The sequence below is a fragment of the Photobacterium toruni genome (assembly GCF_024529955.1).
Taxonomy (GTDB): Bacteria; Pseudomonadota; Gammaproteobacteria; order Enterobacterales; family Vibrionaceae; genus Photobacterium; species Photobacterium toruni.
The window spans coordinates 2,537,548-2,652,890 of the sequence record NZ_AP024854.1 but is presented as its reverse complement, the minus strand read 5'-3'; the positions used below and the strand labels follow the sequence as shown (position 1 = coordinate 2,652,890).

At 41.1% G+C, this 115,343-nt stretch carries 85 protein-coding genes, 5 tRNA genes, 4 rRNA genes and 1 riboswitch (2 of these 95 only partly in view); of the genes, 37 read left to right on the top strand and 57 right to left on the bottom strand.

Annotation, left to right across the window (positions count from 1 at the left end):
- The 5 genes from apaG to lptD all read right to left on the bottom strand — a co-directional run.
- Positions 1-70, bottom strand: partial view of a Co2+/Mg2+ efflux protein ApaG gene (gene apaG, locus OC457_RS12365; RefSeq protein ID WP_370737967.1) — the 5' portion only. The gene continues 347 nt to the left of window position 1, outside the view; only the first 70 of its 417 coding nucleotides appear in the window; it begins with the start codon at positions 68-70; the stop codon falls past the left edge of the window.
- Between the two features lie 101 nt (positions 71-171).
- The gene (gene rsmA / locus OC457_RS12360) at positions 172-993 is read right to left on the bottom strand and encodes a 16S rRNA (adenine(1518)-N(6)/adenine(1519)-N(6))-dimethyltransferase RsmA (protein WP_080158603.1); all 822 of its coding nucleotides are present in this window, start codon (positions 991-993) and stop codon (positions 172-174) included.
- On the bottom strand, positions 990-1,982 hold the full coding sequence (gene pdxA / locus OC457_RS12355) for a 4-hydroxythreonine-4-phosphate dehydrogenase PdxA (RefSeq protein ID WP_080174967.1): 993 nt from the start codon (positions 1,980-1,982) through the stop codon (positions 990-992). Before pdxA ends, rsmA begins: the two co-directional genes overlap by 4 nt.
- Before the next feature lie 10 nt (positions 1,983-1,992).
- The gene (surA, locus tag OC457_RS12350; protein WP_080174945.1) at positions 1,993-3,300 is read right to left on the bottom strand and encodes a peptidylprolyl isomerase SurA; all 1,308 of its coding nucleotides are present in this window, start codon (positions 3,298-3,300) and stop codon (positions 1,993-1,995) included.
- Positions 3,301-3,347: 47 nt separating this feature from the next.
- Entirely contained in the window at positions 3,348-5,747 is a 2,400-nt protein-coding gene (lptD, locus tag OC457_RS12345) for an LPS assembly protein LptD (RefSeq protein WP_080174944.1), read from the bottom strand.
- A 170-nt stretch (positions 5,748-5,917) separates the two neighbouring features.
- Between lptD and djlA the strand changes: the two genes are divergently transcribed.
- Positions 5,918-6,772, top strand: coding sequence for a co-chaperone DjlA (gene djlA, locus OC457_RS12340; protein WP_080174943.1), 855 nt, complete (start codon positions 5,918-5,920; stop codon positions 6,770-6,772).
- An 87-nt stretch (positions 6,773-6,859) separates the two neighbouring features.
- On the opposite strand, the gene OC457_RS12335 is transcribed toward djlA, so the two are convergent.
- From OC457_RS12335 to rapA, 3 genes are all read right to left on the bottom strand, one after another.
- Positions 6,860-7,813: a D-2-hydroxyacid dehydrogenase gene (locus OC457_RS12335; protein ID WP_080174942.1), complete on the bottom strand. Its 954-nt coding sequence runs from the start codon at positions 7,811-7,813 to the stop codon at positions 6,860-6,862.
- 66 nt (positions 7,814-7,879) lie between these two features.
- Complete coding sequence (gene rluA, locus OC457_RS12330; RefSeq protein ID WP_080174941.1) at positions 7,880-8,578, bottom strand: bifunctional tRNA pseudouridine(32) synthase/23S rRNA pseudouridine(746) synthase RluA; 699 nt, start codon at positions 8,576-8,578, stop codon at positions 7,880-7,882.
- Between the two features lie 158 nt (positions 8,579-8,736).
- Entirely contained in the window at positions 8,737-11,658 is a 2,922-nt protein-coding gene (rapA, locus tag OC457_RS12325) for an RNA polymerase-associated protein RapA (RefSeq protein ID WP_080174940.1), read from the bottom strand.
- Positions 11,659-11,984: 326 nt separating this feature from the next.
- Here rapA and OC457_RS12320 point away from each other — a divergent pair, with 326 nt between their 5' ends.
- The gene (locus tag OC457_RS12320; protein ID WP_080174939.1) at positions 11,985-13,361 is read left to right on the top strand and encodes a PhoH family protein; all 1,377 of its coding nucleotides are present in this window, start codon (positions 11,985-11,987) and stop codon (positions 13,359-13,361) included.
- Between the two features lie 99 nt (positions 13,362-13,460).
- On the opposite strand, the gene thiQ is transcribed toward OC457_RS12320, so the two are convergent.
- The 8 genes from thiQ to leuA form a co-directional block, all read right to left on the bottom strand.
- Positions 13,461-14,192 carry a thiamine ABC transporter ATP-binding protein gene (gene thiQ / locus OC457_RS12315; RefSeq protein WP_080174938.1) on the bottom strand — a complete coding sequence of 244 codons (732 nt, stop codon included), beginning with the start codon at positions 14,190-14,192 and terminating at the stop codon, positions 13,461-13,463.
- The gene (gene thiP / locus OC457_RS12310; RefSeq protein ID WP_080174937.1) at positions 14,185-15,792 is read right to left on the bottom strand and encodes a thiamine/thiamine pyrophosphate ABC transporter permease ThiP; all 1,608 of its coding nucleotides are present in this window, start codon (positions 15,790-15,792) and stop codon (positions 14,185-14,187) included. Before thiP ends, thiQ begins: the two co-directional genes overlap by 8 nt.
- Before the next feature lie 12 nt (positions 15,793-15,804).
- Positions 15,805-16,797, bottom strand: coding sequence for a thiamine ABC transporter substrate binding subunit (thiB, locus tag OC457_RS12305; RefSeq protein ID WP_370737966.1), 993 nt, complete (start codon positions 16,795-16,797; stop codon positions 15,805-15,807).
- Positions 16,798-16,908: 111 nt separating this feature from the next.
- A riboswitch (TPP riboswitch) is annotated at positions 16,909-17,025 on the bottom strand.
- 28 nt (positions 17,026-17,053) lie between these two features.
- A complete protein-coding gene (locus OC457_RS12300; RefSeq protein ID WP_080174935.1) occupies positions 17,054-17,836 on the bottom strand; it encodes a DUF547 domain-containing protein in 783 nt (260 codons plus the stop codon).
- 121 nt (positions 17,837-17,957) lie between these two features.
- Positions 17,958-18,560: a 3-isopropylmalate dehydratase small subunit gene (leuD, locus tag OC457_RS12295; protein ID WP_080174934.1), complete on the bottom strand. Its 603-nt coding sequence runs from the start codon at positions 18,558-18,560 to the stop codon at positions 17,958-17,960.
- A 15-nt stretch (positions 18,561-18,575) separates the two neighbouring features.
- A complete protein-coding gene (leuC, locus tag OC457_RS12290; protein ID WP_080174933.1) occupies positions 18,576-20,018 on the bottom strand; it encodes a 3-isopropylmalate dehydratase large subunit in 1,443 nt (480 codons plus the stop codon).
- Between the two features lie 11 nt (positions 20,019-20,029).
- Positions 20,030-21,118 (bottom strand): 3-isopropylmalate dehydrogenase, encoded by a 1,089-nt coding sequence (gene leuB / locus OC457_RS12285; protein ID WP_080174932.1) that lies wholly within the window; start codon positions 21,116-21,118, stop codon positions 20,030-20,032.
- Positions 21,119-21,174: 56 nt separating this feature from the next.
- Positions 21,175-22,716, bottom strand: a complete 1,542-nt coding sequence (gene leuA, locus OC457_RS12280; RefSeq protein ID WP_080174931.1) for a 2-isopropylmalate synthase — start codon at positions 22,714-22,716, stop codon at positions 21,175-21,177.
- A 631-nt stretch (positions 22,717-23,347) separates the two neighbouring features.
- Between leuA and OC457_RS12275 the strand changes: the two genes are divergently transcribed.
- The 3 genes from OC457_RS12275 (at position 23,348) to ilvN (ending at position 27,718) form a co-directional block, all read left to right on the top strand.
- Positions 23,348-25,171 carry an AMP-dependent synthetase/ligase gene (locus tag OC457_RS12275; RefSeq protein ID WP_080174930.1) on the top strand — a complete coding sequence of 608 codons (1,824 nt, stop codon included), beginning with the start codon at positions 23,348-23,350 and terminating at the stop codon, positions 25,169-25,171.
- A gap of 331 nt (positions 25,172-25,502) precedes the next feature.
- The gene (locus tag OC457_RS12270; RefSeq protein WP_080174929.1) at positions 25,503-27,221 is read left to right on the top strand and encodes an acetolactate synthase 3 large subunit; all 1,719 of its coding nucleotides are present in this window, start codon (positions 25,503-25,505) and stop codon (positions 27,219-27,221) included.
- A complete protein-coding gene (ilvN, locus tag OC457_RS12265; RefSeq protein WP_080174928.1) occupies positions 27,221-27,718 on the top strand; it encodes an acetolactate synthase small subunit in 498 nt (165 codons plus the stop codon). The genes OC457_RS12270 and ilvN overlap by 1 nt, the downstream gene beginning before the upstream one ends.
- Positions 27,719-27,791: 73 nt before the next feature.
- Here the strand turns inward: ilvN and OC457_RS12260 are convergent, their stop codons facing one another.
- From OC457_RS12260 to rpsU, 7 genes are all read right to left on the bottom strand, one after another.
- Entirely contained in the window at positions 27,792-28,415 is a 624-nt protein-coding gene (locus OC457_RS12260) for an FCD domain-containing protein (protein ID WP_080174966.1), read from the bottom strand.
- A gap of 374 nt (positions 28,416-28,789) precedes the next feature.
- Entirely contained in the window at positions 28,790-30,202 is a 1,413-nt protein-coding gene (gene pykF, locus OC457_RS12255; protein WP_080174927.1) for a pyruvate kinase PykF, read from the bottom strand.
- A gap of 507 nt (positions 30,203-30,709) precedes the next feature.
- Positions 30,710-30,785: transfer RNA gene (locus tag OC457_RS12250), tRNA-Ile, on the bottom strand.
- Positions 30,786-30,950: 165 nt separating this feature from the next.
- Entirely contained in the window at positions 30,951-32,807 is a 1,857-nt protein-coding gene (gene rpoD, locus OC457_RS12245; RefSeq protein WP_080174926.1) for an RNA polymerase sigma factor RpoD, read from the bottom strand.
- Positions 32,808-32,899: 92 nt separating this feature from the next.
- Positions 32,900-34,657, bottom strand: coding sequence for a DNA primase (gene dnaG, locus OC457_RS12240; RefSeq protein ID WP_080174925.1), 1,758 nt, complete (start codon positions 34,655-34,657; stop codon positions 32,900-32,902).
- Positions 34,658-34,788: 131 nt separating this feature from the next.
- Positions 34,789-35,232: a GatB/YqeY domain-containing protein gene (locus OC457_RS12235; protein WP_080174924.1), complete on the bottom strand. Its 444-nt coding sequence runs from the start codon at positions 35,230-35,232 to the stop codon at positions 34,789-34,791.
- Between the two features lie 31 nt (positions 35,233-35,263).
- A complete protein-coding gene (gene rpsU, locus OC457_RS12230) occupies positions 35,264-35,479 on the bottom strand; it encodes a 30S ribosomal protein S21 (RefSeq protein WP_005301411.1) in 216 nt (71 codons plus the stop codon).
- Between the two features lie 249 nt (positions 35,480-35,728).
- Between rpsU and tsaD the strand changes: the two genes are divergently transcribed.
- The gene (gene tsaD, locus OC457_RS12225; RefSeq protein WP_080174923.1) at positions 35,729-36,748 is read left to right on the top strand and encodes a tRNA (adenosine(37)-N6)-threonylcarbamoyltransferase complex transferase subunit TsaD; all 1,020 of its coding nucleotides are present in this window, start codon (positions 35,729-35,731) and stop codon (positions 36,746-36,748) included.
- A 70-nt stretch (positions 36,749-36,818) separates the two neighbouring features.
- Here the strand turns inward: tsaD and plsY are convergent, their stop codons facing one another.
- Positions 36,819-37,433, bottom strand: a complete 615-nt coding sequence (gene plsY, locus OC457_RS12220; RefSeq protein ID WP_080174922.1) for a glycerol-3-phosphate 1-O-acyltransferase PlsY — start codon at positions 37,431-37,433, stop codon at positions 36,819-36,821.
- A gap of 251 nt (positions 37,434-37,684) precedes the next feature.
- Here plsY and folB point away from each other — a divergent pair, with 251 nt between their 5' ends.
- From folB to OC457_RS12205, 3 genes are read left to right on the top strand one after another with little or no spacing between them, the layout of a single operon-like run.
- Entirely contained in the window at positions 37,685-38,038 is a 354-nt protein-coding gene (gene folB, locus OC457_RS12215; protein WP_080174921.1) for a dihydroneopterin aldolase, read from the top strand.
- On the top strand, positions 38,038-38,511 hold the full coding sequence (gene folK, locus OC457_RS12210; RefSeq protein WP_080174920.1) for a 2-amino-4-hydroxy-6-hydroxymethyldihydropteridine diphosphokinase: 474 nt from the start codon (positions 38,038-38,040) through the stop codon (positions 38,509-38,511). The genes folB and folK overlap by 1 nt, the downstream gene beginning before the upstream one ends.
- A 55-nt stretch (positions 38,512-38,566) precedes the next feature.
- Positions 38,567-39,370 carry an undecaprenyl-diphosphate phosphatase gene (locus tag OC457_RS12205; RefSeq protein ID WP_080174919.1) on the top strand — a complete coding sequence of 268 codons (804 nt, stop codon included), beginning with the start codon at positions 38,567-38,569 and terminating at the stop codon, positions 39,368-39,370.
- Between the two features lie 61 nt (positions 39,371-39,431).
- On the opposite strand, the gene OC457_RS12200 is transcribed toward OC457_RS12205, so the two are convergent.
- On the bottom strand, positions 39,432-40,661 hold the full coding sequence (locus OC457_RS12200) for a multifunctional CCA addition/repair protein (RefSeq protein WP_080174918.1): 1,230 nt from the start codon (positions 40,659-40,661) through the stop codon (positions 39,432-39,434).
- Between the two features lie 242 nt (positions 40,662-40,903).
- Between OC457_RS12200 and OC457_RS12195 the strand changes: the two genes are divergently transcribed.
- Entirely contained in the window at positions 40,904-42,520 is a 1,617-nt protein-coding gene (locus tag OC457_RS12195; RefSeq protein WP_162841687.1) for an AAA family ATPase, read from the top strand.
- Complete coding sequence (locus OC457_RS12190; RefSeq protein ID WP_080174917.1) at positions 42,520-43,473, top strand: general secretion pathway protein GspB; 954 nt, start codon at positions 42,520-42,522, stop codon at positions 43,471-43,473. Before OC457_RS12195 ends, OC457_RS12190 begins: the two co-directional genes overlap by 1 nt.
- A 92-nt stretch (positions 43,474-43,565) precedes the next feature.
- Here the strand turns inward: OC457_RS12190 and OC457_RS12185 are convergent, their stop codons facing one another.
- The 3 genes from OC457_RS12185 to OC457_RS12175 form a co-directional block, all read right to left on the bottom strand.
- Positions 43,566-44,177 (bottom strand): TIGR04211 family SH3 domain-containing protein, encoded by a 612-nt coding sequence (locus OC457_RS12185; RefSeq protein WP_080174916.1) that lies wholly within the window; start codon positions 44,175-44,177, stop codon positions 43,566-43,568.
- A 116-nt stretch (positions 44,178-44,293) separates the two neighbouring features.
- A complete protein-coding gene (locus tag OC457_RS12180) occupies positions 44,294-45,559 on the bottom strand; it encodes an inorganic phosphate transporter (protein WP_080174915.1) in 1,266 nt (421 codons plus the stop codon).
- A gap of 31 nt (positions 45,560-45,590) precedes the next feature.
- Positions 45,591-46,271 carry a TIGR00153 family protein gene (locus tag OC457_RS12175; protein ID WP_080174914.1) on the bottom strand — a complete coding sequence of 227 codons (681 nt, stop codon included), beginning with the start codon at positions 46,269-46,271 and terminating at the stop codon, positions 45,591-45,593.
- Between the two features lie 185 nt (positions 46,272-46,456).
- Here OC457_RS12175 and OC457_RS12170 point away from each other — a divergent pair, with 185 nt between their 5' ends.
- The 4 genes from OC457_RS12170 (at position 46,457) to hldE (ending at position 54,318) form a co-directional block, all read left to right on the top strand.
- Positions 46,457-47,971 (top strand): CYTH and CHAD domain-containing protein, encoded by a 1,515-nt coding sequence (locus OC457_RS12170; RefSeq protein ID WP_080174913.1) that lies wholly within the window; start codon positions 46,457-46,459, stop codon positions 47,969-47,971.
- Between the two features lie 252 nt (positions 47,972-48,223).
- Positions 48,224-49,816 carry a methyl-accepting chemotaxis protein gene (locus OC457_RS12165; protein WP_080174912.1) on the top strand — a complete coding sequence of 531 codons (1,593 nt, stop codon included), beginning with the start codon at positions 48,224-48,226 and terminating at the stop codon, positions 49,814-49,816.
- A gap of 111 nt (positions 49,817-49,927) precedes the next feature.
- Positions 49,928-52,816, top strand: a complete 2,889-nt coding sequence (glnE, locus tag OC457_RS12160) for a bifunctional [glutamate--ammonia ligase]-adenylyl-L-tyrosine phosphorylase/[glutamate--ammonia-ligase] adenylyltransferase (RefSeq protein WP_080174911.1) — start codon at positions 49,928-49,930, stop codon at positions 52,814-52,816.
- A gap of 71 nt (positions 52,817-52,887) precedes the next feature.
- Positions 52,888-54,318, top strand: coding sequence for a bifunctional D-glycero-beta-D-manno-heptose-7-phosphate kinase/D-glycero-beta-D-manno-heptose 1-phosphate adenylyltransferase HldE (gene hldE / locus OC457_RS12155; protein WP_080174910.1), 1,431 nt, complete (start codon positions 52,888-52,890; stop codon positions 54,316-54,318).
- A gap of 62 nt (positions 54,319-54,380) precedes the next feature.
- Here hldE and tolC read toward each other — a convergent pair whose 3' ends face one another.
- Positions 54,381-55,679: an outer membrane channel protein TolC gene (tolC, locus tag OC457_RS12150; protein ID WP_080174909.1), complete on the bottom strand. Its 1,299-nt coding sequence runs from the start codon at positions 55,677-55,679 to the stop codon at positions 54,381-54,383.
- A gap of 321 nt (positions 55,680-56,000) precedes the next feature.
- On the opposite strand from tolC, the gene nudF reads away from it, so the two are divergent.
- From nudF to idi, 8 genes are all read left to right on the top strand, one after another.
- The gene (gene nudF / locus OC457_RS12145; protein ID WP_080174907.1) at positions 56,001-56,636 is read left to right on the top strand and encodes an ADP-ribose diphosphatase; all 636 of its coding nucleotides are present in this window, start codon (positions 56,001-56,003) and stop codon (positions 56,634-56,636) included.
- A 68-nt stretch (positions 56,637-56,704) separates the two neighbouring features.
- Positions 56,705-57,097: a DUF1249 domain-containing protein gene (locus tag OC457_RS12140; protein WP_235866945.1), complete on the top strand. Its 393-nt coding sequence runs from the start codon at positions 56,705-56,707 to the stop codon at positions 57,095-57,097.
- Positions 57,098-57,137: 40 nt separating this feature from the next.
- Positions 57,138-57,962 carry a 3',5'-cyclic-AMP phosphodiesterase gene (gene cpdA, locus OC457_RS12135; RefSeq protein ID WP_080174905.1) on the top strand — a complete coding sequence of 275 codons (825 nt, stop codon included), beginning with the start codon at positions 57,138-57,140 and terminating at the stop codon, positions 57,960-57,962.
- A complete protein-coding gene (yqiA, locus tag OC457_RS12130) occupies positions 57,962-58,540 on the top strand; it encodes an esterase YqiA (protein ID WP_080174904.1) in 579 nt (192 codons plus the stop codon). Before cpdA ends, yqiA begins: the two co-directional genes overlap by 1 nt.
- A gap of 215 nt (positions 58,541-58,755) precedes the next feature.
- Positions 58,756-60,639, top strand: coding sequence for a DNA topoisomerase IV subunit B (gene parE, locus OC457_RS12125; protein WP_080174903.1), 1,884 nt, complete (start codon positions 58,756-58,758; stop codon positions 60,637-60,639).
- 80 nt (positions 60,640-60,719) lie between these two features.
- Entirely contained in the window at positions 60,720-62,999 is a 2,280-nt protein-coding gene (gene parC, locus OC457_RS12120) for a DNA topoisomerase IV subunit A (protein ID WP_080174902.1), read from the top strand.
- Between the two features lie 114 nt (positions 63,000-63,113).
- A complete protein-coding gene (locus OC457_RS12115) occupies positions 63,114-63,839 on the top strand; it encodes a 1-acylglycerol-3-phosphate O-acyltransferase (protein ID WP_080174901.1) in 726 nt (241 codons plus the stop codon).
- A gap of 153 nt (positions 63,840-63,992) precedes the next feature.
- Positions 63,993-64,520, top strand: coding sequence for an isopentenyl-diphosphate Delta-isomerase (gene idi / locus OC457_RS12110; RefSeq protein ID WP_080174900.1), 528 nt, complete (start codon positions 63,993-63,995; stop codon positions 64,518-64,520).
- Positions 64,521-64,584: 64 nt separating this feature from the next.
- Here the strand turns inward: idi and OC457_RS12105 are convergent, their stop codons facing one another.
- From OC457_RS12105 to OC457_RS12070, 8 genes are all read right to left on the bottom strand, one after another.
- Complete coding sequence (locus tag OC457_RS12105; RefSeq protein ID WP_080174899.1) at positions 64,585-64,971, bottom strand: Rid family detoxifying hydrolase; 387 nt, start codon at positions 64,969-64,971, stop codon at positions 64,585-64,587.
- A gap of 110 nt (positions 64,972-65,081) precedes the next feature.
- Complete coding sequence (locus tag OC457_RS12100) at positions 65,082-65,567, bottom strand: arginine repressor (protein WP_080174898.1); 486 nt, start codon at positions 65,565-65,567, stop codon at positions 65,082-65,084.
- Positions 65,568-65,888: 321 nt separating this feature from the next.
- A complete protein-coding gene (gene pyrI, locus OC457_RS12095) occupies positions 65,889-66,356 on the bottom strand; it encodes an aspartate carbamoyltransferase regulatory subunit (protein WP_080174897.1) in 468 nt (155 codons plus the stop codon).
- A gap of 16 nt (positions 66,357-66,372) precedes the next feature.
- Positions 66,373-67,302, bottom strand: coding sequence for an aspartate carbamoyltransferase (gene pyrB, locus OC457_RS12090; RefSeq protein ID WP_080174896.1), 930 nt, complete (start codon positions 67,300-67,302; stop codon positions 66,373-66,375).
- Positions 67,303-67,735: 433 nt separating this feature from the next.
- On the bottom strand, positions 67,736-68,746 hold the full coding sequence (locus OC457_RS12085; RefSeq protein ID WP_080174895.1) for an ornithine carbamoyltransferase: 1,011 nt from the start codon (positions 68,744-68,746) through the stop codon (positions 67,736-67,738).
- A gap of 125 nt (positions 68,747-68,871) precedes the next feature.
- Positions 68,872-69,786, bottom strand: a complete 915-nt coding sequence (gene arcC / locus OC457_RS12080) for a carbamate kinase (protein WP_080174894.1) — start codon at positions 69,784-69,786, stop codon at positions 68,872-68,874.
- A 64-nt stretch (positions 69,787-69,850) separates the two neighbouring features.
- A complete protein-coding gene (arcA, locus tag OC457_RS12075) occupies positions 69,851-71,071 on the bottom strand; it encodes an arginine deiminase (RefSeq protein ID WP_080174893.1) in 1,221 nt (406 codons plus the stop codon).
- Between the two features lie 676 nt (positions 71,072-71,747).
- Positions 71,748-73,196, bottom strand: coding sequence for a YfcC family protein (locus OC457_RS12070; RefSeq protein ID WP_080174892.1), 1,449 nt, complete (start codon positions 73,194-73,196; stop codon positions 71,748-71,750).
- Between the two features lie 554 nt (positions 73,197-73,750).
- Between OC457_RS12070 and rraB the strand changes: the two genes are divergently transcribed.
- Positions 73,751-74,158 (top strand): ribonuclease E inhibitor RraB, encoded by a 408-nt coding sequence (gene rraB, locus OC457_RS12065; RefSeq protein WP_080174891.1) that lies wholly within the window; start codon positions 73,751-73,753, stop codon positions 74,156-74,158.
- A 202-nt stretch (positions 74,159-74,360) separates the two neighbouring features.
- Entirely contained in the window at positions 74,361-76,796 is a 2,436-nt protein-coding gene (locus OC457_RS12060; protein ID WP_080174890.1) for a beta-mannosidase, read from the top strand.
- 80 nt (positions 76,797-76,876) lie between these two features.
- On the opposite strand, the gene OC457_RS12055 is transcribed toward OC457_RS12060, so the two are convergent.
- From OC457_RS12055 to pepA, 4 genes are all read right to left on the bottom strand, one after another.
- Positions 76,877-77,278, bottom strand: a complete 402-nt coding sequence (locus tag OC457_RS12055; RefSeq protein WP_080174889.1) for a DUF2061 domain-containing protein — start codon at positions 77,276-77,278, stop codon at positions 76,877-76,879.
- Between the two features lie 204 nt (positions 77,279-77,482).
- Positions 77,483-80,344, bottom strand: a complete 2,862-nt coding sequence (locus OC457_RS12050; protein WP_080174888.1) for a valine--tRNA ligase — start codon at positions 80,342-80,344, stop codon at positions 77,483-77,485.
- A 33-nt stretch (positions 80,345-80,377) separates the two neighbouring features.
- Complete coding sequence (locus OC457_RS12045; RefSeq protein ID WP_080174887.1) at positions 80,378-80,833, bottom strand: DNA polymerase III subunit chi; 456 nt, start codon at positions 80,831-80,833, stop codon at positions 80,378-80,380.
- A 45-nt stretch (positions 80,834-80,878) separates the two neighbouring features.
- Positions 80,879-82,387 (bottom strand): leucyl aminopeptidase, encoded by a 1,509-nt coding sequence (pepA, locus tag OC457_RS12040; RefSeq protein ID WP_080174886.1) that lies wholly within the window; start codon positions 82,385-82,387, stop codon positions 80,879-80,881.
- A 195-nt stretch (positions 82,388-82,582) separates the two neighbouring features.
- Here pepA and lptF point away from each other — a divergent pair, with 195 nt between their 5' ends.
- Entirely contained in the window at positions 82,583-83,683 is a 1,101-nt protein-coding gene (lptF, locus tag OC457_RS12035; protein ID WP_080174885.1) for an LPS export ABC transporter permease LptF, read from the top strand.
- Positions 83,683-84,756, top strand: a complete 1,074-nt coding sequence (lptG, locus tag OC457_RS12030; RefSeq protein WP_080174884.1) for an LPS export ABC transporter permease LptG — start codon at positions 83,683-83,685, stop codon at positions 84,754-84,756. The genes lptF and lptG overlap by 1 nt, the downstream gene beginning before the upstream one ends.
- Before the next feature lie 64 nt (positions 84,757-84,820).
- On the opposite strand, the gene OC457_RS12025 is transcribed toward lptG, so the two are convergent.
- Positions 84,821-85,312, bottom strand: a complete 492-nt coding sequence (locus OC457_RS12025) for an RDD family protein (protein ID WP_210436082.1) — start codon at positions 85,310-85,312, stop codon at positions 84,821-84,823.
- A gap of 247 nt (positions 85,313-85,559) precedes the next feature.
- On the opposite strand from OC457_RS12025, the gene OC457_RS12020 reads away from it, so the two are divergent.
- Positions 85,560-85,644: transfer RNA gene (locus OC457_RS12020), tRNA-Leu, on the top strand.
- A 277-nt stretch (positions 85,645-85,921) separates the two neighbouring features.
- Here OC457_RS12020 and OC457_RS12015 read toward each other — a convergent pair.
- Positions 85,922-86,824: a LysR family transcriptional regulator gene (locus OC457_RS12015; protein WP_080174882.1), complete on the bottom strand. Its 903-nt coding sequence runs from the start codon at positions 86,822-86,824 to the stop codon at positions 85,922-85,924.
- A gap of 128 nt (positions 86,825-86,952) precedes the next feature.
- Between OC457_RS12015 and OC457_RS12010 the strand changes: the two genes are divergently transcribed.
- Together OC457_RS12010 and OC457_RS12005 are read left to right on the top strand one after the other, a co-directional pair.
- Positions 86,953-88,665, top strand: coding sequence for an amidohydrolase (locus tag OC457_RS12010; RefSeq protein ID WP_080174881.1), 1,713 nt, complete (start codon positions 86,953-86,955; stop codon positions 88,663-88,665).
- A 275-nt stretch (positions 88,666-88,940) separates the two neighbouring features.
- The gene (locus OC457_RS12005) at positions 88,941-89,798 is read left to right on the top strand and encodes a PA4780 family RIO1-like protein kinase (RefSeq protein WP_080174880.1); all 858 of its coding nucleotides are present in this window, start codon (positions 88,941-88,943) and stop codon (positions 89,796-89,798) included.
- Between the two features lie 74 nt (positions 89,799-89,872).
- Here the strand turns inward: OC457_RS12005 and OC457_RS12000 are convergent, their stop codons facing one another.
- Together OC457_RS12000 and tsgA are read right to left on the bottom strand one after the other, a co-directional pair.
- Positions 89,873-90,565 (bottom strand): 2'-5' RNA ligase family protein, encoded by a 693-nt coding sequence (locus tag OC457_RS12000; protein ID WP_080174879.1) that lies wholly within the window; start codon positions 90,563-90,565, stop codon positions 89,873-89,875.
- A 146-nt stretch (positions 90,566-90,711) separates the two neighbouring features.
- Positions 90,712-91,899 (bottom strand): MFS transporter TsgA, encoded by a 1,188-nt coding sequence (gene tsgA / locus OC457_RS11995; protein WP_080174878.1) that lies wholly within the window; start codon positions 91,897-91,899, stop codon positions 90,712-90,714.
- A gap of 789 nt (positions 91,900-92,688) precedes the next feature.
- Between tsgA and OC457_RS11990 the strand changes: the two genes are divergently transcribed.
- The 7 genes from OC457_RS11990 (at position 92,689) to OC457_RS11960 (ending at position 98,273) form a co-directional block, all read left to right on the top strand.
- Positions 92,689-94,247, top strand: a 16S ribosomal RNA gene (locus tag OC457_RS11990).
- Between the two features lie 73 nt (positions 94,248-94,320).
- Positions 94,321-94,397 (top strand) — tRNA-Ile (locus OC457_RS11985).
- Between the two features lie 44 nt (positions 94,398-94,441).
- Positions 94,442-94,517 (top strand) — tRNA-Ala (locus OC457_RS11980).
- 335 nt (positions 94,518-94,852) lie between these two features.
- Positions 94,853-97,746, top strand: a 23S ribosomal RNA gene (locus OC457_RS11975).
- A 136-nt stretch (positions 97,747-97,882) separates the two neighbouring features.
- Positions 97,883-97,998 (top strand): 5S ribosomal RNA (rrf, locus tag OC457_RS11970).
- 50 nt (positions 97,999-98,048) lie between these two features.
- A 5S ribosomal RNA gene (gene rrf, locus OC457_RS11965) occupies positions 98,049-98,164 on the top strand.
- Together the 16S, 23S and 5S rRNA genes with 3 tRNA genes alongside form the textbook arrangement of a ribosomal RNA operon.
- 32 nt (positions 98,165-98,196) lie before the next feature.
- Positions 98,197-98,273, top strand: a tRNA-Asp gene (locus OC457_RS11960).
- A 234-nt stretch (positions 98,274-98,507) separates the two neighbouring features.
- Here the strand turns inward: OC457_RS11960 and OC457_RS11955 are convergent.
- The 12 genes from OC457_RS11955 to OC457_RS11900 form a co-directional block, all read right to left on the bottom strand.
- A complete protein-coding gene (locus tag OC457_RS11955) occupies positions 98,508-98,894 on the bottom strand; it encodes a hypothetical protein (RefSeq protein WP_080176283.1) in 387 nt (128 codons plus the stop codon).
- Positions 98,895-99,176: 282 nt separating this feature from the next.
- Positions 99,177-100,589 (bottom strand): phosphoglucomutase/phosphomannomutase family protein, encoded by a 1,413-nt coding sequence (locus OC457_RS11950; protein ID WP_080176282.1) that lies wholly within the window; start codon positions 100,587-100,589, stop codon positions 99,177-99,179.
- 62 nt (positions 100,590-100,651) lie between these two features.
- Positions 100,652-103,057, bottom strand: coding sequence for a GH36-type glycosyl hydrolase domain-containing protein (locus OC457_RS11945; protein WP_080176281.1), 2,406 nt, complete (start codon positions 103,055-103,057; stop codon positions 100,652-100,654).
- A gap of 41 nt (positions 103,058-103,098) precedes the next feature.
- Entirely contained in the window at positions 103,099-105,027 is a 1,929-nt protein-coding gene (locus OC457_RS11940; RefSeq protein WP_080176280.1) for a beta-N-acetylhexosaminidase, read from the bottom strand.
- A 10-nt stretch (positions 105,028-105,037) separates the two neighbouring features.
- Complete coding sequence (locus tag OC457_RS11935) at positions 105,038-105,928, bottom strand: BadF/BadG/BcrA/BcrD ATPase family protein (RefSeq protein ID WP_080176279.1); 891 nt, start codon at positions 105,926-105,928, stop codon at positions 105,038-105,040.
- Positions 105,921-107,657, bottom strand: a complete 1,737-nt coding sequence (locus OC457_RS11930) for a glycoside hydrolase family 9 protein (RefSeq protein ID WP_080176278.1) — start codon at positions 107,655-107,657, stop codon at positions 105,921-105,923. The genes OC457_RS11935 and OC457_RS11930 overlap by 8 nt, the downstream gene beginning before the upstream one ends.
- A gap of 119 nt (positions 107,658-107,776) precedes the next feature.
- On the bottom strand, positions 107,777-108,772 hold the full coding sequence (locus OC457_RS11925; protein WP_080176277.1) for an ABC transporter ATP-binding protein: 996 nt from the start codon (positions 108,770-108,772) through the stop codon (positions 107,777-107,779).
- Between the two features lie 42 nt (positions 108,773-108,814).
- On the bottom strand, positions 108,815-109,789 hold the full coding sequence (locus tag OC457_RS11920) for an ABC transporter ATP-binding protein (RefSeq protein ID WP_080176276.1): 975 nt from the start codon (positions 109,787-109,789) through the stop codon (positions 108,815-108,817).
- On the bottom strand, positions 109,789-110,817 hold the full coding sequence (locus tag OC457_RS11915; protein WP_080176275.1) for an ABC transporter permease: 1,029 nt from the start codon (positions 110,815-110,817) through the stop codon (positions 109,789-109,791). The genes OC457_RS11920 and OC457_RS11915 overlap by 1 nt, the downstream gene beginning before the upstream one ends.
- A 2-nt stretch (positions 110,818-110,819) precedes the next feature.
- Positions 110,820-111,806 (bottom strand): ABC transporter permease, encoded by a 987-nt coding sequence (locus OC457_RS11910; RefSeq protein WP_080176274.1) that lies wholly within the window; start codon positions 111,804-111,806, stop codon positions 110,820-110,822.
- A gap of 146 nt (positions 111,807-111,952) precedes the next feature.
- Positions 111,953-113,629: an ABC transporter substrate-binding protein gene (locus OC457_RS11905; protein WP_080176273.1), complete on the bottom strand. Its 1,677-nt coding sequence runs from the start codon at positions 113,627-113,629 to the stop codon at positions 111,953-111,955.
- Between the two features lie 744 nt (positions 113,630-114,373).
- Positions 114,374-115,343: the 3' portion of a response regulator gene (locus tag OC457_RS11900; RefSeq protein ID WP_210436112.1), read on the bottom strand. 2,408 nt of this gene lie beyond the right edge of the window; 970 of the gene's 3,378 nt are visible here — the last part of the coding sequence; the start codon falls outside the window, past its right edge; the stop codon is at positions 114,374-114,376.

The following is a 115,343-nucleotide window of genomic DNA, read 5'->3' as shown; positions in this document are numbered from 1 at the left end:
CATGGCATTTGATCGTTGGAGGAGATGAGATACTCACAGGCAATATCCTTTGCTGATGATTTATTCTCATTTTAGTATTGTTGGCTGATAAATAAAGAAAACCCTGCGTAACACGTGACATGTTACACAGGGTTATTAGTGTTATAGCGCTGTTGTTAATGCGCGATAACGTTATTGCTCTTCTTTTTGGAAATTAACATCAAGCCAATTAGCCATAGCAACAAATTGTTCTACCGTAATATTTTCTGGACGGTGACCTGGGTTAATACCTAGCGCTTCTAGCTGTTCTGGTGTTAACAAGCCTTTGTAACAGTTACGGATTGTTTTACGGCGTTGGTTGAAGCCTTCACGACACACACGATCTAGCCATTTTAGGTTAGTACATGGGAACGGCAGTACTTCATACGGCGTCAAACGCACAACTGCTGAATCTACTTTTGGTGCTGGTACGAAAGATTCTGGCGGCACTTCCAATACTGGCATCACTTTACAGTAGTACTGCGCCATAACCGTTAAACGGCCGTAAGCTTTACTACCAGGACCTGCAGCTAGACGATTAACCACTTCTTTTTGAAGCATAAAGTGCATATCTAGTACATCTTTATGGAATTCAAAAATGTGGAACATCAACGGGGTTGAGATGTTGTAAGGCAAGTTACCGAAAATACGCAACTTATTATTTTCTTTAATAAGTTGTGTAAAGTCGAAGCGCATTGCATCGCCTTCATGAATCGTTAGTTTTGACGCTAGATCGGGGTGATTACGTAAACGCTCCGCCAAATCTCGGTCAAGTTCGATAACAGTAAATTTATCAACTAACTTACCAACATATTCAGTGATTGCACCAAGGCCGGGGCCAATCTCTACCAAGTTTTGGCCTGGTAAAGGGTTAATCGCTGACACAATGCCATCAATAATATATGGGTCTTTTAAAAAGTTTTGGCCAAAGCGCTTACGCGCGCGGTGACCTAAGTGGACTTGATCGCTGCTCATGCTTGTTTTTCTACCAATTCGAGGGCGTGGGATAGCGCTGTCCGAAGGCTACCTATGTCTGCTTGCCCAGTACCTGCGAGTTCCAGTGCGGTACCATGATCTACTGAAGTTCTGATAAAGGGAAGTCCCAACGTAATGTTGACAGATTTACCGAAGCCTTTGTATTTCAGCACCGGTAACCCTTGATCGTGATACATGGCTAACACCGTATCGGCATTAGCTAAATATTTTTCTTGAAAGATGGTATCAGCCGGTAACGGCCCGATAAGATCCATGCCTTCTTGTTGACGTAATTGCTCTAATGTTGGGGCTATGGTATTAATTTCTTCCATCCCCAAACAGCCATCTTCACCAGCATGAGGATTGAGCCCACAAACATAAATTTTGGGAGATTCAATACCAAATTTAGTGACTAGATCAGCATGCAAGATACGAATAACTTGTTTTAGCCGAGGTTCTGTAATGGCTTTAGCGACACAGTTTAAAGGAATATGGGTTGTTACTAAAGCAACCCGTAAACCTTCAGTTGCTAACATCATAACAACTTGCGCTGTATCAGACTGCTGTGCAAAAAACTCAGTGTGACCACTAAAAGAGACTCCAGCACGGTTAATGATCCCTTTATGAACAGGGCCGGTAACAATCGCGGCGAATTCGCCACTCATGCAACCTGCTGCGGCACGCTCTAATGTCGCTAATACATAGAGACCATTTTGCTCGTTAAGTTGCCCACAGGTCACTTTAACGGCGCTATCAACCTGAATGATTGTCATCGTTCCCGCTTGATGCGGTTGCGCTGCTAACTCGGACTGATAAGGCAAAATGGTTAAAGGTAAACCTAATTGAGCCGCACGTTCTACCATAACCTGCGCATCAGCACAAATAACAAGTTGGTGCGGCCAATGTTGCTGACACAAGGCAATGACTAAATCAGGGCCAATCCCGGCCGGTTCACCTGGGGTGATTACAATCCGTTGTGTGTTAGTCATATGCTTGTTATTAGCCATTATTTACCTTATTCATTTGTTCAATATATGCGCCAGCACGTAGGTCTTGTAACCATGTTTGCGCTTCTTCATTAAACTTACGATTAAAGAGGATTTGAGCGGCACGATTTTTTAATGCAGCTTCAGTGCGATCGACATTACGACGACCTTCCACTTCAACAATGTGCCAGCCAAATTGAGATTTAAAGGGTTGGCTAATTTTATCTATCGGTAATGTTTCTACTTCTTTTTCAAAAGCAGGCGCATAGATTGATGGTACTTGCCAGCCTAATTGGCCACCATTAGCCGCAGAACCTGGATCGGCACTGTATTGTTTAGCGGCAGCTGCAAAGCTTTCTTTGCCACTAATGATTTTTTGACGAATATTTTCTAATTCACGTTTCGCTGCAGCGTCGCTAAGAATAACCGAGGTCTTGATTAAAATATGACGGGCTTTTACTTCAACCACAGAAACTGTTGGCATGCCTTTAACGTCATTAATTTTTAAAATATGGTAACCAACGCCACTACGGAAAGGACCAATTACACTGTCTTTGCTGCTGGTTTTAATTTGGTCGGCAAAAATTGTTGGCATTTCTTCTTTGCTCATCCAACCCCACTCACCCCCTTTTAGGGCCTTTGGTCCTTTGGAGTAGCGGTAAGCCAATTCAGCAAAATTAGCACCTTGTTTGATCTCAGTATAAATTTTGTCAGCTTCTTGCTTGGCTTTTTCTCGGGTCGCTTTATCAGCGTCGTCATTAACAGCAATCTGAATTTGACTGATATTGTATTGGACGTTTTGTTGAGTTTGCTTTGCTAATTGTGCTGCAAGGTTATCAACTTCTTGAGGCAGAATATTGACCCGCTTACGCACAATAATAGTGCGAGCTTCAGAAGCTAGCATGTCATTACGTAATTGCTCACGGAACATTGGGTAGCTAATACCTGCGCTTGCTAAATCTTGACGTAGTTGATCAACGGTCATATTGCGTTGTTTAGCAACATCGGCAACGGCTTGATCTAATTGGCTATCATCAATGCGTAAACCCAGCTGTTTTGCCTGCTGGATCTGCAAATTTTCCATGATCAATTTATCCATCACCTGCTGGCGTAGAATATTGTTAGGAGGCAGTTGTTGCCCCTCTGCCGCCGCATTAAGATGAACTGTTTTCATCATTGCATTAACGTCACTTTGTAAAATCACGCCATCATTAACCGTGGTAACAATTTGATTTAGTTCTTGCAGTTGAGGAGCGGCAATCGCTGTTGCTGTCATGCCCATTAGCATTACGCTTAGCGCCGAATACTTCCACTTTTTCATTTATAGTCCGTCATGTTGAGTAGCGACATCTATTGCCGCCACGATCATTAATTTTTAAGTGTGAATGGGTCTGCATAACCCAGAATATTGCCGCCATCATCTGATGTTTGACCAAATGGTCGCGCACCTTGAAGCCCAAGGAGACTAAACGAGAAACTGACATTGCTGTCGTATTCGGTAAAATCTTGGTTCAATGGATCTTTTGCATAGCGATTGTAGCTTAACCCTATCATCCAACAGGCAGAGCGGTAAACCAAGCCTACGCGACTCTCTAGCATTTTATTGACATTCATATCTTGGAAATAATCCGCGGTAATATCAATATTATCGTTAATTGGGAAACCGGCAGACAGACCTAATTGTGAAATACCATCACGTTTACCATTGACTTCAACGTTAGGGTTATCAACATATTTTGTTAAGTAACTACTTGAAACATAGCGATAACTCGGTTGAACAAAGACTCGACCATCACGGTATTCAACGGCGGTACTGCCTTGCTGTATTTCATTTTCACTTGAGTCATATTGCATTGAACTTTTGAAGAACAAGTTATCATCAAGATTAAATTCGGTTTCTAGTGCCGTTGCAGAATAACTTTTTGCTTCAGTACCATCAGCGACGGGTTTATCAATATAGAATATTTGACCTAGCGACAGGGTAAAACGTTCCTTAAAATCTTCATCATAGTAACGTGTTGTGGCACCAACGGTAAATTGGTTAGCTGGCGCGATATAATCGTGACCGCTATATGTTCTATCGCTAAATAGACCATAATAATCTTGTTGTAAGCGGGTTGAATCATAGCCCCCACCGTTATAATTAACGGGGTTATAGATGCCACTTTGATCAACATTTTTAACATATAAATATTGCAGTTGTGGCTCTAAACTTTGAGTGTAATGCTCGCCCATGATTGAGGTATCACGTTCAAAGTAGAGGCTACTGTTAACTCTAAATTCAGGCACGGTACGATTAGCTGTTTTATCGAGAGTGCTTAATTTTGAGTTTTCATTAACATTAAATTGTTGATTGTAATGCGCATACATTAACTTAGCTTGTGTGGTGACTGACCACCAAGGTGTTGCGTAAGGTAAGGTTAATGTTGGATCAAAGGTAACTCGATCTGCGGTTGGTTTTGATCTGTCATCAGTATCAAATTTACTGATACTCATTGGTAAACTGAAATCTAAGCCATAAGGCAGATTAGATTTATAGTAGGTGCTTGATAGTTGGGGCATTAAACGGTATTGAGTGCCTTGGCCACTTTCAGTCAGTGGTTGAAAGTCACGTACCATTAAATTGGTATCCCAATTATCATTACGGTATGCCAACGATGCAGTTTGTAATAGGTTATTATCTTCACGTTGACCGATAATTGAGTCGACGTCATCAAAATATTTAGCATCACTGACTTTGCTATAATCAATGTTTAGTAACCAGTTTTTATCGATAATACCGCTATGTGTCCATTGGAAACCCCAACGCTTATCGTAGTCGCGGTATTTTTTATCGTGACCTAAATATTCACCGATGACTTTACCTTGACCAAAATCTGTCAGATAACGGAATTCAGAGGTTAACTGTAATCCTCTGTGGTTCATATACTTAGGGGTAACGGTTAAATCGTAATTGGGAGCTATGTTCCAGTAAAAGGGTGTTTCTAGCTCCATACCGTTTTTGGAGCCGTAGCTAATTGACGGGTATAAGAAGCCAGTAAGACGTTGATCGGTAACTGGAACACGCAACCACGGTAGATAAAATACCGGAACATCGAGTACTTCAAAGCGAGCATTGTATAGATCAGCAAAGGGTGACTTACCATCACGATCTAAACTACCGGCCGCAAAACGCCAGCTTTTATCGTTCTCAGGACAGGTGGTATAAGTCCCATCGGTCATTTTGTAAAATTGAGTACCATCAACATTGCGGCGTTCAATTAATTTAGCATCACCACGGCCCGCCTGACAGGTCATTCTATAGACTGCATCATCCATTTGTGCGTCTTTAGTATCAAGATCACTGGTTAAGCTTTTGGCATCAATGTCCATGCCACCATCTTGATAGAAAACATTACCGTTAGCGGTCACAATATTAGCGGGTTGTTGCAAGGTCGCTTTATCAGCCACTATTGTTCGTGTGCCTTGTTTAACGACTACATCACCTGAATATACTGCGGCTGTATTTTGTTGTGCTTCAACACGGTCAGCACTGATATGGATCGGTTCGTTGTTGGTATCTTGTTGGCGATCTTTTTCCGGAATACAGACGCCACGTACCATCGCAATTGGATTTTTGTTACCATTAATTGCATTATTAGCAGGATCGGCAATGGTTTTGTGGTTGTGATTACCACCACTTGTAGGGGTGATGTCAGCAGCCATTGCTGGGCCATATAGAGCTAAGCTAATCATTGTGGCTAGTAAACTGTGAGAGGTAAGTGACATCTAATTCAACATTCCTGTATCAATTTGGTGCAAGGCGAATTGTTGCGCTTTTTACAAGCATTCCCGATAAATGACAGCTATCATAATGCAAATTTAACGCGACGGCATCTTTTCAGCGCATGCTGTTGGGTAAACAGTGAAAAAATTAACGAACTACCAGAGAGTATAGAATGCAGAGAACGGGTATATGGGGAAAAATTTTCGGTGCTCTACTGGGAATATTGCTTGGCCCTAAATATATAGGCTTTTTAATTGGTTTATTTATTGGCCATCAATTTGATAAAGCGTATGCCCGTCAAATGAATGGCGGTTTTGGTGGCTTTGGTGGTAAAAATGCGACCAATGCAGAGCGCCAAGCAGAGTTTTTTAATGCCTGTTTTGCAACCATGGGACATATGGCTAAGGCTAAAGGTCGCGTAACGGAAAACGAAATTCGAGTGGCAAGTACGATTATGGATCGTATGGGGCTGCAAGGTGAGTCTCGTCGCCAAGCGCAAAATGCGTTTCGTGAAGGTAAAGAAGATGACTTTCCTCTAGAAGAAACCCTTAACCGGGTTCGTAGTCGCGCTGGTCGAGCTGATTTATTACAGTTTTTTTTAGAACTTCAAATTCAAGCGGCGTTTGCCGATGGGCAATTACACCCGAAAGAACGTGAACTATTACATGTTATTGCACGTTATCTTGGTTTCTCTGAAGCTCAATTAGAACAACGTTTACAGATGCAAGAAGCGGCATTTCGTTTCCAACAAGGTGGTTTTAATCAGCAGTATCAACAACAAGGTGGCGGTTTTCAGGCACCACCTACTCGTGATCAATTAGCGGATGCATTTAAGGTTTTAGGTGTTAACGAAGACGCGTCAGCACAAGAAGTAAAACGTGCTTACCGTAAACAAATGAATGAACACCATCCTGATAAATTAGCAGCTAAAGGTTTACCACCAGAAATGATGGAAATAGCTAAGCAAAAGACCCAAGAACTGCAAGCGGCTTATGATCTGATTCGTAAAGAAAAAGGCTTTAAATAATCAGCTAACAGAACTGACAGTTGAACTGTTATTAGCAATGAAAAGAAGCGAGCGCAATGCTCGCTTTTTTGTGGCTTAAAATCGAGATTACAGCTGATTTTTATGGGTACCTTGATGAAAACTATTAATATTATCTATTAATTGATTAACCAATGTTTGAATGGCAGAGTCAGACCCCCATGCCACATGCGGGGTTAAAATTAAATTTGAGAGACTGCTATGAGCAATTAACGGATTTGTTGTGGGGGCGGGCTCTTCGGTAAATACATCGATACCCGCAGCCGCTATTTGGCCAGAGAGTAATGCATCCACTAAGGCTTGTTCGTTAATTAGACCACCACGACTGGTATTAATGAGTATTGCATTTGGTTTCATCAGGGCTAACTGTGGTGCTGCAATCATATTATGGGTAGTTGACGTCAGTGGGCAGTGCAAACTAACTATATCAGCTTCCCGTAGAACTTGTTCAAACGGATGATAGCCATCACGGCATTGGGTTGCACCTGCATGTTCAGCAAAGAGAATATTCATGCCGATAGCTTGCGCTAGTGTTGCAACGGCTTGACCTAAACTACCATTACCAATAATCCCTAAGGTTGATCCTGCGACATCTGTAATGGGGTGGGTGAAAAAACAAAATTGTTGCTGACGTTGCCATTCACCGTTGCGAATGTCTTGTTGGTAACCTGCAAGATTACGTTTAAGAGCAAAAATCATTGCAATAACATGTTCAGGTACAGATCGTGTGGCATAGCCTTGAATATTTGCTACTTTAATATTGTGGCTACGACAGTAATCGAGATCAATATTGTTAGTGCCAGTAGCGGCAATGGCAATAAATTTAAGCTGGGGTAATTGTGCCAGTACTTGACTATCAAGGATGACTTTATTGGTGATTACAATTGTGGCGTGTTGGAGACGCTCAACCACTTGTGATGGTGTTGTTGCTTCGTATTGATGCCATTGGTGACAGAAGGCTGGACGAGGAAGACTAATGTGTGCTGGAATGGTTCCATGATCAAGAAAAACGATGGTTTCCATGGCTAACCTCAATAAACAATGAATGCGGGTCTTACGCTAGCATTCATTGTTAAAGATGCCTACCGCTTACGGGTAAATAGTTTGAGTCGGTGCTTGTGGATAAAACTCACACGGTGCAAAAAGGTGCATTGGCTCATCAGTACCTGGATGGGTAAATGTTAGCTCTGCTGCGTGCAATAACAGTCGTGGTGATGCTGCAATTGCTTCATCATTGGCATAGAATTTATCACCTAAAATAGGGTGTCCTAGTGCTTGCATATGGACGCGTAACTGATGTGAACGCCCTGTGATCGGTAATAAGCGTACTAAGGTGCTATTTTCATCGCGACTGAGTACTTCATAGTGGGTTACTGATGGTTTACCGTCATCGAAACATACTTTTTGGCGAGGACGGTTGGGCCAATCACAAATCAATGGCAAATCAACGGTACCGCTATCGTGTTCCATGTGTCCCCATACGCGTGCGTAATACACTTTTTTGGTTTCACGCTCACGAAATTGCGCTTTAAAATGGCGTTCAGCAGCTTTATTTAACGCTAATACAATCAGCCCTGATGTACCCATATCTAAGCGATGTACAATTTGTGATTGGGGATATTGAGCTAATACGCGCGCAAATACACTGTCATGGTGCTCAGGTTGACGACCGGGATTAGATAATAGACCTGCTGGTTTGTTGACCGCGATAATATCGTTATCAACAAAAAGGGTATCTAACCAAGGATCGGTCGGTGGATTGTAGTTCAACACAGGCAATGGTTTCATGGTGCGCTCGTTGGTGAGAGTGAAAAAATTGGTCAGCATACTAATATGAATACCTTACAATTGGTATGTATATAGCACTACAGCCATAAAAAAACCGCCGATAAAATGCAGTAAACATATCATCGACGGCTGAATTTTTGTCGTTATAACATCAGTAATTAGTTATGGCTAACAACAATTAAACGTAATGAATCAAGTTGAATTTGTGCTTTAGCAATGTAATCAGTTAAATCTGAAATTTGGGTTTCGATTAACTCTAACTCATCATCACGAATGTTAGGATTAACTGCTTTTAAAGCCAATAAACGTTGATACTCTGCTTGTAATGTTGTTTCCATCTCTGCTTGTGCTTGACTACGAACGGTGACTAATTCTTTGTCAATTTCGCGTTCAGCGTGGGCGATTAGAGTATGGATCTCTTTTTGAACTGAGTTAACCAACTTACTACTTAAATGGCGATTAATTGGACTTAACTGACGGTTAAAGCTTTCAAACTCGACATTTGCAGAAAGGTTATTGCCTTTGCTATCAAGTAAAATACGAATCGGTGTTTTAGGTAAGAAACGACCAATACCTGATTGTTTTGGTGCTTGTGCATCAACCACATAAATCAGTTCTAATAATAACGTACCGACAGGCAGTGCTTTGTTTTTCAGTAATGAAACCGCAGTTGTGCCGACACCTTCACTCAATAGCAATTCGATGCCACCTTGAATCATTGGGTGTTCCCAACTGATAAAGTGTAGATCTTCGCGTGATAGTGCAGTGTTACGATCAAAAGTGATCGTGCAACCGTCATAAGGTAAGCCTGGATAGCTGGCAACCATCATGTGTTCTGATGGTGTTACAACAATCGCATTTTCACCTTTATCATCTTGGTTAAGACCAATGGTGTCAAACAAACCCAGAGCGAAAGAGACTAAGTTAGTATCGCCATCTTTACTGCTGATTTGCTCAACCAATTGTTGTGCTGCTTCGCCACCATTAGAGTGAATTTCAAGTAATCGGTCACGACCTTGTTCTAACTTACTTTTCAGTTCGTTATGTAGCGCTGCACTTTGAGTGATCACCGCTTCTAGGGCGTCGCTGTCTTGCTTATCACTGGCAAGTAGTGTGATTAAATCTTCACATACTGCTTCATAAACAGGACGACCCGTAGGGCAGGTTTCTTCAAACGCGTTTAAGCCTTCGTTAAACCAACGTGCCAATAACGCTTGTGAAGTGCCTTCAAGGTGTGGGACATGAATTTCAATTTCACGCTGCTGGCCTATACGATCTAAACGACCAATACGCTGCTCTAGTAAATCTGGATTGCTCGGTAAATCGAACATCACTAACTGATTAGCAAACTGGAAGTTACGGCCTTCTGAGCCGATTTCTGAACAGATTAATACCTGTGCGCCACTCTCTTCTTGAGCAAAATATGCCGCGGCTTTATCACGTTCAATAATAGACATCCCTTCGTGGAACACTGTCGCACGAATACCTTCACGTTCACGCAAAGCTTGCTCTAACGTTAATGCGGTTTGAGCACGAGAACAGATCACCAATACTTTTTCATTACGGTTGGCTTTTAGCATATCTAGCAGCCAGTTAATGCGAGGATCAAAGTTCCACCATGTTGCTGATTCACCTTCAAATTCTTGATAGATATCTTCAGGGTAAAGCAGTTTAATCGCTTTTTCATTAATGCTGAGTTTACCAGCCATCATGCCAGCAACACGCATAGCAGTGCTGTATTGATTAGGCATCGGCAATGGGTACATATTAAGGTGACGCTTAGGGAAACCTTTGATTGCTGAACGGGTGTTACGGAATAATACGCGGCCTGTACCGTGGCGATCCATGAGGTTACGGATCAACTCGTGACGTGCTTCAAGTGCTTTTGCATCGTCTGCTGTGGTCGCATTTTCAATCGCAGTGATCATTGGCTCAACATTCTGACCAGCAAGTAAATCAATTAAAGTTTGCTTGGCTTTGCTATCGAGTTTTTCTCCCGCCAGTAATTGAGATACAGCTTCTGCAACAGGTTCGTATAGACGCTCTTCTTCAACAAAGGCCTCGTAATCGTAAAAACGATCAGGGTCTAATAAGCGTAGACGAGCAAAGTGACTTTCACGGCCTAATTGCTCTGGGGTTGCGGTTAGTAGCAATACACCTGGCGTTTTTTCTGCAATCGCTTCAACCACTTGGTATTGACGGCTTGGACGCTCTTCACTCCATTCAAGGTGGTGCGCTTCATCAACAATCAATAGATCCCAATCGGCATCTAAAGCTTGTTCAAATCGACGGCGGCTTTTACGTAGAAAATCGAGTGAACACAACACGTATTGCGCTGTATCAAATGGGTTAGCCGCATCTGCTAAAGATTCAACACAACGCTCTTCATCAAAAATAGAAAAATGAAGATTAAAGCGACGCATCATTTCTACAAGCCATTGGTGCTGTAGGGTTTCAGGTACCAAAATAAGAATACGTTCAGCACGGCCTGATAGCACCTGTTGGTGAATGATCATACCCGCTTCAATGGTTTTACCTAAACCTACTTCATCGGCTAAAAGTACGCGTGGCGCATAACGACGACCCACTTCATGAGCGATGTAAAGTTGATGTGGGATTAGACCTGCACGCATGCCACATAAACCACGCAATGGGCTTTTTAGTTGCTCATACTGATTTTTTAGCGCGCGGTAACGTAATGCAAATCGATCCATACGATCAATTTGACCTGCAAATAATTTATCTTGCGGTTTATTAAAACGAATTTGATGGCTTAAAAATATTTCACGTAACGCGACATCGCTTTCTTCGGTATCTATACGAGTGCCGATATAAGTGATAATTCCTTTATCTTCTTCGATCGCTTCAACTTTTAGCGACCAGCCTTCATGGCTTTCAATCACATCGCCAACATTAAACATTACACGGGTAACGGGTGCATCATGTCGAGCGTATAAACGGTTTTCATCTGATGCTGGAAACATCAAGCTAACAGTACGAGGCTCAATCGCAACGACTGTTCCCAAACCTAAATCACTTTCTGTATCACTGATCCAACGTTGACCCAAAGCAAATGGCATAGTGCTAGAAACCTTCTAATTATTTGATATAAAGGAAAAATTATAATTCGCGTTGTCTATTTATTGTCTATAATAAAACTACATGCATAAATGAATAATATGGCATACACATAACTCAAAAATGGGGGAGTTATGTTACTGCATGATGTGATTAAGGTCACGGTGAAAGTGCGCAAAAGAGGCGTGAATCTTAATGTCATTTTAGTTTCATTAACATAGGTTTTAATTGTGGTAGATATTACAAATTAACAAAATGGCTAATTTTGACGTAAGCTAAAAGAGTGATAGCCAAGTTTATTGTTGTTCGCCCTACCAAGGAGGTGCTTATGGACAATGCCGAACGGAAACTGTTTGTACTTGATACAAATATTCTGCTTCATGAACCTCTCGCTATCTTTTCTTTCCAGGAACATGATGTCGTGATTCCAATGACCGTACTGGAAGAATTAGATCGTATTAAAGACAGTAAGCGCGATATTTCTCGTGATGCACGGGTTGCTATTCGAGCGCTTGAAAATATCTTTCACGATGCCACTCCAGAGCAAATCTCTGCGGGTATTCCTTTTAATGATCAGATTCCACATAATGGCACGATCGCTATTTTTGCTGATTATGAGATCAAACAAACGGTTCATGCCTTTAGTGATAAAGCCGGTGATAACCGTATTCTTAATAGTGTTCTTTTCCTGCAACAAAAACACGCTCCCAGAAGCGTAGTCTTAGTCACTAAAGATATCAATATGCGCTTGCGGGCTAAAGGTGCAGGTGTATTAAATGTTGATGACTATCGCTCCGATCAATTGATTGATGATGTTGCTTTACTCAGTAAAGGTTTTCACCGTTATAACGGTAATTTTTGGGGCAATGTCGCTGAGTGTTATTCAGAAAATCGAGGCAGTTCAACGTTACATACATTACCGCGTGAATTATTTGAGGCACCGTATATAAACCAATATTTATTAGATGATAGTCAAGATTTTGCTGCACGAATTAAAGCTATTGGAGACAAAGACGTCACGATCAAAGATATTAGTTATGATCGGTTGATGAATCGCCAAGCATGGGGAGTACATCCTAAAAATATTTATCAAGGCATGGCGTTAGATGCAATGCTCGATCCTAGTATTGATTTAGTGATACTTACTGGTCCTGCTGGTTGTGGTAAGACTATTTTAGCCATGGCTGCTGCGTTAGAACAGGTAATTGAAAAAGGCATGTATGACAAGATTATTGTTACACGTAATACGCCTGAAATCGCCGAGTCTATTGGTTTTCTACCCGGTACGGAAGAAGAGAAAATGTTGCCGTGGTTAGCAGCAGTAACCGATACTATGGAAGCGCTACATAAACATGATGTTTGTACTGATGGCTCAATGAAGTACATTTTTGATAAAGCCAACATTCAATTTAAATCAATTAACTTTATGCGCGGACGCTCAATTCAAAATGCCTTTGTGTTACTTGATGAGTGTCAAAACTTAACCGCATCACAGATCAAAACGATTATTACCCGTTGTGGTGAGGGAACTAAACTAGTGTGCTCGGGTAACTTGGCACAGATTGATTCTAATTATTTATCCCCTGTGACATCTGGTTTAACCTACATTGTCGAACGCTTTAAACACTTTGAGGGCAGTGCCAATATTTATATTAATGGTGTGGTACGAAGTCGCTTAGCTGAATTTGCAGAAGAAAATCTTTAAGATTGAGATCGTATTCTGCTAACAATATGAATGATTAAGACGGTGACTTATTTGCAGATAAAGCAGATAAGTCGCCTTTTTTTAATGTTATTGTTAGCATTATGGTATAGCAGTTAAGCCGAGATAATGACGTAGATCTGCATGCTGCGGCTGATTGAGTAATGCTTCTGTGCTACCAAATGCTTTTACATCGCCGTTATCAATAAAAATGCATTTATTCGCAATTTTTTTCGCATCATCAGGACTGTGAGTGATCATTAATACCGTGATGGCTTGTTGTTGCGCAAGTTGTTGTACCAGCTGTAGCATGTCATTTCGTAATGCAGGATCTAATGCAGAAAATGGCTCATCAAGCAGTAATAAAGGCCGTTGTCGAATCAAACAGCGCGCTAATGCTACTCGTTGTCGCTGTCCACCTGACAGTTGTTCTGGTAAACGTGATAAATATGCCGTTAACCCCACTTTTTCAGCTGCATCATGTACTTGTTGTTGTTGCTGAGGACTCAATTTAAGACGAGGATCAATGCCAAGCGCAATATTTTCATACACGCTGAGGTGAGGAAATAAGTTGTGTTCTTGAAACAACATCGATAATGGTCGTTGAGCAGGATCAAGTGTAATAATCGATTGCTGGTGGATAGTAATATCGCCACTATTTGGCTGTAAAAATCCCGCAATAAGCGCTAATAAAGTACTTTTTCCTGCACCACTTGGACCAATTAATGCCGCAATATCTCCTTGTTGAAGGCTAAAGTTAAAGCTTAACGTCATTGGGCGTTCATGTTGGCGTTGCGGCTGATAGGTATAACTGAGCTGGTTGACATTAAGCATGGTGTTTACCTTTGGTGCGGCGAGGTTGGAAACAATATTCAATGGCGCTGAATAAACCTAAACTGAGTAATAACAATAATAATGCAGCCACAGCAGCACCATCCATGCGATAGCTACCCATTAATTGAAATAAATACAGCGGTAGAGTTTGAAAATCTTGGCTGCCAAATAAAGCAATCGCGCCCAGATCACCCAATGAGAGTACCAAGCTTATTGCCAATGATTGCGCAATAGGTTTACGCAGTGCTCGCCATTCTACAAGCCGTAAACGTGACCAACCCCTCATACCTAAACTTCGACATAATATATTGTATTGTTGAGCAATATGTAGCATCGGCTGACTTAACGTCTTGATGACATAAGGCAATGCCATTAGTGCATTAACCCCCACAACAACCCAAAAAGCAGCGCCATAGGCATCGGTATATTGACGCAGCAATAAGAATATTCCGGTACTTAAGACCAGCCCTGGCGTGACTAAAATGATGGTGCCGATCATTTCGATACTATCGGCACTAAAACGTTGTTGAGTTAAGCGTAATTGTCGACTCGCCAGTAATATCATCACCCCAAACACAAAGGCTAAACAACAAGCCATAACCGCAATCTGAAGCGAATTAGCGACGGCATGCCACAGTGCCGACTGCTGTAATAACTGTGGCAGTTGCCGGTTTAAGCCAGCAACAAAGACTGCAATAATTGGCGGGATCACTAGCAATATCGCTGCGATGATCCAGCTCCAATCCCAGCATTTTGCGCGCCAGTTATCTTGATAGTTGACTACATTATTACTAATAGAGGCGCTAAAAGTCGCTAACGGTTTCGCAAAACGGTGGCTCAGTAATACCAGTCCACCACAAAGGATCATTTGCCATAACGCCAAAATAGCCCCTGTGGCGAGATCAAAGTCATAGCGAATAGCTTGATAAATCGCCAGTTCAATAGTGGTTGATTTAGGTCCGCCCCCTAGCGACATGATCACCGCAAAACTGGTAAAGCACAGCATGAAAATAAGCCCTGCGACATGAGGCAGTTGTTGGCGTAACCGCGGCCAAGCCACTAACTTAAATTTATACCAGCCACGAATACCTAAATGGGCAGCTAATTGATGTTGTTCATGGGGAATTGATTCTAGACTTTGAAGTAAAAACCGCACCGCTAATGGTAAGTTGAGAAACACATGCGCCAGTAAAATGCCGCTTAAACCATAAATGTTTAGCCGTGGTAATCCTAACAGGCTTAATCCATGACTAATAATGCCGCTTTTGCCGTAGATCGCTAATAGACCAAATACCGCCACTAACACTGGCATCACTAATGTCATCGCAAACAAACGTAATAACAGCTGTTTGCCAATAAAATCACGTCGTGATAGCGCGTAAGCTATCGCAATTGCAGGTACGATGCTCAGCAATGTGGATAGTAAGGCTTGGTAAAAACTAAATCGAGTCACATGACGAAGGTAAGGATCATGCCATAGACTACTCAGTTGCCATTGACCAGCATGAAGTATTAGGCTGGTGATTGCTGCGATCACCAGTAATAAAATAAGCCCGACACTCAATAGTCCGGGCATAAGTTGAGTTACACGTTTATTCACCGCGGTATGCCATTATTGGGTCAGCGCTTGCTGCCATTCTCGAATCCATGCTTTACGCTTTTGAGCTACTTCATCAGCACTAAATTCTAATGCTTTATCTGGAATAACTAATTGCTTAAAAGCGGCTGGCAGTGGTTGTTTAGTGACAGGGTACATCCAATTATGGGTCGCGATTTGAGATTGAAAAGCGTCACTAACAATAAACTGCATAAACTGATCAGCCAGTTTAGGATGCGGGCTGTTTTTCATTTTAGCGGCCACTTCCACTTGCATATAATGGCCTTCTTTGAAGTTAGCCGCTTTATACTGATTTTTGTGCTCTTCTATAATGTGATAGGCCGGTGAGGTGGTGTATGACAAGACCATGTCGGCTTCACCATCAAGGAACATGCTGTAAGCTTCAGACCAGCCTTTAGTAACCGTCACCGTATGTTTAGCAAGTTGTTGCCATGCAGCGGCAGCCTTATCGCCATATACCGATTTCATCCATAGCATCAGCCCTTGTCCTGGGGTTGAAGTGCGAGGATCTTGGTAGATGACACTGATATTTTGATCGTTAACCAGCGCTTTTAAACTGGTAGGTGGGTGGGGTAATTTAGTGCTGTCATAAACAAATGCAAAATAGCCGTAATCATAGGGAATAAAGGTATCGTCATGCCAACCTTTAGGTAAGGTTAATTTACTTAGATCAACATGTTGTTTAGCCAGTAATCCCGTTTGTTTGGCTTCAGTCATCAGGTTGTTATCAAGCCCCAATAGAATATCTGCTTGGCTACGGCTGCCTTCTAAACGCACTCGATTAAGAATTGATACACCATCTTCTAAAGAGACGAAGTTAACTTTGCAACCATCGCATTGGGCTTCAAAGGCTTTTTTGATAATAGGCCCCGGTCCCCACTCGGATGAAAACGAGCTGTAGGTATAAACATTAAGGGTGTTATCGGCGGCCAAGACGTTATTTGAGAGTAACGCTATCGATATTAGCGGTAAAAGTGTGTAACTGATTTTCACTATGCGCTCCTGATGTCAGCATCCTGCAAACAAAATAAAAAGAGAGAGCGGCACAGGGTTGAGAGGATAAATATCAGCTGTAATAGCAGATTTGCAATGGCAAAAACCAGTGCGTTTCTCAATTCCTACGCCAGCATTACCTGGTTCAGGTTCAATGGGTTCTGCTATATCAATCACGATAATAACAACAATCTCAGCCAAAAGGCTCCCCAATGAGAACGCGACTATTGTACCTGTAACTAGCGTTAAGTTATAGCTTCTGATTTAACAACCAGTTGTAATCAAACTGAATGTTATTGGCATTGATTTTATTATGCAGTAGATACTGATTTATATGCTGCAGTAATGCTTGTTGGTTGCCAAAGTCGCTATCATACCAGTCATAAATAGATGATAGGGTGGTTTGTTTTGAGCTGATTTTTACCCCTTTATCACTATTAATAAAACGACTAGCTGCCGCATCTAGTTGGTGATTAAGTTGCTGGCTGTCAAATACTTGCGGCAGTAAATCTGGGCAGCCTAAACTGGCACAATTAACCGCATAATGGATACGAGGATCACGCCAAATAGGGCGCAATATGCGATGTTCAATATCGTTAAGGCTAAGAGTTTTATTATTGATGGTGACGATAGGTTGATCCCAAGGACCAAAGCTGAAAAAACCACCCAGTTTGGTGATTGAAGTGAGTGGGTAATTATTAATGATCAATTGAACGGTGAGCGCATTATAAAGGTTAACCCAATAAGAAAATTGAACATCACGATTATATTGGCGTGGATCAAGTTTAGCTAGGTGATTGATATAAAACTGTAATTTCTGTTTGTCGGCAGGGGTAACAGCGTTATAACGAAATAGGGTTTGTTGCGGATTAACCACTAAATATTTAGTTAATAATTGTTGCCATTGCTGATGATCAATATCGTGTTGATTGTTGACAACATGATCTTGCCAATAGGGTAATAGATTCGCTTTGGGAGCGGCAAATAGAGACCAAGAAAAGAAAATTAATAATAAGCTAAATGCAATACGCATACAGAACCTGTTATAAAAAGAGATATTAATAGGAGACCGTAATGACAGCTGATTTATTACAGCTGAGAAGGGCGATACTAACGCCTGAGATTAACAGGCGTTAGAATTGAGGTTAGCTAATTTAAGCGAGGTAAGTCGGAATATTGGCTTCATATTCAGCAATTTTGGCTTGGTATTGTAGTGTTAAGCCAATGTTATCTAATCCATTTAGCAGGCAGTGACGACGAAATTCATCAATTTCAAATGGATATTGGTTACCGTTAGCCGTTACTGTCATTGCTGCAAGATCAACACAGATTTCAGCGCCTTCAATTGTCTCTACAAATTCAAATAACTCATCAACTTGTTGATCGCTAAGACGAACAGGGATCATTTGGTTATTGATAGCGTTACCATAAAAAATATCGGCAAAGCTAGGAGCTATCATTACTTTAATACCGTAATCTGCTAACGCCCATGGTGCATGTTCACGCGATGATCCACAGCCGAAATTTTCGCGAGCCAATAAAATGGTCGCGCCTTGGTAACGGGGATCGTTCATTATGAAGTCGGGATTGAGCTGTTGACCGTCTTCGTCTAAAAAGCGCCAATCATGAAATAAATGTTGCCCAAAACCTGTCCGCGTCACTTTTTGTAAAAACTGCTTTGGAATAATGGCATCGGTATCAATATTGGCAGTATTTAATGGCACCACCAATCCGGTATGTTGAGTAAAACCTGTCATGTTTACATCCTTTTGTTACGCAGATACGGGATCAAGTTGGCGAATATCAATAAAGTGACCAGCACACGCTGCCGCTGCCGCCATCGCGGGGCTCACTAAATGGGTACGACCATCACGCCCTTGACGACCTTCAAAGTTACGGTTGCTGGTAGAAGCGCAGCGTTCACCGGGACCTAAGCGGTCGTTATTCATTGCCAGACACATTGAACAGCCGGGTAGTCGCCATTCAAAGCCTGCTTCAATAAAGATCTTATCAAGCCCTTCTTTTTCTGCTTGTGCTTTCACTTGCTCTGAGCCGGGAACGACTAAAGCTTGAACGTTAGCAGCCACTTGTCGACCTTTCGCAATCGCAGCTGCTGCGCGCATATCCTCAATACGTGAGTTAGTGCACGAGCCGATAAATACTTTATCAATCGAATAATCAGCCAGTGATTTTTTAGCTTCTAATCCCATATAGGCTAATGCTTTTTTTGCTGATGTTTGTTCTACTGGATCTGTAAAACTTTCAGGTGCTGGAATAGGTTCATCGACAGCAATCACTTGGCCAGGATTGGTGCCCCATGTGACTTGCGGCTTTATCTCTTTAGCATCAAGTGTCACTACAGCATCAAAGTCAGCCTCAGGATCAGATTTCAAGGATGTCCAGTATTTTACTGCGGCCTCAAAGTCAGCATCTTTCGGTGCAAATTCTCGATTTTTAATATAATCAAAAGTGGTTTGATCCGGTGCAATTAGACCGGCTTTCGCACCGAGTTCAATTGCCATATTACACACTGTCATTCGACCTTCCATGCTAAGGTCTGTGATCGCTTCACCACAGAATTCAACGACATAGCCCGTTCCGCCGGCAGCTGTGGTTTTACCAATAATTGCTAATACAATATCTTTAGCGGTAATACCTGCCGCCACTTTGCCCTTAACCTCAATTTTCATGGTCTTAGCAAGAGACTGTTTAAGGGTTTGAGTCGCTAACACATGTTCTACTTCCGAGGTTCCAATACCGAAAGCCAGTGCACCAAAAGCGCCATGGGTTGCAGTGTGTGAGTCGCCACAAACAATGGTCATACCCGGTAAGGTAATACCGAGTTCAGGTCCCATAACATGGACAATACCCTGATATTTATGGTTCAGATCGTAGAGGGTAACCCCAAAGTCAGCACAGTTTTTAGCCAGTGTTTCCATCTGAATGCGTGCCATTTCACCACAGGCGTTAATATCTTTGGTTTGAGTAGAAACGTTATGATCCATAGTGGCAAAGGTTTTATTCACTTGGCGAACTTGGCGACCTTGTTCACGTAGTCCATCAAATGCTTGTGGTGAAGTCACTTCATGAACTAAGTGGCGGTCAATATATAAGATCGGGTTTTCACCCGCTGCGGCAACTACCACATGGGCATCATAGACTTTTTGATAAAGTGTTTTGGCTTGGTTTGAGGGTGACGTTATTGTATTCGACATCATGCTGATCCTTATGATTGTTGAATATAGGCGGCGATTTTGTCACCCATTTCACTGGTTGTCAGCGTAGTGCCTGCTCCTGCTAGGTCGGCAGTAAGTTCTCCCGCTTCGAGTGCTTGAGCAACTGCTTTTTCAATAGCACGTGCTGCATCTTCTTCACCAAGGCTGTAACGTAACATTAAGGCTGCTGATAGAATTTGAGCAATTGGGTTAGCAATATTTTTACCTGCGATATCCGGTGCTGAACCGCCAGCTGGCTCATAAAGACCAAATTTTTGTTGGTTTAAACTGGCTGATGGCAACATGCCCATTGAGCCGGTGATCATGGCACATTCGTCGGAAATAATGTCACCGAAAATATTGGAACATAGCATCACATCAAATTGTGATGGATCTTTGATAAGTTGCATGGTGGCGTTATCAATGTACATGTGGCTTAAGCTAACATCAGGATAATTAACAGCCACCTCTTCGACCACTTGACGCCATAAAATTGAGCTTTGCAGGACATTGGCTTTATCGATGGAGCAGACTTTTTTACGGCGTAAGCGAGCAGATTCAAAAGCAATTTTAGCAATCCGCTCAATTTCATAGCGGTGATAAATTTCAGTATCAAATGCTTTTTCTTGTGCGCCTTCACCACTACGTCCTTTGGGCTCACCAAAATAAATACCGCCAGTGAGTTCACGCACTACTGCAATATCAAATCCACGCTCAGAGATATCTGCCCGCAGTGGAGAAAAATGTTCTAAGCCTCGGTGAATTTGTGCCGGGCGTAGATTACAGAATAATTCAAAGTGTTTGCGTAGTGGTAAAAGTGCGCCGCGCTCAGGTTGGTCATTGGGGGCGAGGTGTTCCCATTTAGGACCGCCAACAGAGCCAAACAATACCGCATCAGCGGCTTCACAACCTTTTAGCGTGATAGAAGGTAAAGGGCTGCCGTGATTATCAATTGCAATACCACCAACATCGAACTGATGACAATGAAGGGTAATATCAAATTTTTGTTGAACTGCGGCTAAGACTTTGTGTGCTTGTTGCATCACTTCGGGGCCAATACCGTCACCGGGTAGTACTGCTATATTATATGAACCTGCCATGGTGGGTGCTCTCCATAATGTACTAAAAATAAAATAAAATTTGTTAATAAATAACGTTAGTGGCTATGTTGTTGTTTGATTGTCGCGATTTGATCGGCGCGATAAATACTATTGATAACGTGGATCAGAGCTTGACCTGACGCTTCAACAATATCCGTCGCTAAACCTGTGCCGTGGTACTTACGGCCTTTGTAATTGGCAATGATATCGGCCTGTCCTAAACCATCTTCACCTTCGCCTTTAGCGGTAAGATCAAACTTATCAAGTACAATTTCATACCCAGTTAGGCGGTAGATGCATTGATACAAGGCATCGACAGGACCATTGCCGACGGCGGCCTCACATTTTTCTTGATCGCCACATTGAAGTTTAATGCTGGTGGTTGCCATCACGCTGCCTGACTGGACACTTAAATAGTTTATTTTGAAATAGTCATCTTCATCACGCAGATTAGAAAAATGCATTAAGGCTTCAAGATCGTAATCAAACACTTGGCCTTTACGATCAGCAAGGCTAAGAAAATCCACATACAGTTTATCAAGATCGTATTCATTCTCGGTGTAGCCAAGGGTGTCCATATGACTCTTAACGGCAGCACGACCAGAGCGACTTGTAAGGTTCAAGGCTTGATTTTTAAGGCCAATTGAATTTGGGGTCATGATTTCGTAGGTGTTTTTGTTTTTTAGCATTCCGTCTTGGTGAATGCCTGAAGAGTGGCTAAAAGCGTTGCTGCCTACGATGGCTTTGTTGGCTTGAATTGGCATATTACATAACTGGCTAACCATTTTACTGGTGCGGTGGATTTCGTCATGCTTAAGATTGGTATGTACTCCTAATAGTGATTGACGAGTTTTTATGATCATCGCTATTTCTTCAAGAGCACAGTTACCTGCACGTTCACCGAGACCATTTATTGTGCCTTCTACTTGACGAGCACCGGCTTGAATGGCGGCCATCGAGTTTGCGACAGACATGCCCAGATCATCATGGCAGTGAACAGAGATGACGGCTTTATCAATATTAGGTACCCGTTCAAACAGTTGGCTAATAATGCCACCAAACTCACTTGGCAGAGTGTAGCCAACAGTGTCGGGAATATTTATGGTATTGGCTCCGGCATTAATAGCAGCCTCTACCATGCGACACAGGTTATCAATTGGTGTACGTCCAGCATCTTCGCAGGAGAACTCGACATCATCGGTATATTTACGTGCCCGTTTTACTGCAGCTATGCCCATTTCAATCACATCATCATAGCTGCGACGTAATTTATCTTGTACGTGAACCGTTGAGGTTGAAATAAAGGTATGGATACGAAATGCTTCTGCGGCTTTTAATGATTCAGCCGCTACATCAATGTCTTTTTCGACTGCTCGCGATAAGGCACAAATACGGCTATTTTTAATATGCTTAGCGATGGTTTGTACTGATTCAAAGTCACCTGGGGATGACACGGGGAAGCCTGCTTCGATAACATCGATACCTAGGCGTTCAAGCGCATAAGCAATTTGCAATTTTTCTTTGACCGTTAGACTGGCGGATAAAGCCTGTTCGCCATCACGCAATGTTGTATCAAAAATAATGACCTGATCTTTCATTGTGACATCCTTTTAAATGTAAGCCGGTATAAGGCTGAGTTCCGCATTCACTTGCGCTGGTCAAAATATGAAAAAACCCGCGCTTGTTTGCGCGGGTTTTGAAATCTTTGGTGGTGTTTCCCATTCGATAGCAACCCGCGTGATTATGTCACGATAAGGAGGAATGCTAAGAGGATAGAGAAACGTGTTTTCATTTTATTAAAGACTTTAATTAACTTAGTTAACAAATGAATATCAAATAGAGAGGCTATAGGTCAACCAAAAATTGTATTTTTTTTATACTTTAAGGCTGAGTGATACTATTTTTAAAGATGAATTTAATACTATATAGCGCATTATTTTAAAGTGAGTGTGAGTGATCAAGGTCGTTAGTGGCGATCTTTAAGGTGAAGATTATTACACTGATTATTTATGTTCTTTTTCTGTTATGAGACCATGTTATTTATAGATCCTTACACTTTTAGTGTTTATTCAAAAAGTCATTGAAGACAATAAGTAAGCAGGTATAGAGTGATCTAGATCGTCAGAAATTATAATTTAATACGCATTATGGTTGGCTTTTTAAGGGCTGAATTGTAGACTGCATATCTCAAATCAGCTTACAAGTGTAAGCTAAAAAAATAGAGTACTTATGGCACAACATGATTTCCATATTGTTCACCGCATTCGTCAGCAAATTGCACGCTTAGGCGACAGTCCAGCTTTACGTCATCAAGTTGATGGTGAATGGCAAGATATTAGCTGGAATAATTTTGGTGAAAAAATTCAACAGTTGGCGTTAGCGTTACTAAATCAAGGTTTAGCAGTACAAGATAAAGTGGGCATTTTTGCGAACAACATGCCTCGCTGGACTGTTGCTGACTTTGCTTCGCTATATAATCGCTGTGTTACGGTGCCTATTTATCCAACCAATACGCCTCAGCAGACGGCATACATCATTAATGATGCCAATGTGAAAGTGCTGTTTGTGGGTGAACAAGCACAATTAAACATTGCTGTTTCTATTGCTGATCAATGTCCTAATTTAGAGCGTATTGTTGCGTTAACTGATGATGTTGAATTGCCTCAACATCCTTTAGTTTGTCATTACGCTGATTTTTTAAAAATGGCGAGTTCAGAGTATCAATCAGAGCTTGATTCTCGTTTAAATGACTTAGCGATGGATGATTTATTAACACTGATTTATACCTCAGGCACGACAGGTACACCAAAAGGGGTAATGCTTGATTATGCAAATGTTGCCTCACAAATTATTGCCCATGATGAACGTCTAGCATTAGATGAAGGTGATACCTCACTGTGTTTTCTACCGTTATCACATGTATTTGAACGAGCGTGGACATTCTATGTATTACATCGCGGTGTTATTAATTGCTATTTAGCGGATACTAATAAGTTAAAAGAAGCCTTAGTGACCGTAAAACCCAATTACATGTCGGCTGTTCCTCGTGTTTATGAAAAGATTTTTTCTGGTGTTCATGAGAAAGTTTCGCGTGCTCCATTCCATCGTAAAATAATTTTTACATGGGCCGTTAATATGGGGGCGAGAATGTCACTTGCTCGTCAGCAGTGTCGTGAACCATCATGGTTGTTAAAAAAGAGCTATAACCTTGCTGATAAAATAGTGCTATCTAAATTACGTGCAGTACTGGGTGGTAACATTAAGTGTATGCCGTGTGGCGGGGCTAAATTAGATGCAGGTATTGGTCGTTTTTTCCATGCGATAGGTATTAACGTTAAGTTAGGCTACGGTATGACTGAAACGACTGCGACAGTGTCTTGTTGGGATGATCGCTGTTTTAATCCTGATTCGATTGGGATGCCAATGCCTGGCGCTGAAGTGAAAATTGGTAAAGATAATGAAATCCTAGTCCGTGGTCCAATGGTGATGCGTGGCTATTATAATATGCCAGAAGAAACCGCCAATAACTTTACTGAAGATGGTTTTCTAAAGACGGGTGACGCGGGTTATATTGATGAGCAAGGTAACTTGTTTATTACTGATCGTATTAAAGAGCTGATGAAAACCTCGGGGGGCAAATATATTGCACCACAGGTTATTGAAGGTGCGATCGGTAAAGATCATCTGATTGAACAAATTGCAGTTATCGCTGATACCCGTAAATTTGTTTCAGCATTGATTGTGCCATGTTTTGAAACATTAGAAGAGCATGCGCGCGAGCTTAATATTAAATATCAAGACCGTATGGAATTGGTTAAGCATAGTCAAATTGTTGAATTGATTGAAAAGCGTGTTATTGAGTTACAGAAAGACTTGGCTCGTTTTGAACAAGTGAAAAAATTCACATTGTTACCTAAATCATTTTCAATGGATAAAGGTGAGCTTACACCAACTCAAAAATTGCGTCGTAAAGTGATTCAAGATCGTTATCACAAAGAAATTGAACATATGTACGAAGAAAGCCACAAAAAAGCGCAACAAAAAGACGACTAAGATATTTTTTGCTTAGATTTAAGAAAGAAGCCAATTGGCTTCTTTTTTTATGTCTGTAACACAGTGATATGTACTAATTTATTTCGATGTAATAGTCGTTGCTAATGTAATGCTAAGAGATGGTTATATAAAGTATCTGTAATTTTCATCACGATAGATAAAAACAGTAAACTCCTATTTTGCTCTAGCAATGAATGCTGCAAAAGCGTTAAGGTTGTTGCAGTTATTCACATTTGTTATTGAAATTGTGATCAGCATAGCATGCGTCGTCATGTTTTTTATTAGGCTAAAAATAAGCCCTAACTATGTTTCATCGATCTGGAGACAAAATATGGAAATGTTGTCTGGCGCAGATATGATCGTTCGTTCAATGATCGATCAAGGCGTTAAGCATATCTTCGGTTATCCTGGAGGTTCTGTTCTTGATATTTATGATGCACTACACGAAAAAAGTGATATAGAACACGTGTTAGTTCGTCATGAGCAAGCCGCCGTACATATGGCTGATGGCTATGCGCGAGCAACTGGTGATGTTGGTGTCGTGCTCGTTACTTCAGGCCCTGGTGCAACGAACGCGATCACCGGTATTGCTACTGCTTATATGGACTCGATCCCGTTGGTTGTATTATCAGGCCAAGTAATGAGTAATCTAATAGGTAACGATGCTTTTCAAGAGTGCGATATGGTTGGTATCTCGCGTCCTGTCGTTAAGCATAGCTTTCTGGTTACTAAACCTGAAGATATCCCTACTATTGTTAAAAAAGCCTTTTATATCGCTGCCAGTGGTCGTCCTGGACCTGTTGTGGTTGATATACCTAAAGATATGCTTAATCCTGCTGAAACTTATCCTTATCAATATCCAGATTCAATTGCATTACGTTCATATAATCCCACGACTCAAGGTCATAAAGGGCAGATAAAACGCGGCATCAAAGCCTTATTAGCGGCAAAACAACCGGTATTATACGTAGGTGGTGGTGCGATTATGTCCCGTTGTAGCGATCAACTGGTGGCATTAGCTGAAAGCTTACATATTCCCGTTGTTAATACTCTAATGGGATTAGGCGCATTTCCAGGAACACATCAACAGTGTTTAGGCATGCTCGGTATGCATGGCACCTATGAAGCTAATATGGCGATGCATAATGCAGATCTTATTTTTGGAATTGGGGTTCGATTTGATGATCGAACGACTAATAACCTTGAAAAATATTGTCCGAATGCAACCATCATGCATATTGATATTGATCCTTCATCAATATCGAAAACAGTCGCAGTTGATATTCCTATTGTCGGTTCGGCAGATACCGTACTTACCAGTATGCTTAAACTGATTAATGAGCAAGATGGTTTTGATAATAAAGATATTTTACAGCCGTGGTGGCAACAAATATCAGTGTGGCGTCAACGTCAATGTTTACGTTATGACACCAGCAGTGATCGTATCAAGCCACAACAAGTGATTGAATCGTTATACCGTCTTACTGCTGGTGATGCTTATGTAGCGTCTGATGTTGGTCAGCATCAAATGTTTGCGGCTTTATATTATCCGTTTGATAAACCTCGTCGTTGGATTAACTCTGGTGGACTTGGGACGATGGGATTTGGCTTACCTGCTGCAATGGGGGTCAAATTTGCACTACCTGATGCTGAGGTGGTGTGTGTGACTGGTGATGGTAGCATTCAAATGAATATTCAAGAGCTTTCAACAGCGCTGCAATACGATATTCCCGTGAAAATTATTAACCTTAATAATCGTTTTCTCGGAATGGTTAAACAATGGCAAGATATGATTTATCAAGGTCGCCATTCTCAATCGTATATGGACTCTGTGCCTGATTTTGCTGCGATCGCTGAAGCTTATGGTCATGTTGGGGTACGTATTTCAGATCCTAAATTGCTGGATCAGCAATTAGAGCAAGCATTAGCATTGAAGGATAAATTAGTCTTTATTGATATTAGTATTGATGAAACTGAGCATGTCTACCCGATGTTGATCCGCGGTGGCGCGATGAGCGATATGTGGTTAAGTAAAACGGAGCGTACATAATGCGTAGAATTATATCAGTATTACTAGAGAACCAGCCAGGGGCTTTATCGCGGGTGGTTGGATTATTCTCTCAACGTGGTTATAACATTGAATCATTAACCGTCGCTCCAACGGATGATCCAACTTTATCACGGCTAAATATTACTACTCATGTTAAAGATGAAGCGGCCTATGAACAAATTGAAAAGCAACTGCATAAGTTAATTGATATTTTAAAAGTCAGTAACGTGACAGCATCAGATCATATAGAAAGAGATCTTATGTTAGTAAAGGTAAAAGCCAGTGGCTTTGCCCGTGCAGAGGTTAAACGAACGGCTGATATATTTCGAGGCTTAATTGTGGATGTAACGAGCCAAATTTATACTATCCAATTAGTTGGTACTGGTGAAAAACTGGATGCATTTTTAGCTGCTGTCGGTGAAGCAACGGAGATTATTGAAGTTGCGCGTAGTGGGGTGGTTGGTCTTGCTCGTGGTGAGCGGGCGCTAAAAATATAGTTGAAACCGTACAAAGAAAAACCCATGGCATAACAATATGGCATGGGTTTGTTATTGAATTATTTTGGTAAAACTAGAGATACGGGCTCACAGAACTGACTGCATTTTTTGAGTGCTCATTCATTATTGTTTGTGCAAGTTCAACATCACGATCCAAGACCGCTTTCATTAACGCCTCATGTTCACCACCATCATGATAACGTTCTTCACTATTACGAGATTGACTTAGCCAAATATGACGATAGCGTTTAAGTTGTTCGTAGATATCGAGGTAAAGATCCAATAATACTGGCGAACTACTGCCTGATAATATTGCGATATGAAAATCACCGTGGCGTAGCTCCCACTCAGAGAGATCAGCATTATCAGACGCCGGATTAAGGCGGCTTAATTTATGATAGCTAGTAAGAATATTTAGTTCCCAAGCTTCATCGCCTTGTAAAATGGCTTTTTTTAATAATTCGTGTGAAATTAAGTGGTGAGCATTAAAAAGATCGGTTAGTTCTTCCACTGAAACTGGCGCAACCCAGCAACCTTTTTGTGGTGCAAATTTAACATATTTTTTCCATGATAATTGGACTAAAGCTTCGCGAATAGGGGATGCACCAACTTGATAATGCTCTTTCAAATCGGCCACAACAAGTTTTTGTCCTGGCGTCAATTTGCCAAGCAAAATATCTTGTCGTATGACCTCCATGATTTTATTGGTTTGTGTAGGACTAGACACAGTTTCCCTCTTTATTGTTCTATTTATTCGATGTTATACAGACCTAACCTTTATGATGAGGTTATTGGTTTATTAGTATTTATTGATAGGAAGTATAACTGGCTTTGTTTATTGCTTAAACATTAAAGAGAAGGATAAACAATGATTAAAATAGATTGTTCAAGGGAATGTAACAGCTGTAGGTTGGAAGTTTATAAAATAGTGATATTATTCACATTTATTAGGTTTATATTTATAAATATGGCGCGTAATTAAGGATTGGCGGCGTATAGGTGTGTGGTTCAAATAGACAAATAAAAAAGAGAGCCGAAGCTCCCTTTTTTTTAATCACTGTTTACGAACAATTATAGTACGTGAACAGATGCAGTATTTGTTGTACCTGAAGCAACTAGTGCGCCAGAAACCATTACTACGATATCGCCTTTAGCACCTAGACCAGTTTCAAGAGCTAACTCTTTACCACGTAGGTAGAATGCATCAGTGCTTTCAATTGCATCAACAACAACAGGTGTAACACCTTTAGAAAGACATAGTTGAGCTGCTGTCTTAGTATTTGTTGTTACAGCAAGGATACGTGCTGTTGGGAAGTACTTACGGATTGAACGAGCAGATTTACCCGCTTCAGTAGCAACGATGATTAGCGGAGCGTTTAGTTTCTCTGCTGTGTCAACTGCACCTTTACATACCGCTTCAGTGATACGTAAACGTGGGCTATCTAGACGTGAGCCTAGCTCTGCTTTAAGTACTTTATCTGTACGTGCACAGATTTGCGCCATGATAGTTACAGCTTCGATTGGGTATTTACCCTTAGCTGACTCACCAGAAAGCATTACTGCGTCAGTACCATCCATGATTGCGTTAGCAACGTCACCCGCTTCTGCGCGTGTTGGACGTGGATTCTTGATCATTGAATCAAGCATTTGTGTTGCAGTGATAACGACTTTACGAGCGCGGTTACACTTCTCGATCATCATCTTCTGAGCAAAGATAACTTCTTCAACTGGAATCTCAACACCAAGGTCACCACGAGCAACCATGATACCGTCAGATGCTTCAAGAATAGCGTCAAAGTTATCAACACCTTCTTGGTTTTCGATCTTAGAGATGATTTGAATATCAGCGCCGCCGTTTGCTGCAAGTAGAGCACGGATTTCTAGTACGTCTTCAGCCTTACGGATGAAAGATGCAGCAACGAAATCAACGCCTTGCTCACAACCAAATTTAAGGTCAGCTTTATCTTTTTCAGCAAGAGCTGGAAGTTTTACAGAAACGCCAGGAAGGTTAACACCTTTGTTTTCGCCTAGGTCACCGCTGTTAAGTACTTTACACTTAACTTCAGTTTCTGTTGTTTCCAACACTTCCATTTCAATTAGACCGTCGTCTACTAGGATAATGTTGCCTTTTGCTAGATCTTTAGCAAAACCAGGGTAAGTCACTGCCACGCGGTCTTGATTACCGACTACAGATGTATCTGTTGTGAAAGTGAAATCTTGACCAGCTACTAGAGTGAAGTCATTGCCACCTTCTAGTTTGATAGTACGAATTTCAGGACCTTTAGTATCTAGCAAGATTGCTAGTTCTTTGCCTGTGTTAGCCATAACTTCACGTAGGTTAGTGATACGCTGACCGTGCTCTTCGAAGTCACCGTGTGAGAAGTTAAGACGCATTACGTTCATACCAGCGTTAGCTAGTTTAGTAAGCATTTCTACAGATTCAGTTTTTGGTCCAATCGTACATACGATCTTGGTCTTTTTCATTGAGGATACTCTCCGGACGAACTTTTTACCCAAGGGAAAATTAACATTAATCATTATCAGGTAATCAACGTGCTGTTGTTATCAAATAGTGAATAATGAATAAATAAAAAACGCTTTAAAGATTACTTTAAAAAAGCGTTAGTGCGCTTTTGTAAAGTTCATATTCTGGTGATCTCAAGTGGTAATGAATATATTGTTGTTATTATTAACAAGTAGATAAATGCCTCTGTAGCATTGATTGTAGCCTTAATATTCAAGCGCAGGATTATAGCAGATATTCCATCATTTAGCACCCTGAGATATAGCTGTTCATTATTGATTTTATGCATAACATGAAAATGATGATTATGTGGAAAAATAAAAATAAAGCTTTGCTATTTATCAAGTGTTGGCGTGTTAATGATGTTTTTTATTGTGATAATAATATCGAGAGTGGAGCGGTATTTTACATTTACCGTGCTGAAACGAAAAAAAGCTGAAGTAAAAATACTTCAGCTTTTTAAAATTTGGTGGCCCCTCCCAGACTTGAACTGGGGACCAAGCGATTATGAGTCGCCTGCTCTAACCACTGAGCTAAGGGGCCATATGCGACGAATTATAGGGGATAGTGTGGTGCTTGTCTAGCGATTAACATTAAAAAATTGTTTGTTTTTTCAACGGTTAGGTAATTATTAAATGTTAAAGATAGAACTACCGATAATAAAAAAGCGAGCTCAAGGCTCGCTTTTTTTATACGGTTTGAGTTTACTTATTCATCAAGGAAACTACGCAGTACATCAGAACGGCTTGGGTGACGTAATTTACGTAACGCTTTTGCTTCGATCTGACGGATACGCTCACGAGTAACATCAAACTGCTTGCCCACTTCTTCTAGCGTGTGGTCGGTATTCATATCGATACCAAAACGCATACGAAGTACTTTAGCTTCACGTGGCGTTAAGCCCGCTAGTACATCGTTAGTTGCTGCACGCAAGTTAGTTGCGGTTGCAGCATCCATTGGAAGTTGAAGTGTTGTATCTTCAATGAAATCACCTAGGTGTGAATCTTCATCATCACCGATAGGAGTTTCCATTGAGATTGGCTCTTTTGCAATCTTCAGTACTTTGCGAATCTTGTCTTCCGGCATTTGCATGCGTTCAGCCAATTCTTCAGGTAACGGCTCACGACCCATCTCTTGAAGCATCTGACGTGAGATACGATTCAATTTGTTGATGGTTTCAATCATGTGTACTGGAATACGAATAGTACGCGCTTGGTCAGCGATTGAACGTGTGATTGCCTGACGGATCCACCATGTTGCGTAAGTTGAGAATTTGTAACCACGACGGTATTCAAATTTATCAACCGCTTTCATTAGACCGATGTTACCTTCTTGAATGAGATCCAAGAACTGTAAACCTCGGTTGGTGTATTTTTTCGCAATAGAGATTACAAGACGTAAGTTTGCTTCAACCATCTCTTTTTTCGCACGGCGAGCTTTTGCTTCACCGATTGACATACGACGGCTGATGTCTTTGATTCGCTCAATCGACAGACCTGTTTCCTGTTCAAGGATACGTAGCTTTAATGTTGAACGACGCAGATCTTCTTCATAGACCTTTAAACGATCAGCATAAGGCTTGCCTGAGTTTAGTGCGGTATCAATCCAATCGCTGTTTGATTCATTACCTGCAAATAAGCTAATGAATGTTTTCTTTGGCATTTTGCTGTTATCAACACACATACGCATGATAAGACGCTCGTTAGTGCGTACTTTATCCATTGAGTCACGTAGTGAGCTAACTAGACGATCAAATTGCTTTGGAATCAGACGGAATTGCTTGAAAATTTCTGACAATTCTTCAACAGCAACTTCTGTTGTTGCATGTTGACGACCATTGGTGTTAATGGCTAATGCCATTTTTTCATAGGATTGACGAAGTTCTAAGAACTTTTCACGCGCCAATTCTGGGTCGATGCTGCCATCATCTTCTTCTTCTTCCGCATCATCATCATCGTCGTCGTCACCGTCTTCAAGATCTTTATCTTCATCTTCAAGATCGGTTTCGCTGAGCTCTGAGCCAATGTGTGTTGCTGTTGGTGCTGCAGTAGCTTCTTCGTTTGGATCAACGAAGCCTGAAATGATATCAGTTAGACGAAGTTCATCTGCTTCAACTTTGTCAAACTGCTCAAGTAAATGAGCGATTGCTGATGGGTATTCAGCAACAGAGCATTGAACTTGGTTAATACCATCTTCAATGCGTTTTGCGATATCAATTTCGCCTTCGCGAGTAAGTAGTTCAACGGTACCCATTTCACGCATGTACATACGCACAGGGTCTGTTGTGCGACCGATCTCGCTTTCTACGCTTGATAATGCTTGCGCCGCTGCTTCAATGGCGTCTTCGTCGGCATTATCTTCAGTCATCATGAGTTCATCAGCATCAGGGGCAGTTTCAACTACCTTGATACCCATGTCATTAATCATTTGAATAATGTCTTCAACCTGATCAGAATCAACAATGTCTTCTGGTAGGTGGTCATTTACTTCGGCGTAGGTCAGATAGCCTTGTTCCTTGCCTTTAGCAACAAGTAACTTTAGCTGTGACTGCGGATTTTGCTCCATAGACGGTATCCAACTTCGGGTCTGAGTGATAATTTAGTATGCAGAGTTGCAAACCAGTCATTATAACAAATTTCTTAATTGTTGACTACTTATTAGGCAGGACGATTCAGCGTTAATAACTGTAATTCCTGCTTTTCTTCGACTGATAAGCCGACGGTTCTTGATTTAGTCTGCAACTGTTCAATTTGTTGATTAACACACTGAATAATAATTTTATCCATTGCGTCTAAAAATACATCGAGGCTGTTGTCTTCATCATTTGACAACGGTAGCTCCCACGCGGCAAGTCGTGCCATCATGGCTTCATTCTTAGTGCCCCGCCAATATTCTAAAAGCTGTCCTGTGCTAATATTGGGATTGTTTCGGCATTTATCAACTATCGATAGCAATAAATTTAATCCTGCAAGCTCAATACCAGCAAATGCGTCCATATCGAATTTAAGCTGTTGTACAAAGTGTGGGTGCTGAATCAGTAATGCGATAACTTCTCGCATAGGGGTGCGTTTAATTTGCACCTGACCTACTGGTTTAGTGATTTGACCATGCTTTGACAATAGTTGCTGTAATTGTGCTTCATCGGGTAAGCCGAGTTTTTTTCCCAGTAACTCTCGTAAGTATAGCCGTAGAGTACCACCTGGTACTTTATCAATTAAGGGAACGGCGAGCGTAGTTAACTTCGCTTTACCTTCACGGCTACTGGTATCAATTTGTAACATTAAGCTATTAAACAAAAACGCTGATAGCGATGTAGCGGCATCAATGCGTTGTTCAAATTGTGCTTTTCCTTCGGCGCGAATACACGAATCTGGATCTTCGCCATCAGGTAAAAACATAAATTTCAATTGGCGGCCATCGGTTAAAAAGGGCAATGCTTGTTCCATCGCACGCCATGCCGCTTCTCGTCCCGCACGATCGCCATCGTAACAACACACAACGGTGCTAGTTTGACGGAACAGGCTTTGAATATGATCGCCTGTGGTTGCGGTTCCTAAAGACGCGACCGCATAATCAACCCCAAATTGGGCTAAAGCTACCACATCCATATAACCTTCAACCACCATGATTTTTTCAGGTTCACGGTGGGTTTGTAATACTTCATATAATCCATAAAGTTCTCGACCTTTATGGAAAATATCGGTTTCCGGTGAGTTAAGGTATTTAGGTGTACCATCACCTAAAACGCGCCCACCAAAACCAATCACACGTCCTCGGCGATCATGGATCGGAAACATCACTCGTCCACGAAAGCGGTCATAACGACGACCTTGATCATTTTCGATCAGCATTCCGGTGTTAACAAGTGCTTTTTGCGATTCATTATCACGCCCAAAGCGAGTGCGCACCATGTCCCATTGATCGGGAATAAAACCGATATTGAATTTTTTTACAATATCGCCCGATAAGCCACGTCCTTTGAGATAATCAACGGCAATTTGAGCATCTTGTGCGCGTAATTGTGATTGATAAAACTGTGACACTTGGCCCATGAGTTCATAGTAATTACGTTTGTCTGCCGCTTTAGGGCCTCGAGGAGTATTGGTACCATCATCTTCACGTGGCACTTCTAAACCTAACTGTGAAGCAAGCTCTTCAATGGCATCAACAAACTCTAACCGATCATACTCCATCACGAAATCAAGTACGTTGCCATGAACACCGCACCCAAAACAATGATAGAACTGTTTTTCTTGGCTTACCGAAAAAGATGGCGTTTTTTCATTATGGAAGGGACAGCAGGCTCCAAAGTTCTTACCTTGCTTTTTGAGTTTTACTCGCGCGTCAATAACATCAACAATATCATGTCGAGAGATTAAATCATCAATAAACGAACGCGGTATTTTTCCTGCCATAACAAAGCAAACAACCTTGAGTGAGTCAAAAGAGTGTAACGGTTAGACCGTTAAAAGTGGGGATTGCCAGATACAAACAAGCCGCGCATTCCAAAAGAATAGCACGGCTTGTTGCAGAATAAGAGGAGTGATTAGCCTAGCTTGATTTTCACCAGCTTGCTAACAATCCCCATATCGGCACGACCCTGAATTTGCGGTTTCAGTACGCCCATGACCTTGCCCATATCTTGCATGCTAGCAGCACCTGTTGCAGCAATAGCTTCATCCATCAAAGCAGAGATTTCATCTTCACTTAATGGTTGAGGCATAAATTCTGCTAAGACACTGATTTCAGCATGTTCAATATCAGCAAGATCTTGACGGCCTGCAGCTTCATACTGGGCTACAGAGTCACGACGTTGCTTCACCATTTTTGTTAATACTACTAACACGTCGTCGTTGGAAAGAGTGATCTTTTCGTCAACTTCGCGTTGTTTAATTGCAGCAAGAACTAAACGGATGGCACCAAGACGAGGTTTATTTTTCGCCTTCATCGCCGCTATTTGTTCGCTTTTTAGGCGTTCAATAAGAGTCATTACGCGATCCTTCTGTTTAATAATCTAACGATTAGTACAGACGAACGCGACGCGCGTTTTCGCGAGCCAATTTCTTCAGGTGACGCTTAACTGCCGCTGCTTTAGCACGCTTACGTACAGTTGTTGGCTTTTCGAAGTGCTCACGACGACGAACTTCAGAAAGGATACCTGCTTTTTCGCAAGAGCGCTTGAAACGACGTAGTGCTACGTCAAACGGTTCGTTTTCACGTACTTTGATTACTGGCATGTAATACTCACCTCAGAGTGATTCGGTTTAATACTGACGTTCAAAGTGTCAGATGATTAAAATGGTGCGAAATTCTAATCTGATTTGGGGGTATTTGTAAAGCATTCTACGCCTATGAACTGGTTAATTTGTGTTAACAGCGGTAACATGGCACTCAATTACCCCCTTATAAACCTGTATGAATTATCGGTTGTTATTGAAACTAGACTGATTTTTTTGATTAGGTCCCCGAATAGTATAGAGGCTGTTATGCGTATATTGGGCATTGAGACCTCCTGTGATGAAACAGGTATCGCAATTTTTGATGATGAAAAAGGTTTATTGGCACATGAACTTTACAGTCAAGTAAAGTTACATGCCGATTACGGTGGTGTGGTGCCTGAGTTAGCGTCACGTGATCATGTAAAAAAAACCATTCCCTTAATCACTGCGACATTAGCGGCAGCAGGTTTAACCCCTGATGATCTTGATGGCGTTGCGTATACCGCAGGTCCTGGTCTTGTTGGTGCACTTTTAGTCGGCGCGACTATCGGTCGTAGTTTAGCCTATGCATGGGATTTACCTGCGGTTGCTGTACACCACATGGAAGGTCATTTGTTAGCGCCAATGTTGGAAGATAATCCACCAGAATTTCCTTTTGTGGCGTTACTGGTTTCCGGCGGACACACCATGATGGTGGATGTGCGTGGAATTGGTGATTATCAGATCCTTGGTGAGTCAGTTGATGATGCGGCGGGTGAAGCATTTGATAAAACGGCTAAAATGATGGGCTTAGATTACCCAGGCGGCCCACGACTGTCGAAAATGGCCGAACAAGGTACTCCGGGACGATTTAAGTTCCCGCGTCCAATGACGGACCGTCCAGGGCTTGATTTCAGTTTTTCGGGTTTAAAAACATTTGCAGCAAATACGATTCGTGGCAATGATGATGATCCACAAACTCGTGCAGATATTGCTTATGCATTTCAAGATGCAGTAGTGGATACTTTAGCGATTAAATGTAAGCGCGCACTTAAGCAAACAGGCTATAAAAGTTTAGTGATTGCTGGTGGTGTAAGTGCCAATAAATCGTTACGTCAACAACTTGAAACCATGATGAAAGGTATGCGCGGTCAAGTATTTTATCCGCGTACTGAATTTTGTACCGATAATGGTGCGATGATTGCCTATGCGGGTATGCAACGTTTGAAAAATAATGAAATGATGGATCTTGGGGTTAAGGTTTATCCGCGTTGGCCTATTGATCAATTGAAGCCAGTTAAGTCGTAAAAAAGAGATATTAACCTAAATGATAAGCGAGAATTTATTTCTCGCTTTTTTTGTGTTTTATCGCGTGTTTTTATTGTTTTTCGTGACTTTTACGGCAAAACTTTTGCCATATTTTAGTTTCGTTACCATCAAGTAAACGGCGAATGTTGTCTTGATGGCGAAAGATAATTAAGCAAGAAAGCATGGCGACGGGCATGGTATATTCAGGTTTTACCATCCAGGTCATTAATGGCGCAACAAGGGCGGTAACTAATGATGCTAATGATGAGTATCCTGTTAGTGTTAATGCTAATATCCAAATAATAATTAAACTACTACTAAGATCCCAGCCTATCGGGGCTAATGCACCCAGTGCTGTTGCGACCCCTTTCCCTCCTTGAAAATGGAAGAAAATTGGGTAGATATGACCTAAACAGGCAGCGATACCGATGATGCCTAATAAGAACGGGTTTAAGCCTAAAAAATAGCTTAACCAAACTGGAAGCATACCTTTTAATATATCGGCAACTAAAACTAATATTGCGGCAGTTTTTCCCCCAAGACGAAGTACATTGGTTGCACCGGGATTAAATGACCCGTGAGTGCGAGGATCGGGAAAATGGTACAGTTTTGAAATTAATACTGCACTGGAAATAGATCCTAATAGATAGGCCGCAATGATCATCAATAACGCTAATGGTGTCATGCAATATTCCGATTATTTGAAAGATAAGCCCTGCTATTTATTATTACTAAATGTTAGCTAGATCTTATCTTTATCAATATTGGTACTGATAAATATCAGCGTGTTTATGGCTGTGATATAGTCACGATCATGGTCAATATTAAGTGTGTTATTGACCGATTAGCATTTATCAATGCTAACTAATATAGCCTGATAATACGCGTTTTTGTGTGTATTAGGTATCCGACCTCTAACAAAATTAGCGATTAAATATGGACACAGTATTTATAGAACAACTCGAAGTTATCGCCACTATTGGAGTGTATGACTGGGAGCAACAAATTAAACAGAAATTGGTATTAGATTTAGAGATGGCTCACGATAATTGTCCTGCTGCTATGGCTGATGATGTTAATTTAGCGTTAGATTACTCCATGGTCTGTACTGCAGTTACAGAGCATATTACTCAAGGACGTTTTTTGTTAGTTGAACGGGTTGCGGAAGATATTGCCAGTTTGATTATGACCCGTTTTTCAGTGCCGTGGGTAAAAGTACGCGTTACTAAGCCTAGTGCTATTGCTAATGCTCGTGGGGTTGGGGTTCAAATTGAGCGAGGTATTAAGTAGTGATCACCGCTTATATCAGCATTGGCAGCAATATTGATCGCGAACATTACTTACCTGCAGGTGTAAAAGCGGTTACTCAATTGGCGAGTTCGTGGCGAATGTCGCGTGTATTTGAAGCTGAACCTGTTGGTTTTAATGGCGATAATTTTTTTAATAGTGTCATTGAAATAAAAACGTCACTGTCTTTGATTATGCTGCAGCAGTCATTAAAAGATATTGAACGCCAACTTGGCCGCCCTGAAAATACCCAAAAAAATCAAAGTCGTACTATTGATCTTGATATTTTATTGTATGGTGACGTTATTTGTGAGTGCTCACCTACCATACCGCGGTCTGATTTGTATAAATTTGCTTTTGTACTATGGCCGATGAGCGAGTTATGTCCTGAATTAATTATTCCAGGACAACAGCAGACGATTGCTGAGTTATGGCAACATTTTTCACCTCAACAGCAGTTATGGCCTGTTGAGTAATGCTGAGTAAATTATTGCGTATCGTAATAAATAATATATAAATTAAGGATAATGAATGAGTCACTTTGAAGCGATTATGCTTGCCCTATTACAGGGATTAACAGAATTTTTACCTGTATCAAGTTCTGCCCATCTTATTTTACCGTCAGAAATTTTGGGGTGGCAAGATCAGGGATTGGCATTTGATGTTGCAGTGCATGTCGGCACATTATTAGCTGTAATGATTTATTTCCGTAAAGAAGTTGTTACGCTACTTAGCGCATGGTTAGCTTCAATTTTTAAGCGTCAACATAATGCCGAATCGAAATTGGCATGGATGATCGTAATATCAACGATTCCAGCCTGTATATTTGGCTTGTTGATGAAAGACTTTATTGAGATGTATTTGCGTTCTGCGTGGGTTATAGCTTGTACAACTATTATTTTTGGCTTACTGCTATGGTGGGTTGATAAACATGCTAAGCAGACTGACAATGAATATCAAACCACATGGAAAAGTGCGGTCTTAATTGGTTTAGCTCAAGCGGCAGCTATTATTCCTGGTACATCTCGCTCTGGTGCAACAATGACTGCTGCTCTATACCTTGGCTTTACACGTGAAGCGGCAGCACGATTCTCATTTTTAATGTCGATTCCTATTATTCTACTTGCTGGTGGATATTTAGGCCTTAAATTGGTAACAGGCACTGAGCCGATTGATATCAGTAATCTAAGTATCGGTATTGCAGTTTCGTTTGTCAGTGCGTATGCATGTATTCATGTATTCTTAAAATTAGTGACTCGCTTAGGTATGATGCCGTTTGTTATCTACCGTTTAATTTTAGGTGCTGGTTTATTCCTATTTTTATTGTCTAAATAATTTTTAGCATAAACGTGTTACAAAAAAGCCGACATAATGTCGGCTTTTTTATGGCAGTAAATTAGGTACGGGTACGTTGTAAGTATTCATTTACTGCGAGGGTACGGGCTTGCGCTAATTGTTGTTTTATTGCCGCACCGGTGAACCCAGCAGCAATAATTGGGGCAACAGGTACCGCTTGAGCAATGTCAAAAACAGTGGTTGTGATGTCAGCTTGTGGATATGCTGTTGTTTCTAAACCTTGACGGCCACGAGCATCAGCACGACAACAGATGGCGAGTTGTTCAACACGCTGAGGTTTTCTCCATGCATCTATTTGATCAAAAATGGAAATAAAGGTGCTGGCTCGCATTTCTTGAGCATGGTGAATTTTGGTATGTTGAGCACAAACGACCAAAGCTAAATCAAAATAATCATTAGGTACTTTGATACGTTGACACAACTGCTTAATTGGTTTTATACCATCACGACAATGGGTCTTATGGTGGGGTAAATCATCTTTAGGTGATAATGCTTTCCCAAGATCATGGACTTGGGCTGCAAAACGAATAATAGTACTGTCGCTTAGTCGTGCTGCTTGTTTGGCAACCAATAGAGTATGGATTCCACAATCTATTTCAGGGTGCCATTCTGGTGGTTGTGGTACGCCAAATAAAGCATCGATTTCAGGCATAACTACAGCTAAGGCACCACATTGACGTAATACCGTTAAGAACACTTGTGGATCATTACTTGATAGTGATTTGTGCCACTCAAGCCATACTCTTTCAGGGGTTAATTTAGCTAATTCGCCACTGATCACAATGTCTTGCATTAATGCCATCGTTTCTGCGGCAATAGTAAAACCTAAGTGAGCAAAACGGGCTGCAAAACGTGCTACTCGTAATACCCGTAATGGATCTTCACTAAATGCCGGTGAAACATGACGTAAGATCTTATGATCAAGATCATATTGGCCATTGTAAGGGTCGATAAGTTGTCCCTGTTTATCTTGGGCAATCGCATTGATGGTTAAATCACGTCGTAATAGATCTTGTTCAAGAGTAACATCCGCTGCGGCATAACATGTAAAACCAGTGTAACCATGGCCTGATTTACGTTCGGTACGGGCAAGGGCATATTCTTGTTTGGTTCGAGGATGAAGAAAAACTGGAAAATCACTGCCTATTTGTTCATAACCTAAATCAAGCATGGTGGTTGGCGTGGTGCCAACAACAACCCAGTCTTTATCTGTTATAGGCAAGCCTAATAAAGTGTCGCGAACAGCACCACCAACAAGATAGGTTTGCAATGAAGACTCCTTAATACCACGGGGGGCTAATAGTTGTAGAACACAATGAAAAGTCACCATTATCACAGCATGATAATGTTAATCGGTATTATTTTTTGAACCAATATACACTGATTTATTTAGTCATCATGATAGCAAATATCAAACAATAATGAGAGTTTGTCACTATTAAATGGTTTTTATATTGTTGGTGATGTTATCGATAATTTATCCCTAAACAATTTAAGTATTAGAGTATAGATATGTACCAAGATTTTTTTGGCATAAACGAAGCACCATTTTCAATTGTGCCAAGTGCCCGTTTTCTCTACCTCAGTGATCGTCATCGAGAAGCGTTAACACATATGTTGTCAGGATTAACTGATGGGGGGGGCTTTGGCTTATTAACCGGTGAAGTTGGAACCGGAAAAACAACAGTATTGCGGGCAATGATTTCACGATTACCGCAACAAGCACAAGTCGCTGTGATCCTCAATCCGGCATTATCATCGCATGATCTATTGGCCACTATTTGTGATGAACTAGGCTTAAGTTATCGTGATGAAGCCAGCTTTAAGCAATTAACTGATACTATTTATCAGCATCTTATTGCTAACCATGCTGCAGGTCGACAAACACTATTATTAGTCGATGAAGCACAACACCTAATGCCTGATGTATTGGAGCAATTACGATTATTGACCAATTTAGAAACCGATAGTCGTAAGTTATTAAAAGTTGTCTTAATTGGTCAACCTGAATTGCAGCAGTTATTACAACAAGAGCGTTTACGTCAATTGGCGCAACGGATCACTTCGCGTTACCATTTGCTGCCATTGACTGAAACCGAAGTTGGTGAATATATTCATTATCGGCTTAATGCGGTGGATTGTTTATATCCAGTATTTAATGCCAGTATTGTTAGTTATATTGCGAAACAAACTCAAGGTGTGCCACGATTAATTAATTTGGTATGTGATAAATCGATGCAGTTAGCCTGTCAGGCTGGGGGTCACAGTGTGACCAGAGCGATGGCCGTTCAAGCCTGTGAAGATATATTGAGTTGGCAAGTGCCGTCAGTGGCTTCGTCACGATCACGATTAGCATGGTTACCATGGACAATTGCAGCAGCACTGTGTGGTGTGATGGCAACGACTGCATGGCAATATTGGCCTCAAACTACTATTTCGACACCACCTTTGGCTGCCACGCCTTCTTCGCAAGTGATAACAACCGATACGGCACCGTTAAAAACGGTAGCAGTTAGTACTGAAACTCGATTGGTAGCAGCTATTAATGATAGCCGTAATCAACGTAATGCGATGCAAAGTCTGTATCAATTATGGGGTTTTGATACGGCATTAAACCAAGCTACGTGTGCGACTAGCTCGCGAATTGCATTAACATGTTTTTCTGGTTCAACAACATTAACGCGGTTAGGGTTAATTAATCGTCCAGTGATCGTGACCCTCAAAGATGGTCAACAGCAGCCCTTTTATGCGGTTGTGTATGCCATTACTGATGATCGTATTCAATTGCTATTAGATCATCAGCGTATTTCAGTGACGCCAACATGGTTTGAAGCTCGTTGGAATGGTCACTTTAGCCTGCTATGGCGTCCACCACTTGGAGATAAAACCACGATTCGGTTTGGCCAAAGTGGTGCGCGAGTCGCATGGTTAAATCAGCAATTAAATACATTCTTAGGTGATAATGGCCCTCAGGTGAGGTATTTTGATCAAACAGTATTAGATAAATTACGTCGTTTTCAGCGGGCGCAAGATATTACTGCTGATGGTATTGCTGGGCCAATGACACTGATGATCCTTGATTCTGCGCTTAATCTTCCTGGGCCTACGTTACAACCGGAGCAAGTCTAATGTCTCAATTATTAACTGCATTAAAACAATCAGATAAAAATAATACAGCCCAGTTAAATACAGCTAATATCCACCGTGAGGCGGTAAAAATTGTGCATCCGATGCAGGCAGTTAAAGCGCAGCAATCTCGAGTAAAATGGGTAATGCCAATTGTTATTGCCTTGTTACCGGCAGCTTTGATTGTTGCATATAAGGTTTATCACCAGCATGCCGACGTGGTAACGATAACAGCTAACTATCAACCATCAGCAGTAACAGCAACGTTGCCACCGTCAGTGTTACAAGCACCCAAGCTGCAAGCGTTAGAGAGAGAATCTACAGCGACAAATGCGGATGTGATTTTCATGGCATATCCTGATATTGTGACAGAGCCATTACCCATTAGTGATGGTCTATATGTGGCTTCTCCTGCATATCAATCATCTTCAGATATTGATACTCATAATATTGAATTACGTGAACAAGACCGAGATCTTGGCCCCAGTGATGATCAGCAGATTCAGCATGTGGCTAAAGTTACAGCAACATCCCATGATCCTTATAAGTTAGAGGATCTCGATTTATCTGATTTATCCCCCGATCTTGCTGCAAAACTTAAATCAGCCATTGTGGCAACTGATGGTGAACAATATCAAGACAGTGATGTTGATCGTAGTGGGGCTGATCGTAATACTAGCGATCATTATCCAACAGTAACTCAGAAACCTAAAAATAGCGTTATTCCTATAGGATTATTGCCTACAACGGTACAACGTAAGTTGCCTAAAATGAATTTTAACCAGCATATTTACTCTTCTTCACCGACTAAACGTTGGGTGAAAGTGAATGGTCACGAACGTCATCAAGGTGACATAATCGCACCTGGGGTTAAGCTCGTTAAGATTGAATCACGAGATGTGGTTTTGACCTTTGATGGTTATGAAATCAGTATGCCAGCATTATCTGAATGGTAATATTGCCAATAAAAATTAAAAAGGCAGCTAATATATTAGCTGCCTTTTTATTATATAGGGGAAATTTCAATAGATGTTATTAGAATGAGGGATTATGCCCAGCCATTAGTACGCTTGCGGCGACGTGGTGTGATGTGCGGTAGTATTAATCCTAATAACAAACCAATTCCTGCAACTACGCCACCGTAAGTAAACCATTTCATTAATAAATCATCTTTTTGAGTATCAATTTTGGCGCGTAAGCTATGTACTTCATCTTGAGCTGTGGTCAACGCATTTTGTAATTGAGCATTATGTGTTTCTAGTTTATTAATTTGGCTATTACGTTGAGCTAGGGCGTTATTTAATTCACTGTGTTTATTGTCATTAGTTGATAGTGCTTCTGCTAGTTTAGTCTTTAGAGTGGCTAATTCCGTTTCAAGTACGGGTAGACGTTCTTGCAGTGCGACATCTTTTGATATGAATTTAGATTCAACCCAGCCAGTACGACCACGAGCATCAGTTACACGGCTATAACCTTTATCTGTTTCTAATAATGTGACGGGAGAGCCTGCATTAACGCTACCTACAATGCGGTATTGGCTACCGGGACCTTTTAATAGATAAGTAAATAAGTTATCAGAAATATAATGGGTTTGTGCGGCATTAGCAAATGGACTAATTAGTGTAAAACAGAACAAAAAAAAGCTTATGAGGTACTTCACTATCGAATCCTTGATGAACTTGAAATAGTTAGAGAACGACGATAGTAAGGGGTTTGCTAGAAGGGAGCAAGAAAAAGAGAGAGGGAAAGGCCTCTCTCTTTAAATTCAGCCACTATTTAACTAAAAAGTGCTTGTATAATGTAGAAGAAAATGACAGCAAGTAATGCACCTGCTGGCAATGTTACAATCCACGAAGCAACAATGTTGCGAACAACACCTAAGTTAAGAGCTGCAATGCCACGAGCAAAACCAACACCCAATACCGCACCTACAAGTGTTTGTGTGGTTGAGATTGGTAAACCAGTACCTGATGCTAGTACAACAGTCGATGCTGTTGCTAACTGAGCAGCAAAGCCACGGCTCGGTGTTAACTCTGTGATGCCTGTACCTACGGTAGCCATTACTTTATGACCAAGAGTAGCTAGACCGATGACGATACCAATACCGCCTAATGGAAGGATCCACCATGCGATTTGGCTTTGTGCTGCAATTTGACCTGAACTTTCAATAGTTGAAACAACTGCTGATAGTGGACCAATTGCATTTGCTACGTCGTTTGAACCATGGGCAAATGCCATCGCACACGCAGTAACAACCATCAATACGCTAAATACACTTTCAACGCCAGCATAACCATTGCTATCTACTAGATCGTCATCAGCATATTTACGCTGAATGTAGAAGTAACCGACTACCATAACGATAAATGAAATAACAAGAGATGCAATCCAAGCTTCGCCCGTTGTCAGATGCAAACCTATATGTTTCAAACCTTTCTTAATTGTTACCAACGCAATGACCATCGCTGTGATAAACATGTAGACAGGGACGAAACGTTTTGCATTTGCCATCGGGTTATCAGTATCAAAGATTAATCTTTGAGCACTGATAAAAATCAGATATGCAAATATACCAGCAATAAACGGTGTAACTAACCAGCTACCCACAATACCTTGAATTGAATGCCAATCCACTGCATTGGTGCCAACTGACACACAAGCAAAACCGATGATAGCACCGATAATTGAGTGTGTTGTTGAAACAGGCCAGCCCATAAAAGAGGCGACAAGTAGCCATGTACCAGCAGCAAGAAGCGCTGACATCATGCCAAAAACTAGGGTTTCAGGGTGGGCTGCATATAGAGAGGTTTCGATAACACCCTTTCGAATAGTATCGGTAACTTCACCACCTGCAAGATAAGCACCTGCAAATTCAAAAATCATCGCAATGATGATCGCTTGTTTTACTGTAAGTGCTTTTGAACCAACTGAAGTGCCCATGGCATTGGCAACATCATTTGCACCAATACCAATCGCCATCAAAAGACCAAAAAAAGCTGCCACTCCAATTAATAGAGTGCCGTAGTTAGCCAGGATTTCCATTGTAAAACCTTGTTTTGTTAAATTCTCGTTATTAAGAACGCGAGAGCATAATTTCTAAACGTGAGCCGACCCGCTGTGCTTGATCAGCAATTGCGCCTACCCACTCGAGAATTTTGTACAGGAACATGACATCCACCGGGCTGTGTTGGTCTTCGATGGACATTAATTGTTGACGTAAAATAACCTGCATAGCATCGGTATCATCTTCGATAACATCTAGCTGATTAATCATTTCCGCGACAAGCGTCACTTCTCTGCCTTTGAAACCAGTTTCGAGTAATTCATCCAATTCATTGATTACACGACGAGCTTGATCAGCCGCGTCTAAGCAACGTTGAATATATGCCACGAAGTCTGGGTACATGATAGCAGGCATTTGTAGCTTACGACCTAAGACTCGACCAGCGATATCTTTAGAGAGGTTAGCAAGTTTGTCCTGCTGGGTTAACAGTCCTAACATATCAGTACGATCTACTGGCATGAAAAGACCACGAGGAAGCTTCAGACGGATCTCACGCTTAAGTACATCCGCATCTTTTTCAAGTTGCGATATCTGTTCGCGTAAAATAGCCGCCTTTTCCCAATCTCCAGCATTACATGCTTCAAAGAATGGAATAAGCAGGTCACAACACTCAGTTACGCGAATAACATGGCGTTGTAGTGGTTTGATTGGGGATTTTGCAAAGAGCCCCATAATTGTATTTACTGGCATAGCCGATCAACCTAAAGAGCGCCCGAATAAGGCTAAATCTTGAGCGATGGTCATTGAATCGCGCATTTTAACGTATTAAATAGTATAGTGGAACCAGTTTTGATCAAGGTTTTATTGATATTTCTCACTTGCCCTTGAGTGAATAAGCAAATATCCTTGGTTTGCCACCGTTTATAGGTATAACTATGGAAACCGAGATAGAACTGAAGTTTTTTGTCTTACCAGAATTTTCAACCCAGCTAGTAGAGAAAATTTCTGCGGCTAAAATTCTGCAACAAAGCTGTCGAGAGTTGGGTAATATTTACTTTGATACTCCCGATCAAGTATTGCGTCAGCATGATATTGGTCTGCGTATTCGTCGTTTTGATGATGTGTTTGTTCAGACATTAAAAACCGCAGGCCGTGTTGTTGCTGGATTACACCAGCGTCCTGAATACAATGTTGAAGTCAATAGTACGGAACCGTGTTTAGCGCTTCACCCTGCAGATGCTTGGCCTCATGATTTTGATGTTGTGGCTGTTCAGCAGCAAATTCAGCCATTATTTAGTACTGATTTTACACGCCAGCAATGGTTAATCGCAATGGCAGATGGTAGTCAAATTGAATTAGCATTTGATTATGGTGAAGTGAGTGTTGATGATAAACGCTCATCTATTTGTGAAGTAGAATTAGAACTAAAATCGGGTCAAACCGACGCTTTATTCACTTTAGCGCGTGAATTATGTGTTGATGGTGGAATGCGATTAGGTAATCTTAGTAAGGCAGCTCGTGGCTACCGACTTGCTGCGGATTATCAAGGTGATCCAATCAAGCCATTAGTTTTTGTTAATGCAACGGCTCAAGATTCAGTTGAATCAACATTTATTAAGACGCTTGAACATGCGTTAGATCACTGGTTGTACCATGAGCAAATTTATGTGGAACGTCAAGATCCACAAGCATTGGTACAAATATCACAAGCGTTGAGTCTATTACGTCAAACTTTTGCGACTTTTGGTGGCATTATTCCTCGTCGTGCCAGTGCGTTATTACGTCAAGAATTACAGTGGCTGGAAGGTGAGCTTAGTTGGTTAGAAGATGCTAATAGCATTCAAGAATTGATTGACGATAAGGCTTATGTTCTGCGTAAGCTGAATGTTCGTAAAGAGTTACAACAGCAGTTAGAACTGCGTTATCAAGATCTTCCTGACAGTGATGCTATGATTCAACTAATCCGTTCAGCGCGTTATTGTGGATTACTACTTGATTTGAGTCGTTGGATCTTAAGTCGAGGTTGGCAGCCATTTCTTGATGATAAGTCACGTACTAAGCTAGCAGCGCCAGTGAAAGCATTTGCAGATAATATGTTGACCCGTTCATGGTCTGAATTACTTGATGTTTTTCCTATTGAGCGTCAACTAAGTCGTATTGATTATCTTGATCAAAAACCACGTTTATTACGTAATTTAATGAGTGGAATTGCATTTGCTGGCTTGTATGATGAAGATCGTCGTGCATCTTTTAGAATGCCGTGGTTAGATTTATTACAAGGTCTAGAAGATTTACGCGGACTAGAGCCTATCCGCCAGTTATTAGCCTTGTTTGAAGGTGATGATTTAGCGCAAATTCAAAAGTGGTTACAACGTCAAGAAGAATCATTGTTACATGCAATGAGCCAGACTCGGCAGATCAGTATTGAACTAACCCCTTACTGGCCGTAATACGTAATGAGTTAGTCTTTAATATCAACGCCTCGCTTTATGCGGGGCGTTGTTGTATTTACGGCAATGATATGTGGTGTAGATCATGTTTTAAGGTATCTTTTTGAGCGGTGGCTAAATATTTATTCGTTAATGTCGATAAGCAATGAAGAGAATAGGGCAATGGTGCTTATTGATGACATTACTGGCTTACGAATAAGATCATCACTATCAATGTGAATGGTATAAACGTTAGCGATACGGAGATAATAAATGGCAACGCTAGAGTTTAAACCTTGGGAAAAGTGGTTAACAAATCTTAAATTAAGACCTAAACTTATTTTACTGATGGTGTTTAGTTCGTTGTTATTAATTGGCAAACAGTTATGGGATGCCGAGTTATTTTACCAATCTGTTATTGCGACTCAGCAAAACAACGTTCATCTATTAGCGCAGTCAAATGCTCAAATACTTACGAGCTTAATTGCAACTGATACTCAATCTTCAGCTTTAGTTACTTCCAAATTATCTGCGACAATGAGTGTTCATGGAGTGTATGTTATTGATTATAAAAATGACAATATGCTCAACGAATCTAAACTAAATCAAGAGATTAAATTAAATGTACCGCTAAATAACGGACAAACGTTGAGTCAACTTTTGCATGATCCGATGCTAAATAATCAAGCATTTATGCGACAAGATCATGATGGCTATGGCTATATAGTTAAACTTCCAGCATTACAGTTAGCTGTTATTAGTTACCAATCAAATGCATTAGCTGCAGGTTATTATCAACAGTACTTAGTGCAGATTGTGTGGCAAACATCATTAATGGTGGCGATTTTTGTGGTGGCGCTATTGCTCGCATCGAGGATTATGTTACGTCAAATTGGAAGTTTAAAACAAAGTATTCAGGCATTTGCTAATAATGATTTATCACAGCCAATAGCAATGGTGTGTCGTGATGAATTTGGTGAATTAAGCCGTGAGCTTGAGCAAAGTCGTTGTCAGTTTAAAGCGGTATTTATTGCTCAGCGACAGGCTGCCAATACGCTGTCACAATCAGCTGAAATGATGTCATTAATGATGGAGCAAACCAAAGAATCATCGCAAGAAGAATTTTCTGAAATTGACCAACTAGCTTCGGCTATGGCTGAGATGACATCAACAGTCCAAACCGTTGCTGGTCATGCGCGTGATGCGTCTAATGCGACTTCAAATACTGCAGAGCAAGCAGCAACAGGACAACAATTTGTGAGTCGTACGATGGTGACGATTAATCAACTATCTAATGATATTACTCAATCGGCAGCAGCCGTTAATCAAGTTGAAACACGTGTCGATAAAATAAGCTCGGTGATTGTAACGATTCAAAGTATTTCTGAACAAACCAATTTATTGGCACTCAATGCGGCGATAGAAGCTGCGCGAGCAGGAGATGCTGGACGAGGGTTTGCTGTCGTGGCTGATGAAGTACGTAACCTTGCACAGCGCACTCAGACGGCAACGGTTGAAATTCAAGATATGATTGCTCAATTACAGCAAAGTGCTCAGCAAGCGGTTAATTTAATGGAACGCAGTGTACTTGAAGCGGGTGAAGGGGTTGATCTCGTCACGAGTGCTGGTGGTGAGTTAAATAAAATTGTTGATCAAATTCAGGGTATCAATGATATGAATTTTCATATTGCAGCAGCTGCTGAACAGCAAAGTGCGGTGGCTGATGAAATGAATATTAACCTAACAAATGTACGAGAATTGGTTGATGGATCGGTTGGTGTTGTTACTGAGCTTGCGCAAACATCAATAGCAATGCAGCATCAAGCCAGTGATTTAGAAACGAAAATAGATACATTTAAAGTGTAAATTAAAGGCTGCATATTGAATGAAATAAAATTATAACGCCCATCCGTTGATGGGCGTTTTTATATGCTAAATTAGAGTTCTTTATCGAGTTACTTGTTCAAGGGACAGCACATGGCGACCGAAAAATCACAACCTTATCCACTCATTGATCATTATGGCGATGTCGTTGCTGCCGCAGACTTAGCGTGGGATAAATTAGCGAATAAGCACCCACAACTATTGGCATTATGGCAAGGTGAAGCCAAGCAAGAATTACATACCATGCTAGGGTTAAGTGATTTTATTAGTGCTTCTTTAGTACAAGATTCAGCACTATTAGCATGGCTACCAGACCAATATCAACATTGTGGTGATATTGATTATCGTCAGTTATTAAACCAACAACTTGCACAAGTAACCGATGAAATAGGTTTAATGCGCAACTTACGTCATTTTAGACGTCGTTATATGACGTTAATCGCATGGCGAGATTTTAGTCATCGCGCACCTTTACAGCACAGCCTCGCTAACTTGTCGCAGTTAGCAGAAGCCTTGATCATGGAAGCGTATCATTGGCTTTATCAACAGTGCTGCACTGAGTGGGGAACACCAATGAATGACCAAGGTGAGCCGCAACCAATGCTGATTTTAGGTATGGGGAAATTGGGTGGTGGCGAGCTTAATTTCTCGTCAGATATCGATCTGATTTTTACCTACCCCGAAAACGGAGAAACGGTCGGCGGTCGTCGTAGTCTAGCGAATGCGCAGTTTTTTACCCGCTTAGGTCAACGGTTGATTAAAGCGTTAGATCAAATCACGTTTGATGGCTTTTGTTATCGCGTAGATATGCGATTGCGTCCTTTTGGTGACAGTGGACCCTTAGTGATGAGTTATGCTGCATTGGAAGATTATTACCAAGAACAAGGTCGTGATTGGGAACGTTATGCGATGATCAAAGCACGGGTTATGGGTAAAGAAAGTTTTACGCAATATCAAGGCTTACGCCAAATGCTACGGCCATTTGTGTTTCGACGTTATATCGATTTTAGTGCTATTCAATCATTGCGGCGTATGAAAGCAATGATTGGTAGCGAAGTGCGACGTCGTGGTCTTACTAATAATATTAAATTGGGGGCGGGCGGTATTCGAGAGGTTGAATTTATCGCGCAATCTTTTCAATTAATTCGTGGTGGTCGTGAACCGAGTTTACGTGGGCGAGGATTATTACCGACGTTAGCTGCAATTAAAGCGTTGGCTTTATTACCGTCTGCTGATGTTGATACTTTAACGGTAGGGTATTGTCATTTGCGACGTTTAGAAAACCTTTTGCAAGCGATTGATGATAAGCAAACCCAAACTTTGCCAGATAAGCCCCTTGATCAAGCACGATTAGCTTGTGCCATGATGGCGCCAGATTGGACTGCACTGGTGGCAACAACAGAACAGCATATGGCAGCTATTCACGCTATTTTTGATGATATCATTGGCCATGATGAGCAGGATAATCAACAAGATGTTGCGACGCAATACCATGAAATGTGGGCAATGGTGACTAATGAAGATGTATTACTCACTATTTTGGCTGAGCTTGATGCACCACAACAAGCGTTGCAAGCACAGAACTTAGCGTCTTTTAAGCATGAATTATCGAAACGTACTTTAGGCCCGCGTGGACGTGAAGCATTGGCTACTTTAATGCCTGAAATTTTGGCGCAGGTAGTAATGCGAGAGGATGCAGTTCAACTGTTGCCGCGATTAACGAAATTGATCATTCGTATTGCGACACGTACTACCTATCTTGAACTATTAACAGAACACCCTGTTGCGCTTAAACAACTGATTCGGTTATGTGCTGCTAGTCCGATGGTGGCTGAACAATTGGCGTTATATCCATTGCTACTTGATGAATTACTTGATCCTCAGCATTTGTATCAACCAACAAAACTGACCAGCTATCAAGATGAGTTGCGTGAATATTTAGCGCGTATTCCTGAAGAAGATATGGAACAACAAATGGAGGCGATTCGCCAGTTTAAGCAAACTCAGTTATTACGGATTGCTGCGGCGGATATTGCTGGTGTACTACCTATAATGAAAGTAAGTGATCACTTAACTTATCTAGCAGAAGCAATTATTGCGGCGGTGGTTAATCAAGCATGGCTACAAATTGCGGCTAAATATGGTGAACCAAGCCATTTATTAGAGCGTGAAACTAAAGGCTTTGCCGTGATTGGTTATGGCAAAGTTGGTGGTTGGGAGTTGGGGTATGGCTCTGATCTTGATTTAGTGTTTGTGCATGATTGCCCTGATAATGTCTATACCACTGGTAGCAAAGAAATTGATGGACGGCAATTTTATTTACGTTTAGCACAGCGGATCATTCATTTATTTTCAACCAGAACCGCGTCGGGAGTATTGTATGAGGTTGATATGCGTTTGCGACCTTCTGGTGCCTCTGGGTTGTTAGTAACAACAATTAGTGCCTTTGGTGAATACCAGCAACAGCAAGCATGGACGTGGGAACATCAAGCTCTTGTTCGCGCACGAATGGTGTATGGCGATGCACAATTACAAGCCGCATTTACCGATGTTCGTCAGCAGGTGTTAACCGCAGTACGTGATTCGGCGCAATTAGCCAATGATGTGGTAGCAATGCGCCATAAAATGCGTGCGCATCTTGGTAAGAAAAGAGTAGGAATGTTCGGCCTTAAACAAGACCAAGGTGGCATTACCGATATTGAATTTTTAGCGCAATATTTGGTATTGGCTTATGCTCATCAGCAGCCAGCTTTAACGCGTTGGTCTGATAATGTACGTATTTTTGAGTCGATGGCTAATTATGGCATTATCGATGACACGACAGCTGCTAAATTACAGCAAGCTTATTGTGATATGCGTAATGCCATTCATCGATTGAGCTTATTAGGCTTACCCGCTTATGTTGATCAGCAACAATTTATTGAAATGAGACAGACAGTAGAACAGGTATGGCAGCAGTGGCTTGAACCTTCTCAGGTTTAGGTGTGATCTCGATGCCCCTTGATTTTAGTTTATGCTAGTATTCGAACGTTGCCATATTTCCGGAGAAAGAAATGAAACTGACGCTGCCTGATTATAACCAAGCAGAGGTATTGATTGTTGGCGATGTAATGTTAGATCGCTACTGGACGGGTCCCACTGAACGTATTTCACCAGAAGCACCAGTGCCAGTGGTTAAGGTTGATCAGATTGAAGAGCGCCCTGGTGGTGCGGCAAACGTAGCAATGAATATTGCTGCGTTAGGTGGCAATGCCAAATTGATCGGCCTAACTGGTGTAGATGAAGCAGCGCGTGCGTTAACGGAAAAGTTAACCTCATTAAATATTTGTAGTGATTTCGTTGCACTTGCACAATATCCAACGATCACTAAATTACGGGTGATGAGCCGTGGCCAACAGTTGATTCGATTAGATTTTGAAGAAGGTTTTCAAAATATCGATTCAGCCCCAATCCTTGAACGAATGCAACCTGCGCTAGCGAATGCGAAAGCGGTTATTTTGTCTGATTATGCTAAAGGTGCGTTAGTTCATGTGCAGGCGATGATTCAATTGGCTCGTACAGCAAACTTACCTGTGTTAGTCGATCCTAAAGGAACTGACTTTGAACGCTACCGTGGTGCGACATTACTGACACCTAATTTATCTGAATTTAAAGCTGTTGTTGGTTGCGTGAATTCAGAACAAGAATTAGTTGAAAAAGGCATGGCACTGATCGAACAATTTGATTTTGAAGCCTTGCTGGTTACTCGTTCAGAACATGGCATGACCTTACTTGAAAAAGGCTGTGAGCCGTTACACATGCCAACTCTTGCGCAAGAAGTTTATGATGTCACGGGGGCTGGCGATACGGTTATTTCAGTATTGGCAGCATCATTGGCAGCCGGTAAATCGTTATCTGACTCTTGTAAGCTCGCGAATGCGGCTGCGGGTGTGGTGGTGGCGAAGTTAGGTACATCAACGTTATCGACAATCGAATTAACCGAAGCTATTCATGGTAGTCAAGACAGTGGTTTTGGGGTTATTTCTGAGTCAATGTTAGTTGAAGCGGTTAAATCTGCGCGTGCGCGTGGTGAAACTGTCGTTATGACCAACGGTTGTTTTGATATTTTGCATGCGGGTCATGTAGCCTACTTAACAGAAGCGGCAAAATTGGGTGATCGCTTAATTGTGGCGGTAAACTCTGATGATTCCGTTAAAGGCTTAAAAGGTCCAGGGCGTCCAGTGAATCCAGAAGATCGTCGTATGGCGGTATTAGCTGGTTTAGGCGCTGTGGATTGGGTGGTACCGTTTACCGAAGAGACACCACAACGATTAATCAGTGAAGTATTACCAAGCATTTTAGTTAAAGGTGGTGATTACACTCCTGAACAAATTGCGGGTGGCCAAGAAGTGATTGCGGCGGGTGGTCAAGTATTAGTACTTAATTTTGAAGATGGTTGTTCAACCTCTAAAATTATTGAAGCTATTCGTGGTGGACGTGGTTAACGTTAGGGTTATCGAACAAAAAAAGCGCCGTTAGGCGCTTTTTTTATATTGATATTAATGGCTTATTTAGTTTGAATTAAACCAGAATTAATATCTAACACATCTTGTTCGCTAAGTGTACCTACCGCTTGCTTTAGCTGTAATCGCGCAAGGATATAATCATAACGTGCGTTAGCAAGTTCACTGTTAGCTGAATATAGGCTGCGGGTTGAGTTTAATACATCAACAATAGTACGTGTACCTACATCAAAACCAGCTTCAGTTGCTTCTAATGCTGATTTTGCAGAAACAACAGATTGTTTATATGCATTGATTGAACCAATCGTTGCATTAATATTGTTGTAGTAGTTACGTACATTTTTTACAACCGAACGGTATTGTGCTTCCAGATTCTCACTCGCTGATACGTATTTATATTGAGCTTGTTTTACTTGAGAGGTGGTATTACCGCCGCTGTATACTGGCAGGTCAATTTTAATACCCGCAGTTAGATTACCTTGATCCGGCTTCATTTGGCTGTTGGTATCATCATATTGATAACCAGATTCAAATGACAATGTTGGTAGGTGTCCTGAATTTGCTAATGAAATATTATCACGCGCAATATCTTGACCGATACGCGATGTTAATAAAGTTAAGTTTTCTGTTTCAGCATCTTTAACAAGATGATCAGCCGCTTGTTTTGGTTTACTCGCCGAGAAACTTACGGTATTTAATGGGTCTAGTGATGAATAAGCATGACCGGTAATTTCACGTAATTCTTCATAACTATTAGCGAGAGTATTTTTTTTAACAATAATTGACGCTAATACCGTGTCGTATTGTGCTTGTGCATCATAAACATCGGTAATAGCAGATAGGCCAACTTCAAAGCGTTGTTTCATTTGCTCTAATTGACGACCAACCGCTGCTTTTTCTGCCTCACCAAATTTTAAGTCATCTTGTGCTTTTAGAACGTCAAAATAAGCAGTAGAAACGCGTAAAATAAGCCCTTGTTGAGTAACAGCATAAGCGGCATCACTTTGACGCGCTGATTTTTCGGCAATATCAAGGCCGACCCAGCTAGCGCGATTATAGAGTGATTGGCTTAATGAAACACCGGCATTAAAACCGTTATCTTTGCTATTTTTGGCATCAAGGTAATAAGTATTGTAGCCCGCAGAAAGGTTAATTTGAGGTAAAAGCGTACTACGAGAAGAATTGATTGCTTCAAAAGCTGCATCTTTATCGGCCGCGGCTTTTAGAAGTTGTGGATCATTTTGCTTGGCTTGCTGATAAATCTGAGCGAGATCGTCAGCCGATGCTGATTGACTAATCGAGCCAATTGCAAGGCTAATAATGATTGGAAGCAATTTTTTCATGGATGCCTTTCCTGGTCTTGCTGACAAAAAATGGATGAGTGTAAATAGTGCAAGCGTTATTTTACCTGAAGCAGGCTTGCTTGAAACTGATCATTACGTAATTTTACTTAACGATTGTATTTTAACACTCAATTATAAACTTATTGTAATCGATTTAATAAACAGCGTGTCAAAAAAATACACGATATTTAATTGTTTAAATACTAAAAGTGGAATATTACACTTTTAGTATGAGTGAAAGGAATATAAGTTAATTTTGATACAATATTGATGAGGGTTGATTGATATTTAATAGATATTTATTCGCAAAGGAAAAGCAATATGAATAAAGTATTAGATTGTTCATCTGTGCAACAGACATTTAATCGCCAAGATGTTGACGTATTATCAACACAAACGGTGTATGACGGTTTTTTTAAAATGGTTAAATACCGCTTACGACATAAATTATTTGCTGGTGGTTGGAGTGGCGAATTTGAACGTGAATTGTTTGAACGTGGTCATGCAGCGGCGGTATTGCCGTATGACTCTGTGCGTGATCAAGTGGTATTGATTGAGCAGTTCCGTGTTGGTGCAATGGCCGCTGAGTGTCAGCCATGGCAGTTAGAAATTGTTGCGGGTATGCTTGATCATGATAATGAGTCAGCAGAGCAAGTAGTACGTCGAGAAGCAACAGAAGAATCAGGATTAGTACTCGGTAAAACAGAAAAAATATCTCGTTACTTATCCAGTTCAGGTGGTTGTTCTGAAATACTTGAAATCTTTATTAGTGAAGTAGATAGCAGTTTGGCGCAAGGGATTCACGGGGTTACCAGTGAATCTGAAGATATTCGTGTGCATGTTGTTTCCAGAAATCAGGCTTATCAATGGCTAGAATCTGGTAAAATTGAAAATGCAGCCACAATTATCGCATTACAATGGTTGCAATTACATCATCAACGTTTGCGACAGGCATAAAATAAATTATCTTATAATCCTAGGGGAATGATTTGAATAAAAGGTATACTGTTGATTTGACAAGTCTAATGCGCTTGTATGAAACTAATTACGCTAAACTCCTGCCATTATTGCCTCGCAGTGATGCTGTTGGAGATAGACACGTATACCTCGTGTGTGATGATGTATATCAGTTAGAAATTATTGAAACAACACGTTACACCACAGTGGTAACATTAGGTTTAGTTAAAAGTGAGGCGGTGGCTGATTATCTAGCGCCACTATTAACTGTGCGGTTATATCATGATGCTAAGGTAGCAGAAGTGTGTGCTGCACAGCAGATTTCTCGACTCAAGCCAATATATGATTATCCTAACTTGCGTATGCATCAAAAAAATGAGAAACATCAAGTCAACCTTTTCTTAGGTGACTGGTTGAAGCATTGTTTACGCCATGGGCTTAGTAAACAATCCGTTTGTTAATTGAACTTAATTGCTCAGAATAGACAAGGTTTTTGACGTTTTGCAGACCTATTCGCTGCCGCAGACCAACCCCGAAAGTGTGGTTCTTCTGCAAATTACCGACACCCATTTGTTTGCCAATGGCTCAGGCTCTTTGCTTGGCGTGGCAACCAAAGACAGTTTTCATGCCGTGCTTGCAGGGGTAGATATTGCTGCGCGTCATTTTGACGCCATCGTTGCTACAGGTGATATTTCTCAAGATCACACCCCTTACTCTTATCAACGTTTTGCTGATGGCATTTCACGCTGGTCACAGCCATGCTTTTGGTTACCAGGGAATCATGATTTTCAGCCAACGATGCAATCCATTTTACCTAGTGAGCAAATTAAGCCCCAACAACAGGTATTAGTCGGTGAGCATTGGCAAATGATTTTACTCGATAGCCAAGTGCAAGGAGTACCGCATGGTGAGTTAAATGCGGCGCAGTTGGTACTATTAGATGCAGCTCTTGCTCGTTATCCAGATCGACATGCATTAATTTTATTGCATCATCATCCACTTGAAGCAGGCAGTGCATGGTTGGATCAACATAAATTGCATAATAATAGTGGACTATGGAATGTGATTGATCGCTATCCGCAAGTGAAAGCGATATTATGTGGTCATATTCATCAAGATTTAGATCGTATTTATCATGGTGTACGTGTACTAGCGACACCATCAACCTGCATTCAATTTATGCCTGATTCTGATGATTTTGCTTTAGATCATAATAATCCAGGGTGGCGTTATTTAGAACTGACTAAAGATGGGCATATCATCACCAGTGTGCATCGTATTAGTGGTGATCAATTTAAACCTAAACTCGATGCAGAAGGTTACTGATGCCATCATTATTGATTTACTTACATGGCTTTAATAGCTCGCCATTATCACTGAAAGCACAGCAGATGATAGCATATTGTGATGAGCATCGGCCTGATATCAAGGTGGTTGCTCCTCAATTACCAAGCTATCCTGCTGAGGCCAGTCAATACCTTGCACAACTCATTGAGCAGTACCAAGACCACTATACTATTGGTGTTGTTGGAAGTTCATTGGGGGGCTATTTAAGTGCGTGGCTTAGTGAGCGTTATCAGCTTCCTGCGGTATTGGTCAATCCAGCAGTTAAGCCTTATCAATTATTAGTTGATTACCTTGGGCCGCAACAAAACCCATACAGTGGTGAGCAGTATATATTAGACACTCAGCACATTGATGAATTGAAAGCGCTTGAAGTGACTAAGATTACCCAATCGCAATTGTTGTGGGTATTATTACAGCAAGGTGATGAAGTACTTGATTATCGCCAAGCAGCATTAAAATATGCACACTGCAAGCTGACAATAGAAGCTAATGGTGATCATAGTTTTTGTGATTTTGAACGTTTTCCCACCACCATTCTTCAATTCTTGGGGTTATAACCTGACTTATCTGTTCATTGAGTAACGAGATAGGCTACCCTATAAATCAAGTTATGTGCATTAGCATAAAATTGATACCCAGTTTATGTCCCTTTTCATGACGACAGAAAAGAGACTCGACTCACTGAATGTGAGTTTTCCGCTGACTCTTGCTTGACAACATTGCGAGGGTTACTGACTATTATTTGCAAAATTTTCCCGTAAATTTCCGTAATATGACAGATCAAAGCTATAACGCTGGAGCCATTGAGGTTCTAAATGGCCTTGAGCCAGTACGCCGCCGTCCAGGTATGTATACCGATACGGTAAGACCTAACCACCTCGGTCAAGAAGTTATCGATAACAGTGTCGATGAAGCCTTGGCTGGACATGCTCGTAAAGTTGAAGTCATTCTTCATGCCGATCAATCATTAGAAGTGATTGATGACGGCCGTGGTATGCCAGTAGATATTCACCCAGAAGAAGGTGTTTCTGGAGTTGAACTTATTCTGTGTAAGTTACATGCCGGAGGTAAATTCTCGGGTAAAAACTACCAATTTTCAGGTGGTTTACACGGGGTAGGTATTTCGGTTGTAAATGCCCTTTCTAATCGAGTTGAAGTGACCGTCAAACGTGATGGACAAGTGTATCAAATCGCATTTGAAAATGGCGATAAAGTCTCTGAATTAGAGGTTATTGGTACCTGTGGCCGTCGCGCGAAAGGCACTAAAGTTCATTTTTGGCCGAACCCTAAATATTTTGATAGTGCTAAGTTTTCTGTTACTCGCCTTAAAAGTAACTTAAAAGCTAAGGCCGTATTGTGTCCAGGTTTGGAGATTATCTTCACTAATAAAATCACTGATGAAACAATACGGTGGTGTTATGAAGATGGTTTAAAAGATTATTTAGCTGAAGGTGTCAAAGGTTATACCTTGCTGCCAGAAGAGCCGTTTACTGGTGTTTTTAGTGGTGCAACTGAAGCGGCTGATTGGGCGTTATTGTGGTTACCTGAAGGTGGCGAGCTGATCACTGAAAGTTACGTTAACCTGATCCCAACGGCGCAAGGTGGTACCCATGTTAATGGTTTACGTCAAGGCTTACTTGATGCAATGCGTGAGTTCTGTGAATTCCGCAATTTGTTACCGCGTGGTGTAAAACTGACTGCGGATGATATTTGGGATCGCTGTGCATATGTGCTATCAGTGAAGATGCAAGATCCTCAGTTTGCGGGTCAAACTAAAGAGCGTTTATCGTCACGTCAATGTGCGGCATTTGTTTCTGGTGTGGTTAAAGATGCCTTTAGTTTATGGCTGAACGAACGCCCACAACTTGCTGAATTATTAGCTGAAGTTTGTATTGCTAACGCCCATCGCCGTATGCGTGCGAGTAAAAAAGTCGTTCGTAAGAAAATTGCTTCAGGTCCTGCTTTGCCAGGTAAATTAGCCGATTGTTCGCAACAAGACTTAAACCGAACAGAGTTGTTCTTGGTGGAAGGTGATTCGGCAGGTGGTTCAGCGAAACAAGCCCGTGATCGAATGTTCCAAGCCATCATGCCGTTACGCGGTAAGATATTGAATACTTGGGAAGTGTCATCTGATCAAGTGTTGGCATCAGAAGAAGTTCATAATATTTCAATCGCATTGGGTATTGATCCCGACAGTGGTGATTTGAGTGGACTTCGTTACGGTAAAATATGTGTCCTTGCCGATGCGGACTCCGATGGTCTGCATATCGCAACGTTACTATGTGCCTTGTTTATGAAGCATTTTGAAGCGTTAGTACGTGCAGGACATATCTTTATTGCAATGCCGCCACTTTACCGTATCGATTTAGGTAAAGAAGTCTTTTATGCGCTTGATGAAGCAGAAAAAAATGCCATTCTTGAGCGTTTAAAAGGTAAGCGTGGAAAAATCAACGTCCAGCGCTTTAAAGGTTTGGGTGAAATGAACCCACTGCAATTACGTGAAACCACCATGGATCCTAATACTCGTCGTTTGGTTCAACTTACTATTGATGATGATAGTGAAACCAATGAAATGATGGATATGCTGCTTGGTAAAAAGCGTGCAGAAGATCGTCGTCACTGGCTACAAAGCAAAGGCGATATGGCGGAAGTATAATTCATCCCCACGTATATCATTTTTAAATCGGCAAGCATTATGTTTGCCGAATCGCATTATTTAAGACGGATTATCTCACGATGACTGATGTCTCTATGGATGGCGTTGAACAGCTTCCACTTAGAAAGTTTACTGAAGACGCTTATTTAAATTATTCCATGTATGTAATCATGGATCGTGCCTTGCCTTTTATTGGTGATGGCTTGAAACCTGTACAACGTCGTATTATTTATGCGATGTCAGAACTAGGTTTAAGTGCTACTGCAAAATATAAAAAATCAGCACGTACTGTTGGTGACGTATTAGGTAAATTCCATCCACACGGTGATTCTGCGTGTTATGAAGCGATGGTACTTATGGCTCAGCCTTTCTCCTACCGTTATCCGTTAGTGGATGGTCAAGGTAACTGGGGTGCGCCAGATGATCCAAAATCTTTTGCTGCAATGCGTTATACCGAATCACGTTTATCGCGTTTTTCAGAAGTATTATTAGCAGAAATAAATCAAGGCACAGCAGATTGGGTACCTAATTTTGACGGTACGATGCTTGAGCCTAAAATGTTACCTGCTCGCTTACCGCATATTCTATTAAATGGTATTACTGGTATTGCGGTTGGTATGGCAACGGATATTCCGCCACATAATGTACGCGAAGTAGCGAATGCTGCTGTACATATGATCGATAATCCCAATGCTGATCTTGAGCAATTAATGGAATTTGTTCAAGGCCCTGATTATCCGACTGAAGCTGAAATCATCACCTCAAAATCTGATTTGAAGAAGATGTACGCCACTGGGCGTGGTAGCGTTAAAATGCGCGCTATTTGGCATAAAGAAAATGGTGATATTGTGATCACCGCCTTGCCTCATCAGGCATCGGGTGCCAAATTATTGGAGCAAATTGCGGCGCAAATGCGAGCTAAAAAGCTGCCAATGGTTGAGGATTTACGTGACGAATCCGATCACGAAAACCCAACGCGTATCGTGATCGTACCACGCACAAATCGTATTGATTGCGATCAATTAATGAATCACCTGTTTGCTTCGACAGATTTAGAAAAAAGTTTCCGCGCAAATATTAATATGTTGGGTCTAGATGGTCGTCCACAAGTCAAAGGCTTGGTAACGATTATTAAAGAATGGCTTGAGTACCGCCGTAGTACTGTTCGTCGCCGTTTGCAGTATCGTTTAGATAAAGTGATCGCCCGTTTACATATTTTAGAAGGCTTATTAGCGGCATATTTAAATATTGATGAAGTGATTGAGATCATTCGTAGTGAAGATGATCCAAAAGCTGAATTAATGTCACGCTTTGATTTAAGTGTCACCCAAGCGGATGCGATTTTAGAAATCAAACTGCGTCAGTTAGCTAAGCTTGAAGAAATTAAGATCCGTGGTGAATTAGACGAATTAGCTAAAGAACGTGATCAGCTTGAAAAGCTGTTAGGTTCAGAGCGACGTTTAAATACGTTGATCAAAAAAGAAATGATCGCTGATGCTGAGAAGTATGGTGATGATCGTCGTTCTCCATTGGTTGAGCGAGCAGAAGCAAAAGCCATGACCGAACGTGATTTAATTCCAAGTGAAGCGATCACGGTTGTTCTGTCTGATAAAGGCTGGATCCGTCACGCTAAAGGGCATGATGTTGATCCTAGCACGTTAAATTATAAGTCAGGTGATAACTATCTTGCACACGCGCGAGGTAAGAGTAATCAACCCGCAATATTCTTAGGCTCTGATGGTCGCAGTTATGCGCTTGAATCACATAGTTTACCATCAGCTCGTAGCCAAGGTGAGCCAATCACGGGTCGCTTAAACTTAACCCCTGGCACAAATATGCGTCAAGTTATGATGGCTGAGGATGATCAACTATGGCTAATGGCATCAGATGCGGGTTATGGTTTTATCTGTAAGAGCAGTGATATGGTATCGAAAAATAAGAGTGGTAAAGCCTTATTAACGGTACCTGAAAAATCATTAGTATTACCACCTCAACCGATTGCTGATATTAATAATGATCAAATTATGGCGATCACCAATGAAGGTCGAATGTTGTTATTCCCAATCAAAGATTTACCGCAATTAGGTAAAGGTAAGGGTAATAAGATCATTAATATTCCATCGGCACGTTCAAAAGCACGAGAAGAATTCTTATCGTACTTAATGGTGATTAGTGCTGATACTCATGTCACCTTGTATGCAGGTAAACGTAAGTTAGGGCTTAAACCGAGTGATCTAGACAACTTCCGTGGAGAGCGAGGACGTCGAGGTTCAATGTTACCGCGTGGGTTGCAGCGTGTGACTGATATCGAAATTGATTCTCCACAAACAATGGCAGATGATCAATTAACTGATAGCTAATATTGTGAAATAGACAATTAAACCCTCATATTATTGAGGGTTTTTTAATGATTTATATGTGTTAATTGTGCTTCAGGTATATTGGTGCACACTTTTATGCAGAGGAGTGTTGGAATGATTTATATTTTACGGATGATTGCAATCGCCATTTTTGCGATTATAACTTTTGTCCTTGGTTGTGGTTACTGCTTATTTAGTCCTCGTAACCCTAAACATGTTTATACTTTTGGTCGACTTTTCAGCAAAATGTCACGTATTGTCGGTATTAAACTTGAAATCCGCTACGCCGAAGGTGCTGAGCAAGTTGGTCCAGCAATTTATATTGCTAACCATCAAAATACTTACGATTTATTTACTGTATCTGGTGCAATTATGCAGCGTACAGTAACGGTAGGTAAGAAAAGTTTAGTCTGGATACCACTGTTTGGGCAACTATACTGGATAACAGGGAATATTTTAATTGATCGTGCTAACCGTACTAAAGCTGTTGGCACTATTGGTCAAGTAGTTGATAAAATAAAGAAAAATAAAGTATCGGTGTGGATGTTTCCTGAAGGTACACGTTCTCGTGGTCGTGGTTTATTACCATTTAAAACAGGTGCATTCCATGCTGCTATCGGTGCTCAAGTACCAATTGTACCGATAGTTTGTAGTTCAACGGATAACGTAAAGCTGAATCGTTGGAATAACGGTGTGGTAATTGTGGAAGTTATGAAGCCGATTACGACGGTTGGTTTAGGTAAAGAAGATGTGCGTAGCTTACTCACTCAAAGCCGCGATCTAATGGCAATAAAACTGGCTGAATTAGATCAGGAAGTTGCTCAACGCAATAAGCACTGATCGTGTTTATTTAAAGCTTAATAATTATAGCTAAAAGATATAACATGAGCATCATTAACAAGGACATGTTTTATAAGCATGTCCTTGTTTTGTTTTATTGTTAAGCTATTAATAACAGTAAGCAATATTTTGAGATAAAAGTAGAAAATAATCATGACTGAAGAATATGTAGTATTAGTAGATGAGCAAGGCCATGAACTTGGCTTACAAGAAAAAATGCAAGCTCACCGTGATGGTGCACTGCATTTGGCTTTTTCAGTATTACTTTATCGTGATACTCCGTCTGGGCGTGAATATTTATTACACCAGCGCGCATTAGAAAAATACCATAGTGGCGGATTATGGACCAATACTTGTTGTTCTCACCCACGCCAAGGTGAGTCGATCAGTCAAGCTGGTATTCGTCGTTTACAAGAAGAAATGGGCATTACATTAACGACCACGTTAACGGATATTGGTCATTTTTGTTATTACGCCAAATTAGATCAGCAGTTAATTGAACATGAATTAGATCATGTATTGATTGGTGATGGCGATGGTTTGGAGTTCACGCCTAATCCTGCAGAAGTGATGGCCTATCGCTGGTGGTCAAGTGCTGAGTTGCAATTGCAATTACAGCAAGCCCCGCAATTATTTACCGCATGGTTTGCACAAGTCTTAGCCGTAGTGGAACAATCATAGTTTTCGTTATGATGGAGAAAAAAGCGATCACTGATTTTCAGTCTCGTGATCGCTTAATTAACGATTATTTACGTACAGCAATCGCTTCAATTTCAATTTTTACATCTTTAGGTAAACGTGCAACTTCAACACAAGAGCGAGCAGGGTAAGGCGCATTGTGTTCATCAAAGAAAGTACCGTAAACTTCATTTACCGCACCAAAATCATTTAGATCTTTAACAAAAACTGTCATCTTTACAATATCAGCAACGCATAGACCAGATGCTTCAACAACAGCCTTAACATTATCTAATGATTGGCGTGTTTGAGCAGCAATATCTTCTGCAACGTCACCCGTTAATGGATTAACTGGAATCTGACCTGATGTTAGTACCATACTACCAAGATCAACACCTTGTACGTAAGGACCGATTGCCGCAGGTGCTTGCTCTGTATGAAGAATTTTCGTCATGATTTATCCTATTTTATGATCATTAAAAGGCACAATTAATTGCCTTTAAGTGTTAATTAATATGGGGGCAATAATGGTTATATTCAACTAATGATCATTGTTATCAATAGCTATTTTAGTCCTAAGCGCTGTTTGACGACCTGTAGGCATTCATCAATGCGAGTGATGTCTTTTGGCGCGACCATGACGGTGTCATTACCACCAATAGTGCCTAAAATATCTACGTGAGGTTGCATATCAATTAATCGAGCGACTAATTGTGCGCCACCAGGGTGAGTTTTTATGACAACCACTAACTGGTTATGACTTACAAATTCAACTTGTGATGCAATCGATGCATTAATCTTTATTGGTTCATTTTCAGCAGTCAGGCAATAAATTTTTTTACCCGCAGCATTGGGAATTTTAGCGACGCCTAACCGTAAGAGTAGCCGTGACACTGTAGACTGACTAATATCGTGAAAGCCTAATTCAATTAATTGATATCGAATATCATCTTGCGTTGTAAAGCTTTGTTGTTGTAGCAAACGTTTACATGCTGATGTCATATTATCATTACAATAATTATGATCGATTGCTGGGGGGTGAAGCTCCATTTTAGGTCATTCCTTGGCAATATATAGATCAATAATAGATGGGACGATACAGTTCACATTGAGTGCTTATGTTTAACACTACGCATTCGTATGAATATTAATCATAACAATTATAATATAGTGTAGATATGACCATTATCACCAAATAACAAACGTTATATGAAGTTATTCCAGTGAATGATAGTAATGTGATGGCGATTAACGTTATAGATTGTATTGAGTCAGTAGTTACTTACTTGTGAATTAAAAAAGACCCAGCGCAGACTTATCACTCTTTGTTGTTGATAATGTCTTTGCTGGGTCGAGCGTATATTGATTTTTTTAGCGATTACATTCAGTCACGATTTGACGTGAGAATACTTTTTCGCAGTACTTACATTTTAATTGAATATCCGCTTTTTTGGTCAGTACCTTAAAGCCACTATTAACCGGTTCACCATGTGAAATACAGTTACTATTAGGACATTTGAAAATAGCACTGATAAATTCAGGCAGTGATAAATTGAGTTTTTTAACCACTTCGTAGTTTTCAATTTGATTAACCGTTGCTTTTGGTGCGTAGAGTGCTAATTGATTGGCTTGATCTTCGGTGATAAACACATTCTCAATTTTGATCAGATCTTTAGCGCCTAATGCTGAAGAGGGTAAATTAAGACCAATAGTGACGCGCTCATTCGTTCCTTTGATATTAAATAATTTAAGGATTTTAATACCGACATTAGCCGGAATATGATCGATAACAGTACCATTTTTAATTGCTTCAACTTTAAGTTGGGTTTCCTTCACCATGATCGTCACGCCTCTTCTATAGGTTTTCATTAAGTACAAGAGCAAGCAGCGCTTGACGCGCATAAACACCATTTTCTGCCTGTTGGAAGAAGTAAGCATATTTGGTTTTATCTACATCAACTGTTATTTCATCAACACGTGGTAGTGGATGTAATACTTTTAAATTGTCACGTGCACTTTCCAACATGCTAGCCGTTAGAATATAAGCGGCTTTCATATGTACATATTCAGATTCATCAAAACGCTCTTTTTGAACACGAGTCATATAAAGAATATCTAATTCAGGAATGACGTCTTCCATGTTGTTGTGCAAGCTATAACTAATACCTGCATCATCCAATTCTTCACAGATATAGTCGGGCATTGCTAATACTTCAGGCGCAATAAAGAAGAATTTAACATTATTAAACTTTGATAATGCTTGAGTTAATGAGTGTACGGTACGGCCATATTTTAAATCACCGACGAAGGCGATATTGATACCATCAAGTCGACCTTGCGTTTCATGGATAGTAAATAGATCTAATAATGTTTGAGTTGGATGTTGGTTAGCACCATCACCACCATTGATAACCGGCACGCCATTAGAAAACTCAGACGCTAATCGTGCCGCTCCTTCTTGTGGGTGACGCATAACAAATGCATCAACATAAGAGGTAATTACTTGGACTGAATCTGATAATGTTTCGCCTTTATTCGCCAGTGATGTATTTCCTGGTGAATCAAAACCAACCACTGTGCCGCCTAAACGTTGAATCGCTGTTTCAAAAGAAAGGCGAGTACGGGTTGATGGCTCAAAGAAGCAACTTGCGACGACTTTATTTTTAAGTAACGTCGGGTTAGGTTCGGCTTTTAGTCTCGCAGCGGTATCAATAATAAGCTCTAGCTCAGCACGATTAAGCTCTGGTATAGAAATAATATGCTTTTTAAACAGCGAATTAGCCATGGCTTCTTTCCCTATGATGGTTTGATTAAGTTGAAATACGGTTGTTGTTTGTTAAATTTTAGGCAAAAAAAAGCCCCCTATTAAAAGGAGGCTTTTTTTTGAAAAATAGTAAAAATAAAATAACAAACCATCATCAGCGGATGATTACTGCGAGTTAATGTCGTGTTCATAGCAGGGTTCATTTTTTTATCTCTTGCTAGGCAAATTGCAAGGATTATACCGTCTATTTTTTATGGCGCAAGCGTTTGCGTTAATTATTCAATCTACGGATTTTTATGCAATTCTAGTTATATTGTGTTGGTTTTTTGTTTTACTTATTTATATGAAAAACAAAGATAATTATTTTTCATTGGATTTTTTATCTGCAAAAATATGCAACTGCCGTTCAAGTGAACGGCAGCGTATTAACTCTTATTACAGCGAATATTGTTATTTAGTCCCCCAGTGTTGCTACCATCACAGCTTTGATGGTATGCATGCGGTTTTCTGCTTCATCAAACACAATTGAATGGTTAGATTCAATCACTTCATCCGTTACTTCTACCCCTTTTGATAGCATTGGGTAGGCTTGAGCAAGTTCTTTTCCAACGGTGGTATCTTCGCCATGGAAAGCTGGTAAACAGTGCATAAATTTCACATGCGGATTACCAGTTGCTTGTAACATAGCCATGTTAACTTGGTATGGCAGCATTAAATTGATTCGTTCTGCCCATGCTTCTTTGGCTTCACCCATAGAAACCCACACATCGGTATAAAGGAAATCACAGCCTTGAACACCTTCTTGGACATCATCTGTCATGGTGATTTTAGCGCCCGTTTCTGTGGCAATTTCACGGCATTGAGCGACAAGTTCAGCATCAGGCCAGAATGCTTTTGGTGCAACGAGACGAATATCCATTCCCATTTTTGCAGCACCAACCATTAAGGAGTTACCCATGTTATTACGCGCATCCCCAAGATAAGCAAATGACATTTGGTGTAATGCTTTGCCGCGGCCATGCTCTTGCATGGTTAGAAAGTCAGCTAAAATTTGTGTTGGATGGAATTCATCGGTTAAACCATTCCATACAGGAACGCCAGCGTATGCACCAAGCTCTTCAACAATCGCTTGGCCAAACCCGCGGTATTCAATGCCGTCGTACATACGACCTAATACGCGAGCGGTGTCTTTCATTGATTCTTTGTGACCAATTTGAGAACCAGAAGGGCCTAAATAAGAAACTTGAGCGCCTTGGTCAAAAGCAGCAACTTCAAATGCGCAACGCGTACGGGTTGAGGTTTTTTCAAAGATCAGTGCGATGTTCTTACCTTTAAGGCGAGGTTGTTCATAGCCATTGTATTTTGCTTTTTTTAATTCAGCCGATAGTTCAAGTAAATGTTGAATCTCACGAGGAGTGAAATCAAGTAATTTTAGGAAGTTACGATTACGAAGATTAAAAGCCATGATGTATCCCTCTTAAGGTTCAGTATCTCTTCGACTGAATCTTTTATGTTATAGGTGAGTTACTCGATAATGTTCAATGTTAATAATATGTGTATCTTATTTTTTAGCGTTTGTGAATAGCTATTCTATTTATCTGCAATAATATTTGTTCCAGCAAGCCCTTTGAGGATCTCTAATCCATCATGCAGTGCACCGATACCGACTAATTTTCCACCTTGTTTGATAAACTCACACGATGCTTCAATTTTTGGACCCATTGAACCGGCATCAAAACTGTATTGTGCTAGCGCTCGTGGCGTCGTGCTTGATATCGCTTTTTGAGTTGCTTTGCCCCAATCAAGATAAACAGCATCAGCATCAGTCAAAATAAGTAGCGCATCGGCATTTAATTGCTTGGCGAGATAAGCCGCTGACATGTCTTTATCAATTACAGCCTCAACACCTACCAGTTTGTTATTTTCACGTTTAACTGGAATGCCACCGCCGCCAGTACAAATGACTAAGTGATCACGTTTAATTAAGGTTTCGATGGCATCACATTCTACGATGCCAATGGGTTGTGGACTTGGTACTACGCGGCGGAAATATTGACCATCAGCTTTCACCGTCCACTGAAATTTCTCAGCTAACTCACGAGCTTCGGCTTCTTGATACACAGGGCCAATAGGCTTGGTTGGATCAGCAAAAGCAGGATCTTGTGGGTCAACTAACATTTGAGTGAGCATGCAAGAGACGTCTTGCTCTGGCAGTAAGTTCTTCAGTTCTTGCATTAAGATATAACCAATCATGCCTTGTGTTTCAGAACCCAATACATCTAGTGGGTAAGGCATTACTTTTTTATATTCCAACCCTTGTAGTGCCAGTAAACCTACTTGTGGACCGTTACCATGTACTAATACCACGTTATATTGCTGCGCAATTTCTGCGATAGTTTTGGCGGCTGTCGCAATGTTTTGACGTTGAATGCTGGCTTCTAAAGGCTCGCCACGACGTAATAAAGCATTACCACCAAGGGCAACCACAACAGTTTGTTTAGTCATCGCTGTATATCTCCGTATTTATTAGTGGCTGGTCGGTAGTCGCACCAGCCTTTGTTATGTCGGTTTAAATACCATCACGCTCAATTGGGCAGCTCATGCAGCGAGCACCGCCACGGCCACGACCAAGTTCATCACCTGGAATCGGTAATACAGTGATGCCGGCTTTATCGTATTTTTCATTGGTGTAAGTGTTACGCTCATAACCAATAACAACCCCAGGGCTGACGGTTAAGACGTTGTTAGCATCGTTCCACTGCTCACGTTCAGCTTCAAAGTTATCACCACCAGTGGTAATTAAATTAAGTTGATCAACGCCCAAAGCTTTCTCGATAGCGTGAACAAAATAATTTTCTTCTTTAGCTTTTACGCTGCCATAAGCATCGCCAGTTAGGCTCCAGCATTGGACATCTTTACGAATAACTTCAGGGTAAACCGAGAAAGTGTCTTCACGCATATGTGTCATCACAGTATCGAGGTGCATGCATGAACGGTGCTTTGGTAATTCCATTGCAATTACTTGCTTGGCTTGACCATGCTTAAATAAGCTTGCTGCTAATGCCTCAACACCTTGTGGCGTTGTACGTTCAGACATACCAATTAACACGCTGCCTTTACCTATAACTAAAACATCGCCGCCTTCAATGGTGGATTTGTCATAAGCATTTTGATCATCGCCAAAGTATTTAATGAAATCTTGGCCTGCAAACGTTGGATGCCAGCGGTAAATAGCACGTAAATGGTTGGTTTCACGTTGACGAGCTTCTTTAGCCATCGGATTAATAGATACACCACCGTAAACCCAGCAAGAAGTATCGCGAGTAAAGAGATGATTAGGTAATGGCTTGATAATAAAGTCACAAGGTGAATGCATCTTTTGCATAATAGAAGAGGATTGCAGTGGTAATTCTGCGTAACTTAGACCACCTAATAAAATTGAAGCGAGCTCAGCATGAGGTAGGTCAGCTAAGAAACAGCGAATATCATTCGCAAAGGTATTACCAAAACGGTAATTTGATATTTGAGTTGATAATAGCCAATCTTTTGCTTCTGGAATGGATAAAGTTTCACTTAACATGGTTTGTAATAATAAAACTTCGACACCTTGTTGGCGTAGAGTATTAGCAAATACATCATGTTCTTTACCTGCTTTTTCAACAGATAATACATCATCAAATAATAAATCTTGGCAATTTGATGGTGTCAGATTATTTAAAGCACGCTCTGGACGATGGATTAGTACGCGGCGTAGTTGACCTATTTCAGAACCCACATAAAAGTTACTCATGATAGTATCTCTCTATTTATGCCTGTTAGTGATTGGCTATGTTTAAAGTTACGAAGCGTTAAATAAGTATTGCGTGTTGTTTATGTAATTGATTCTACGTGGTTGAGTTTATTTGTATAAGATCACTATCACACTTTAATTATTAATAGCTTAGCGATGATATAGTGGTTTTTTTACAGGAAAGAATAATTATAAATAATGAAATTCATTGATTTATTATGTGATTGTTATGTTTTTTTAATACAATAATCATTGTTATCTTATTGTTTTTTATTGGTATTTTATTTTTATATGAAATCTTATGCATTGTTGTTGTTTAAATTAAGTTTTAACGGTGGAGAATATTATTCAAATAAGATGCGTAGATATATTAAATAATAAGATTTTCTTTTTTTTTATAATGTATTTAAGTGTTTTTTTGTGATGAATGTTTATTTTATTATTTTGTTATTTTTTAATTTTAAATATGTTTTAAATAATATTTAATTGAATGTATATGTGGGGGGTGTCTTGTTGGAATAATAGGGGGCTTTGAGACAACGTAATGACTAATATAAATAATATGGTATAACGTAAAGGTGTAATAAATATATCTCTATATGTATAACTGAAAATAAAAAAATCGCCCGCAGGCGATTTTAATAAAGGATATATATTTATCAGTTACACTAGCGTACTACACTAATATTACGCCAATACTTAAAACCACCATCGTAAATACAATAATAATACCTAATAATGGTGCAACCCATTTCAGCCAGCGTACATAAGGGACGCGTGCAATAGCTAATCCTCCCATTACAACTGCAGATGTGGGAGTGACAAGGTTAACGACCCCTGACGCTGATTGGTAAGCGGTTACGACTAGATCTCGTCCAACTCCTGAAAAATCAGCCAATGGCGCCATGATTGGCATAGTCAGTACGGCTAATCCGGAGGTCGATGGAACTAAAAACGACAGTAATATTTCTAGAATATACATGACATTAATAAATACGACAGCTGAGAGACCTGTGACGATATGTTCGGCTGAGTTTAGGATAGTATCGGTGATCATACCGCGATCCATGATCACGACAATACCGCGAGCAATACCAATAATTAACGCTACGCCAAGTAGATCTCGAGCGCCATCAATAAAGCTGGTAGAGAAATCTTCTTCGCTCATGCGTGACACAAAACCAATAAGAATCGAAGCGCCAAGGAACATTGCTGATATTTGTGGCATCCACCATCCCGCAATTGCAACCCCATAAATCATCACTGCAAACGAAAGTCCAAAAATAGCAAGTATCACTTTACGGGTAGTAGTGAACTCAAGCATTTGATCTGATTGGTTACTTAAAAAATGCGCTTTATTTTGCTCATATTGGTCATACACAATTGATTTTGTTTTATCTTCACGCACCATTTTTGCATAGCGCATGACGTAACCAACACAGATTAACCAACCGATAGTTAGAATGATAATTCGTAACATAATACCATCAGTGAACGGTATGCCTGCTGCGTTAGAAGCAATAACCGTTGCAAAGGGATTTATTGTCGATCCTAATGTTCCTATACCAGCTCCCAGTAACACTGTTGCTGCGGCAACGAGCGGATCAAATCGTGCCGCCATCATCACAGGTACTAATAAAGTATAAAAAGGTAATGATTCTTCTGCCATGCCATAAATGGTACCGCCCGCAGCAAATAAACCCATTAAAATCGGGATCATTAATTCTTCTTTGCCATGTAGGCGGGCAGTGACACGTTCAATACCTGCATCAATTGCCCCTGTTTTTGTAACCAGTCCAAGAAAGCCACCGATAATTAAAATAAACAATGACACATCAATGGCTGCGGCTTCATAGGATTCATGATTATAAAAACCATCTATCGGCGCTAATAATACATCAACAACACCTTGAGGGTTGCTCTCAACCGGTTTATAGGTACCTGTAATAGGGACTTCTTTTCCGAGTTCAGCATTCATTTCACGATCATATTGTCCTGCTGGTACAACCCATGTAAGAGCGGCAACAAAAGCAATAAGTGTAAATAGAATGGTATAAGCAGAAGGGAATTTTAATTGAGAAAAAAAGCTTTTCTTTTCGGGTTTAATCTCAGTGTGTGTCGTCATGGTTATCTCCTGCACCATAGGTTAATGATAACCATAAGGTGTGTTTGTCTGCATGAGTGATAATGATCACTTATGAAAAAAGAAGGGCACAAACAATAAACGTAACTAATTAAAAAATATTACAGCTTAGTATCATGGTGATAAATGGGTCATAAATAGTCTCATTGGGCTTGTGGGACTTTATGATTCTAAAGTGAAATTTAGTGACTAACTCAACGATTGTTCACAATTTTTTTGTATTTATTATCAGCGATAAAAGTGTCATTTTTAAACATGGGATATTAGTGTAAAAAAACTGGGTGTCTATGCGAATAGCCTATATAAACAATATGACAAAAAATTAATAGCTAGGGCTTATACCGTGGTTATCGCAGCATAGTGAGTATTATAGGCGTGGAATATTATGCATAACGATGAGTATTTGAAGCGTTGACGTTAATAACTTAAGTATTGATTAAGATCAATTTAGACCGAGCTTACGCGTAAGATATGGTAATTGAGTGCAAACCATGCGATATTTGCCAGCAAATTTATTCCATAGGTGGAGTGATACCATGTCTTACGCAGAATTGATTGCAGAGCAAAAAGAAGAAACGCGCGAAATTATCGCCGCATTACTTGAAGATGGCAGTGAGCCAGAGGCGCTTTACACTATTGAGCACCATTTCTCTGCAGACACCTTTGAAGAGCTAGAAGCGGCTGCAGTTGAAGCATTTAAACTTGGTTTTAATGTTTTAGAAGCAGAAGAGCTAGAGCTTGATCCTGAAGATGGCGGCGGCAAGGTTGTATGTTTTGATGCAGTGATGGAGTCAGCTCTAAACGCTGAGCTTATTGATGAGCAAGCTGAAAAGCTAATCAAACTAGCAGAAAAACACAGCATTGATTATGACGGTTGGGGTACTTACTTCGAATCTGACGAAGATGATGAAGATGATGAAGAAGAGAGCGAAGACGAAGAATAAATCGTCATAACACCACTCTGTTCTTAAAAGCCGGCATTTTGCTGGCTTTTTCTGCTTTTTGGCAGTGATATCAAGCTTTGATATTGATGACATAATAGAAATTTACTCGTGATCACTGTCTGTAACTACAACGCGTGTAAATCTTTCCATTTATCTTCATACATTTAAATCATACTGAATATATTCAGTATTGGAGTGATTGATGACAATCTCACTTAATGGCCAGTGGTTGCTTGCGTGTGTTCAGCGTTCAGCAATTCAAGACCTTCATATTGATTTGCCGGGTGATGTTCACTCAGCATTATATGCAGCTGGAGAGATCCCTGATCCTTATTGGGCAACCAATGAAAAAAAAATTCAGTGGGTTGGTGAGTGCGACTGGATTGTCAGCCGCCACTTTGAATTAACTGCTGAACAACTGACGTGCAATGCCATGGATTTGGTATTGAACCAGCTTGATACAGTAGCTGAAATTCGTATTAATGGTCATACTGTTGCCGATTTTAATAATATGTTCATGCGCCATAAAGTGGATGTATTAAGTTGTTTGCAAGTTGGTATGAATCGTATTGAAATTGTATTACATCGTGCTGATCTTGCAGCAAAAAATCGTGCAGATAAATTACCATTCCCAGTGCCATGGGCGAAAGGTAATAACCAAATTCCATTTATGAATACGCTGCGTAAACCACAGTTCCACAGTGGTTGGGATTGGAGTATTTGCTTATCAGTTTTAGGTGTTTACGGTGATATTGTGCTGCAGCCAATTGAACATGTACGTATTAGTCACTTAGCAACTAAACAGAAATGGCATCAGCAAGAGTGTGAACTAACGGTTACGTTACATTATGAAGTTGTCTCTGAAAAAGGACTGGCTAATGCTGCCGTTATCTTTGATGGTCAAACTTTTCACCTGACTCTCGATCGTGAAGCAACCAAAGCCAGTGTTATTTTTAGAATTGATAATCCTCGTCACTGGTGGCCTGCGGGTTATGGCAAGCAACGCTTATATAAATTGGCACTTGAAGCTGATGGAATAACGCTCACTAAGCAAATTGGTTTGCGTAAATTAGACGTTGTAACTAAAGATGATGATCAGGGCCAGAGTATGGTCGTGATGGTTAATGATGTGCCAATTTCAGCCCGTGGTGCCAATTGGATTCCACTAGATGCTATGCCTGCGCGTATGACTGAGCAACGCTATCGCAGTCTGTTAACCGATGCTGCAGCCGCAAATATGAATATGCTCCGCGTGTGGGGCGGGGGTATGTATGAAAAAGATATTTTCTATAATCTTTGTGATGAATTGGGGCTACTTGTTTGGCAAGATTTAATGTTTGCCAATGCGCTATACCCATCAACCCCTGACTTTATTGCTGAAGTTGAGCAAGAAGTTGAATACCAAGTTCGACGCTTAAAAGATCATCCAAGTTTAGTGTTATGGTGTGGTGATAATGAGGTGTTAGGGGCGATTGATCGTGATCCTGAGTCACGGCAACATCGTGAAAAACATTTGATTAATTATGATCGTCTTAATAACACCTTAGCAGAAGTGGTCGAGCGTGAAGATCCATCACGACGCTTCTGGGCTAGCTCTCCGTGTAATGGTGAACTGGATATTATTGATACTTGGCACCATGATCCGCAACGCGGTGATATGCACTGTTGGGATGTGTGGGATAGTGGTAAAGAGTTTGATGCTTATCTACAAGTTACCCCTCGTTTTTGTTCTGAATTTGGTTTTCAATCTTGGCCGTCACTGCCGACAGTGAAAAGTTATTTGCCAGAGCAAGATTGGAATATCAGCTCACCAAGTTTTGAGAGTCATCAGAAAAGCGGTAATGGTAATTCGATCATTACTGAGATGTTTACCCGTTATTTCCGTTTTCCAAATGGGTTTGTCAATATGTTGTATTTATCGCAAGTACAGCAAGCACTCGCAGTTAAAACGGCAGCAGAATATTGGCGTACTCAAAAACCAACCAATCGTGGAATGCTGTTTTGGCAGTTAAATGATTGTTGGCCTGTAAGTTCATGGTCATCGCTAGAATACAGCGGACGTTGGAAACAATTGCATTACCATGCGCGTCGTTTTTTTGCGCCACAAATGGCGACTTTTACTCGAGATCAACATGGATTAAAGCTCCATTTGGTTAATGATGGTCGTAAAAATACCGAGTTAAAAGGTGAAGTCGTATGGCAAAGCTGGGAAGGTGAGATCCTTTACCGTGAGCCAATAGCACAATACTTAGAAGCTGATTCAACCAAAGTGGTGTGGGAATGGCTAAATGAAGATTTAGATGGCCATGAACAAGACGGCTTTTTCCATGTGCATTTGCATAGTGGCCAGCAATTAATAGAAAACACATGGTTTCCAGCTCGCCCTAAATATTGTGAGTTAGCTTGCCCTGATTTGCGCTTTGAAGTTGCTGAGCACAATAATGATATCGTGGTAATGCTAAGCAGTAGCAAGCCCGCATTTTTTGTGCACTTAGAATTTGAAGGTGAGGGGCGATTTGAAGATTCAAGTTTTACCCTTGTGCCTGAACACCAACGTCAAATTAAATATATTGGTTCTGCTAGTTTTGATGAAGTAATGCAAGGTTTGCGAGTCTATCATTTAAAACAAAGCTATTGATTTATTTGATTGTTTAAACTTAAAACCGCTGATGTCAGCGGTTTTTTTTAAGAAGTCCCGTTATTTTAATACGGTGATCTTTAGTGTTTACAACTTAGATGATGAAACCATGTTTTTGATGTAGTGGTATGTCGCTGCCATACTCGTTCATGAAAATAATAAGCTAGAGTATTAATAGCAGGTTCAATCATTGCCATAACACTACCAATAACGATATCGCCAGTCAGTAAATAGACAACCCCAAAAGCGACACTAAAATGTAATACAGCAAAACTGATAGTTTTGTAATGTGGGGCACTAAAGCGTGATGATGTCAGTGTTGGGCGCTGCCATGTTTGTTCATGAAAATAAAAAGCTACGGTATTAACCATCGGTTCAATCATTGCAATTAAACTACCAATAAGAATATCTCCTGTTAGTAGGTAAGCGACGCTAAAAGCGACCGTAAAATGAATAACAGCAAAGCTAATAGTTTTTTTCATAGTAAGACCCTCTCGGCACACTCTTTAATTGCGAATAATTATCATTAACAATATCTGGTTATTTATATTTCAGCAATGGTTAATAATGATTAATTATGAGTCAGGGCTTTTTATTGAGGTCTGATTTTTTAATTAGTTGATTTTTAAATATAAAAAAACCGACGTTATTACGTCGGTTTTTTGTTTTTAGTGTTTAGTTAAAACTTATAGCGCAGCAATAGTTGCTTTTTGCTCAGTTAGTTTAACTAGCGTTTCTTCATAACCTGCGAGCTTCTCACGTTCTTTAGTGATCACGATTTCAGGTGCTTTAGCAACGAAACCTTCGTTACTTAGCTTGCCAGAAGTGCGTTTGATTTCGCCTTCCATCTTTGCGATTTCTTTATCTAAACGTGCCAGTTCAGCGTCTTTATCGATTAGACCCGCCATTGGGATCATCAATTCAGATTTACCAACAAGCGCTGTTGCACAAGCTGGCGTTGCTTCACCGTCAGCCAATACGTTAACTTCTTCTAGTTTTGCTAGAGATTTCAGTACTGTTAGATTTGCTTCAACGCGTGTTGCATCAGCAGCGTCAGCGACTTTTAGCATGACGGATAATGGCTTGCTTGGCGCGATATCATATTCAGCACGTAGGTTACGAATGCTAGTGATAAACGCTTTAACAAACTCAATGTCAGTGATTGCAGCTTGGTCAAACTGTGCTTCATCAAACTGAGGCAATGCCTGATTCATGATGGTTTCACCTTCAACACCATCAACTAGCGGCTTAACGCTCTGCCAGATTGATTCAGTGATGTAAGGTAATACCGGGTGAGCCAGACGTAATGTCTTCTCAAGCACTGTGATTAGAGTATGACGTGTTGCACGTTGTTGTGCTTCAGTGCCTTTCCATAAAACAGGTTTAGTTAGCTCTAAGTACCAGTCACAGAATTGGTTCCAGATGAACTCGTAAAGTACACCCGCAGCCATATCTAGACGGAAGTTATCAATATGGGTATTGAATTCTTTCGCAGCTAGTTGGAATTGTGATTCAATCCACTTATCAGCCAGTGAGTATTCAAGCTCGCTACCTGCTGCAAAACCACAATCTTGATCTTCTGTATTCATCAGTACGTAACGGCTTGCGTTCCATAGCTTGTTACAGAAGTTACGGTAACCTTCAAGACGCTTCATGTCCCAGTTGATGTCACGGCCAGTTGAAGCCATAGCAGCAAGAGTGAAACGTAGCGCATCGGTACCGTATGGTTCAATACCTGCTTCAAATGTCTTACGGGTTGCTTTTTCAATCTTCGCTGCAAGTTGTGGTTGCATCATGTTGCCACAACGCTTCTCAACAAGAGACTCAAGATCAATACCGTCGATCATGTCGATAGGGTCGATTACGTTACCCTTAGACTTAGACATTTTATCGCCGTTTTCGTCACGGATAAGACCGGTTACGTAAACAGTTTTAAACGGTACTTGTGCTTTGCCGTCTTCATCTTTACAGAAGTGCATGGTCATCATGATCATACGCGCAACCCAGAAGAAGATGATATCAAAACCAGTAACCAACACATCAGATGGGTGGAAGGTTTGAAGATCAGCGGTGTTTTCTGGCCAGCCTTGCGTACCAAATGTCCATAGTGCTGAAGAGAACCATGTATCAAGTACGTCGTTGTCTTGGTTTAGAACCACAACAGGTGCTAGGTTGTACTTTTCACGCACTTCTGCTTCGTTACGACCAACGTAAACTTTACCGTCGTTGTCGTACCAAGCTGGAATGCGGTGACCCCACCAAAGTTGACGTGAAATACACCAGTCTTGAATATCGCGCATCCAAGAGAAGTACATGTTTTCGTATTGCTTAGGTACGAATTGGATATCACCATTTTCAACTGCTTGAATAGCCGGTTCAGCTAATGGTGCCGCGCGAACGTACCATTGTGCAGTTAGCATTGGTTCAATAACCACGCCACCACGATCACCATAAGGAATGGTGAGATCATGATCTTTAATTTCTTCTAGCAGACCTAGCTCGTCAAATTCAGCAACGATAGCTTTACGGGCTGCAAAACGCTCCATACCTTGGTATTTCGCAGGGATTTCAGTGCTGTAAACATCGCTTTCTTCGCCGTTAGTGGTGAAGACTTCAGCCGCATCACGAATATCAGCGTTGAAGGTTAGGATGTTGATCATTGGTAGGCTATGACGCTTACCTACTTCGTAGTCATTGAAATCGTGTGCTGGAGTGATTTTCACACAACCAGTACCTTTATCCATGTCCGCATGTTCATCACCTAAAATAGGGATGCGACGGCCAACGATAGGTAGAATGATTTCTTTACCGATTAGATCTTTGTAGCGTGGATCTTCAGGGTTAACAGCAACACCAGTATCACCCAGCATGGTTTCTGGACGCGTTGTTGCTACTACAATGTAGTCTTTACCATCGGCAGTTTGTACGCCATCAGCTAATGGGTAACGGAAGTGCCACATGTGACCTTTAACATCTTTGTTTTCAACTTCGATGTCAGAGATTGCTGTGTGTAGTTTTGGATCCCAGTTAACCAGACGCTTACCACGGTAAAGTAGATCTTCTTGGTATAGGCGAACGAAAACTTCTTGTACTGCATTTGATAGACCATCATCCATCGTGAAGCGCTCACGATCCCAGTCTACCGATGCGCCAAGGCGACGAAGCTGTTTGGTGATTGTGCCACCAGATTCGTTTTTCCATTCCCAGATCTTATCGATGAAAGCATCACGACCATAATCGTGTTTTGTTTTGCCTTCTTCAGCAGCGATCTTACGCTCCACAACCATTTGGGTAGCAATACCTGCGTGGTCAGTACCAACCTGCCATAGGGTGTTTTTACCTTTCATACGCTCACAACGAATCAAGGTATCCATAATGGTATCTTGGAATGCGTGGCCCATATGAAGGCTGCCTGTGACGTTTGGTGGCGGGATCATAATGCTGTAAGCATCTTTAGATGTATCACCATGAGGCTTAAAGTAGCCAGCCTCTTCCCAGCGCTGATAAAGCGCTTGTTCAATTGATTGTGGGTTGTATGTCTTTTCCATAGCGCTCTTAGAAGGGTTCTATTCTATGTGGAATTAAGGCGTCTCAATAACAGCATTGACAGTCGTAATTTGAATGCCAGCAAGGCGATAAGCCTTGTAACGCTCACGCGCCTGCTGTTTGAGCGTTTCATCGCAAGGGACAAAGTCTACCACTTGTGCAAAGCTAACCGCAAAATTTGCGACAATTTCAGCTAAATTAATTAATACTGCTCGGTGTCCGCTATAACGTAAACCAGGCCAACCAATCTCAACCGGCGATCCGCCTCTTGGTCCCTCTCCAATTAAATTGTGAGGAACAAAGTTGTCAGGATCTTGTTGCCATAGATATTCATCTATTTGTTCTGCTTGTTGTTTATTTGCTGCAAGTAAGAATACACGTAGTCCCTGACGGTAACTCATGGCCGCGCAATGACAAGCAAAATGACACTGAAAATCATTTTCAGTACCAGCTTGATCATCATTTAATATATAAAACGTAGCATGAGTCATAAATTATGTCCTAAAAGAAAAGGGCCAAAGGCCCTTTTGAATGTCTTATTCGACAATCTCTTGGCCTGCTCTATTGAGGAGGAATTGGACTAACAAGGGCACCGGACGTCCGGTTGAGCCTTTCGCTGCACCACCTTTCCAAGCAGTACCGGCAATATCGAGGTGAGCCCAGTTATACTTCTTAGTAAAACGAGATAAGAAACACCCTGCCGTAATTGTTCCCGCACCTGGAGAACCTAAGTTTGCCATATCAGCAAATGGACTTGCGATTTGCTCTTGATATTCATCACTCATCGGTAAACGCCAAGCGCGATCGCCTGATTGTTCAGAGGCATTAATAATTTCATGAGCAAGTGGATTATGATTACCCATTAAACCACTGATGTGGTGGCCAAGAGCTACCACACATGCTCCTGTTAACGTCGCAACGTCAACGACGCACTCAGGTTCAAAACGCTCAACATAGGTTAATGTATCACATAATACTAAACGGCCTTCGGCATCAGTATTTAAGACTTCAACGGTTTGACCTGACATGGTGGTTAAAATATCACCAGGGCGGTAAGCACCACCACCAGGCATATTTTCACAACCTGCAAGAATACCAACGACATTGATAGGCAGATTAAGTTTCGCTAATGCTTTCATGGTACCAAACACAGAAGCTGCGCCACACATGTCGTATTTCATTTCGTCCATTTGAGCGCCAGGTTTGATAGAAATACCACCTGAATCAAACGTTAAACCTTTACCGACCAATACAATAGGTTTAGTTTCAGGATCAGGATGGCCCTTGTATTCAATCACTGACATCATGGCTTCATTTTTAGAGCCTTGACCAACAGCAAGGTATGATGTCATACCTAAGGTTGCCATTTCTTGCTCCCCAATAATTTTGGTACTTACCGTTTCAAAATCATCAGCTAAACGACGTGCTTGTGAGGCTAAATATGCAGGATTAGCCACGTTAGGCGGCATATTACCAAGATCTTTACTGGCTTTAACACCCGATGAAATAGCAAGACCATGTGCAATAGCACGTTCGCCCAAAGAAAGCTCACGACGAGTTGGTACATTAAAAACTAACTTGCGTAGTGGACGTCGTGTCTCTGGCTTGTTACTTTTAAACTGGTTAAAGGTATAAAGGCTATCTTTGGTCGTTTCTACTGCTTGGCGTACTTTCCAGTAGGTATCTCGACCTTTAACATGTAGCTCGGTAAGGAAACAGACGGCTTCCATTGAACCGGTTTCATTTAAGGTACTAATGGTTTTTTTGATAATTTGTTTGTATTGGCGTTCGTCAAGTTCACGCTCTTTACCACAACCAACCAGTAATACTCGTTCTGACAATACGTTGGGAACATGATGTAATAACAACATCTGTCCAGGCTTACCTTCAAGGTCACCACGACGTAATAATGAGCTAATATAGCCATCACTAATTTTGTCTAGCTGTTCCGCGATTGGAGAGAGGCGACGTGGTTCAAATACGCCCACGACAATACATGCACTGCGCTGTTTTTCGGGGCTACCGCTTTTGACACTGAACTCCATGCGTACTCCTAACATCCTATAAAGACAATTAACGCTAAATGTTAGATAATACCACACTTGCTTGCTCTGCCGAGATTTCGGTATAGGCTTAAAGCGTGGACTTACATTCAGCCGAAAGATAAAAAAATAACTAATTTAACGAAAAACTATAGTGATTCCATCAAAAAAACAAGTTTTCTATGGGAATAATAACGCGTGATTATTGTTAGGTATTTGACGAGAGAAACAGTAAAAAGCCAATTAGCCGTACTTTTTGTGCTTTTTCTTGTTTTTATTAGCCAAAAGTTCATTCGCATTTTAGCACAAGCGACCGATGGTTCGATCCCGAGTGATCTGATTGTGACTTTAATGGGGCTTTCTATTCCAGCAATGGCATTGCTGATGTTACCACTGAGTTTATATATTGGTATTTTACTCACATTTGGTCGTTTGTACGCTGAGAGTGAAATTACGGTAATGAGCGCTACCGGCATGGGGAATAAGTTTCTTATTCGTGCCGCATTAGCATTAGCATTAATTACTGGTTCAATAGCAACAGCCAACGCATTATGGGTTGCACCATGGGCTCAATATAAAATTGAACAGATCACCGATCAAGCTAAAGCCGATCCAGGTTTAAATATGTTGGTGAAAGGTACTTTTCAAATGGCACCTAATGGCTCTGGGGTGGTATTTGTGAATGATATTACCGATAAAGGCTCTAAGCTGCATAATGTATTTGTCGCTCAATTAAAAGCGCAAGATACATTGCAACCTAGCGTAATGGTGGCGAAACGTGGTTTTGTGACTGAACAAGCCGATGGGCGTCAAATGTTGGATTTACAACAAGGTACGCGTTATGAAGGTGTACCAACGCAGTTGAATTATGGCATTACTCAATTTGATGATTACCAAGCCTTAATTGGTCAGCGTAAAGTAAAACAGGGTGATCGTGATTGGGAAGCAAAAACTACCGCGGAATTATTAAAAGATCCAAGTCTAGCAGCAACGGCTGAATTGCAATGGCGATTATCGTTAATTCTATGTATTCCATTATTAGTTATGATTGTAGTGCCATTATCCGCCGTTAACCCTCGTCAAGGGCGGTTTGCAAAATTAGCGCCTGCGGTATTAATTTATTTAGCGTATTTCCTTGCAATATCATCAGCAAAATCTGCGATTGAAGATGGCTTTATTCCGGGGTGGATGGGAATGTGGCCGATCAATATTGGTGCATTATTAATCGCAATTGGTTTAAATAGCTGGGATAGCTTACCGGTTCGACGCCTCAAAGATAAATTACGGAGACGTGGTTAATGTTTAAAATTCTCGACTGGTATATTGGCCGAACTATTATCGCAACATCGGCATTAACTTTATCAACGCTTGTCGGACTCTCTGCCATCATTAAATATGTTGAGCAGCTACGTAAAGTGGGTCAAGGTAGTTATGATCTACTCAAAGCATTATATTTTGTGTTGTTATCTATGCCACAAGATATCGTGACATTCTTTCCAATGGCTGTATTGCTAGGGGCTTTGATTGGCTTAGGGATGTTAGCTTCAAGCTCTGAGTTGGTGGTGATGCAAGCGGCGGGTTTTTCTAAGTTAGATATCGGTTTATCGACCTTAAAAACAGCTGTGCCGTTAATGATCATTGTGACGTTACTTGGCCAATGGGGCGCACCGCAGGCACAAAAAGCCGCTCGTGAGTTACGATCTTTATGGATCAGTGGCGGTAGTATGCTATCGGTTCAAAGTGGTGTGTGGGCGAAAGATGATAATGACTTTATTTATCTTGGTCGCGTACATGATAAAAACCAGATCGATGTGGTCAATATTTGGCAATTTAATAGCCAAGATAAACTGCTTGATGTGTTATCAGCTAAAACAGCCAGCTATGACGTTCAAAAGGGCTGGACGATGCATAATGTGACTGTAACGGATATGACCAATAAAGCGCAGATTACTAATACCCATTACGACACCAAAAAATGGCAAACAACCTTAACTCCAGATAAGTTAGCCGTGGTTACTGTAAAACCTGAAGAGTTATCACTTTCGGGGTTATATGATTATGTCGGTTATTTAAAAGAATCTAAGCAAGATGCTATGCGTTATGAGCTTGCTTTTTGGCGTAAAGCACTACAGCCAGTTTCTATTGGAGTTATGATGCTACTAGCATTATCCTTTGTCTTTGGGCCATTACGGTCAGTGACGATGGGAGCGCGAGTATTATCTGGGGTTATTTTTGGTTTTGCATTTTATATCTCTAATGAAGTGTTTGGGCCGATGAGTTTAGTCTATAACTTACCCCCTGTTATTGGTGCTCTGGCGCCTAGTCTGGTGTTTTTAGCTATTACTATTTATTTACTTCGACGTAAATTATAGCGATTAAAAAAGGAGCCAAAGGGCTCCTTTTTTATTAGTGGTTTTTCTTGGGGCTGATTATGTATTAATGGCCTTTTTCAGTAACGACCATTTCACATTCCGCCATAATATCTTGCATTGATCGGCGTCGATCATTAAACGCGAGTAAGTTACCCAAACCAAATGCTGACGTCGCAATACGAATAAAGGCTTGAGTGATTTTAATGCGAGAGCCATCTTCATTTTGAAGTTTTAATTTCCATGCTCGCATCCCCAATGTTTGCCCTGCTTGGGTCCAAAAGTAACTATAAAACCCAATAATGACTAGTGCTAGATAGGCGCTATATAACATGCTAGCAGTTGGATCTGATATTAAATAGTTACTGGCATCTTGGTAGTCACCTAATGCAAGCACACCAAAATGAAGCAGTACCGCAACGATTGCCATCGCAAGTGCACCAGCAACCATTAAAAGAGCTGCGACGATAAGAGTATCGTAGAACCAAGCGCCTAAACGACGTAATAAGCTTGGATATTGGTGTGAAGGCTTAGCGTGTTGTGGTTTGGTTTTCTTCATGATGGTTCCTGTATCAATAATGGTTGAACAAATCCTTATGGGCGGCAGTGTAGCAGTAAACTAAATACGAATGAATGAATGAACTAAATTGCTACAAAATATATTCATGAGTCATTGACGGTAGTGGTTTGATTCACGCCAATAATGCCCGTTTAGTTTAAAATACCAACGCTTGAGTATTTATATGATAAATACGCTATATTAGTACTTGCGCATCAACATGATATACGTATAATAGCCGCCATCAGCCCGAGTGGTGAAATTGGTATACACGACGGATTCAAAATCCGTTTCCTTCGGGAGTGACGGTTCAAGTCCGTCCTCGGGCACCAAATTTCAGAAGAAAGCCTTAATCGTAAGATTGAGGCTTTTTTTTTGCCTTATCGTTATTCTAAATTTCTTAAGTTCGCTTTTCACCTTGTCATCAATCAAAGGAAAGCGGGTTTAAGTCCCCTAGTTACATTTATTCCCATGTTATTGCACCCCATATTCAACGTCTGGTTCATATCCTGTCTTTAACAGGTGATTTTCTGCATCTGCTATTTTGTTGATAGATAATGATGCTATCGACAGTACAAAATGGTTAAAGAAATAATCTAAAAGCGTATGTTATTGAAGGGATGACGAGGATATTTCAACTACCCAGTTAATTGTATTTTTAAATAGTTCTTGAGTATCTTTTCCAACTTTGAAATAAACATTTAAAGATATCAAACGACTGTTGCTTATTTCCTTAATATTGACCTCTACTAAATCACCTGATTTGAGATGGTTCTTCATGTAGGCCTCAGGCATAGCAGCCCAACCATTATATTTTAACAATTCACACAGCAGATCATTGTTACTAATTATTTGTATTTTTGGAGATACTTTAGCAAAGCCCATATTCATACTGAAAAAGTTTTCAGTAATATATTGCGTTTCATTTTGTAAATGATGGATTGTCACTTCAGTATCATGCGGTTTTGATATTAGTAATGGCGAGTTTTTTCTGGCATAACATTTTAAGTGCAGTGAGCCTAAAGTTACCCACGTTATCTCTGTTTCTGGGAACAACATTCCTCTATCTGGCATTATAGCGAGATCTGCTTGGCCATTTTGTAATATAATCAATGCTTCTTGGCGTGTTCTATGTAACCAGTTAATTGCTAAGTGTGAGTAAGTCGCTTTGATTTTTCGCTCAATGTTACTCATTAGCATTAAAGGCACAATCACATCATGTACAATATTTATAGTGTGTACTTGTTGTTCAAATAACGCCTGACTATAGCAATGTAAATCTCTATTTTGTTTCTCAACTACCTTGGCATGAAAGTAGAGTTGATGAGCTTTATCGCTTGGGATTGCTTTACGTCCATCAATAAGAAACAACGAATAACCTACCGTATCTTCATATGTGATAATAAGCTCTCTTACTGTGGTACGAGATTTACCTAAGAGCTTTGCTGCTGCGCTATATGAACCTTGTTCATAAACCATAATAAAAGCATTCAGTTGCTCTAAAGTATGCATATTAAATAAACGTCCTTGTTATTGAACGTATTACCCTATCAAACCTGTCTTTATTGTAAAGCCAGTAAAAGTAAAAATAAGCGATGCATTCAATAATGTGAATCACTATTTTATCTTGAGAGGAAGATATGAAGATCAACGTAATTAAGAAAACAAAGTATTTCCCCCTTGTTATTACGCTCGCTTCTAGTTTTGCATTTGCGAGCTCTGATTTAATTTTGATTAACAGTGATATTATTCCTGTAACGAGTGAACTGCATCGAGCTCAAGCAATGGCAATTCAAGATGGTCAAATTATTGCTGTTGGTTCTAATGAGGAAGTGCTTCAGTATCAAGGAAAAATGACGCAAATACGCGATCTTCATGGTAAGACAATCACGCCAGGGTTTATTGATGCACATGGTCATTTTGCTCAATATATTCCATTGATTGAAAGTGAGTTCTTGTATCCTGCTCCAATGGGGGATATTAATTCACTTAATGATCTGCAGGATAAAATGCAGCGTTATTTCTCTCAGCCCAATAAAGATAAACATATTTTACACGTCGCTTTTGGCTATGATGATGCGGAATTAGCTGAAAAGCGTCACCCGACTAAGCAAGAATTAGATAAATTTACGCAAGGTTATCGTTTTTGTGCTGTGCATATTTCAGGGCACTTAGCGACTTGTAATAGTGATGGTTTAGCTTTTATTGGGTTTAACAACGATACGCCTAATCCTAGTGGTGGCATTATTCGTCGTGATGCTAATGGTGAAATGAGCGGTGTACTTGAAGAGTCGGCGATCTATCCGATTCTTAGTCATCTTCCTGCTATCTCTGAAGTTGATGCTATTCGTAAATTTACCAAGGTACAGGATATGTTTGCCAGCTATGGTATAACCACGGCGCAAGAAGGCTTAGCAACACTTCCAACGATTACTACCTTAAAAAAAATGGCAGAAAATGGGCTATTAAAGATTGATATGCTCGCTTATGCTAAGTGGGTTGATTTAGCTGAAGCGATTGCTGTTCTACCAATGAAAAGTAGTATTAACGGCTTTACTCTTGCTGGTATAAAAATGGTTGGAGATGGTTCTCCGCAAGGAAAAACAGCTTATCTTTCTTCGCCATATTATGAAGTGCCACATAATCATGCTTATGATTACCATGGGTATCCCGTCTTAACTCAACAAGAGATGGATCAGTGGGTTGATACTGCTTATCAAGTTGGAGCACAAATTCTTAGTCATAGTAATGGTGATGCGTCAGCTGATATTTTACTTAATGCTATCGAGAAAGCGGATACAAAATACGGCAAACAAGATCGTCGTACTGTTGTGATTCACGCACAAACTACGCGGTTAGATCAAATTAAGCGAATGAAAAAGAATGAAATGATCCCATCATTCTTTCCTGCCCATACCTATTTTTGGGGTGATTATCATCGAGACTCAGTCTTAGGGCCATGGCGAGCATCAAATATCTCCCCAATGGGATGGGCTAACTCTCAGGAACTCCCCTTTACCATTCATATGGATGCCCCCGTATTATTTCCTGACATGATGACAAATATGTGGTCTGCAGTGAATCGTGTAACACGCAGTGGCGCCGTTCTTGGAAAGCATCATCGAATTACAGCCTACCAAGCATTAGAAGCGATTACCAAAAATGCGGCTTACCAGAATTTTGAAGATCAACACAAAGGAACTATTGAGGTTGGTAAGCGTGCAGATTTAGTCATTCTTGATAACAATCCTCTCACTGTAGATGCTATAGCCATTAAGGATATAAATGTATTGGAAACAATAAAAGATGGCAAAACGATTTATCGTAAAAATACTATTTTAGCGACTAACTAAATAGTGAAAAATCATTAGCTAGTGAGTGATGGTGTTTATTAATATAAATGATAAAAGTAGCTAAAAAAGGAATGTAGTTTTAAAAACGATATTTTATGTTGTTGTTTTTAATGTTTAATATTTTATGTAGGGGAGCATGCTTATCCTAGGATATTTTATGACTAGTGAGGCTGTTGAGAAATAACCACTCATCACTACTTGTTAAAAAATTTCAGCTAGCGATAATGCGATATTATAAACAGGTATATTCCTAGTTACTGACAAATGTAGGTGTAATGAAGATTCCTCCACGATTACAACCCCTAGTTGAAGATGGTCTTATTGATGACGTTTTATCTCAACTGATGAGCGGTAAAGAAGCCTCTGTGTATGTTGTTCGCAGTGGTGGCAAAATTTGTTGTGCTAAAGTCTATAAAGAAATTGACCAACGTAGCTTTAAGAAAGCGGTGACTTACCGCGAGGGACGTAAAGTACGTAATAGTCGTCGTGCTCGCGCGATGGAAAAGGGGTCTAAGTTTGGTCGAGATGAGCAAGAAAAAGTTTGGCAACAAGCAGAAGTCGATGCGTTGTCATTATTGCTAAAAGCAAATGTTCGTGCTCCCATTCCTTATGGTTGTTTTGATGGGGTGTTATTGATGGAGCTAATTACAGATGCAGATGGCGCTGTAGCTCCACGTTTAAATGATATCACGCTAACCAAAGAACAAGCCTTACGTGATCATGCGTTAATGATAAATTATATCAAGCGTATGTTATGCATTGGTCTTATTCATGGTGATTTATCTGAATTTAATGTATTAGTCGATGGTCAAGGCCCAGTCATAATTGACTTGCCTCAAGCTGTAGATGCTTCTGCAAATAATAATGCTAAGTGGATGTTTGAGCGTGATGTGAAGAACATGGCTAATTATTATGGTCGCTATGCACCAGCGCTACTTGAAACCCAATATGGCAAAGAAATGTGGGCATTATTTCAAGCCGGTACGCTAACACCAGAGACTGAATTAACAGGCGTATATATTGAAAGTGAAGTTGATGCTGATATTGATGGCTTAATGGCTGAAATTAACGCGGTTATGGCGGAGGCAGAGTTACGTCGCGCTCGTTTTATGGATGAAGAAGAAAGTGAGTAATCGCTATCATTTTTATTTTTATAGATAAGTATTTTGAAAAACCTCAATCAAAAATTGAGGTTTTTTTGTGGTTGTTATTGAGTAAATAAGTAACTTGCGATTTCTGCTTTTGCTTGACCATTACTATTGACTGCTGCGATGCCAATTCCGAGAGCTTTAAAATTCACCGATTTAAAATGAGCACCATAATTTGCCATAAATGTAGTCAGCTTTTGCGAATCTGTTTGGGGTAATAAGGTGATATGAGGTTCAAAATTCATAAAGACATTTGGACTACCATAACGTCGAAAAGCCGCTAATTTCTCTGGATAGTGGTTGACCCATGTCGGAATAGTTGGATTTATGGTTCGAAGTGGAGCCACCATTATAGTAGCAGTATCGGCTAATTGTTGTAGTTCAGGTGTATTGTCCACATCAAGCATTAACCAATTTCCTTTTGTACGTTGAATGTGATCCAGCGTCAAATCAAATTGATGCCATTGATTGGCAAGTTGTTGTGCTTTTTGTTTGAGTAATTTGAGGTTGTTAGTTGGATATTCAGTTAAATAAAGAGTGATATGCGGTAGAAAACCTTGACTATAAAGTGATGATAATTGTTGCTGTTGAAGTCGGTTACTGATAGTCAATACGGTTTTATCAACAGCATGACTAGGAATAAGAAACAAGTTATAGCTGGCAGTGTTTGATGAAAGTGATGTTATAGGGGTAGCAACAGTGGCGGGGCTAATACAAATGCATGCTAAAGCAAATAGATGTTTTTTAAGCATATCAATAGACTGCTATAAAGTTAGTGATACGATATTTTATCCTCTTGAGGATTATTGTTTTGGTAGATTGATAACAAATATTGATTATAAAAAAGCCTCAAAATGAAGTTCAAATTTGAGGCTTTTTTATTATAACTATTATTTAATTAGTGGCCATTGTGACCATTTATACGGTGCTTTGTCACAAAGCCAACTAAGATACACATTACAAATACAGCAGCATAAAGACCATTTGCCGTAACTAACGCAGCGTGTGTGCCATAGTGTTTAACTATCGGGCTTGTTACTACGAAAGTTAACATGGTACCAATTGTGCCGCATAACAGAATAAAGTTAACTAATTTAGGTGAAGAAACTTTAGTTTGTTGTGATCCTAACGTAATAATAGTGGTGTAAATAGCACTACTGATAAAGCCAAGAGCAGAGATTATATAGATTAGATTATGAGGGTCGGTATCTTTATTAAATAGATACATCAGTACAGTAGCCAATCCAGATAAAACGACGACGAAATAATGCAGGTCGAATTTTTTCAATAATACACTGAAAATCCACATACCAATCATATAAGCTCCCCAGAAGTAACTTACTAATTGACCGGCATCACTAATAGACAAACCTAGTTTTTGGGTTGCATATTCGGGGATCCAAGAAATAAATCCAAGCTGACCAAGGATGTAACATAAAGCCGCAATAGAGAGGAATAAAACGCCTAATCCCCATTTTTCTTTAGGTTCATTAGTCGATGCTTCTTGAGGTGCATCTTTACCTAACACTGGGAATGTAGACATCAATGTTAAGATGAAAATAGCAAGATAGATAACACCGATTGCAGCATATACCCAATACCATTGCATGTGGTGTGCAAGTACTGCCGCAGAAATTATAGGAAAAATCATACCTGCCATACTGAAAAATGAATCAGTAAATAGTAAGCGCGAACCTCGTTCTTTCCCGTCATAAATATGAGTGATTAAGTAAGTACCAATCGACATAGTAATACCACTTACAACACCGAGAACAAACATACAGCCAGAGAATATAGCAACACTATGACCAAACATAAGGCCAAGAATTGCTAATAGCATCAGAATAAAACCAAAAATAAGCTGACGTTTGAGAGGAACAATCTCCATTAACCAAACATTAAGGAAAATAGAGATTAAAATACCCGTATTAAGGAAGGTGAAAGTGTTACTCATACTTGATATCGGCAAATCAAAATATTTGGCAATATCTCCCATAACGATACCGGTAACGATAATCAGAGATCCAGTTAGGGCATAGGATAAGAAACTTATCCACGTCAGAAGAATGCGATTCTGGTTTGTCATAGCAAATCCTGTATAACTTTCGATTATAATTAAAGAGACATACGAAATGCCAATTAATGAAAGGGCTGAATCCTAACATAAGGACTAGCTTTATTTGTGATATATCTCACCATTATATGATATGAGGGGATTTATCATACCCATAAGATATGAATAATTGTTATTTATGATCTGGGTTTTTATTACTAATTGTTTTTATTGTTTTTATTTCTGTGTGAATTTAAGTTTATTAATAATGTTTTGTTGTTATTTATGCTTTGTTGTTCTTATTTGTAAATATATTGATATTTTTGTTTGACTCAATAGTCTCTATTTATCTATTCACTTATAGATAGATGAATTACTGTCAGTATAGATATATAAAAAATACCAATTGGTGATGCATTTTAAACCGTATTTAAAGTATTTGATTATAGTGCGTACGGATGGGTATTTTTTTTGATAATTAAGAAAATTAACGCTTGCTAATGTGATCTAAGTCCCTATAATGCGACCTCACTGACACGGACAACGGCGCAAGCGGTTACCGAAAGTCAGTATTGTTCTTTAACAATTTGACCATGCAATCTGTGTGGGCACTCGTTGAATAGTTAAGTCGAAAGATTTATCAATGAACTGAGTGACCAATACAAATAAGCCAATCTATTTATAGAGAAGATTATTTGGCACAGTCAATTCATTATCGTTCTGTTGGAACGATAATAGCTTTAAAATTACACTCTTTATTTATGAAGAGTTAGTTTTGAAGTCAGTATTCATTGAGCCGTCTCGAAAGAGACAACAAAACTTTAATTGAAGAGTTTGATCATGGCTCAGATTGAACGCTGGCGGCAGGCCTAACACATGCAAGTCGAGCGGTAACAGAAAAGAAGCTTGCTTCTTTTGCTGACGAGCGGCGGACGGGTGAGTAATGCCTGGGAATATACCCTGATGTGGGGGATAACTATTGGAAACGATAGCTAATACCGCATAATCTCCGATCTTTTACGAGATGGGAGCAAAGAGGGGGACCTTCGGGCCTCTCGCGTCAGGATTAGCCCAGGTGGGATTAGCTAGTTGGTGGGGTAATGGCTCACCAAGGCGACGATCCCTAGCTGGTCTGAGAGGATGATCAGCCACACTGGAACTGAGACACGGTCCAGACTCCTACGGGAGGCAGCAGTGGGGAATATTGCACAATGGGGGAAACCCTGATGCAGCCATGCCGCGTGTATGAAGAAGGCCTTCGGGTTGTAAAGTACTTTCAGTTGTGAGGAAGGCAGTTAAGTTAATAGCTTAGCTGTTTGACGTTAGCAACAGAAGAAGCACCGGCTAACTCCGTGCCAGCAGCCGCGGTAATACGGAGGGTGCGAGCGTTAATCGGAATTACTGGGCGTAAAGCGCATGCAGGCGGTCTGTTAAGCAAGATGTGAAAGCCCGGGGCTCAACCTCGGAACAGCATTTTGAACTGGCAGACTAGAGTCTTGTAGAGGGGGGTAGAATTTCAGGTGTAGCGGTGAAATGCGTAGAGATCTGAAGGAATACCGGTGGCGAAGGCGGCCCCCTGGACAAAGACTGACGCTCAGATGCGAAAGCGTGGGGAGCAAACAGGATTAGATACCCTGGTAGTCCACGCCGTAAACGATGTCTACTTGAAGGTTGTGGCCTTGAGCCGTGGCTTTCGGAGCTAACGCGTTAAGTAGACCGCCTGGGGAGTACGGTCGCAAGATTAAAACTCAAATGAATTGACGGGGGCCCGCACAAGCGGTGGAGCATGTGGTTTAATTCGATGCAACGCGAAGAACCTTACCTACTCTTGACATCCAGAGAATTCGCTAGAGATAGCTTAGTGCCTTCGGGAACTCTGAGACAGGTGCTGCATGGCTGTCGTCAGCTCGTGTTGTGAAATGTTGGGTTAAGTCCCGCAACGAGCGCAACCCTTATCCTTGTTTGCCAGCACGTAATGGTGGGAACTCCAGGGAGACTGCCGGTGATAAACCGGAGGAAGGTGGGGACGACGTCAAGTCATCATGGCCCTTACGAGTAGGGCTACACACGTGCTACAATGGCGTATACAGAGGGCTGCAAACTAGCGATAGTGAGCGAATCCCACAAAGTACGTCGTAGTCCGGATTGGAGTCTGCAACTCGACTCCATGAAGTCGGAATCGCTAGTAATCGTGAATCAGAATGTCACGGTGAATACGTTCCCGGGCCTTGTACACACCGCCCGTCACACCATGGGAGTGGGCTGCACCAGAAGTAGATAGCTTAACCTTCGGGAGGGCGTTTACCACGGTGTGGTTCATGACTGGGGTGAAGTCGTAACAAGGTAGCCCTAGGGGAACCTGGGGCTGGATCACCTCCTTACCTAAAGACTTATACTGTTTTATGCAGTGTCCACACAGATTGCTTGGTTAAAATGTAGAACGTAAAAAGACTTGGGTCTGTAGCTCAGGTGGTTAGAGCGCACCCCTGATAAGGGTGAGGTCGGTGGTTCGAGTCCACTCAGACCCACCACTTTTTCTCCCAGAAAAAGTGGTGGTACAGTCTTTTAAATCGTTGGGGTTATAGCTCAGCTGGGAGAGCGCCTGCCTTGCACGCAGGAGGTCTGCGGTTCGATCCCGCATAGCTCCACCACTCTTTAAACATACTTCTCTTTTTATAGAGATGAAAAGTGTTTTTAAAAAGTGGTTATCTAACGATGATTACATGTTCTTTAACAATCTGGAAAGCTGACTAGTAAATTTAATCGAAAGATTAATTTTAAAAAATGTTTTTGTTGCTTCTTGTAAAAGAAGAATAAAAACGAGTTCTCAAAACATACACATTCAAGTGTCTGTGTTTGCTTTCACTTTTTAAAGTGAAGACAAATAAATGAGTCCGGCGAAAAACCAATGTTTAATATTTTCTTGATCGGATTATTAAACACAAACCTTGGTTGTTTGAACATGCAAGACCTCTTGGGGTTGTATGGTTAAGTGACTAAGCGTACACGGTGGATGCCTTGGCAGTCAGAGGCGATGAAGGACGTATTAACTTGCGATAAGCCCAGATTAGGCAGTAAAAGCCACTTGAGTCTGGGATTTCCGAATGGGGAAACCCACTAGCATAAGCTAGTATCATTAACTGAATACATAGGTTAATGAAGCGAACCGGGGGAACTGAAACATCTAAGTACCCCGAGGAAGAGAAATCAACCGAGATTCCGGTAGTAGCGGCGAGCGAAACCGGATTAGCCCTTAAGTTAGTTCAGCGTTAGGTGAAGGTTCTGGAAAGTACCGCGATACAGGGTGATAGCCCCGTAACCAACAACGCTTTATTAGTGAAATCGAGTAGGACGGGACACGTGATATCCTGTTTGAACATGGGGGGACCATCCTCCAAGGCTAAATACTCCTGACTGACCGATAGTGAACCAGTACCGTGAGGGAAAGGCGAAAAGAACCCCTGTGAGGGGAGTGAAATAGAACCTGAAACCGTGTACGTACAAGCAGTAGGAGCCCACTTGTTGGGTGACTGCGTACCTTTTGTATAATGGGTCAGCGACTTAATTTTAGTAGCAAGGTTAACCGTTTAGGGGAGCCGTAGGGAAACCGAGTCTTAACTGGGCGAATTAGTTGCTAGGATTAGACCCGAAACCGAGTGATCTAGCCATGGGCAGGTTGAAGGTGAGGTAACACTTACTGGAGGACCGAACCGACTAATGTTGAAAAATTAGCGGATGACTTGTGGCTAGGGGTGAAAGGCCAATCAAACTCGGAGATAGCTGGTTCTCCCCGAAAGCTATTTAGGTAGCGCCTCGGACGAATACTACTGGGGGTAGAGCACTGTTAAGGCTAGGGGGTCATCCCGACTTACCAACCCTTTGCAAACTCCGAATACCAGTAAGTAATATCCGGGAGACACACGGCGGGTGCTAACGTCCGTCGTGAAGAGGGAAACAACCCAGACCGCCAGCTAAGGTCCCAAAGTTATAGCTAAGTGGGAAACGATGTGGGAAGGCTCAGACAGCCAGGATGTTGGCTTAGAAGCAGCCATCATTTAAAGAAAGCGTAATAGCTCACTGGTCGAGTCGGCCTGCGCGGAAGATTTAACGGGGCTAAGCTATACACCGAAGCTGCGGCAATGTGAACTCGTTCATATTGGGTAGGGGAGCGTTCTGTAAGCCGTTGAAGGTGCATTGTAAAGTGTGCTGGAGGTATCAGAAGTGCGAATGCTGACATGAGTAACGATAAAGGGAGTGAAAAACTCCCTCGCCGGAAGATCAAGGGTTCCTGTCCAACGTTAATCGGGGCAGGGTAAGTCGACCCCTAAGGCGAGGCCGAAAGGCGTAGTCGATGGGAAACGGGTTAATATTCCCGTACTTCTTATAATTGCGATGGAGGGACGGAGAAGGCTAGGTGAGCCTGGCGACGGTTGTCCAGGTCCAAGTATGTAGGCTGATGGTTTAGGCAAATCCGGACCATCTTAAGGCTGAGATACGATGTCGAGCTACTACGGTAGTGAAGTCATTGATGCCATGCTTCCGGGAAAAGCTTCTAAGCTTCAGATTATAAGAAATCGTACCCCAAACCGACACAGGTGATCAGGTAGAGAATACCAAGGCGCTTGAGAGAACTCGGGTGAAGGAACTAGGCAAAATGGTACCGTAACTTCGGGAGAAGGTACGCTCCTAGCGGTGATGAGACTTGCTCTCTAAGCTGCCGGGAGTCGCAGATACCAGGTGGCTGCAACTGTTTATTAAAAACACAGCACTGTGCAAAATCGAAAGATGACGTATACGGTGTGACGCCTGCCCGGTGCCGGAAGGTTAATTGATGGGGTTAGACTTCGGTCGAAGCTCTTGATCGAAGCCCCGGTAAACGGCGGCCGTAACTATAACGGTCCTAAGGTAGCGAAATTCCTTGTCGGGTAAGTTCCGACCTGCACGAATGGCGTAATGATGGCCACGCTGTCTCCACCCGAGACTCAGTGAAATTGAAATCGCAGTGAAGATGCTGTGTACCCGCGGCTAGACGGAAAGACCCCGTGAACCTTTACTATAGCTTGGCACTGAACATTGACCCTACATGTGTAGGATAGGTGGGAGACGTTGAAGCAACCGCGCCAGTGGTTGTGGAGTCAATCTTGAAATACCACCCTTGTATGCTTGATGTTCTAACGTCGACCCCTTATCGGGGTTACGGACAGTGCCTGGTGGGTAGTTTGACTGGGGCGGTCTCCTCCCAAAGAGTAACGGAGGAGCACGAAGGTGGGCTAATCACGGTCGGACATCGTGAGGTTAGTGCAATGGCATAAGCCCGCTTGACTGCGAGAATGACAATTCGAGCAGGTGCGAAAGCAGGTCATAGTGATCCGGTGGTTCTGAATGGAAGGGCCATCGCTCAACGGATAAAAGGTACTCCGGGGATAACAGGCTGATACCGCCCAAGAGTTCATATCGACGGCGGTGTTTGGCACCTCGATGTCGGCTCATCACATCCTGGGGCTGAAGTCGGTCCCAAGGGTATGGCTGTTCGCCATTTAAAGTGGTACGCGAGCTGGGTTTAGAACGTCGTGAGACAGTTCGGTCCCTATCTGCCGTGGGCGTTGGATGATTGAGAGGGGCTGCTCCTAGTACGAGAGGACCGGAGTGGACGAACCGCTGGTGTTCGGGTTGTATCGCCAGATGCATTGCCCGGTAGCTAAGTTCGGAATCGATAACCGCTGAAAGCATCTAAGCGGGAAGCGAGCCTCAAGATGAGTCATCCCTAGACCTTTAAGGTCTCTAAAGGGTTGTTGAAGACTACAACGTTGATAGGTCAGGTGTGTAAGTGCTGCGAGGCATTGAGCTAACTGATACTAATTGCCCGTGAGGCTTAACCATACAACACCCAAGGGGTTTTTCTTCTCAAAAGAGAAGAGACGGACTCTACAAACGCTTGAATGAGTGTGAGAACAACTAGTTAGATTTTCCCAGATTGCTATTTATTACCACAAGGTAATAAATAAACCAGAATTTGCTTGGCGACCATAGCGTTATGGACCCACCTGATCCCATGCCGAACTCAGTAGTGAAACGTAATAGCGCCGATGGTAGTGTGGGGTCTCCCCATGTGAGAGTAGGACATCGCCAGGCTTCAAATTTATATTATTGTTATTAGGTAACAGTAATAGACACAGAATTTACTTAGCAACCATAGCGCAGCGGTACCACCTGATCCCATGCCGAACTCAGAAGTGAAACGTTGTAGCGCCGATGGTAGTGTGGGGTCTCCCCATGTGAGAGTAGGACATTGCTAAGTTTCAAATTGCTTAAATGCTGAATAGACACTGCGGAGTGGTAGTTCAGTTGGTTAGAATACCGGCCTGTCACGCCGGGGGTCGCGGGTTCGAGTCCCGTCCACTCCGCCATTATTGAAGAAACCTGAATCGAAAGATTCAGGTTTTTTTTCGTCGGCATAAAAGTAAGATGATATTGAATAGACACTGCGGAGTGGTAGTTCAGTCGGTTAGGCTTTTTATTGGGAAGCTTAGCGGCCAGTCACGCCGAGGGGCGCGCTGATGTTAGGTATGGCAAGTCCCGTCCACTTCACATTATTGAAGAAACCTGAATCGAAAGATTCAGGTTTTTTCGTCTCTGGAAAACTACTTTAATTCATAGAGACCAGTTTGAAAAATTTCACGTTGTTGTTGATCACTAATATCGCGGCGATGTGCTCGATAGCGTGAAACAAAATAAGTAATAACAACAGAGAAAAGAGTATAAGCGACTAAAAATGTTAGCGGTGAATGAATTATATTGGCAGAAAAGACCCAAATAACGCCCATTACCGTAATAGCTAGTTTCGTTAATGCGGCAACAACTAAAAAACTCATCGCATATTGTGGTTGGCGAATAGCTTGGTAAGCAATTAAATAACTACAACTGACAGCGACAATCGCCAGTGTAAATCCAACTGAGAATGAATGAAAATGTTCGCTAAATAAAATAGCGAGTGCGATCATTGTGATAGCGATGATGACCTTTTTCATAACAACTCCTTACCTTGCGCAGAAAGTTATATTTGATGAGATAAGCATGGACCTTAATTGGATAATTGTATGTGATATGATGCGTTTTTTAATTAATTGATAATATTTATAGTGTTATTTGTGAGCGATAATTGGTTATTGTTAATTTGATGGTTGTTGTTTTGTAATAAAGAAAAGGGTAGTCAAAAGACTACCCTGTGGCAAAGATCATGATTGCAGATCTGCACAATGTAACAGCTATAGGGCGTGTTACTAGGACTTAGCAATGAAAATAACTAACTGTTATATCGAAAGAAATTGTTTAAATTGCAGTAAAACAGCTTCTGCTTGGGTTTGATCTTCCATTTCTACAAATAAACGCAGTAATGGCTCAGTGCCAGAGAAACGTGCAATCGCCCAGCCACCATTTTTAAAGTAAACTTTCGCACCATCGGTATAGCTGACTTTTTCGATTTCGTAATCAAATTCAGGCAGTGATTTTTCGATATAAATTTTATTATAAAGACGATCACGCTCAGCTGCTTTAAAGGTGCAATCGCCTTCTGCTGTATAGGCATAGCCAAAGCGAGTATAAATTTCATCTAATAATTCAGATAATTTTTTACCCGTTGAACTGATCATTTCAACTAATAAACTTGATGCGAAAATTCCATCTTTACCTTTAATATGGCCACGAATAGTCAGGCCACCTGAGCTTTCACCGCCCAGTAATGAGTCATCGGCTTCCATTTGTGAGCTGATATGCTTAAAGCCAACCGGTACTTCAAATGACTTTTCACCATAGGCTGCAGCGACTTTATCAAGTAAATGTGTTGTAGCGATATTACGCACAACAGAGCCTTTCCAGCCTTTGTATTCTAATAGGTAGTAATACAGTAGTAGTAACACTTCATTAGGATGAATAAAGTTACCTTTTTCATCAATGATCCCTAAACGATCAGCATCACCATCTGTACCAATACCAATGTCATAGCCTTCTTGAGCGACTAAATGTTTAAGACGATAAAGGGTTGCAGCACTTGGTGATGGCATTAAGCCGCCAAAACCTGGGTTTTCACCATCGTTGATAACATCAACATCACAGCGACCTGTAATTAATACTGTTTGTAGTGCATTTTTAGCAACGCCAAACATTGGGTCGATAAGCACGCGTAAATTAGCTTGTTTTATCGCTTCTAAATCAAGCAACGCAATAACAGAATCAACAAACTCGTTCATTGGGTTGATGATTTCAATTAACTTATCATGTTGCGCTTGTTCAAAATCGACATTCTTTATATCAGCAGCGGTTAATACTGCGATCTGTTGTTCAATTTTTTGGGTGATGATTTCATCAGCATCACGACCGCCTTCGATGAACACTTTAATGCCGTTGTAGTCAGCTGGGTTATGTGAGGCAGTAATACATGCTGAGTAAATTGCACCAGTTTGTTTCGCTTTAAACATCACGATCGGTGTTGGTACGAAGCGATTGATAAAACTACATTTAATATTATTTCCCGCTAAGACTTCAGCAAACCAAGTTGCCGCTTTATCTGATAAAAAGCGACGGTCATAACCGATAATAAACCCTTTATCGGTGACTGATTCGGTGATCATGATATTAGCAATTGCTTGTGCAACTAAACGTACATTCGCTTGGGTAAACTCTTCACCAATAAAGGCACGCCAACCACCGGTTCCAAATTGAATCATGGAGGAACTCCTATTTCTCTCGCAAAATAAAATGGGGAGTAAAGTTACTCCCCTAAAAGTGATTAGCCCATTACAACCGTAACGGTATTCACAGAGCCTTCAACTTGAGGGGCAATTGCGCCATCAACCGGTTGACCATTAAGAGTAATAGACTTAATGCCTTTGCTCACATGATTTGGATTAGTGACGTTAATATTGTACGTTGCACCACGCCATTCACGCGTTACTTCAAAACCAGGCCATTCAGTTGGAATACATGGATTAATAGTTAGGCCATCAAAACCTGTCTGAACTCCAAGAATAAAGTTAGTCACGGCAAAGTAAGCCCAACCAGAAGTACCTGTTAACCATGGGTGGTTAGCACGACCATGATCTTGGTGATCACGACCCATGATAAATTGCACGTAAGAATAAGGTTCAGCCATACGTGTTTCAATCATGTCGTTTTGGTTGTATGGGTTCAGTGCATCATAGAATTTCATTGCACGGTCGCCACGACCTAGTTTTGCTTCAGCTACCCATGCCCAAGGGTTTGGATGCGAGAAGATCGCGCCATTTTCTTTAACGCCTTGATATACACGAGTTACAAAACCAATGTCATCGTTAGGGGTTGAGAATGATGGCGCATTTAGATGTAAACCATAGTCTGAGTAAAGATTCTCATCTACCGCATCCATTGCTTGTTCACCACGATCTTGTGATGCCATGCCCGATAGAACAGCAAGGGTATTTGACTCTAGGTGAATACGGCCTTCTGTTTGCTGTGCTGTACCAATCTTGTCGCCATTTTTGGTTAAACCACGAATGTACCAACCGCCTTCGTCATCCCATAAATGGGTCTCACATGCTTCACGCACATTGGCTGCCATTTCGGTGTATTTTTCAATATCGGCTGTTTTACCTTGGTATTTAGCCAGTTGAATAAATTCTTGTAGTGCCCAGAAGTGAAGGAACGATACCATTGCTGATTCACCACCGCCTAAGTTTAGACAGTCGTTCCAATCGGCACGTAGGCCTTTACAGATACCTGTTTGGCCAACATATTCAGCAGAGAAATCAAGCGCGGCTTTCATGTGATCATAAACAGTTGCATCGCCACCATCAGCGTATGGGATCACTTCGTCAAGGAAGCTTTCTTCGCCGGTTTCTGTAACGTATTTACAGATAGTAGGGACTAACCATAGATGGTCATCTGAACAAGTGTCATCAATGCCGTGGATCTTATCGGCATCACTTGGTGTTGGAACTACTGTTGGTGATTTTGATGGTTCAACATTGGCCATGTCAGGATCGAACCAATCAGGATCAAACAGGTGTAAACCATAACCTGCTTTCACTTGTCCACGAAGTAAATCAACTAAACGCTTACGTGTCATCGTTGGATTAGAGTGCGGCACAGAGATGGCGTCTTGTGCGGTATCACGGTAACCAAGACCAGTACGACCACCTACTTCAATAAATGAAGCAAAGCGTGACCATACAACACACGTTTCTGCTTGGTACAATGTCCAAGTGTTGATCATAGTATCAAGGCCTTCATTTGGCGATGTTACTTTAAACTTGTTGCAACGGCTTTTCCAGTGGTGCTTAATTTCAGCAAATGCAGCATCAACAACAGCATTGTCTTGGTACTTTTGACGTAGACGTTGACCTTCGTTTTTACCGATACCTAGAATATAGTTGAAGCGAATTTCTTCACCAGGTTGAAGCGTAAATTGCTTGTGTAGCGAACCGCAATGGTTATAACAGGTTTGAACGTGGTTAGAACAATGACCTTTCTCAACTGCAATTGGATTAGATTCATCACGGTATGCACCGATAAAAGTATCGCGTTGACCATCATAGCTATCAGGGGCAAAGCTTGATGCTAGGTAGTAGTAACCTTCTTTCTCTTTGGTGTTGTAATACAAGTCGTATTCAATCACGCCATCTTCATAAGAAGTACCTGCAGAGTAAAGGCTCATTTGGTGGTTTTGGTTATCTGATTGAATATGGCTAAATGAGAATTCAACAAATGAGAATGCACTAATAGTACGTACTTCATCAGTGGTGTTTTTCAGTACTACATCCCAAATCTCAGCATCTTCGCCAATCGGTACGAATAATGTTTTTTGTGCTGAAATACCGTTGTATTCACAAGCAAATTTTGAGTATGACAAGCCATGACGCACTTCGTATTTTGCTTCATCAAGACTTTTTGCTACTGGTTGCCATGAAATAGACCAGTAATCACCTGTCGCATCATCACGTAGGTAAACATAGTGTCCTGGGCGATCAAATGTTGCATTAGGACGGAACTTGGTCACACGATTGTATTCTGGTGACTTATAGAAAGAGTAACCACCCGCATTTTGTGAAATCACTGTGCAGAACTTTTCAGTACCAAGGTAGTTGGTCCATGGTGCTGGGACATCAGGTCGAGTGATAACGTACTCTCTGTTGTCATTGTCAAAATAACCGTATTTCATTATTTCTAATCCTTAAAATATTCACTTTACTGTGTGCGTGGTTATTCACAGTGGCGGTAATTAATGCCCGCCTTGTCTAGATAGTTAAGTTGACCTTTTAAGCGAGCTTTAAAGTCATCCCAGTTACGATGTTGTGGTTTGCTCCAGCAGATCTCCGATACCGCTAGTAAGCGCGGATAAATCATATATTCAAATCGACTTTGGTTATTTATTAATTCTGACCAAAGTGCTGTTTGAATGCCTAAAATGTGCTGTCGCTCAGAATTTTCCGAAGCGATCATGCTAAGTGGGTGATAATTGTAAACTTTATCCAGTGGCAACTTACCAGCCCAATCGACGCCAGCTTCATCGGCTGAGTAACCTTGAGCCAAATCAAGGTAGGTAGATTGTGCGGGTTGCATTACGACATCAAAGCCATTTTTGACGCATTCAAGACCTGCTTCTTCGCTCAGCCAAGAAAAAATCACGGTGTCTTTACTGACTTTATTGCCATGGGTAGCTTCTTCCCAGCCCATCATACGTTTGCCGTTATCACGTAATACTTGCTCAGCAAAACGCAATATGTGACCTTGAAGTTCCATTGGATCATGGTAGTTATTGTCAGCCATTAATTGTCGGCATGCCGCACTATCAGACCATACGCCTTTCGGTACTTCATCGGCACCGATATGCACAAATGGGGTAGGAAAGAGTGCACATACTTCTTCAAGTACCGTTTGAATAAAGGTGTAAGTTCCGGCTAATGCCGGTGATAAAACATTGTCAGGGTAGTTTTGAATGCTGCGATACACTGAATAATCGTCAGGATCTTGTAGCAGTTCAGGCAATGACAAAATAGCCGCGCGACAGTGGCCTGGAATATCAATTTCGGGAATGATACTAATGCCACGATCACTGGCGTAAGCAATGACCTCGCGAATATCTTGCTTGGTATAAAATCCGCCATAACGTTGATCAATATGACTAAATTGTGGCGCGATAATTTCATTTGGGCCGCGCCACGCACCAATCTCGGTTAATTGAGGGTAGGCATCAATTTCAATTCGCCAGCCTTCATCATCGGTTAGATGCCAGTGGAAGGTATTGAATTTATAGCGTGCTAGGTGATCTAATAGGTGTTTAATACGATCGACGGGGTGAAAATGACGTCCACAATCAAGCATCATGCCGCGGTAGCTATAATGAGGTTGATCGCTAATTTCTACCATTGGTAAGCAATAAGCCGCGGCTGCATGATGGCTTGGCTTAGTGGGTAATAGTTGTAATAAACTCGATGTTGCATGGACAAAGCCAGTTGCTGAACTGGCATGGATCCAAATATTATCGGTTTCGATCAGTAATTGGTACCCATGTTCAATAATGTCATTATTAACGTGATAATGGATATTGCCCTGAGGGCTAATTGGCATCGCTTCGTTAAAATGCTTTTTATATTCAGCACGTAACCAGTTTATCGCCCCTTGTGCTAAGGTTGGTGGGGTTTCAAGCGCGGTAAATTGGTTAAAAACAAACTCACCTTGAAGTCGAGTTAAGTGATTAGGTTGTGGAATTAATGCAATATCACAGCTAACACTTGGTAATGGCGTACAGTAACGCTCGATCGAATCTTGATCTAAATTAATGGTTGTAGTGTGAACTTTTAATGGCTGAATTTGATGCTGATCGTTATCTAATGCAATAAAAGCTTCATTGATACCATCATCATGAAGATTAAACGGCATCGTTCTCATCATAAATTCGGTGTAGAAGTGCCCATTAGCTTCTAACGGCGGTAATTGTGATAGGCAGCTATAGCTACCTATTTGGCTGATCGTCCCCACAGAGACTGAAGCCGGAGCAATACAGCGGCTTATAAAGAAATACAGTGACCAGCCATGCAGTGCTTGGTCAGTTAAGTTATGTAAACTTAACGCATAGCGGCAATGGCCTTCAACTTTTTCTATTACTGTGAAATCAAGACGATAAGTCATTTATACTTCCTTAGCGTACAAATAAATTGTGATTGCCACGCGCCATAGCAATAGCGCCATCCATAGCATCACCTTGTGGTGTTGCGAGACGGTGTTGCATTGGTGGTGTTAGCCATGCTTGAATACGCTCACCAATTCCCCCCATTAGGCAGATATTGTGTGCACCACGTAATATCAATGCCTGCATCCACATTTCAATATCAGCCGCTGTTTGTTGTAGCAATGAGATAGCAAGTGAATCATTGTGTTCAGCAAACGTAAAAATAGCCGGTGAGAATTGACCATAATCACAAGGTCGAGCGGTTTTTGACCAACTAACAATGGCATCAATATCATGCTCAAAATGGCTTAATACATGCTGAGCCAATTCAGTTTTTGGCACGATACCATCGACACTAAGTAAGACTTGTTGAATTAAGCGCAGTCCCATTACAGCACCGCTGCCTTGATCAGAAATAGGAAATTCACGTCCACCGACAACATGTTGGTTGCCATTTAGCAGTAAAATGCCGCAAGAGCCTGTCCCTGAAATTAAAATCGCACCATCTTTACCGCTCCAAGCCCCTAAACAAGCTCCGTAAGCATCGGTATTTAATGTGATTTCGCCATAAGGATGAGGTTGTTGCATAAAAGCATGCCATGCTTGTTGTTGTTCTGCGCCAGCTAATGCCAGTCCAACGGACATGGCTGAATAATCGCTAGCGGTTAATTGTGCTTGTTGAGCAGCAAGAGCAATGGCTTGTTGAATCGAAGCCATGGCAATATCACCACCGAGCAAAATATTGGCGCTGCCAGTTTTGGCTTCACCTAAAATAACACCATCTAAATCACAAATGCGTGCGCGGCAAGAGGTGCCACCACCATCAATACCCACAAGATAACGATAAGGGAAATTAGCCATGGTGACGCTCCTTAAATTGCAGGGTAGTGGCTAATAGATACCAACCGCCATGAGGGATCCATTGCTCTCCCCAGCGCCAGTTTTGTAACATGTCATTTTTTTGTTCTGCTGGATTAAAGGCAATATCTTGTTCATTTTCAAAACCTGAAGTGATGCCATTACAAACGCCACCTTTCGCATTGCTAAAACCAAGCAGTGGAAGGTAATCAGGGTTATTGTGGCCATGGCCATCTAACATACACATATCAAAGGGATTTAATCCTAAAATCCAATTCATAAGTTGTTGACCATATTGCATTAATTGTTGCTTTAATGCGTCATCAGTGAGGTGGGTTTGTGCCATAAATGCCATGCTCGCTAGGGATGCAATACGGGCATTTTCACCTTGCCACCAATAACCTGATTCGTTGTTATGGGCAACAAAGAAAGCGGTTTGCTTATCGCCATCAACAGCCTTGGTGTACTGACGTGGATAGCCAAACGGGTTATTAACTTCAGCTGTTAACGTTAATTCAAAATTTAGTGCATTCACCAGTACTGGGCGTAATTGTTGCTGGTGCTTGGTATCAGGCTCAGCGGATAAATACTGCATCAGTGCAATAGCGGGTAAGCCTGCCTCTGCTGCATGATAATAAGGGCGACTGCCATCTGTGGTTGCTGACCAGTAATGGTTAACGTTTTGATCTGACATTTGACGTTGGCTTAGGCGCTGGGCCCAATCACGCATTTCAGTTAAATAACGCTGTTGATGGGTGGCGCGATAAAGCTCTACTGCGGCTAATAATGCGCAGTATTCATCAATAATATTTTCAGCGTTATCGTTCAGATAATTGATATTGTGTTGTTTTAAGTGCCAATAGCCGTGTTCTGCTGCTTGTAGATATAGCTCACTCTGTACATTGTCACTATGAGGAATACGAGAGCAAGAAGGTAAGGTTGCGATACGTGCCGCAGCTGCGAGTGCTGCTATTGCCATTCCACCACCTTGGCGGAAACCTGCTTGATAGTCATCAGTTTTGATACCGTCTTGAGTTGCGTAAGCACAGATATCACGTTGGGCGGGTGACTTACTCCACTTATCAAAAACAGTCATGTAAAAGAAACCATCATCACTTTGCATACGCACTAAAAAATCTGCGCCAAATAATGCTTCATCTAATAAGCGAACTCGCGTGAAATCAGCAATATCAGTTTGATCTTCAGCGATTTCATAAGCTTTGAGCATGTTCCAAACAATCATCGGTGTCTGCTGAGGATTGAGATAATTGGCGTAAGAAAGATGGCTTAAATATTTACTGACATCACCTGATGCGTCATACCAACCGCCACGAACATCAACGTTGGTATCACTATTGAGTAATTGCGCTTGGCTGTCGGCGAGATCATAAATACCACTGCAACGTTGTGATTTGAAATAGTGTAAAACATCACTGAAAGTACGTTGCATTAGTATGCCTTCAGCAATGCTGAAAACGGGTGTTTCAATATTGGCATAACGAATACGATAATCGCCTGCTTTTTGGTAACTAGAAAAATCAATTTGGTAAATATTACCCGTGTGCCATTGTGCGGTGGTGCCACACGCAGTTAATGGCAGCTGCATAATTGTTTGGTTAGTAAGATTGCACACTAATTCGGCTTGGCCTGACAGTGTTTGTGATGTTGTTTGTAGTAACGCTTGCTTAGTATTAAAGCACTCATAACCAAGGTGATTAATTAACAGCTGCATAGGGTCTCCAATGTCGCTAAATAAGTGATGGCTCCTAGTGGGAACCATCACTGGATGGCGTGAGCGACAAATAACATGGATATAAAAGAAAAAGTGTTATTAGTGCTTAATTTTGTCTATTAGTTTTCGTATAAGTAACAACGAACAAAGTGGTTGTCAGATAACTGCGTTACTTCAGGTAACTTTTCGCGACATTTGTCGGTTACTTGCATACAACGACCCGCAAATGGACAACCAAAGCTTTCAGGTGTCCATAGTGGAATTTCACCTTTATTACCTTTTAGTTTGGTGTGAATCGATTTACTTGGATCGGGTACTGCTGATACTAATAATTGGGTATATGGATGTTGTGGATTATGAATGATCTCTTCAGTATCGCCCCACTCAACCATATGACCGACATACATAACCGCAAGATCTTCAGCAATATAACGTGCTGTTGCGATATCGTGAGTGATGTAAAGCAGCGCCATTTCACGCTCAAACTTCATCTCTTCCATCAAGTTAAGAACACCTGCACGAATCGATACATCAAGCATTGACGTTGGTTCATCAGCCAGTACCACTTCAGCGCCAACCGCGATATTACGGGCTAAGTTGACACGCTGGCGTTGGCCACCTGAAAGCTGATGCGGGAATTTTTCCGCAGTGGCTTTGGGTGGAATAAGTCCCACTTGCTCAAGTAGGCTGTAAACTGTCTCTTCAAGCTCTTTTTTATTGCCTGATGACACTTTGTTATGGATCAGTAATGGACGCGCTATATGGTGGAAAATAGTATGAGTAGGGTTTAAAGATCCAAACGGATCTTGCCATACCATTTGTACCCCTTGACGGTATTTCATTACATCATCACGGCTGCTAATGGTTTGAATATCACGTCCGTAATATTCAATATGACCGCCACTTGGTGCGTACATTTTGGCGATCATTTTAGCTGTGGTTGATTTACCTGAGCCAGATTCGCCAACCACCGCTAAGCCACGGCTTTTGTACATTTTGAAAGACACATCGTTAATTGCACGCATCTTTGATTTTTTAAGTGAGTTACTGTTTACCGAGAAATCTTTAATTAGATTTTTACCTTCGATAATCGGTGTTCCAACAGGCTTGCTCATAGTGTCTCCTAAATACTGCCTATAGAATGCGGTGTGTTGCTACTAGTTACCGGTATTGGTAAATAGGTGGCAGTTTGATAAACGTCCTGGTTCAATTTGGCTTAACTGAGTTGGAGTGCTAAAGCACGCTGGATGGGTTTTCCCACAGCGAGCTTGGAAGCGACAACCTTGAGGTATTTCAAGTAAGTTCAATGGGTTACCTGGAATGCCAGTTAAGCGTGTTTTGGGGCCTGTCAGCGGTGGGAATGAACTACCCAAACCTTCTGTATATGGATGGTACGGTGTTTCAAGAATTTGCTTTGATGGCGCAACTTCAATTAGTTCACCTGAATACATGATGCCGATACGATCTGAGAACTCGACCATCAGTGATAAATCATGAGTGATAAATAAAATTGAGAAACCAAATTCTTCTTTTAGTGCATAAATCTTTTGTAGAATTTCACGTTGAACCACTACATCAAGAGCTGTTGTTGGTTCATCCATGATGATCATCTTTGGATTCAGCGCTAACGCAATTGCGATAACTAAACGCTGGCGCATACCACCAGAGAACTGGTGTGGGTAATCACGTAAACGGCTTGGGTGAATATCAACAATCTCTAATAATCCTTCAGCACGACGAATTGCTTGCTTACGGTTCATGGTGGTGTGACGCATGATCACATCACAAAATTGCTCTTCCATGGTTAATACGGGATTTAAGGCATTCATTGCACTTTGGAATACCATTGACATTTCACTCCAACGGAAGGCTGACATTGCCATATCCGTTTTCTTTAAAATGTCACCGTGGCCATCAAAGATCACCTCGCCACCGGTTATGAATGCTGGTGGCTTATGTAAACGCATCAGTGAGAAGGCAACGGTTGATTTACCACAGCCTGATTCACCTGCAAGACCAAATATTTCACCTTTACCAATGTCAAAACTAACATTGTTAACCGCACGGACATCACCGGCATCTGTAATATAATCAACACATAAATTACGAATTGAGATTTGTGGATCGGTCATTATTTAGTCCCGCCTTCTAGTGCTGGTTGAGGAATAATATCAACCTGTTGTTCTTGTTTTGCCGTTTCTTTGGCAAGGTTTTTCCAGCGTCGCATGCCTTTATGTGAACGTAATTGTGGGTTAGCAATTTCATCGACAGCAAAGTTCAACATAGCAAGGCCAATAGCGATAAATATCAGTGCAATACAAGGTGCTAATACTTCCCACCATGCGCCAACTAACATTGAAGATGAGGTTTGAACGTTATATAGCATCACGCCCCAGCTAATGCCGTTTGGATCGCCTAGACCTAGGAATGAGAGTGTTGCTTCAACGTTAATCGCATACATCACCGAACCAATGAAACTCGCACCCACGATAGAGATAAGGTTAGGAAGAATCTCAACGAAAATGATACGAGGAGAGGATTCACCTAATACTTCAGCCGCTTTTACAAATTCTTTTTCTCTAATCGATAGGGTCTGTGCGCGTACGACACGTGCGCCCCATGCCCAAGAGGTGACCGCAATAACGATGGCAATGGTTAATGGTCCTGCTTGGCCAACAAACGCTGCGATAACAAATAGAATTGGTAGTTGTGGCATGACCAGCATGATATTCATACACGCGGTGAGGAATTCATCGACTCGCCCACCAAAGTAACCTGCTGAAATACCGATAATCGTTGCCAGGAAGCACACTAGAAGACCGGCACCAAAGCCAACAGCTAATGATGTACGTGCGCCATAAACAAGTTGAGACCAGATGTCACGACCCATACGCGAAGTACCTAGTACGTGATCAGCATCTTTTGACATTAATAGCGTACGTTTGTTGGTTGCCAAGTTTTTAGCGATCCAACCATCTGGATTATCTTGTGCAGCTTTTACAACAAAAGCTGGGTATTCATGGGGATTACCCGTTCTTTTGTCTGGTGCATATTGCGTAATAAAAGGTGCAAATAGCGCTGTTAGAATGAAAATGATAATAATACCAAGACCAAACATGGCTTTCGGATTGCTAGAGAGTAATTTAAATAAGGCTTTCATGATTACTTGCCTCCTTTACGTAGACGAGGGTCTAGCGCAACGATTAGGATGTCGGCCATAAAGTTAAAGAACAACATAAACATAGTCATAATAAGTAGCTGACCTTGCAGTACTTGATAATCACGCGCATGGATAGCGTTTAGCATCACTGTACCCAGGCCTGGGTAGTTGAAAATCATTTCGATAATTAACTGACCACCGATAGCCATACCTAATGCCATTGATAGTGCGGTAACACTTGGTAGCATTGCATTTCGTGCTGCGTAGTTGAATACCACACGGTTTTCACTCAGGCCTTTTCCTTTTGCCATCGTGATGTAGTCTTCGTTTAGCAAGTTAATCATGTTGTTACGCATGCCAATTAAAAAGCCACCAATTTGAATGATCGTGGCACAGAAAAGGGGTAGGGCTGCGTGGTAAAGCACATCTTTATAGAATGCAAAGCTACTCCAGTCAGGAACAATACCTGCAGTATATGCATTGCCTGTTGGGAACCACTTTAAGCCAATAGCAAAGGTAAACATCACTAGCATAGCGATAACAACGGGTGGAACGGCTTGAACAACTAACATCCCTGGAGAGATAAAAGTATCGTAGCTACTGCCTCGTTTCCATGCAGCGAAAATACCAAATACTGAACCGACACAGAATGAAAGAATTACAGCAGAACCTGCTAAAAATAGTGACCAGCCAATTGCGCCACCAAGTAAGTCATTTACTGACAATGGATAAAATTTGATTGAAGTACCAAGGTTCCAAGTAAATACGTTCGCTAAATACGAAAAGTATTGTTCATAAAGAGGACCATCAACAAAGCCTAGTAGCTTCTTCATGGCTTCAATTCGCTCAGGGGTTACCTGTGCAGTTGCGTTTGCGAACATCATGGTAACTGGGTCACCTGGCATCGCACGCGGAAGAATAAAGTTTAGCGTTGCCGCGAAAATTAGCGCGATAAAATAAAACGATAAACGACGTAAAAAGAATCCCATAACTCACACCTTACACATCCAGCTTGCCTTCCTGAGCTGAATTCAGGACGTAAAACCCCCTGACGCAAACGCCATACCTTTGATTGCAAAAAGGATTAGAGGGAAGAGGCGGTGCACAAGGCGTGCACCGCAAATTTAAGCAGAAATTACGCTTTTGGTTTTAGGTCTAGAACTTGAAGTAGACGCTCTTGAACACCAGCCCATACCATTGGACGGCCTTTAGGGTTCTTCTCATTCCACCAACCAGTGAAGCGACCTTCATTGTATTGGAAGTTATTAGCACCAGAGATTACTGGGATTGTTACTTGATTTTCAGCAATGATCTTTTGAATACTGTGAGCAATCTTGATTTGCTCGCCCTTATTAGCTGTTTTGTAGAAGCTGTCTAGTAGCGTGTCTAGCTCTGCATTTTTAAAGTAATGCATTGCGAAACGTGGCATACCGTCACCTTGCTGTAGACGTGAGTTGTACGCACTGTCCCAGTATAGGTGTGGATCTGCACCGTGGAAGTAGTTAGTAAATGCTACATCGTAAGTGCCTTTCAGCATTGATTCATTGTAAACAGCAAAGTCAGGTGTACGTGCTTTTGCATTGATACCCGCTTCTTGAAGCTGCTCAACACCTAGTTGTACAGTATTGTTGAAGTCAGTCCAGCCGTTTGGTGATTGAACTTCAAGCTCAATTTTCTCACCTTTTGGTGACTCAACAAATCCATCACCATCTAGGTCTTTAAAGCCTGCTTTCGCAAGAAGATCTTTAGCACCTTTGATGTTGTAAGTATTGAATGCTTTATATTTGTTATGAACGCTTTCGTCAGACCATGACTTAAAGCTATCACCTAGACCTGATGCATAATCGTTTGGCGTACCAGCACCGTAAAATGCGATATCGATGATTGTTTGACGGTCAATTGCCATAGAGAATGCACGACGGAAGTCAACATTGTTGATTGCTTCGTTGTTACCCGCTTTTGGCGACTTATAGTTCAGCATGAATGCCATCGTACCAGCAGCAGGGTACCAGTATTTGTGGTTTGGATTTGCCGCAGCATAAGTGCTGTCGATGTCAGGAATGAACGATGATGTCCAATCTAACTCAGAATTGATGATCTTAGTTAGTAGTTGGTCGTTGTTCGCGATTTGAGGTACACGTAAACAATCAACTTCTAGGTTCGCGTTATCCCAGTAATTAGGGTTACGACATTGAACGTAAAGTTGCGGAGTAAATGTCTCGATCTCAGTAAATGGACCAGTACCTACTGGGTTTTCGTTAGTGAAAGTTGTAGGGTTCTTAACTTTGCTCCAAATGTGCTTAGGAACAACCGGCACTTTAGAAATTTCAAACGGTACGTTTGAGTTAGCAGCTGTTAGTGCAAAGATAACTTTGTTACCGTCTTGCTTAACAGATTTAACCCACTTGTTGATACCGATTTGGTCTAGTTCTGGTTTGTCTTTTACTAGATTAAAAGAGTAAACAACATCTTCAGCTGTAAAAGGTTTACCGTCAGACCATTTTACGCCATCACGAATTTCAAACGTAACATTCATTAGGTCATCAGACATGTAGTAGTCTTTTGCCAAACGCATTACAGGCTCGTTGCCTTTCATTTGGTTAAAGATTACCAATGGCTCATAAACGAACTCAGTTGTTGTGCGAAGGTTTGTTGCTAAAAACGGGTTAAAGTTACGTACCATTGTAGGGTAAAAATCGGGTACGATTGTTAGCTGGCTTTTTTCTGATGCAGTAGCAACGGGTGCTGTAAAAGCGGTTGCTGCTGCAACGACTGCAAGTGCTAACTTAGTTTTGTTTATATTGGCAAGCATAGCTGTTCCTTACTCTTAGCTCTGTTTCACTAATGGAAATAAAAATGAACTCCGTCATTGGAGCGCTGTAAACCTACTTCATTGGAACTGAGTAACGCTGAACCACTGAATGGCCTTGTAGGTTCTCAGTGGCTTCAATATTGGCTGGATTGGCTTAATCGTCAACGTGGTCGCCCGTCAAAAACGTTAAAATTAATATATTTGCCGTTAAAAACGTTAATTTTGCTATTTTACGTGATTGAGCATTTTGTAAGTAGCGTGCTTAGTATCACAGATGGACGTGGTTGTTACATTTTAATTGTTAGTGCTTACTATCTTGTTTTGTCTCTGCTTTTAATGGTCTTTGTGTACTGTCGTTAAATGTGTGATGTAACGCACCTGCTTTTTTGTGCTTATTTTTATACGGAAATTTTGGGCTGTTAGTTTGTTGTGATTCGGTTCTCATAAACTAAAAGAATTTATTTTTGGCGTCTAAGACTGGTGTTTTTTGATTGATCTGCTTTAAATTTGACCACTAATGATAGTGTGACCTTGATCATTTATACTGATTTGACCGTGATTATTTCAATGATTAAAAAAGTGATTGTGGCGCATTATTACCATCGATAATGGATAAGCTGGTTGTTGATGTTAAGGTGGTTGTGGCAGTGTTGAGCGTTATAATTGTGATTAATAGAATGCTGTAGAAGATAAAAAAAGGCTCTGAAAGAGCCTTTTAAATGCCGCTATTTATTGTGAATAACGTTAGTGATGACTAATAATGTGATGTAATTTATCTCGCATTATTACTAGTTCTTGGCGGCTAGTATTAGGTTGTGGACAACGGTCTAATACAAAATCAATCGTATTAATAACGGTTCGCCAACGAGGTGTTTTGGGTAACGTTTCAAGCTGAAGGTATTTATCTAACGTTCGAGTTTGAAGCGTACTACGATCTAAATAGACTCGCCATAAACCACTCTCTTCCGCCAATTCAAACTTACTTTTATGAGATTCTGCTTCCCAAAATAGTAGGGTTGCTTTCATTGAATCGACTAATAATTGGCGAATTATTTCAGTTTTGTTGTGTTCTCCATCACCAAGTTTATCTGCCAAACGGGTAAATTCGCCGCCAAGTTCTCGCAGCTGCTGAAGGTTATTTTTATCGCCATTAAATGTAAATTCAGATAACACATCAATCGCACTTTCAAGTAGATGAATACGGTGATCAGCTGATGGTCCTTGGCTATCAAAAACAAACATTTGTTTGAGTCCGGACTCTATAGGTAAATTGATGATATCGGTCATTAATTGTTGCTGTTGCTCACCAATATAATAATTTAGATAACCATTAAAATGATGATTATCAGTGATTGCGATTGGTAATGGTGTGACTAAAATATCATCAATGGTATAACGTTCTAATAATTCAGGTGCGCGTTTAAACAGTTTGCCAGCGGCGCTATTAGCGTACCGAATGCGACCTTCCTGCTGCACACAAATAATAGCCTCACTGGTTGAATCTAATAATCCTAGTAAACGACTTTGAGTTTCTAAAAGACCGATTTCAACTTGTTCACGACGATGAATTTCTTGTTCTAACGCGTGGTTTTTTTTGCGTTCAATTTCAGTTTTACCTGCTTGAAGATAGGCGCGAATACGCGCCATTAACTCTTCTTTATTAAACGGTTTGGTTAAATAGTCATTGGCGCCACATTCAAATCCTTTTAAGCGA

Coding starts and splice junctions, on each gene's coding strand:
- rsmA (WP_080158603.1), bottom strand. CDS start 993: ATGAGCAGCGATCAAGTCCACTTAGGTCACCGCGCGCGTAAGCGCTTT.
- pdxA (WP_080174967.1), bottom strand. CDS start 1,982: ATGACTAACACACAACGGATTGTAATCACCCCAGGTGAACCGGCCGGG.
- surA (WP_080174945.1), bottom strand. CDS start 3,300: ATGAAAAAGTGGAAGTATTCGGCGCTAAGCGTAATGCTAATGGGCATG.
- lptD (WP_080174944.1), bottom strand. CDS start 5,747: ATGTCACTTACCTCTCACAGTTTACTAGCCACAATGATTAGCTTAGCT.
- djlA (WP_080174943.1), top strand. CDS start 5,918: ATGCAGAGAACGGGTATATGGGGAAAAATTTTCGGTGCTCTACTGGGA.
- OC457_RS12335 (WP_080174942.1), bottom strand. CDS start 7,813: ATGGAAACCATCGTTTTTCTTGATCATGGAACCATTCCAGCACACATT.
- rluA (WP_080174941.1), bottom strand. CDS start 8,578: ATGAAACCATTGCCTGTGTTGAACTACAATCCACCGACCGATCCTTGG.
- rapA (WP_080174940.1), bottom strand. CDS start 11,658: ATGCCATTTGCTTTGGGTCAACGTTGGATCAGTGATACAGAAAGTGAT.
- OC457_RS12320 (WP_080174939.1), top strand. CDS start 11,985: ATGGACAATGCCGAACGGAAACTGTTTGTACTTGATACAAATATTCTG.
- thiQ (WP_080174938.1), bottom strand. CDS start 14,192: ATGCTTAATGTCAACCAGCTCAGTTATACCTATCAGCCGCAACGCCAA.
- OC457_RS12300 (WP_080174935.1), bottom strand. CDS start 17,836: ATGCGTATTGCATTTAGCTTATTATTAATTTTCTTTTCTTGGTCTCTA.
- leuD (WP_080174934.1), bottom strand. CDS start 18,560: ATGACAGGTTTTACTCAACATACCGGATTGGTGGTGCCATTAAATACT.
- leuC (WP_080174933.1), bottom strand. CDS start 20,018: ATGTCGAATACAATAACGTCACCCTCAAACCAAGCCAAAACACTTTAT.
- leuB (WP_080174932.1), bottom strand. CDS start 21,118: ATGGCAGGTTCATATAATATAGCAGTACTACCCGGTGACGGTATTGGC.
- leuA (WP_080174931.1), bottom strand. CDS start 22,716: ATGAAAGATCAGGTCATTATTTTTGATACAACATTGCGTGATGGCGAA.
- OC457_RS12275 (WP_080174930.1), top strand. CDS start 23,348: ATGGCACAACATGATTTCCATATTGTTCACCGCATTCGTCAGCAAATT.
- OC457_RS12270 (WP_080174929.1), top strand. CDS start 25,503: ATGGAAATGTTGTCTGGCGCAGATATGATCGTTCGTTCAATGATCGAT.
- ilvN (WP_080174928.1), top strand. CDS start 27,221: ATGCGTAGAATTATATCAGTATTACTAGAGAACCAGCCAGGGGCTTTA.
- OC457_RS12260 (WP_080174966.1), bottom strand. CDS start 28,415: ATGGAGGTCATACGACAAGATATTTTGCTTGGCAAATTGACGCCAGGA.
- pykF (WP_080174927.1), bottom strand. CDS start 30,202: ATGAAAAAGACCAAGATCGTATGTACGATTGGACCAAAAACTGAATCT.
- rpoD (WP_080174926.1), bottom strand. CDS start 32,807: ATGGAGCAAAATCCGCAGTCACAGCTAAAGTTACTTGTTGCTAAAGGC.
- dnaG (WP_080174925.1), bottom strand. CDS start 34,657: ATGGCAGGAAAAATACCGCGTTCGTTTATTGATGATTTAATCTCTCGA.
- OC457_RS12235 (WP_080174924.1), bottom strand. CDS start 35,232: ATGACTCTTATTGAACGCCTAAAAAGCGAACAAATAGCGGCGATGAAG.
- rpsU (WP_005301411.1), bottom strand. CDS start 35,479: ATGCCAGTAATCAAAGTACGTGAAAACGAACCGTTTGACGTAGCACTA.
- tsaD (WP_080174923.1), top strand. CDS start 35,729: ATGCGTATATTGGGCATTGAGACCTCCTGTGATGAAACAGGTATCGCA.
- plsY (WP_080174922.1), bottom strand. CDS start 37,433: ATGACACCATTAGCGTTATTGATGATCATTGCGGCCTATCTATTAGGA.
- folB (WP_080174921.1), top strand. CDS start 37,685: ATGGACACAGTATTTATAGAACAACTCGAAGTTATCGCCACTATTGGA.
- OC457_RS12205 (WP_080174919.1), top strand. CDS start 38,567: ATGAGTCACTTTGAAGCGATTATGCTTGCCCTATTACAGGGATTAACA.
- OC457_RS12195 (WP_162841687.1), top strand. CDS start 40,904: ATGTACCAAGATTTTTTTGGCATAAACGAAGCACCATTTTCAATTGTG.
- OC457_RS12190 (WP_080174917.1), top strand. CDS start 42,520: ATGTCTCAATTATTAACTGCATTAAAACAATCAGATAAAAATAATACA.
- OC457_RS12180 (WP_080174915.1), bottom strand. CDS start 45,559: ATGGAAATCCTGGCTAACTACGGCACTCTATTAATTGGAGTGGCAGCT.
- OC457_RS12175 (WP_080174914.1), bottom strand. CDS start 46,271: ATGCCAGTAAATACAATTATGGGGCTCTTTGCAAAATCCCCAATCAAA.
- OC457_RS12170 (WP_080174913.1), top strand. CDS start 46,457: ATGGAAACCGAGATAGAACTGAAGTTTTTTGTCTTACCAGAATTTTCA.
- OC457_RS12165 (WP_080174912.1), top strand. CDS start 48,224: ATGGCAACGCTAGAGTTTAAACCTTGGGAAAAGTGGTTAACAAATCTT.
- glnE (WP_080174911.1), top strand. CDS start 49,928: ATGGCGACCGAAAAATCACAACCTTATCCACTCATTGATCATTATGGC.
- hldE (WP_080174910.1), top strand. CDS start 52,888: ATGAAACTGACGCTGCCTGATTATAACCAAGCAGAGGTATTGATTGTT.
- tolC (WP_080174909.1), bottom strand. CDS start 55,679: ATGAAAAAATTGCTTCCAATCATTATTAGCCTTGCAATTGGCTCGATT.
- nudF (WP_080174907.1), top strand. CDS start 56,001: ATGAATAAAGTATTAGATTGTTCATCTGTGCAACAGACATTTAATCGC.
- OC457_RS12140 (WP_235866945.1), top strand. CDS start 56,705: ATGCGCTTGTATGAAACTAATTACGCTAAACTCCTGCCATTATTGCCT.
- yqiA (WP_080174904.1), top strand. CDS start 57,962: ATGCCATCATTATTGATTTACTTACATGGCTTTAATAGCTCGCCATTA.
- parE (WP_080174903.1), top strand. CDS start 58,756: ATGACAGATCAAAGCTATAACGCTGGAGCCATTGAGGTTCTAAATGGC.
- parC (WP_080174902.1), top strand. CDS start 60,720: ATGACTGATGTCTCTATGGATGGCGTTGAACAGCTTCCACTTAGAAAG.
- OC457_RS12115 (WP_080174901.1), top strand. CDS start 63,114: ATGATTTATATTTTACGGATGATTGCAATCGCCATTTTTGCGATTATA.
- idi (WP_080174900.1), top strand. CDS start 63,993: ATGACTGAAGAATATGTAGTATTAGTAGATGAGCAAGGCCATGAACTT.
- OC457_RS12105 (WP_080174899.1), bottom strand. CDS start 64,971: ATGACGAAAATTCTTCATACAGAGCAAGCACCTGCGGCAATCGGTCCT.
- OC457_RS12100 (WP_080174898.1), bottom strand. CDS start 65,567: ATGGAGCTTCACCCCCCAGCAATCGATCATAATTATTGTAATGATAAT.
- pyrI (WP_080174897.1), bottom strand. CDS start 66,356: ATGGTGAAGGAAACCCAACTTAAAGTTGAAGCAATTAAAAATGGTACT.
- pyrB (WP_080174896.1), bottom strand. CDS start 67,302: ATGGCTAATTCGCTGTTTAAAAAGCATATTATTTCTATACCAGAGCTT.
- OC457_RS12085 (WP_080174895.1), bottom strand. CDS start 68,746: ATGGCTTTTAATCTTCGTAATCGTAACTTCCTAAAATTACTTGATTTC.
- arcC (WP_080174894.1), bottom strand. CDS start 69,786: ATGACTAAACAAACTGTTGTGGTTGCCCTTGGTGGTAATGCTTTATTA.
- arcA (WP_080174893.1), bottom strand. CDS start 71,071: ATGAGTAACTTTTATGTGGGTTCTGAAATAGGTCAACTACGCCGCGTA.
- OC457_RS12070 (WP_080174892.1), bottom strand. CDS start 73,196: ATGACGACACACACTGAGATTAAACCCGAAAAGAAAAGCTTTTTTTCT.
- rraB (WP_080174891.1), top strand. CDS start 73,751: ATGTCTTACGCAGAATTGATTGCAGAGCAAAAAGAAGAAACGCGCGAA.
- OC457_RS12060 (WP_080174890.1), top strand. CDS start 74,361: ATGACAATCTCACTTAATGGCCAGTGGTTGCTTGCGTGTGTTCAGCGT.
- OC457_RS12055 (WP_080174889.1), bottom strand. CDS start 77,278: ATGAAAAAAACTATTAGCTTTGCTGTTATTCATTTTACGGTCGCTTTT.
- OC457_RS12050 (WP_080174888.1), bottom strand. CDS start 80,344: ATGGAAAAGACATACAACCCACAATCAATTGAACAAGCGCTTTATCAG.
- OC457_RS12045 (WP_080174887.1), bottom strand. CDS start 80,833: ATGACTCATGCTACGTTTTATATATTAAATGATGATCAAGCTGGTACT.
- pepA (WP_080174886.1), bottom strand. CDS start 82,387: ATGGAGTTCAGTGTCAAAAGCGGTAGCCCCGAAAAACAGCGCAGTGCA.
- lptG (WP_080174884.1), top strand. CDS start 83,683: ATGTTTAAAATTCTCGACTGGTATATTGGCCGAACTATTATCGCAACA.
- OC457_RS12025 (WP_210436082.1), bottom strand. CDS start 85,312: ATGAAGAAAACCAAACCACAACACGCTAAGCCTTCACACCAATATCCA.
- OC457_RS12015 (WP_080174882.1), bottom strand. CDS start 86,824: ATGCATACTTTAGAGCAACTGAATGCTTTTATTATGGTTTATGAACAA.
- OC457_RS12010 (WP_080174881.1), top strand. CDS start 86,953: ATGAAGATCAACGTAATTAAGAAAACAAAGTATTTCCCCCTTGTTATT.
- OC457_RS12005 (WP_080174880.1), top strand. CDS start 88,941: ATGAAGATTCCTCCACGATTACAACCCCTAGTTGAAGATGGTCTTATT.
- OC457_RS12000 (WP_080174879.1), bottom strand. CDS start 90,565: ATGCTTAAAAAACATCTATTTGCTTTAGCATGCATTTGTATTAGCCCC.
- tsgA (WP_080174878.1), bottom strand. CDS start 91,899: ATGACAAACCAGAATCGCATTCTTCTGACGTGGATAAGTTTCTTATCC.
- OC457_RS11955 (WP_080176283.1), bottom strand. CDS start 98,894: ATGAAAAAGGTCATCATCGCTATCACAATGATCGCACTCGCTATTTTA.
- OC457_RS11950 (WP_080176282.1), bottom strand. CDS start 100,589: ATGATTCAATTTGGAACCGGTGGTTGGCGTGCCTTTATTGGTGAAGAG.
- OC457_RS11945 (WP_080176281.1), bottom strand. CDS start 103,057: ATGAAATACGGTTATTTTGACAATGACAACAGAGAGTACGTTATCACT.
- OC457_RS11940 (WP_080176280.1), bottom strand. CDS start 105,027: ATGACTTATCGTCTTGATTTCACAGTAATAGAAAAAGTTGAAGGCCAT.
- OC457_RS11935 (WP_080176279.1), bottom strand. CDS start 105,928: ATGGCTAATTTCCCTTATCGTTATCTTGTGGGTATTGATGGTGGTGGC.
- OC457_RS11930 (WP_080176278.1), bottom strand. CDS start 107,657: ATGCAGCTGTTAATTAATCACCTTGGTTATGAGTGCTTTAATACTAAG.
- OC457_RS11925 (WP_080176277.1), bottom strand. CDS start 108,772: ATGAGCAAGCCTGTTGGAACACCGATTATCGAAGGTAAAAATCTAATT.
- OC457_RS11920 (WP_080176276.1), bottom strand. CDS start 109,789: ATGACCGATCCACAAATCTCAATTCGTAATTTATGTGTTGATTATATT.
- OC457_RS11915 (WP_080176275.1), bottom strand. CDS start 110,817: ATGAAAGCCTTATTTAAATTACTCTCTAGCAATCCGAAAGCCATGTTT.
- OC457_RS11910 (WP_080176274.1), bottom strand. CDS start 111,806: ATGGGATTCTTTTTACGTCGTTTATCGTTTTATTTTATCGCGCTAATT.
- OC457_RS11905 (WP_080176273.1), bottom strand. CDS start 113,629: ATGCTTGCCAATATAAACAAAACTAAGTTAGCACTTGCAGTCGTTGCA.